101 protein-coding genes (1 of these 101 only partly in view) are annotated in these 115343 nt (G+C 41.3%); 63 read left to right on the top strand and 38 right to left on the bottom strand.

The window, feature by feature from the left end; all coding sequences use genetic code 11:
• The first annotated feature begins 465 nt into the window (after positions 1 to 465).
• From AB669_RS05395 to AB669_RS05375, 5 genes are all read left to right on the top strand, one after another.
• Positions 466 to 897 (top strand): hypothetical protein, encoded by a 432-nt coding sequence (locus AB669_RS05395; protein ID WP_047798272.1) that lies wholly within the window; start codon positions 466 to 468, stop codon positions 895 to 897.
• Entirely contained in the window at positions 866 to 1606 is a 741-nt protein-coding gene (locus tag AB669_RS05390) for a glycosyltransferase family 2 protein (protein ID WP_047798271.1), read from the top strand. Before AB669_RS05395 ends, AB669_RS05390 begins: the two co-directional genes overlap by 32 nt.
• Positions 1607 to 1991: 385 nt before the next feature.
• On the top strand, positions 1992 to 3068 hold the full coding sequence (locus AB669_RS05385) for an MraY family glycosyltransferase (RefSeq protein WP_231582626.1): 1077 nt from the start codon (positions 1992 to 1994) through the stop codon (positions 3066 to 3068).
• Positions 3069 to 3210: 142 nt separating this feature from the next.
• A complete protein-coding gene (gene gap / locus AB669_RS05380) occupies positions 3211 to 4215 on the top strand; it encodes a type I glyceraldehyde-3-phosphate dehydrogenase (RefSeq protein ID WP_047798270.1) in 1005 nt (334 codons plus the stop codon).
• Positions 4216 to 4380: 165 nt separating this feature from the next.
• The gene (locus tag AB669_RS05375; RefSeq protein WP_047798269.1) at positions 4381 to 4956 is read left to right on the top strand and encodes a hypothetical protein; all 576 of its coding nucleotides are present in this window, start codon (positions 4381 to 4383) and stop codon (positions 4954 to 4956) included.
• A 19-nt stretch (positions 4957 to 4975) separates the two neighbouring features.
• Here the strand turns inward: AB669_RS05375 and AB669_RS05370 are convergent, their stop codons facing one another.
• The 4 genes from AB669_RS05370 to AB669_RS05365 form a co-directional block, all read right to left on the bottom strand.
• Entirely contained in the window at positions 4976 to 6037 is a 1062-nt protein-coding gene (locus AB669_RS05370; protein WP_047798268.1) for a cyclic nucleotide-binding domain-containing protein, read from the bottom strand.
• Between the two features lie 68 nt (positions 6038 to 6105).
• On the bottom strand, positions 6106 to 6309 hold the full coding sequence (locus tag AB669_RS22085; RefSeq protein WP_156166683.1) for a hypothetical protein: 204 nt from the start codon (positions 6307 to 6309) through the stop codon (positions 6106 to 6108).
• A 9-nt stretch (positions 6310 to 6318) separates the two neighbouring features.
• On the bottom strand, positions 6319 to 6465 hold the full coding sequence (locus AB669_RS22080) for a hypothetical protein (RefSeq protein WP_156166682.1): 147 nt from the start codon (positions 6463 to 6465) through the stop codon (positions 6319 to 6321).
• Positions 6466 to 6660: 195 nt separating this feature from the next.
• Positions 6661 to 8520 carry a leucine-rich repeat domain-containing protein gene (locus AB669_RS05365; RefSeq protein WP_156166681.1) on the bottom strand — a complete coding sequence of 620 codons (1860 nt, stop codon included), beginning with the start codon at positions 8518 to 8520 and terminating at the stop codon, positions 6661 to 6663.
• Positions 8521 to 8608: 88 nt separating this feature from the next.
• Between AB669_RS05365 and AB669_RS05360 the strand changes: the two genes are divergently transcribed.
• The 18 genes from AB669_RS05360 (at position 8609) to AB669_RS05275 (ending at position 30433) form a co-directional block, all read left to right on the top strand.
• Complete coding sequence (locus AB669_RS05360; RefSeq protein ID WP_047798266.1) at positions 8609 to 10192, top strand: hypothetical protein; 1584 nt, start codon at positions 8609 to 8611, stop codon at positions 10190 to 10192.
• A gap of 213 nt (positions 10193 to 10405) precedes the next feature.
• Positions 10406 to 10846 carry a GNAT family N-acetyltransferase gene (locus tag AB669_RS05355; protein WP_047798452.1) on the top strand — a complete coding sequence of 147 codons (441 nt, stop codon included), beginning with the start codon at positions 10406 to 10408 and terminating at the stop codon, positions 10844 to 10846.
• A 3-nt stretch (positions 10847 to 10849) separates the two neighbouring features.
• The gene (gene pgk, locus AB669_RS05350) at positions 10850 to 12043 is read left to right on the top strand and encodes a phosphoglycerate kinase (protein WP_047798265.1); all 1194 of its coding nucleotides are present in this window, start codon (positions 10850 to 10852) and stop codon (positions 12041 to 12043) included.
• Positions 12044 to 12461: 418 nt separating this feature from the next.
• Positions 12462 to 12929 (top strand): division/cell wall cluster transcriptional repressor MraZ, encoded by a 468-nt coding sequence (mraZ, locus tag AB669_RS05345; protein WP_047798264.1) that lies wholly within the window; start codon positions 12462 to 12464, stop codon positions 12927 to 12929.
• The gene (rsmH, locus tag AB669_RS05340) at positions 12919 to 13824 is read left to right on the top strand and encodes a 16S rRNA (cytosine(1402)-N(4))-methyltransferase RsmH (RefSeq protein WP_047798263.1); all 906 of its coding nucleotides are present in this window, start codon (positions 12919 to 12921) and stop codon (positions 13822 to 13824) included. Before mraZ ends, rsmH begins: the two co-directional genes overlap by 11 nt.
• A complete protein-coding gene (locus tag AB669_RS05335) occupies positions 13821 to 14249 on the top strand; it encodes an FtsL-like putative cell division protein (RefSeq protein ID WP_047798262.1) in 429 nt (142 codons plus the stop codon). The genes rsmH and AB669_RS05335 overlap by 4 nt, the downstream gene beginning before the upstream one ends.
• The gene (locus tag AB669_RS05330; RefSeq protein ID WP_047798261.1) at positions 14239 to 16335 is read left to right on the top strand and encodes a penicillin-binding protein; all 2097 of its coding nucleotides are present in this window, start codon (positions 14239 to 14241) and stop codon (positions 16333 to 16335) included. The genes AB669_RS05335 and AB669_RS05330 overlap by 11 nt, the downstream gene beginning before the upstream one ends.
• A 2-nt stretch (positions 16336 to 16337) precedes the next feature.
• Positions 16338 to 17795, top strand: a complete 1458-nt coding sequence (locus AB669_RS05325) for a UDP-N-acetylmuramoyl-L-alanyl-D-glutamate--2,6-diaminopimelate ligase (RefSeq protein ID WP_047798260.1) — start codon at positions 16338 to 16340, stop codon at positions 17793 to 17795.
• On the top strand, positions 17795 to 19042 hold the full coding sequence (mraY, locus tag AB669_RS05320; protein ID WP_047798259.1) for a phospho-N-acetylmuramoyl-pentapeptide-transferase: 1248 nt from the start codon (positions 17795 to 17797) through the stop codon (positions 19040 to 19042). Before AB669_RS05325 ends, mraY begins: the two co-directional genes overlap by 1 nt.
• Before the next feature lie 17 nt (positions 19043 to 19059).
• Positions 19060 to 20451: a UDP-N-acetylmuramoyl-L-alanine--D-glutamate ligase gene (gene murD, locus AB669_RS05315; protein WP_047798258.1), complete on the top strand. Its 1392-nt coding sequence runs from the start codon at positions 19060 to 19062 to the stop codon at positions 20449 to 20451.
• Between the two features lie 18 nt (positions 20452 to 20469).
• Positions 20470 to 21663 carry an FtsW/RodA/SpoVE family cell cycle protein gene (locus AB669_RS05310; protein ID WP_047798257.1) on the top strand — a complete coding sequence of 398 codons (1194 nt, stop codon included), beginning with the start codon at positions 20470 to 20472 and terminating at the stop codon, positions 21661 to 21663.
• 21 nt (positions 21664 to 21684) lie between these two features.
• Positions 21685 to 22788, top strand: a complete 1104-nt coding sequence (gene murG, locus AB669_RS05305) for an undecaprenyldiphospho-muramoylpentapeptide beta-N-acetylglucosaminyltransferase (protein WP_047798256.1) — start codon at positions 21685 to 21687, stop codon at positions 22786 to 22788.
• Between the two features lie 91 nt (positions 22789 to 22879).
• Positions 22880 to 24235 carry a UDP-N-acetylmuramate--L-alanine ligase gene (gene murC, locus AB669_RS05300; RefSeq protein ID WP_047798255.1) on the top strand — a complete coding sequence of 452 codons (1356 nt, stop codon included), beginning with the start codon at positions 22880 to 22882 and terminating at the stop codon, positions 24233 to 24235.
• Positions 24228 to 25457, top strand: coding sequence for a cell division protein FtsQ/DivIB (locus AB669_RS05295; RefSeq protein ID WP_047798254.1), 1230 nt, complete (start codon positions 24228 to 24230; stop codon positions 25455 to 25457). The genes murC and AB669_RS05295 overlap by 8 nt, the downstream gene beginning before the upstream one ends.
• A 5-nt stretch (positions 25458 to 25462) precedes the next feature.
• Positions 25463 to 26821, top strand: coding sequence for a cell division protein FtsA (gene ftsA / locus AB669_RS05290; RefSeq protein WP_047798253.1), 1359 nt, complete (start codon positions 25463 to 25465; stop codon positions 26819 to 26821).
• A gap of 132 nt (positions 26822 to 26953) precedes the next feature.
• Positions 26954 to 28588, top strand: coding sequence for a cell division protein FtsZ (gene ftsZ, locus AB669_RS05285; RefSeq protein WP_047798451.1), 1635 nt, complete (start codon positions 26954 to 26956; stop codon positions 28586 to 28588).
• Between the two features lie 167 nt (positions 28589 to 28755).
• Complete coding sequence (locus tag AB669_RS05280) at positions 28756 to 29997, top strand: aminotransferase class I/II-fold pyridoxal phosphate-dependent enzyme (protein ID WP_047798252.1); 1242 nt, start codon at positions 28756 to 28758, stop codon at positions 29995 to 29997.
• A 259-nt stretch (positions 29998 to 30256) separates the two neighbouring features.
• Positions 30257 to 30433, top strand: coding sequence for a histone H1 (locus AB669_RS05275; protein ID WP_047798251.1), 177 nt, complete (start codon positions 30257 to 30259; stop codon positions 30431 to 30433).
• A 112-nt stretch (positions 30434 to 30545) separates the two neighbouring features.
• Here AB669_RS05275 and dapA read toward each other — a convergent pair whose 3' ends face one another.
• From dapA to AB669_RS05260, 3 genes are all read right to left on the bottom strand, one after another.
• Complete coding sequence (gene dapA / locus AB669_RS05270) at positions 30546 to 31433, bottom strand: 4-hydroxy-tetrahydrodipicolinate synthase (RefSeq protein ID WP_047798250.1); 888 nt, start codon at positions 31431 to 31433, stop codon at positions 30546 to 30548.
• Between the two features lie 76 nt (positions 31434 to 31509).
• The gene (ligA, locus tag AB669_RS05265; protein ID WP_047798249.1) at positions 31510 to 33522 is read right to left on the bottom strand and encodes an NAD-dependent DNA ligase LigA; all 2013 of its coding nucleotides are present in this window, start codon (positions 33520 to 33522) and stop codon (positions 31510 to 31512) included.
• An 89-nt stretch (positions 33523 to 33611) separates the two neighbouring features.
• Positions 33612 to 34292: a hypothetical protein gene (locus tag AB669_RS05260; RefSeq protein ID WP_047798248.1), complete on the bottom strand. Its 681-nt coding sequence runs from the start codon at positions 34290 to 34292 to the stop codon at positions 33612 to 33614.
• 158 nt (positions 34293 to 34450) lie between these two features.
• Between AB669_RS05260 and tyrS the strand changes: the two genes are divergently transcribed.
• The 8 genes from tyrS (at position 34451) to AB669_RS05225 (ending at position 39672) form a co-directional block, all read left to right on the top strand.
• Positions 34451 to 35737 carry a tyrosine--tRNA ligase gene (gene tyrS / locus AB669_RS05255; protein WP_047798247.1) on the top strand — a complete coding sequence of 429 codons (1287 nt, stop codon included), beginning with the start codon at positions 34451 to 34453 and terminating at the stop codon, positions 35735 to 35737.
• 193 nt (positions 35738 to 35930) lie between these two features.
• A complete protein-coding gene (locus AB669_RS05250) occupies positions 35931 to 36329 on the top strand; it encodes a MerC domain-containing protein (protein WP_047798246.1) in 399 nt (132 codons plus the stop codon).
• 9 nt (positions 36330 to 36338) lie between these two features.
• Positions 36339 to 36497: a hypothetical protein gene (locus tag AB669_RS22075; RefSeq protein ID WP_156166680.1), complete on the top strand. Its 159-nt coding sequence runs from the start codon at positions 36339 to 36341 to the stop codon at positions 36495 to 36497.
• Positions 36494 to 37120 (top strand): ABC transporter ATP-binding protein, encoded by a 627-nt coding sequence (locus tag AB669_RS05245; protein WP_047798245.1) that lies wholly within the window; start codon positions 36494 to 36496, stop codon positions 37118 to 37120. The genes AB669_RS22075 and AB669_RS05245 overlap by 4 nt, the downstream gene beginning before the upstream one ends.
• Positions 37117 to 38337, top strand: a complete 1221-nt coding sequence (locus AB669_RS05240; protein ID WP_369799732.1) for an ABC transporter permease — start codon at positions 37117 to 37119, stop codon at positions 38335 to 38337. The genes AB669_RS05245 and AB669_RS05240 overlap by 4 nt, the downstream gene beginning before the upstream one ends.
• Positions 38337 to 38774, top strand: a complete 438-nt coding sequence (locus tag AB669_RS05235) for a hypothetical protein (RefSeq protein WP_047798244.1) — start codon at positions 38337 to 38339, stop codon at positions 38772 to 38774. The genes AB669_RS05240 and AB669_RS05235 overlap by 1 nt, the downstream gene beginning before the upstream one ends.
• Positions 38771 to 39214 carry a hypothetical protein gene (locus AB669_RS05230; protein ID WP_047798243.1) on the top strand — a complete coding sequence of 148 codons (444 nt, stop codon included), beginning with the start codon at positions 38771 to 38773 and terminating at the stop codon, positions 39212 to 39214. Before AB669_RS05235 ends, AB669_RS05230 begins: the two co-directional genes overlap by 4 nt.
• Positions 39215 to 39234: 20 nt before the next feature.
• Positions 39235 to 39672: a Fur family transcriptional regulator gene (locus AB669_RS05225; protein WP_047798242.1), complete on the top strand. Its 438-nt coding sequence runs from the start codon at positions 39235 to 39237 to the stop codon at positions 39670 to 39672.
• A 6-nt stretch (positions 39673 to 39678) separates the two neighbouring features.
• On the opposite strand, the gene AB669_RS05220 is transcribed toward AB669_RS05225, so the two are convergent.
• The 3 genes from AB669_RS05220 to AB669_RS05210 are packed head-to-tail and all read right to left on the bottom strand — an operon-like array spanning position 39679 to position 43476.
• Positions 39679 to 40662, bottom strand: a complete 984-nt coding sequence (locus tag AB669_RS05220; protein WP_369799731.1) for an acyl transferase — start codon at positions 40660 to 40662, stop codon at positions 39679 to 39681.
• A 19-nt stretch (positions 40663 to 40681) separates the two neighbouring features.
• Positions 40682 to 41041, bottom strand: a complete 360-nt coding sequence (locus AB669_RS05215) for a hypothetical protein (RefSeq protein WP_047798241.1) — start codon at positions 41039 to 41041, stop codon at positions 40682 to 40684.
• Positions 41042 to 41046: 5 nt separating this feature from the next.
• Entirely contained in the window at positions 41047 to 43476 is a 2430-nt protein-coding gene (locus AB669_RS05210; protein ID WP_047798240.1) for a penicillin acylase family protein, read from the bottom strand.
• Between the two features lie 199 nt (positions 43477 to 43675).
• Here AB669_RS05210 and AB669_RS05205 point away from each other — a divergent pair, with 199 nt between their 5' ends.
• The 5 genes from AB669_RS05205 to glgB all read left to right on the top strand — a co-directional run bounded on the left by AB669_RS05205 (position 43676) and on the right by glgB (position 52673).
• The gene (locus tag AB669_RS05205; RefSeq protein WP_047798239.1) at positions 43676 to 46564 is read left to right on the top strand and encodes a TonB-dependent receptor; all 2889 of its coding nucleotides are present in this window, start codon (positions 43676 to 43678) and stop codon (positions 46562 to 46564) included.
• A gap of 206 nt (positions 46565 to 46770) precedes the next feature.
• Positions 46771 to 47403, top strand: a complete 633-nt coding sequence (locus AB669_RS05200; protein ID WP_047798238.1) for a hypothetical protein — start codon at positions 46771 to 46773, stop codon at positions 47401 to 47403.
• A gap of 5 nt (positions 47404 to 47408) precedes the next feature.
• Positions 47409 to 48017 (top strand): hypothetical protein, encoded by a 609-nt coding sequence (locus AB669_RS05195; protein WP_047798237.1) that lies wholly within the window; start codon positions 47409 to 47411, stop codon positions 48015 to 48017.
• Between the two features lie 171 nt (positions 48018 to 48188).
• Positions 48189 to 50651, top strand: a complete 2463-nt coding sequence (locus tag AB669_RS05190; protein ID WP_047798236.1) for a glycoside hydrolase family 31 protein — start codon at positions 48189 to 48191, stop codon at positions 50649 to 50651.
• A 60-nt stretch (positions 50652 to 50711) separates the two neighbouring features.
• Positions 50712 to 52673, top strand: coding sequence for a 1,4-alpha-glucan branching protein GlgB (gene glgB / locus AB669_RS05185; protein ID WP_053058274.1), 1962 nt, complete (start codon positions 50712 to 50714; stop codon positions 52671 to 52673).
• A gap of 134 nt (positions 52674 to 52807) precedes the next feature.
• Here glgB and AB669_RS05180 read toward each other — a convergent pair whose 3' ends face one another.
• Entirely contained in the window at positions 52808 to 54997 is a 2190-nt protein-coding gene (locus AB669_RS05180) for a TonB-dependent receptor domain-containing protein (protein ID WP_047798235.1), read from the bottom strand.
• Between the two features lie 58 nt (positions 54998 to 55055).
• A complete protein-coding gene (locus AB669_RS22545; protein WP_047798234.1) occupies positions 55056 to 55391 on the bottom strand; it encodes a DUF6660 family protein in 336 nt (111 codons plus the stop codon).
• A 196-nt stretch (positions 55392 to 55587) separates the two neighbouring features.
• Between AB669_RS22545 and AB669_RS05170 the strand changes: the two genes are divergently transcribed.
• The 9 genes from AB669_RS05170 to AB669_RS05130 all read left to right on the top strand — a co-directional run bounded on the left by AB669_RS05170 (position 55588) and on the right by AB669_RS05130 (position 66306).
• Positions 55588 to 57798, top strand: coding sequence for an Ig-like domain-containing protein (locus AB669_RS05170; RefSeq protein WP_156166679.1), 2211 nt, complete (start codon positions 55588 to 55590; stop codon positions 57796 to 57798).
• A 37-nt stretch (positions 57799 to 57835) separates the two neighbouring features.
• Positions 57836 to 58561: a hypothetical protein gene (locus AB669_RS05165; RefSeq protein ID WP_047798232.1), complete on the top strand. Its 726-nt coding sequence runs from the start codon at positions 57836 to 57838 to the stop codon at positions 58559 to 58561.
• 23 nt (positions 58562 to 58584) lie between these two features.
• Positions 58585 to 59520: a T9SS C-terminal target domain-containing protein gene (locus tag AB669_RS05160; RefSeq protein WP_047798231.1), complete on the top strand. Its 936-nt coding sequence runs from the start codon at positions 58585 to 58587 to the stop codon at positions 59518 to 59520.
• A gap of 12 nt (positions 59521 to 59532) precedes the next feature.
• Positions 59533 to 60504: a type IX secretion system membrane protein PorP/SprF gene (locus AB669_RS05155; protein ID WP_047798230.1), complete on the top strand. Its 972-nt coding sequence runs from the start codon at positions 59533 to 59535 to the stop codon at positions 60502 to 60504.
• A gap of 158 nt (positions 60505 to 60662) precedes the next feature.
• A complete protein-coding gene (locus AB669_RS05150) occupies positions 60663 to 62813 on the top strand; it encodes an Ig-like domain-containing protein (RefSeq protein ID WP_082120598.1) in 2151 nt (716 codons plus the stop codon).
• 25 nt (positions 62814 to 62838) lie between these two features.
• Positions 62839 to 63531, top strand: a complete 693-nt coding sequence (locus AB669_RS05145) for a hypothetical protein (RefSeq protein ID WP_156166678.1) — start codon at positions 62839 to 62841, stop codon at positions 63529 to 63531.
• A 33-nt stretch (positions 63532 to 63564) separates the two neighbouring features.
• Positions 63565 to 64509, top strand: coding sequence for a gliding motility-associated C-terminal domain-containing protein (locus AB669_RS05140; RefSeq protein WP_082120597.1), 945 nt, complete (start codon positions 63565 to 63567; stop codon positions 64507 to 64509).
• Between the two features lie 13 nt (positions 64510 to 64522).
• Positions 64523 to 65503 carry a type IX secretion system membrane protein PorP/SprF gene (locus AB669_RS05135; RefSeq protein ID WP_047798226.1) on the top strand — a complete coding sequence of 327 codons (981 nt, stop codon included), beginning with the start codon at positions 64523 to 64525 and terminating at the stop codon, positions 65501 to 65503.
• A 194-nt stretch (positions 65504 to 65697) separates the two neighbouring features.
• Positions 65698 to 66306 carry a Crp/Fnr family transcriptional regulator gene (locus AB669_RS05130; RefSeq protein ID WP_047798225.1) on the top strand — a complete coding sequence of 203 codons (609 nt, stop codon included), beginning with the start codon at positions 65698 to 65700 and terminating at the stop codon, positions 66304 to 66306.
• Between the two features lie 712 nt (positions 66307 to 67018).
• Here AB669_RS05130 and gap (AB669_RS05125) read toward each other — a convergent pair.
• From gap (AB669_RS05125) to pfkA, 3 genes are read right to left on the bottom strand one after another with little or no spacing between them, the layout of a single operon-like run.
• The gene (gene gap, locus AB669_RS05125) at positions 67019 to 68017 is read right to left on the bottom strand and encodes a type I glyceraldehyde-3-phosphate dehydrogenase (RefSeq protein ID WP_047798224.1); all 999 of its coding nucleotides are present in this window, start codon (positions 68015 to 68017) and stop codon (positions 67019 to 67021) included.
• Positions 68018 to 68026: 9 nt separating this feature from the next.
• Positions 68027 to 68869: a hypothetical protein gene (locus tag AB669_RS05120; RefSeq protein ID WP_047798223.1), complete on the bottom strand. Its 843-nt coding sequence runs from the start codon at positions 68867 to 68869 to the stop codon at positions 68027 to 68029.
• A complete protein-coding gene (pfkA, locus tag AB669_RS05115; RefSeq protein ID WP_047798222.1) occupies positions 68869 to 69855 on the bottom strand; it encodes a 6-phosphofructokinase in 987 nt (328 codons plus the stop codon). The genes AB669_RS05120 and pfkA overlap by 1 nt, the downstream gene beginning before the upstream one ends.
• A gap of 111 nt (positions 69856 to 69966) precedes the next feature.
• On the opposite strand from pfkA, the gene AB669_RS05110 reads away from it, so the two are divergent.
• Positions 69967 to 70656, top strand: coding sequence for an NUDIX domain-containing protein (locus AB669_RS05110; RefSeq protein ID WP_047798221.1), 690 nt, complete (start codon positions 69967 to 69969; stop codon positions 70654 to 70656).
• A 119-nt stretch (positions 70657 to 70775) separates the two neighbouring features.
• Here the strand turns inward: AB669_RS05110 and AB669_RS05105 are convergent, their stop codons facing one another.
• The gene (locus AB669_RS05105) at positions 70776 to 71633 is read right to left on the bottom strand and encodes an N-acetylglucosamine kinase (protein WP_047798220.1); all 858 of its coding nucleotides are present in this window, start codon (positions 71631 to 71633) and stop codon (positions 70776 to 70778) included.
• A gap of 217 nt (positions 71634 to 71850) precedes the next feature.
• Here AB669_RS05105 and AB669_RS05100 point away from each other — a divergent pair, with 217 nt between their 5' ends.
• The 6 genes from AB669_RS05100 (at position 71851) to AB669_RS05075 (ending at position 79284) form a co-directional block, all read left to right on the top strand.
• On the top strand, positions 71851 to 72873 hold the full coding sequence (locus AB669_RS05100) for a low specificity L-threonine aldolase (RefSeq protein ID WP_047798219.1): 1023 nt from the start codon (positions 71851 to 71853) through the stop codon (positions 72871 to 72873).
• 19 nt (positions 72874 to 72892) lie between these two features.
• Positions 72893 to 74407: an acetyl-CoA carboxylase biotin carboxylase subunit gene (gene accC, locus AB669_RS05095; RefSeq protein ID WP_231582625.1), complete on the top strand. Its 1515-nt coding sequence runs from the start codon at positions 72893 to 72895 to the stop codon at positions 74405 to 74407.
• 13 nt (positions 74408 to 74420) lie between these two features.
• Positions 74421 to 75005 (top strand): riboflavin synthase, encoded by a 585-nt coding sequence (locus tag AB669_RS05090; RefSeq protein ID WP_047798218.1) that lies wholly within the window; start codon positions 74421 to 74423, stop codon positions 75003 to 75005.
• A 113-nt stretch (positions 75006 to 75118) separates the two neighbouring features.
• A complete protein-coding gene (locus tag AB669_RS05085) occupies positions 75119 to 77761 on the top strand; it encodes a glycoside hydrolase family 78 protein (protein ID WP_047798446.1) in 2643 nt (880 codons plus the stop codon).
• 72 nt (positions 77762 to 77833) lie between these two features.
• Entirely contained in the window at positions 77834 to 78697 is an 864-nt protein-coding gene (locus AB669_RS05080; protein WP_197082358.1) for a sugar phosphate isomerase/epimerase, read from the top strand.
• A gap of 125 nt (positions 78698 to 78822) precedes the next feature.
• Complete coding sequence (locus AB669_RS05075) at positions 78823 to 79284, top strand: DUF4268 domain-containing protein (protein ID WP_047798216.1); 462 nt, start codon at positions 78823 to 78825, stop codon at positions 79282 to 79284.
• On the opposite strand, the gene AB669_RS05070 is transcribed toward AB669_RS05075, so the two are convergent.
• Positions 79281 to 80435, bottom strand: coding sequence for a lipopolysaccharide assembly protein LapB (locus AB669_RS05070; protein ID WP_047798215.1), 1155 nt, complete (start codon positions 80433 to 80435; stop codon positions 79281 to 79283). The two genes, AB669_RS05075 and AB669_RS05070, sit on opposite strands and share 4 nt — an antisense overlap.
• Positions 80436 to 80569: 134 nt before the next feature.
• Here AB669_RS05070 and AB669_RS05065 point away from each other — a divergent pair, with 134 nt between their 5' ends.
• Positions 80570 to 80866, top strand: coding sequence for a hypothetical protein (locus tag AB669_RS05065; RefSeq protein ID WP_047798214.1), 297 nt, complete (start codon positions 80570 to 80572; stop codon positions 80864 to 80866).
• A 23-nt stretch (positions 80867 to 80889) separates the two neighbouring features.
• Complete coding sequence (locus AB669_RS05060) at positions 80890 to 81480, top strand: porin family protein (RefSeq protein WP_047798213.1); 591 nt, start codon at positions 80890 to 80892, stop codon at positions 81478 to 81480.
• A gap of 63 nt (positions 81481 to 81543) precedes the next feature.
• Here AB669_RS05060 and AB669_RS05055 read toward each other — a convergent pair whose 3' ends face one another.
• Both AB669_RS05055 and AB669_RS05050 read right to left on the bottom strand, forming a co-directional pair.
• Positions 81544 to 82470: a YihY/virulence factor BrkB family protein gene (locus tag AB669_RS05055; protein WP_047798212.1), complete on the bottom strand. Its 927-nt coding sequence runs from the start codon at positions 82468 to 82470 to the stop codon at positions 81544 to 81546.
• A 77-nt stretch (positions 82471 to 82547) separates the two neighbouring features.
• Positions 82548 to 82946, bottom strand: a complete 399-nt coding sequence (locus tag AB669_RS05050) for an META domain-containing protein (protein WP_047798211.1) — start codon at positions 82944 to 82946, stop codon at positions 82548 to 82550.
• A 196-nt stretch (positions 82947 to 83142) separates the two neighbouring features.
• Between AB669_RS05050 and AB669_RS05045 the strand changes: the two genes are divergently transcribed.
• Positions 83143 to 83934, top strand: a complete 792-nt coding sequence (locus AB669_RS05045; RefSeq protein ID WP_047798210.1) for a hypothetical protein — start codon at positions 83143 to 83145, stop codon at positions 83932 to 83934.
• Between the two features lie 61 nt (positions 83935 to 83995).
• Here AB669_RS05045 and AB669_RS05040 read toward each other — a convergent pair whose 3' ends face one another.
• From AB669_RS05040 to AB669_RS05000, 9 genes are all read right to left on the bottom strand, one after another.
• A complete protein-coding gene (locus AB669_RS05040; protein WP_047798209.1) occupies positions 83996 to 84604 on the bottom strand; it encodes an alpha-ketoglutarate-dependent dioxygenase AlkB in 609 nt (202 codons plus the stop codon).
• 49 nt (positions 84605 to 84653) lie between these two features.
• Entirely contained in the window at positions 84654 to 85832 is a 1179-nt protein-coding gene (locus AB669_RS05035) for a hypothetical protein (RefSeq protein ID WP_156166677.1), read from the bottom strand.
• A gap of 77 nt (positions 85833 to 85909) precedes the next feature.
• Positions 85910 to 86461, bottom strand: a complete 552-nt coding sequence (locus tag AB669_RS05030) for a DUF4256 domain-containing protein (RefSeq protein ID WP_047798207.1) — start codon at positions 86459 to 86461, stop codon at positions 85910 to 85912.
• A 51-nt stretch (positions 86462 to 86512) separates the two neighbouring features.
• Positions 86513 to 87040 (bottom strand): VOC family protein, encoded by a 528-nt coding sequence (locus AB669_RS05025; protein ID WP_197082357.1) that lies wholly within the window; start codon positions 87038 to 87040, stop codon positions 86513 to 86515.
• An 87-nt stretch (positions 87041 to 87127) separates the two neighbouring features.
• A complete protein-coding gene (locus AB669_RS05020; RefSeq protein WP_047798206.1) occupies positions 87128 to 88714 on the bottom strand; it encodes an ABC-F family ATP-binding cassette domain-containing protein in 1587 nt (528 codons plus the stop codon).
• A 117-nt stretch (positions 88715 to 88831) separates the two neighbouring features.
• The gene (locus AB669_RS05015) at positions 88832 to 89992 is read right to left on the bottom strand and encodes an NAD(P)/FAD-dependent oxidoreductase (RefSeq protein WP_047798205.1); all 1161 of its coding nucleotides are present in this window, start codon (positions 89990 to 89992) and stop codon (positions 88832 to 88834) included.
• Between the two features lie 28 nt (positions 89993 to 90020).
• Positions 90021 to 90776, bottom strand: coding sequence for an AraC family transcriptional regulator (locus tag AB669_RS05010; protein ID WP_047798204.1), 756 nt, complete (start codon positions 90774 to 90776; stop codon positions 90021 to 90023).
• Positions 90777 to 90855: 79 nt separating this feature from the next.
• Positions 90856 to 91380, bottom strand: a complete 525-nt coding sequence (locus tag AB669_RS05005; protein WP_047798203.1) for a GNAT family N-acetyltransferase — start codon at positions 91378 to 91380, stop codon at positions 90856 to 90858.
• Positions 91381 to 91584: 204 nt separating this feature from the next.
• A complete protein-coding gene (locus AB669_RS05000; protein ID WP_047798202.1) occupies positions 91585 to 91956 on the bottom strand; it encodes a hypothetical protein in 372 nt (123 codons plus the stop codon).
• A gap of 312 nt (positions 91957 to 92268) precedes the next feature.
• Between AB669_RS05000 and AB669_RS04995 the strand changes: the two genes are divergently transcribed.
• Both AB669_RS04995 and AB669_RS04990 read left to right on the top strand, forming a co-directional pair.
• Positions 92269 to 92910 carry a DUF6266 family protein gene (locus AB669_RS04995; RefSeq protein WP_047798201.1) on the top strand — a complete coding sequence of 214 codons (642 nt, stop codon included), beginning with the start codon at positions 92269 to 92271 and terminating at the stop codon, positions 92908 to 92910.
• A 182-nt stretch (positions 92911 to 93092) separates the two neighbouring features.
• Complete coding sequence (locus AB669_RS04990) at positions 93093 to 93437, top strand: single-stranded DNA-binding protein (protein WP_047798200.1); 345 nt, start codon at positions 93093 to 93095, stop codon at positions 93435 to 93437.
• 151 nt (positions 93438 to 93588) lie between these two features.
• On the opposite strand, the gene AB669_RS04985 is transcribed toward AB669_RS04990, so the two are convergent.
• The 5 genes from AB669_RS04985 to AB669_RS04965 all read right to left on the bottom strand — a co-directional run bounded on the left by AB669_RS04985 (position 93589) and on the right by AB669_RS04965 (position 100384).
• Entirely contained in the window at positions 93589 to 95643 is a 2055-nt protein-coding gene (locus AB669_RS04985; RefSeq protein WP_047798199.1) for a TonB-dependent receptor, read from the bottom strand.
• Positions 95644 to 95716: 73 nt separating this feature from the next.
• On the bottom strand, positions 95717 to 97036 hold the full coding sequence (locus tag AB669_RS04980) for a sorbosone dehydrogenase family protein (RefSeq protein WP_047798198.1): 1320 nt from the start codon (positions 97034 to 97036) through the stop codon (positions 95717 to 95719).
• Positions 97037 to 97155: 119 nt separating this feature from the next.
• The gene (locus AB669_RS04975) at positions 97156 to 97725 is read right to left on the bottom strand and encodes a hypothetical protein (RefSeq protein ID WP_156166676.1); all 570 of its coding nucleotides are present in this window, start codon (positions 97723 to 97725) and stop codon (positions 97156 to 97158) included.
• Positions 97726 to 97835: 110 nt separating this feature from the next.
• A complete protein-coding gene (locus tag AB669_RS04970; RefSeq protein WP_231582624.1) occupies positions 97836 to 99173 on the bottom strand; it encodes an ankyrin repeat domain-containing protein in 1338 nt (445 codons plus the stop codon).
• Positions 99174 to 99181: 8 nt separating this feature from the next.
• Complete coding sequence (locus AB669_RS04965; protein ID WP_047798195.1) at positions 99182 to 100384, bottom strand: ankyrin repeat domain-containing protein; 1203 nt, start codon at positions 100382 to 100384, stop codon at positions 99182 to 99184.
• 312 nt (positions 100385 to 100696) lie between these two features.
• Between AB669_RS04965 and AB669_RS04960 the strand changes: the two genes are divergently transcribed.
• Positions 100697 to 102916, top strand: coding sequence for an NADP-dependent isocitrate dehydrogenase (locus AB669_RS04960; protein WP_047798194.1), 2220 nt, complete (start codon positions 100697 to 100699; stop codon positions 102914 to 102916).
• 137 nt (positions 102917 to 103053) lie between these two features.
• On the opposite strand, the gene AB669_RS04955 is transcribed toward AB669_RS04960, so the two are convergent.
• Together AB669_RS04955 and AB669_RS04950 are read right to left on the bottom strand one after the other, a co-directional pair.
• Complete coding sequence (locus tag AB669_RS04955) at positions 103054 to 104472, bottom strand: hypothetical protein (RefSeq protein ID WP_047798193.1); 1419 nt, start codon at positions 104470 to 104472, stop codon at positions 103054 to 103056.
• A 6-nt stretch (positions 104473 to 104478) separates the two neighbouring features.
• Positions 104479 to 106923: a TonB-dependent receptor plug domain-containing protein gene (locus AB669_RS04950; RefSeq protein WP_047798192.1), complete on the bottom strand. Its 2445-nt coding sequence runs from the start codon at positions 106921 to 106923 to the stop codon at positions 104479 to 104481.
• Positions 106924 to 107003: 80 nt separating this feature from the next.
• On the opposite strand from AB669_RS04950, the gene AB669_RS04945 reads away from it, so the two are divergent.
• Both AB669_RS04945 and AB669_RS04940 read left to right on the top strand, forming a co-directional pair.
• A complete protein-coding gene (locus AB669_RS04945) occupies positions 107004 to 107996 on the top strand; it encodes an AraC family transcriptional regulator (protein ID WP_047798191.1) in 993 nt (330 codons plus the stop codon).
• Positions 107997 to 108080: 84 nt separating this feature from the next.
• Positions 108081 to 108488, top strand: a complete 408-nt coding sequence (locus AB669_RS04940) for a hypothetical protein (protein ID WP_047798190.1) — start codon at positions 108081 to 108083, stop codon at positions 108486 to 108488.
• A gap of 133 nt (positions 108489 to 108621) precedes the next feature.
• Here AB669_RS04940 and AB669_RS04935 read toward each other — a convergent pair whose 3' ends face one another.
• Positions 108622 to 110430 carry a DNA polymerase III subunit gamma/tau gene (locus AB669_RS04935; RefSeq protein ID WP_047798189.1) on the bottom strand — a complete coding sequence of 603 codons (1809 nt, stop codon included), beginning with the start codon at positions 110428 to 110430 and terminating at the stop codon, positions 108622 to 108624.
• Between the two features lie 92 nt (positions 110431 to 110522).
• Entirely contained in the window at positions 110523 to 111395 is an 873-nt protein-coding gene (locus tag AB669_RS04930; protein ID WP_047798188.1) for an AraC family transcriptional regulator, read from the bottom strand.
• 171 nt (positions 111396 to 111566) lie between these two features.
• On the opposite strand from AB669_RS04930, the gene AB669_RS04925 reads away from it, so the two are divergent.
• On the top strand, positions 111567 to 112163 hold the full coding sequence (locus AB669_RS04925; protein ID WP_047798187.1) for a hypothetical protein: 597 nt from the start codon (positions 111567 to 111569) through the stop codon (positions 112161 to 112163).
• Positions 112164 to 112271: 108 nt separating this feature from the next.
• On the opposite strand, the gene AB669_RS04920 is transcribed toward AB669_RS04925, so the two are convergent.
• Positions 112272 to 112871 (bottom strand): sigma-70 family RNA polymerase sigma factor, encoded by a 600-nt coding sequence (locus AB669_RS04920; protein WP_197082355.1) that lies wholly within the window; start codon positions 112869 to 112871, stop codon positions 112272 to 112274.
• Positions 112872 to 113049: 178 nt separating this feature from the next.
• On the opposite strand from AB669_RS04920, the gene AB669_RS04915 reads away from it, so the two are divergent.
• Complete coding sequence (locus AB669_RS04915; RefSeq protein ID WP_047798185.1) at positions 113050 to 114204, top strand: FecR family protein; 1155 nt, start codon at positions 113050 to 113052, stop codon at positions 114202 to 114204.
• Between the two features lie 122 nt (positions 114205 to 114326).
• Positions 114327 to 115343, top strand: partial view of a TonB-dependent receptor gene (locus tag AB669_RS04910; RefSeq protein ID WP_047798184.1) — the 5' portion only. It continues 2487 nt past the right edge of the window; 1017 of the gene's 3504 nt are visible here — the first part of the coding sequence; its start codon is at positions 114327 to 114329; its stop codon lies beyond the right edge, outside the window.

Here is a 115343-nt window from a genome sequence, read left to right as displayed (position 1 = left end):
TTGTACCCTCGCACTTAACAGAAAGGAACCAGCTAGGAACAAGGTAGGAACCAGAAAGGAACATGCTAGGATTAAACTCCTAGAAAAGTCTCTTCATTACCCCTTTAAAGCCCTTTTTGACCACTTTTATCCTAGCCACTCGCTGCAAACGAGGTTTTGTTATCTTTGCTTATTCACAATGAAGCAATTCCGCCGACGCTAATCTTCAGGCTAAGGTTAATAGTAGGTTGGTAGTATCACGGCGGATAACTTCCCTGCGCTTTGCTTGCACTTTCCTTGCACATTCCTTGCACATTGTTTGGGTAAAACCAAAGAAAACGCAGTCAATACCCATTTAAACCCGCTTTTTCACACGAAAATCCCCTTAGACCTGGCAAGGAGGCGGTTTTCCGAAGATGCCTTCTAACACTCTTGCAATTTTGACCAAAAAAAAATATCTTCACTTCATGATTAATTCTTTAGCTTATGAAAAAGTTAAACTTAATCATCCCGCTCTTATTCATCCCACTATATGCCTTACCTGATACGCCCGTCTATGGCTGCAGATTAGGCTTACGCATCTGGACGACACCTGATTTTAAATATCATGCTGGTGTGCCTTACTTTCTGAACGACTTCGACCATGATGGAAATGCCGATGGCTATACCAATAACACAGGAAGGTGCAGTGCCGGTAGTTACGGAACCTGTACGATTATCAACGAACTTGACGGAACAGTTTATAGAACGCAATCCGCTGGAGATATAGGCGAATTATCCTATTTCAGTGTAGACAACTGTTCTCTGGACGATAATATCTCACTATTAGCTATATTTACCCTCGCTGCGGTTTTTGCTAAGAAACGAAAGTGGCATCAGTTTCAACATGAAAATATCCCTCATCACGGTAGTATATAACGGAGAAGCGTATCTTGAAGACTGTTTTCAATCGGTCTTTGCGCAAACGCATCCTGATGTCGAATATATCGTGATCGATGGCGGATCAACCGATGGAACACTAAAGATTATAGACCAGCATAAAAACCAGATCAGTTATTTTGTTTCTGAAAGCGACCGTGGATTGTACGATGCGATTAATAAAGGCATTGCAAAATCAACTGGCGATATCGTAGGAATACTTAATGCCGACGATACCCTGGCCGGTCCGGAGATTTTAGCGCAGGTAGCAGAGGCATTTAACGCTGAAGAAATCGATGCGCTCTACGGCGATCTTCATTATGTGCATCCTTCATCAGGAAAGATCATCCGCAAATGGAAATCGAAACAAGCCACCAGCAGCGATTTGGAGAAAGGCTGGATGCCCGCACACCCAACACTGTACCTGAAAAGAACATTGTTCGAAAAGCATGGAAACTACTCGCTGGACTTAGGTACAGCTGCCGATTACGAATTAATCTTAAGGTTTCTCTATAAGAACAACCTTAAAGCACATTACTTGCCACAGCTGATGGTGAACATGCGTATAGGCGGTGTAAGTAACGGATCCATCAAAAGCCTATTTAACGCTTTGCTAGATGATTACAAAGCCATGAAACGCAATGGCCTTCCGAACCCAGTATTCGCGCTGGTACTAAAAAAGCTAAGTAAACTGAAGCAGTTTGGATAATCTTTAAGATCGTATAGTTTTAAAATCGGATGGTTTAAGATCGTATAGTTTAAGATCGTATTGCTTACGCGCTCGCTATCTCCGCCCTGCTATCCGGCATAGCAAATTTTCGCAGGAAAAACCAAGAAGCGCTTTGCAATTCCATTCAAATTTCTACTGTCCAAGGCAGGGTTAAGTGATGAGATGGGGAGGTGAAGGGGGAGAGCCTGAAGCCTGCCGCCTTCAGCGATTCGCCGGTTTTTACAAGAAAGGATGCAAGCCTTGATTTTTTTGTTACTTTTTTGATCAGGCAAAAAAGTAAAGAAAGTCAGGCCTTGATTTTTTTGTTACTTTTTTGATCAGGCAAAAAAGTAATCAATATATTTGTTAAGTAACCGTTCCCGTTTTGTTTAAAGATATACTGTCATCACATCCAGAGTACTTTTACATTGCCATTTTCATACTGGCATTTTCCATTGTGATCTTAAGTGTACCCAGCATCATATACACCGCTTTAAAATATAGGTTATTCGATAAAAACGACCTTCACCGTAAAAACCATAAGCGAAACATCTCAAGGCTCGGCGGTTTAGCGATCGTAGGAAGCTTTACCCTTTCCATTCTGCTTTTCTCTGCTGTGATCAGCTTTAAGGATGCCAACTTCCTCATCGCTTCCTGTATCATTTTGGCCGCCCTGGGACTCAAAGACGATGTGCATGGTACCAATACCAGTACTAAATTCCTGTTGCAGATTTCTGTGGCATTTATCCTCGTGTTTTTCGGAGCTTTCCGGCTAACCAGTTTATATGGGGTGCTGGGTATTGGCGACATACCGGCATTAGCAGGTGCACTATTTTCCATTGTATTGATCATATTTCTGAACAATGCTTTCAACCTGATCGATGGCATAGATGGATTAGCGGGTACAATCGGCATTTTGGCTAACCTGGCTTTTGGATTGCTATTCACCATAATGGGTGAGGTTTGTTACGCGGCGATTGCTTTTGCCCTGGCAGGCGCCATTGCAGGGTTTTTAAAGTACAACTGGTTCCCTGCAAAGATTTTTATGGGAGATACAGGTGCGCTCATCATTGGTTTGGTGTCAGCGGCATTGGCCATCAGGTTCATCGAACTCAATAAGTTTACGCCCTACGTTCATCCTAAATTCTATTCTGCCCCGGCTATTGCAGTAGCCATTTTAGTGGTGCCTATTTTCGACTCTCTAAGGGTTTTTACCATCAGAATTCTGAGCCGTAAATCTCCGTTCAGGGGCGACCGGAACCATATTCATCACCGTCTCGAACAACTGGGATATAAGCCCAACCGGATTGTTATCCTTACCGCCGGGCTTAACACAGGAATTGTTGCTGCGGTAGTGCTCTTGCAAAATCTGGGGAACTTCACCCTGATTATTCTGATCATCGTGTTTTGCATGGTTTTCAATGGATTGATTACTTTAAGGCTGATACGGAAAAAGATCTGATAATTTTACGCGATTTATCATCCACTCATTCCACCTTTCCATCATCAATTTTCCATCTTCCACGCTCCATATACCATGCTCAATCTTGCAAGTACATTCTTTCTTAAATTAATGCTAATTTCGCACAATAATTACGAAGCAAATGAGAATAGCAGTAAATGGGTTTGGTAGGATAGGAAGAACTTTTCTTCGCCTTGCAGTAGCCGAGGGATTTGAAGTTGTGGCAATCAACGACTTGGCTGACGCTAAAACCATGGCTCATCTATTTAAGTATGATTCTGTTCATGGGGTATTCTCAGGCAATGTCTGTGCAAAACCCGATGCCCTGGTGTTAAATGGCACCACAATACCTGTGTTTTCAATTCAGAATGCCGAAGAATTACCCTGGTCGGCTTTAAGGGTCGATCTGGTGGTCGATTGTACAGGCAGAAACCTTACCCGTGAGGCAGCTGAAAAGCACATAGAAGCAGGTGCCAGACAAGTATTGATTTCAGCGCCAGCGGCAGATGATATCCCTATGGTGGTGCTTGGAGTAAACGATGATCAGATTGATTTGACTGCTACAGTGCTTTCCAATGCCAGCTGTACTACCAATAACATTGCGCCCATGATCAAGATCCTGAATGATAACTGGGGGGTTGAAGAAGGTTATATCACCACCATCCACTCGATGACGGGCGATCAGAACCTGCATGATGCCAATCACAAAGATTTGCGCAGGGCCAGGGCAGCCTCATCATCCATTATTCCCACTACCACAGGAGCAGCAAAAGCCATTACCCATATTTTTCCTGAATTAGATGGACGTTTAGGGGGAGCGGGCATTCGCGTACCGGTATTGAACGGATCACTCACCGATTTTACCTGCCTGCTGAAAAGCAAAACCACCATTGAAGAAATCAATGCTGCATTTCAGACCGCCGCAGAAGGCGATCTAAAAAATATTATTCAGTATACCGAAGATCCGATTGTATCCATCGATGTAATTGATAACCCACATTCATGCGTATTTGATTCACTATTAACCTCTATCGTTGGTGATATGGTTAAAGTGGTAGGCTGGTACGATAATGAGTTTGGATACAGCAGCAGGTTAGTCGATGTAGTGAAGAGGATAGGAGCGCTTGATGCTCATATAGCTTCATAATATCGTTTGGTTCTAATCCAGCTATCCGAATACACTTCTTTTCTTTATTCTCATTGGTTGTGAAATTTTGACTACAATCAATTTCCCGCTTGTTTAAAATCATGAGCGGTTCATGATACATTTTTAATATTTGTTTACCCTATTGAAAACAAATATTGACAACAAATGATAACCAACCCAGGAAAAACTACGCATCAGGCAGCCCCTGTCATGAACTTAAGAGATTTTCTGCAGCTATTTTCACCTGTTATTGATAACCACCAGCACTCGGAAGCCCTGCGATTTCTCTACAGTTGTACCCGCTTTGAACAATTAACAAAAGGCACTGTAATTGCGCTCTCTAAGTTAGCCCCTGATCAGTTCATCATTGTAAGTGAAGGACTGATCAACGGGTTTACAATGAATGAACTGTATCGCCAGGACATCTGGATTGGGGTGTCGGGAAGCATACTCATCAGCGACCGCTTCAGCGCGCAGAACATGCAGATCGAAACCCTGGAGTCGTCGCGATTGCTGATCCTCGATGCCAAAGCACTAGAAGCAGGTGCTGTGCAATATCCCATTATTAACCGCTTATTCAGCCATTTGCTCTATCCAAAAGCGGTGAGTGGATTAGAACACATCTCACATTTATTCAGGCTGGATAATGCAGTTGCCCGCAAAGGTTATCTCGAGCGCGCTTATCCGGGATTGACGAAGCGCTTATCGCCCGCAGTATATGCAGCCTATGTGGAGCATTGAGAACTTGATGAAAATCTTCCTAATTTTTAATGGTGGCCAATCCCTCGGCATGTCCGATAAGAATATCATTGCCTTCCTTTTTAATAAAGCCCTCTTTTGTGAGCTCACTCAGCACACGACTGAGGGTTTCAGCAGCTACACCGGCAAAACTGGCCAGGTCATTCCGCGATAGCGATAGTTTCCGGCTGCGTTCACTATTTTCCTCTGCAATGCTCAGGCTCAGTATCGCGTTGGCTACCCTTTTGCGCACAGAGTGATGGGCAATATCCACCACCCTTTCGCTCAGCTGGTTTACCGCAATTGACAGGTCCTTCACGAAGATCCGCAAGAGGTCAGGGTATTCCATGATCATCTCCTGCAGCTCCCTATTGGGGATAGTCACCACCTGAACCGCTTCCAGTGCTTCCGCGCTATCCAGCGTTTCATAACCCAGAGTTAACGACTCAATGCCGAAATAAGCACCCGCCCCATATATGGCGGTAATAATATGTTGTCCGGTTTCATTGCTGCGGAAGGTTTTAACCCGCCCGTGCTTCACAAAATGCAGACCCGTTTGTCGCTCGCCCTGATGATAAAGGGGCTGGTTCTTTTTATAGGTTTTAACCGGGAACTTCTCTAAACGCGAACCCAGCCAGCCCATAATGTCGCTGATATTGCTCATGCGTTTGAGTTGAAGCCGCTCACGCAGGAATTGCTCATGTTGAAACCGCCGCTTCCGCAAGCGTACCTCAACCAGGTTCAGCAACTCTACATCATCAAAAGGATGCATAATAAAACCATCTGCCCCAAGCTCCATCGCTTTCCGGGTGCGGTTAGCTTCCGCTTCCTCTAAAAGCATAATGAAACCGATGCCCGAAGTCTCCATAAATTTATTGGTTGTTCTGAGCACGGCAAAGCCATCGATGCCGTTAAGTGGAATGCCGCAGATGATCAGGTCGAAAGGATGGTTCCGGATTAGCTCCACCGCTTTTTTCCCGTCGGCAGTAACCTCAGCATAGTACTTGCCTACGGTTAAAATATCCGCAATCTTCGAGCTTAACTCAATGTTACTAACGATAATTAAGATCCTGGATCCTTCCATTTACTTACTTTTTGAATCCAGAGGACGGTAGTCCCCGAAAATGATAAAGATGATTGTTTGTTTCCCGCTCACCTTACAAAAAGCTCCCTGAGCGATGAGTTCAGAAGGTTGGAGTAAAATGCAACACCCAGCAGGGCCAGTCCCGCTAAAATCCAGGAAAGTTCTTCAGGGTTAAGCCGCTGGAAACGAAGGCGCAATTTACACCAAATAAATGAAACTAAACCCGATGCCAGCCCGCAATAGCGAAACAATACCGTGATTACATGACTCATTTTGCCTCCTTAGTTTGAGTGGTTACGGAGATAGGGAGCTGAATAAACCTGTGTAAACCTCCGGGAAGCCTGCCCATCGGGCACTTCAGGATGCAAACAGCCGGTGGTGGTGATAGACCTCCGGATTGGCTTTTCCGGAGCAAATGCAGTTTTCATGATATTCTTAGGTTAATTTAAACCGAAATTGATCAAAGTTCCGCTGATATCCCATGACTATAGTCAACGGTTTTATTGATAATAATCAACAAAATAAAATTCGGTGTGCATTTCAACGGCATTGAAGCCACCTTCAGCCTTGAAAAATTTAATAAGCGTACCTGAGTACATACTGTTCTCAAAAGAAATCAACTGTTAATAATAACCTGTCGTTACAGCAGTTCTCGGCAGAAGCTGTTTGAGTTTTATACCATCCGAAACTGGGAAGTTATTGCCAGCTACATTCAAAATCACCAGGGTATTGGCTAATTTGGCAAAATCGTCTGAGATAGCCGAAATTTTATTGGATGTAAAATAGGCGGTTCTTAGCTTTTTGAGGTTGAAAAAGTTAGGCGGAATGCTCTCAATCTGATTACCATCAAACCTCACTTCAGTCAGCTCAGGAAGATCTCCGATAGAGGAGGGCAAAGTTTTGATTTTAGTAGATTGAACATTAATGTAAGTGAGTTTTTTGAGATCGCCGATTCGATCAGGTAAACTCTCCAGGTCTAAACTTTGTATCCATACAGAAGTCACGTTGCTTAAGTTCCCCAAACCTGCTGGCAAAGTTTTAAACTTGCCGCCAAGGATTAACGATCGCAAATTCTTTAAATTTCCAAAGCTTTCGGGTACTGATGTAATGTTTGTCGCATTTAGCTCAAGCTGAGAGATATTTAAATTTCCAAAGCTGTTTGGTATCGAGCTGAATTTAGATTGCAGGGTCAAAGAGTCCAGACTTGTCAGGTTATCAAAATTAGCGGGAATGGCATCTGAAGATGTACTCGATACATAATAAAGCCGTCTGAGTTTACTCAGTTTAGTGATCGAGGAAGGCATAGCTGATGCTGAGCTGATCATCATCACCTCCAGGTCACTGAGCTCTCCGATATCCCAGGGTAGTTCGCTAAGGGGATTCAAATAGGCTTCCAGATATTTTAATTTTTTAAGCTTGCCGAAACTAAAAGGCAGATACCGCAGTCCGGATGCAGTGGCATAGAAGTATTCCAGACTTTCCAGGTTTCCAAAACTTTCGGGCAGGCTAACAATTTGAATACCGTACATCCCATGCCCAATGATGAGCTTTTTAAGCTTTTTGAGATTGCCGATGTTGTCTGCAAACTCAGGGCAGGGCGTACTCTCTATATTCAGGTATTCAAGTGAGCGGAATTTTTCTCCAATCAGCCTGGGAAAGATATAAGTTGCACTTCCGCTTAAATCGAGTTCTTTTAAATATTTCAAAGCCTGCAGGGCAGGATGTTGAAGCGTATCTGATAAAATCCATGCAATTCCACTGGCTGCAAGATTGAGTCTGGTGATGTGCCCGTTTTCATATTTCACACGATAGGAGCTTGGATCAAGCTGTAAGTCCGCTAGGGCCTCACTTTCCAGGTATTCACCACTTTTAAATTCTATGCTCGCTGACGCTGATTTGCTTCCATAATAAGATGTCCAAGTAAGCTTGTAGCTGGTATTAGCATAAGATTGAAATTCAATTGAAGGAGAATTAATCACATCGATTACCGTTCCGCCGTGGATCTGATTGAGCATTCTGGCGTATTGTCCCTCTACTGTCCATTTTCCGCCTCTGTACATTGTTCCAATCAAGTAAAGTTTGGTGCTGTTTTGAGGAGAAGCATTGGTAATTTCCACCTTCATGGGCTTAAAGCTGATCTGAACCCTGGATTCTGAAGGATTGACGCCACTAACGGTCCATCTCAAAGTATAAGTCTCGCCGGGCAAACCATTAAACTTCGAATCAGGTCTGCTACTGTTTGAAAAATAAACCAGATTATCTTCAATAAGTCCTTTTTCAATCGTCCACCTCCCGCTTTGATTTGATTTCAAGCTATCTGCATTCAGGCTCACCTGGAACTGTTCCACCTGGTTTTGATTAGTGCCCGCTGTGGCAAAGGGAGTAGCCGGAATCACGTTGGTTTGGACTTCCTTTTTGCATGAAAATAAAAAAACTGTAATGCAAATTAGGATGGTTAGAGATAGAAAAAACTTAGAGCGCATGATTAATGAAGTATTCGATAAAATTAAATGATGTTTTTCATATCAGCAAAATAATTTACCTTTACTTGTCATTAACGTTAGTCTCTGAATGCGTAAAGTTTATTTTCTGGCCATCTTGATTGGTCTTATCTCCTGCAAAAAAACACTTATCGAAGATGTTAAAGGAGATTCACTAAGAATTTCTATTCTTCCTTTGGAAGAATTAAGCCTTAATGCGTTTAAAGTAACAGGAAGTTTAGAAATAAGAAATCTATCGGGTGATATCGCTTACGGGCTTCTGGTGGGGAAAACGCTAAATCCTACTGAGGCGAATTCAAAATCATTTCCCATAGCCAGCACTTCATCATCTGTAGATTTTACGCAAAAGATCGAAGGCCTGGATACGGGGCAGGTTTACTATGTAAGGGCATATGCGAAAAGGAACAATCTGATAGAATATTCTGCCAACCAGACCCTTGCTAAAGTTTCGCCGCAAATTCTCCGGGCAGATACCAGCCTGAACTATGGACGAACTTTGTCTCTGTTTACCAATATCGTTAAAATTGATCCACAAGCACAGGTTCAGGTTTTACTAAACAATAAGCCCATCACACTAAAAAGCATTTCGCAAGGGTTTATGACCACTACATTTCTGGCAGAGTTTGACGAATCCTTTCTTCCAGGAACGATGGAGCTGAGCCTAAAGGTGGGAAGTGTGACCATCAAATACCCCAAGAGTGTAAAGGTGCTGTCAGGAAAATGGAAACAGCTTAACGATCTGCCATTTGCTGATACCGGATTTTCCCTTTGGACTGAGCGAATCAGAGTAGGAGACTGGATTTACGCCCTGGGACTTTCCCAGCAGTCCACCCCGGTATTTAGTAAATTCAACTTTTTAACTGGTCAGCAAGTTACCTTGAGTACAATTCCTGAAGGCTATGCCTATCAAAACGGGGCAGTAGTCGCTTTGGGTAATGAAATTCATTTTATCGCAGGTGAAAAGGTTGGTAATTATCAGAACTGGTTGCTGAGTAAAGCTCATTTCGTCTATAATATCAATAGCGGTACATGGCGACGGGAAAGTGATTTTCCAGGTGATGAACGCTCAGACCCGGTAGCTTTTGTATATGGGGAAAAGCTTTATATGGGGATGGGCGCTAACAGAGCAAGTTCGCCTGTTGTGCGAAATGATTATTTTTCTGATATGTGGACTTACCAGCCGCAAAGTAAAACCTGGTCGCGCTTAAGCTCATTCCCCGAGGAAAAGGGCAGATTAAGTAGCGGGACTTTTACCATCGGGTCAAAATTTTATCTCACAGGAGGGGTATCCAAAACGCAGTATTCCAACACGCCAAATAAAGAAACCTGGTGTTATGATATCGCTGCAGATCGCTGGAGCAAGAAAGCTTCCTTTCCCGGGAAGGCTCAAGTCTTTTTTGCTAGCTTCACTATAAATGGAAAAGGTTACGTTGGCCTTGGAGAATCAAGTAGCTATAATTCATATTATGGAAGGAACCTGGAAACTGATTTTTATCGCTACGATGCTGATAAAGACGATTGGACTCAGGTCAGTAGCGGCCCTCAGCCTGCCGGCAATCCTTTTTCAGCATCTTATGGGGAATATGGAATTTACGGGGCTGGCGCAGATGTCAATAGTACTGCAAAAACCTCCTTATTTGCATTTTATCCGTAATCTTCTCTTCTAATGATGCAATAACCCAATGTATTACCTTCATAAAAGCACTCACTGCCAAGTGAGGATACAGTGATGAAATTCTTCAAAATTGTGACCTCGCTTTTTTAGGTGATTTCAAATGCTTTATTAACTTTGCAAACGTTTGCGAAGCATCTGGAAGCGGTTGCGTAGATGATTGCTACCTGCGGCTTGATACTTGATACGAAAAATATGGTCAAATTCATCCTTCCCGAAGAAGTACTTCCCCTAAGGAGCCTCATGTTGAGAAACGGAAAGCCCCTCGCCGAATGCGTTTTCGAAGGTGATTCCAGTTACGATACCTTTCACCTGGGTTATTATGCAGATGACGAAATCAAAAGCGTCGCCACTTTTATGCGTAACGATTTTTTCCCTGATGAAGGAGAAGGCTATCAGCTGCGGGGCATGGCTACCCATCCCGATGAAGGAGGAAAGGGCTTTGGTGCTGCATTGATCAGCTTTGCCATCGAATACCTCAAAGAATACAATACCGCCTATTTATGGTGCAATGCACGTTCATCCGCTGCTGGTTTTTATAAGAAACTCGGCTTTGTGAATATGTCTCCTGAATTTGACATTCCCGGAATAGGCTTCCATTACGAAATGAAATTAAACTTAAACCATAATATATAAAACATGAACACGATAGACCAGTTCGATTTTAAAGATAAAAAAGCGCTCATCAGAGTTGATTTTAACGTTCCATTGGATGCTGAATTCAACATTACAGACGATAAAAGAATCCGTGCCGCATTGCCAACCATCAGCAAAATTCTGAAAGATGGTGGTGCAGTAATTTTGATGTCGCATTTGGGTCGCCCGAAAGATGGTCCGACGGATAAATATTCATTAAAACACATCGTAGCTGATCTGTCAACATTGATCGGTACCGAAGTGAAGTTTGCAGACGATTGCATCGGCGAAAGCGCGACAAGCCAGGCGGCAGATTTAAAACCAGGTGAAGTGTTATTGCTGGAGAACCTGCGTTTCTATAAAGAAGAAGAAAAAGGGGATGTAGCTTTTGCAGAGAAGTTATCTAAATTAGGTGATGTATATGTAAACGATGCTTTCGGAACGGCACACCGTGCACATGCTTCAACATCAATCATTGCACAGTTTTTCCCGGATGCAAAATACTTCGGTTATTTAATGGCGTCAGAAGTAGAAAATGCAGAGAAAATCTTAAACCATGCAGAGCGTCCGTTCACGGCGATTATGGGTGGTGCGAAAGTATCTGATAAAATCCTCCTGATTGAAAAATTATTGGATAAAGTAGATAACCTGATCATCGGTGGTGGTATGGCTTACACCTTTGCAAAAGCACAAGGCGGTGAGATCGGTACTTCACTTTTAGAGGCCGATAAACAAGAGCTTTCTTTAGAATTAATTGAAAAAGCGAAAGCAAAAGGCGTAAACCTGATCCTTCCGGTAGATACCGTGATTGCTGATAAGTTTGCAAACGACGCAGATAAAAAAGATGTAGATGCAGGTCAGATTCCGGCCGACTGGATGGGCCTTGATATCGGTCCGAAATCAGCTGCTTTATTTGCTGATGTAGTAAAAAACTCTAAAACATTATTGTGGAATGGTCCGATGGGCGTTTTCGAAATGGAAAGCTTCCAGGTAGGTACCAAAGCCATTGCTGATGCGGTGGTTGCGGCTACAAAAGAAAATGGTGCATTCTCGTTAATCGGTGGAGGTGATTCAGCTGCGGCAATCGCTAAATTCGGTCTGGAAGATGAAGTAAGTTATGTATCAACAGGCGGTGGTGCATTATTAGAATATATGGAAGGTAAAGAACTTCCGGGCGTGAAAGCCATCAATGGATAGTCTGAGATAATCTCAACTATATCGCGTTTTCGCGGTTGCTTAAACCCTTCAACATCACTTGATGTTGAAGGGTTTTTTATTCCCGCCGGTAAACAGCAACACAATCGGGTAAACCATTCCCTTTCCTTACATTTGTAGCTGAAAATCGTCAGTTATCGCTGAAATAGTTGAAATACTGGGCGGGTCTCCCACCGGATATCCGGATTTGGGATTTTCTCCCACTTTTGAAAATATTGTCTATAAGTGGTTATTTATCAGTGTTTAATGGGTTTTAAGTCCATAGTCCGAAATTCATTTTGGTCTGTTTTTGGCACTCTAGTGTAACAAAAACGATGTGGAAAACTTTTTTGTGGTAAATTGTGGTAAAAAGTGGTAGAACTCTTTACTTTTACACTACATAAAAAGTGTAGCTACCACTATGACCCAACTTTTAGGAGAATTCGATTGTAAACTTGACGCAAAGGGCCGCCTTTCGGTTCCTGCTGCGCTTAAGAAACAATTGCCTGCTGCTGAGAGTGAGGGGCTTATCATCAACCGGGGTTTTGAAAAAAATCTGGTGATCTATCCTAAAAATGTTTGGGACGCCGTAGTGGCCGACCTTGCCAGGCTGAATATTTACGATCAGGAAAACCGGGCTTTCGTCCGCGCTTTTACCCGTGGCGCCACTGAGCTGTCGCTCGATGCTGCCGGAAGGGTGCTTTTACCGAAGTCTTTAACAGAATATGCAGGCATCAGTGCCGATATCGTACTGGCTTGCCAGCTCGACCGCATTGAGGTATGGGATAAAAAATCTTACGAAGATATTTTTGATGATGTGCCGGCCAACTTCGCCAACCTGGCGCAGAAAGTAATGGGAGATAAGAAAGGAGGCGTTGATGGAGAATAATTACCATGTTCCCGTAATGCTTCAGCCTTGTATTGATGGTTTAAATATCAAACCCGATGGTGTATATGTGGATGTTACTTTTGGTGGTGGCGGTCACTCCAGGGAAATACTGAAACACCTGGGGCCAAAGGGTGTACTCATTGCTTTCGATCAGGATCCTGATGCACAGGCAAATGTTCCGGCCGACGACCGTTTCATCTTTATTGATCAGAATTTTGGTTTCTTAAAAAATAACCTGCGCTTGAAAGGGTTCAGACAGGTGGATGGTATTCTGGCCGATCTGGGAGTGTCCTCACATCAGTTTGATATTCCGCAACGTGGTTTTTCTATACGGTATAATGCCGACCTGGATATGCGCATGGATCAGCACCGCGATCTCACTGCGGCGCAGGTATTGAACACTTACGCAGAAGATAAACTGCATAAAATTTTCGGGATTTATGGTGAAGTGAAAAACGCAAAGTCATTGGCCCGTGCCATTGTAACTGCACGTTTGGAGAAACCGTTTACAGATATTGATAGCTTAAAATCGGCCATTGCCGAATATATACCGAGAGGAAAAGAAAATAAATACCTGGCACAGGTTTTTCAGGCGCTGCGGATTGAAGTGAACGCCGAAATACAGGTGCTGGAAGATTTTCTGCAGCAGGCATCAGAAGTATTGAAGCCGGGAGGGCATTTGGTGGTGATGTCTTATCACTCACTGGAAGATCGCCCGGTAAAGAATTTCATGGCCAAAGGCAAGTTTCAGGGAGAGGTGGAGAAAGACTTTTTCGGAAACCAGCAGAAACCATTTAATGTGATTACCCGCAAAGCGATAGTAGCCAGCGACGAGGAGATTGCACAAAACAACAGGGCCAGAAGTGCTAAACTTAGAATAGCAGAGAAGATATGAACAGGTTTAGAGAGGATATAGAGGAGGAAGAAATCGGGCCTGAACCTGAATTGAAAGCTGCGCCAGCGCCTAAAAAACCGCGGACAGCCGAAGAGAAAATGGATAGTAACTCATTCATCAGCAAATTATTTAACGATGGATTGGTTACGAAAGAGGCGGCAACTGATGCGCTGCCTTTTTTGTGTTTTCTGGCTTTTTTGGGCATGATATACATTGCCAACAGCCACTTTGCAGTGAACAACGTTCGCCGCATTGATAAATTAAATAAAGAAGTAAAAGAATTAAGATGGGAATATAAATCCTTAAAGGCCGACCTCATGTTCAGAAGCAAACTGACAGAAGTAGCCAAAAAGGTAGATACCCTTGGAATTAAAGAATTAATCGAACCACCCAAAAAAATAATTGTTAAAAGCGATGAATATTAGAGCAAACATCTTGCTTCGTGTATATCTGGCATTTGGCTTAATTGTGCTTTTTGCTTTGGCGGTATTCTTACGCCTTAGTCAGGTGCAGTTTGTACAGGGCAAAAAATGGAAGGCTATGGCAGATAGCTTGTCCACACGCTACGTAAATGTGGAGGCTACCCGCGGAAACATTTATTCCAATGATGGCAGTTTACTGGCCACTTCGGTGCCCGAATATGAGCTGCGTATGGATATGTTCGCCGGTGGGATTGCAGAAGATAAGGTTTTTAACGAAAAAGTAGATTCCCTGGGCATTAAGCTTGCTCAGCTCTTTCAGGATAAAACCGCAAAGGAGTATGCCCGCTACCTGCGCAGAGGTCGTCAGGACAGTGCACGGTATTTACTCATCCACCGCAAAGTGGGTTATGCTGATTTGAAAACCATCCGCACGTTTCCGCTATACAATATTGGCAAGTTTAGTGGTGGTTTAATTGCTGTGCAGCAGAACAAAAGGATTTTGCCTTTCCAGGCTTTGGCTGCCCGTACCATCGGATATAAAAATGAGAACGTAGCCAACGGTGTAGGTTTGGAGGGAGCATATAAAGAATACATCAACGGTGAAACCGGAAAAAGATTAATGCAGCGCATTGCAGGTGGTGTTTATATTCCTGTAAATGAAGAGGCTGAAGTAGCACCAAAAGATGGGGCGGATATCATCTCCACCATCGACGTGAACATGCAGGATTTGGCGCAAAGCGCACTGGAAAAACAGTTAATTAAATATGATGCAGATCACGGTGCGGTGATTGTGATGGAAGTAGCTACCGGTGAAATTAGGGCGGTTGCCAATTTTTCAAAGGTAGAGGAAGGCGTATATAAAGAGAAATTCAATTATGCCATCGCCGGAAATCAGGATCCCGGATCAACTTTCAAACTGGCATCCTATATGGCTCTACTGGAAGATCAGCTTATTGATACCAATTTGATGGTGGGTACCGGGAACTATAAAATTCCAGGTCACATGATTAAAGATTCGCACGGAAGTATTGGGGTGGTTACGGTTAAAAAGGCTTTCGAACAGTCATCTAATGCGGCTATCGCTTACCTGATCAATAGTAAGTACGGAGAGAATCCCCGGAAGTTTACGGATCATTTATATGATTGGCACCTGAACCAGAAACTGGAACTGCAGATCCCTGGTGAAGCTAAGCCGGTGATCAAAAACCCATCCAACAAAAGTTGGGGTAAAATGACCCTACCACAAATGGCTTATGGTTACGAAATGCAGCTTACACCATTAAAAATGTTGTCGTTTTACAATGCGGTGGCTAACAATGGTAAATACATAGCGCCCATTTTTGTGAAAGAGATCAGAAGGTTGGGTAATCCGATTGAGCAGTTCAAAGCCAGGGTGATAAACGATAAAATTTGCTCTGATGTAACCTTGAGTAAGATCAAAAACATGCTGGAAGGGGTGGTGATTGAGGGAAGTGGAAAACAGTATGTGCATAACCCATTATATAGAATCGCAGGTAAAACCGGTACAGCGCAGGTAGCCGATGCCAATAAAGGCTACAGGGCTAAAAAGCAATATCAGGCATCTTTTGTAGGTTATTTCCCTGCAGAGAAACCGAAGTATTCCATGATTGTGGTAATCAACGATCCAAAGGGTGGCTATTACGGTGCTTTGGTATCAGGACCGGTATTCAGGGAAGTGGCCGACCGCATTTATGCCAGCGACATGCAGATGGGTACTGATGCACCAACACGTTTGGTAGGCGCTCCCGGTAATCCGCCAACTAAAGCCGGACAAAGCAAAGCTACTCAGAAAGTGTACAGGGCATTTGGTTTTAAGCCACTTTTCGCGTCAAAATCAGAGTACTATAATATTGTGGATACCAGCGGAGGGGAAGTGTTTCAGGAAAATACCGAACGCCGAGGGGTAATGCCTAACGTATCGGGAATGGGATTAAAGGATGCACTTTACCTGATTGGAAATGCAGGCCTGAAGGCAAAAGTAATAGGCTCAGGCAAAGTAACCAGCCAGTCGATTGCCGCCGGAACCAGAGTGGGAAGAGGTTTAGGCGTACAAATAGAATTGAATTAAAAATGCAACTACAAGAGCTACTTTACGGCATAACGATTAAAGAATTGGTTGGGAAAACCGATAGGGAAATCAATGCCCTGAATTTTGATTCGCGTAAGGTAGCGGAGGGGGATGTATTCTTTGCAATTGTCGGTACGCTTTCTGATGGACACCAGTTCATTGATCAAACCGTTGCACAGGGTGCTGCTGTAATCATCTGTGAGAATTTGCCTGAAGTGCATGATTTCACGGTTACTTATATCAAAGTAGAAAATACTGCTGTGGCTTTAGGTATTATGGCGGGTAACTTCTTTGGTAATCCCTCAAAAGATTTGAAGCTGGTAGGCATCACCGGTACAAATGGTAAAACCACCATTGCAACCATTTTATTTAAGTTATTTAAAGATCTGGGTTATAAAACCGGCTTGCTATCCACTGTAGAGAATTACATCAACGATACGGTTGTGGTAGCTACTCATACTACTCCTAATCCAATTGCACTAAACCAATTGCTCAGGGATATGGTGGACGCAGGATGCGATTACTGCTTCATGGAAGTGAGTTCTCATGCGGTATCGCAACACCGTATAGAAGGGCTTACCTTTGCTGGGGGTGTTTTTTCAAACATCACACACGATCATCTCGACTTCCACAAAACCTTCGATGCCTATATCAAAGCGAAGAAAGCATTTTTTGATGGTTTGCCGAAATCAGCTTTTGCATTAACCAACACCGATGATAAAAACGGTATGGTGATGCTGCAGAATACCAAGGCTTACAAGAAAACCTATGCCCTAAAACAGCTTGCTGATTTCAAAGCAAAGATCATAGAAAATCAGTTCAGTGGCTTGCACCTGGATATTGATAATGAAGATGTATACTTCAAGCTGGTTGGTTCATTCAACGCCTATAATCTGTTAGCCGTATATGGAACTGCCTTACTTTTAGAGCAGGATAAATTAAAAGTGTTAACCCTGCTGAGCCGTTTAACCGGAGCCGAAGGCAGGTTTGATTATATCGTATCTCCGGATAAAGTGATTGGAATTGTGGATTATGCACATACTCCTGATGCTGTTCAGAATGTACTGAGCACCATTGCCAACATTAGAAAAGGCAATGAGCAGGTAATTACCGTAATTGGTTGTGGTGGCGATCGGGATAAAACCAAACGCCCGGTAATGGCGCAGGTAGCATGCGACTGGAGCGATAAAGTGATTTTAACATCTGATAACCCAAGGACTGAAGATCCTCAAACGATCATCAATGAAATGGAAGAAGGGGTATCGCCTACAAATAAGCGCAAAACTTTATCCATTTTAGATAGAAAGGAAGCAATTAAAACCGCCTGTCATTTGGCGAAAAGTGGTGATATCATTTTGGTAGCCGGAAAAGGGCACGAAAAATATCAGGAAATCAATGGGGTAAGGAACCATTTTGATGATAAGGAAATTTTACTGGAACAATTAAACCCGAACAGCTAATGTTATATTTATTATTCGAATACCTGCATAAGCACTATGACATTCCTGGATTAAGGTTGTTTCAATACATCACGTTCCGTGCATCGGTCTCTATTATCCTGTCCTTGATTATCACTACAGTATACGGAAGAAGGCTGATTGATTTCCTGCATAAAAAACAGGTTGGAGAAACCGTAAGGAACCTGGGCCTGGAAGGGCAGATGCAAAAACAGGGAACACCAACCATGGGGGGGATTATCATCCTGCTGGGGATTTTAATTCCGACTTTGCTTTTCGCCAATATCACCAATGTATATGTGATTTTAATGATTATCACCACCATCTGGATGGGTACAGTGGGCTTTTTGGATGATTACATCAAAGTATTTAAAAAGAATAAAGAAGGCTTGGCCGGTCGCTTTAAAGTGGTAGGCCAGGTAGGACTTGGATTAATAGTAGGTACTACGATGTACTTTCACCCGAATATCGTGGTGCGTGAAACGGTTCAGGACAATGTAAAGAATACCTCAAATGTGCCAATGGTATTGCGTCAGAAAGGGGAGACCTTTTATTATACCCAGGATGTGAAGTCTACCAAAACCAATATGCCTTTTTACAAGAACAATGAGTTCGACTATGCAAAGGTATTGAAGTTTTTGGGTGGCGATTATCAGAAATATGCTTTTATCATCTTTTTGATTTTTACCGTATTCATCATCACAGCAGTATCAAATGGCGCAAATATTACCGATGGTATAGATGGGCTGGCAACAGGAACATCAGCTGTAATCGGAATTACCTTAGGGATTCTGGCTTATGTTTCAGGAAATACGGTGATGGCAGATTACCTGAACATCATGTACATTCCAAACTCTGCGGAGCTTATGATTTTTGCCGGTGCCTTTGTGGGTTCATGCGTAGGATTTCTGTGGTACAACTCTTATCCCGCTCAGATTTTTATGGGCGATACCGGTAGTTTGGCTATTGGAGGGATCATTGCTTCTTTCGCTCTGATGATCCGCAAAGAACTCATCATTCCAATTCTATGCGGGATATTCCTGGTGGAGCTGGTATCGGTTATTATGCAGGTCTCCTACTTTAAATACACGAAGAAGAAGTTTGGCGAGGGGAGAAGGATATTTTTAATGTCGCCCCTGCATCACCATTACCAGAAGAAAGGATACCACGAAGCAAAAATCGTAACCCGATTCTGGATCATTGGAATTATGCTGGCCATCATCACCATTGTAACACTGAAATTAAGGTAAACCCAATACTATAATTAATGAGCACAAATTACAACATAGCACAAACAAATACTCAGCCAGCGATGGCAGGGCAGGGCCGTGTGGTTATTTTAGGTGCGGGTGAAAGCGGTGTAGGTGCAGCAAAACTGGCGCAGCTGAAAGGCTTCGATGTTTTTGTGTCCGACTTCGGCCAGATCAGTGATAAATACAAAGCAGCACTGGATCAACTTGGGGTTCCCTACGAATCTGGTTTGCACACCGAAGATCTGATCGTAAACGCTTCAGAAGTGATCAAGAGTCCGGGTATTCCCGCTACGGCACCCATCATTAAAAAACTCAAAGAAAAAGGAATCTCCGTGGTTTCCGAGATTGAGTTCGCCGGAAGATATACCGACGCAAAGATGATTTGCATCACCGGATCAAATGGCAAATCCACCACCAGCCTGTTAACGTATCACATCCTGAAAAACGCAGGACTGAATGTAGGACTGGCAGGTAACATCGGTCACAGCTTTGCAGCACAGGTAGCCACTGAAAATTTCGAATACTACGTGCTTGAGATATCAAGCTTCATGCTCGACGATATGTTTGAGTTTAAAGCCGATATCGCCGTTCTGTTAAACATTACACCCGATCATCTGGATCGTTACGATTATAAACTGGAGAATTACGCAGCATCTAAAATGCGTGTCATCCAAAACCAGACAGCTGATGATGTATTCATTTATTGCCTCGACGACGCGGAAAGTATCAAAGCATTAGCACACACAAAGCCTTTGGCAACAAGCTATCCCTTTTCAATTGTAGATACAGTGGAGAAAGGTGCCTGCCTGCAGGAGGAGAATATACACATCCTTATTGAACCAAATAACGAACTAACCATGTCAATTTCAGAATTAGCCCTTCAGGGCAAACACAACATTTATAACTCCATGGCTTCAGGAATAGTGGCAAAGGTATTAGAGTTGAGAAATGATTCCATCCGTGAGAGCATGGGAAATTTCAAGAACATTGAGCATAGGTTGGAGCATGTGGCTAAGATATCCGGCATCGATTTCATCAATGACAGTAAAGCAACCAATGTAAATTCTACCTGGTATGCCCTGGAAAGCATGACCTCAGACGTAGTGCTGATTATGGGAGGGGTAGATAAAGGCAATGATTACAACATGTTGAAAGACCTGGTAAAAAGCAAGGTGAAAGCCATTGTTTGTTTGGGTAAGGATAACAAACGCATACACGACGCTTTTGAGGATGATGTGGAGGTGATAGTGAACACTTTTTCAGCTGAAGAGGCTGCTCAGATTGCTTTTCACCTAGCTAAACGCGGAGATGCGGTGTTGCTTTCTCCGGCATGTGCCAGTTTCGATTTATTTAAAAGTTATGAAGACCGCGGTAATCAGTTTAAAGCGGCAGTTAGAGAATTATAGTATAGGAGGCTAGCAAAGATGTTTCAGGCACTACTTAATAAAACAAAGGGTGATAGATGGATCTGGTTGATCATCATCCTGCTTTCGCTTATATCGGTAATGGCGGTATATAGTGCTACAGGAACGCTTGCTTATAAAAAAGGGGAAGCCGTTGAAAAGCTGCTCCTCACCAAACACCTCATTTTTGTACTCCTGGGTATCGGGATGATTTACATCGCCCATTTACTCGATTATAGGTATTATGCGGGGATTTCAAAGATACTGATGATTGTAACCATACCCTTGCTGGTATATACGCTATTGTTCGGTACCAATCTGAATGATGCATCGAGGTGGGTAAAAATCCCGGTGATTGGTTTGACTTTTCAAACGTCCGATTTGGCGAAGCTGGCGCTGATCACATTTTTAGCCCGCATGCTAACCAAGAAGCAGGAGAACATCAAGAACGTGAAAGAGTCATTCATTCCCATTATGGGTTCTGTTTGCGTGGTGTTCGTGCTGATTGCATTAGCCAATTTATCTACCGCGCTGATGTTGTTTGGCGTAAGCATTTTGCTATTGATCATCGGCAGGATCAGTATCAAACAGATCGCTATTGTTTGCGCAGGTGGCTTTGTATTATTGCTGTTTGTTTTCTTCCTCGGACCGCGGAGAAAAACATACATGTCACGTATCAATACGTTCATGCATCCTGAGATGCAGCATTCAGATAAAACTTTCCAGGCCGACCAGGCAAAAATTGCCCTGGCCACTGGTGGTGTTTTTGGTAAAGGACCAGGTAACAGTACCCAACGCAATTTCCTGCCACACCCGTATTCCGATTTTATTTTCGCCATTATTATTGAAGAATGGGGAACGGTGGGAGGAATTGCCATTATGATACTTTACCTGGTGCTTTTATATCGGTGTATTAAAATCGTAACCCGGGCGCCCAAGGCCTTTGGGGCTTTGCTGGCTGCTGGACTAAGTTTTAGTTTAACCATACAGGCTTTTGCTAATATGGCCGTAGCTGTTGGATTGGGCCCGGTAACAGGGGTGCCCCTGCCCTTGGTGAGTATGGGTGGAACTTCCATGATTTTTACCAGTGTGGCTTTTGGAATTATATTAAGTGTTAGCCGCGACGTAGAAGAAAATGCTACAGCGGGTTTGAAAGAAGATAAAGAGAAAGTTAAAAATAAAGTGATTGTTGGTGAGATACCGGCTTTTGGATAAATATCAGTAGAAATTAAGTAAATGAATAATTCCCCAAAAATTATCATATCAGGTGGTGGCACCGGCGGGCATATTTTCCCCGCCGTAGCCATAGCCAACGCGCTTAAGCGTTTGGTGCCAGCCTGTGAAATTCTGTTTGTGGGTGCAAACGGCCGTATGGAAATGGAAAAAGTTCCTGCTGCCGGATATAAAATCATTGGCCTGAACATTAGTGGCATGCAGCGGGGTTCAATTGTAAAAAACCTGAGCCTGCCGTTTAAGATTATTGGCAGTGTGCGCAGGGCTATGCAGATCATCAATGATTTCAAGCCTGACGCGGTGGTGGGGGTAGGCGGTTACGCTTCAGGTCCCTTATTATACGCGGCCTCACTTAAAGGGATTCCTTACCTGATTCAGGAACAAAATTCCTATGCAGGGGTAACCAACAAGTGGTTGGGAAAAAAGGCTTCAAAGGTTTGTGTAGCCTTCGATGAGATGTCGCAGTTTTTTCCTGCCGACAAGATCATGAAGACAGGAAACCCGGTGCGCAAGGAAGTGGTCGACATAAAAGGAAAACACCATGCAGGTGCTGAACTTTTAAAGCTCGACCCCCTAAAGAAGACCATTATGGTAACCGGCGGAAGCCTTGGAGCAGGGACATTAAATAAAGCAATTGAAAAGCATTTGCCGGAAATCATCGCACGGGATGTGCAGGTGATCTGGCAAACCGGAAAATACTATTACAAGGGAATCGTTGAGCGTTTAGGGCTGGAGTATCATCCTAATGTGCGCATCCTGGAGTTTTTGAATAAGATGGACCTGGCTTATGCGGCAGCGGATGTAATCATCAGCAGGGCAGGAGCGGGAACGATTGCTGAACTTTGTCTGATCAAAAAGCCCGTGATCCTGGTGCCTTCGCCAAATGTTGCTGAAGATCATCAGACTAAAAATGCAATGGCGCTGGTTAAAAATGGTGCCGCGCAGTTGATTAACGACCGCGCTGCCGAAGATACACTGGTGAAGGCGGCACTGGAATTACTGAATAATGAAGATCAAAGCCAAAGGCTTTCGGAAAATATAGGAAAAATGGCATTACCGGCAGCCGATGAAATTATTGCCGGAGAAGTGTTGAAACTAATTAAATAGGGGTGAGGAACTAGATGTGAGATTTGAGATGTTGGTCGATGGGGCTGGTCTCAAATTTAATGTCTCAACTCTCACGTCTCGAGAAAAAAATATGGAACTAAGTAAAATAAACAGGGTCTTTTTTGTTGGTATCGGTGGTATCGGTATGAGCGCTATTGCCCGTTATTTTGCGAAACGTGGGCAGCTGGTTTCCGGTTACGATAAAACCAGAACTAAACTGACTGCAGCCCTGGAAGATGAAGGGATAACCATTACCTATGTGGATGAACTTTCAGCTTTGCCTGAAGCTTTTATCCTTAACGCTGAAGATACACTGGTTGTTTACACGCCGGCGATTCCTAAAGACGCTGAAATACTAAAACATTTCAGAAATAACGGATTTTCGCTTAAGAAACGCTCGGAAGTTTTGGGTATCATTTCTAAAGGAATGTTTTGTATTGGTGTGGCAGGTACGCATGGAAAAACCACTACCTCTTCGATTATTGCACATATCTTAAAAGATACCGGCTATGATTGTACTGCATTTCTGGGTGGAATTACCAGTAATTACAACAGCAATGTGCTATTCGGAGATAACAATGTAATGGTGGTGGAGGCCGATGAATATGATCGTTCCTTCTTAACACTTCATCCTGATATCGCTGTCATCACTTCCATGGATGCTGATCACCTCGATATCTATGGTGATAAAAGCCATTTGGAAGAATCGTTTAGACTGTATGCAGGACAGATTAAAACCGGTGGTTCCCTGTACGCACACGAGGGATTGCCTTTGGAAAACAGCATCAGCTATGCAGCCAGTTCAACAGCACAGGCCAGGGCGGAGAACCTGCGTGTAGAAGGGTCGAAATTTGTATTTGATTACCATGATGATAGCTATTCGATCCCGGATATCAGCTTAATGCTACCTGGTAAGCATAATGTAGAAAATACAACGGTGGCCATTGCTATTGCATTGCAGCTAGGCATTGATGCCGGAAAAGTAAAACAGGCGGTTGCAAACTTTAAAGGTGTAAAACGAAGATTTGAATACATCTTCGACAACGGCCGTCAGATTTATATCGATGACTATGCTCACCATCCTGAGGAGCTGAAGGCTTGTTTTGATGCGGTGAGACAACTCTATCCGGATAAAAAGCTGACAGTGATTTTCCAGCCACATCTTTTTACCCGTACAAGGGATTTTGCAGGTGAGTTTGCAAGTGTGTTAAGTACCGCCGATGAACTCCTGTTATTGGAAATTTATCCGGCGAGAGAATTACCTCTCGAGGGCATTAACGCAGCTTATTTATTAGATAAGATAAGCCTAAAGAATAAAAGGGTTTGTGAAAAAGACTTTGTGCTTCAATATGTGAAAGACACAAGGCCTGAATTGATTTTAACAGTCGGCGCCGGTGATATTGATACCATTATTGACCCCCTAAAAAATACATTACAAAATGCTTAAAAGAATAAACTGGAGTGCAATATTTACAGGTTTTGCCTGGCTGATTAGCCTGGCGGGATTGGTGGTGCTTTTCAGTTTCATCAATGTGAAAAAGCAGACGGTAAAATGCACAGATATTAAAATTTTGATTCCGGGAGCTGATAATTTTATCGAACGGGAAGAAATTGATGCCATATTAAAAGAGGATCAGGGTGTATTGCTTGGCAGAAACATTGAAGGTATCAATATTCATCAAATTGAGAAGAAATTGCAATCCAATCCTTACATCGCCTTTGCAAAAGTGTATGTGGAAATGGATGGCGTATTGCACATCGAAGTAAAGCAAAGGCAACCTGTTGTGCGGATACTAAACAATAGTGGTCAGGATTTTTACATCGATAACGATGGCTTGAAGATGCCCATATCTTCAAACTTTACTGCAAACGTACTGGTTGCGACAGGAAATATTACCGAGGTGTTTGGCAGCCGGGTAGATACATTGCATACCAAACTGGCCCATGATCTATACAAAACCGCCCTCTTCATTAAAAGAGATACGCTGTGGGATGCGCAGATTGAGCAGATTGTAGTTGACCAGAAAAACGACATCGAATTGGTACCCAGAGTGGGTAATCAGCGTATTATTCTGGGTAATGCCGACTCGTTGGAGAAGAAAATGACCAACTTGCTGTTGTTTTACAAAAAAGCTATGCCGCAGGTGGGTTGGGAAACGTATAGAACGATCAATATCAAGTACACCAATCAGGTGGTATGCGAAAAAAGAGATTCGACAGAAATTGCAAGAAAGACAAAAACAATTTCTTCGGCAGACAGTTTGAGAATACGACAAAAAGTTTCTGATTCGCTGATTAAAAACATGATCAGCGATGAGCCTGTAGTGACGGCAATCCCTGCAGCGCCTAAAAAGGTGGACGTGAAACCAATGCCAAAAAAGGAAGAAGCAAAAAAGGAACAACCTAAAAAAGCAGAACCAAAGAAAGCTGAAGTGAAAAAGGTTGATCCGCCGAAGACGGATTTGAAAAAAACTCAGGTCATTGCAGCTGTAAAACCGAAAGAAACGACGACACAACAGAAGAAAACAATAGATAACAAAAACAAGCCTAAAACTGGAACCAGTACTGCAAAAGCATCCTTAAGTGCAGCAGAACTCAAAAAACAGAAAGAAGCAAGAGAAAAAGAAATCAGAGCCCTAGAAAAACAATATAAAACTCAGCAAAATTAACAAATATGGACAAGGCAAAATTTACCAGTCAGTCGCCCATTGTAGTAGGATTGGATATCGGTACTACAAAAATATGTGTTATCGTTGGTCGCAGAACACAACACGGTAAGATCGAAATATTAGGAATAGGGAAGGCGGAATCGGCAGGTGTTACACGTGGAGTAGTTTCTAACATCCAGAAAACCGTACAGGGCATTGCTCAAGCAGTTGAAGTAGCAAGCGGACAATCCAATGTAGAAATACAGGTGGTAAATGTGGGTATTGCTGGTCAGCACATTAAAAGCTTACAGCATAGAGGAATTTTAACAAGAAGAGAATTGAACAATGAAATCGGTAAAAAGGATATCGATAAGTTGATTGATGATATGTTTAAACTGGTAATGCCACCGGGTGAGGAAATCATTCATGTATTACCACAGGAATTTACGATTGATAATGAACCAGGTATCAAAGATCCGATTGGTATGGCAGGGGTTCGCCTTGAAGCCAACTTCCATATCATTTCAGGTCAGGTTACGGCGGTTAAAAATATCATTAAATGTGTTAACAATGCAGGATTACAAACTCAGGACTTAATTCTTGAGCCATTGGCGTCTTCAGAATCGGTGTTGAGCGAGGAAGAAAAAGAAGCTGGTATTGCATTAGTAGATATTGGTGGTGGTACCACAGATATTGCCATTTTTCATGAGGGAATTATCCGTCATACAGCGGTAATCCCTTTTGGGGGCAACAGTGTTACAGAAGACATCAGAGAGGGCTGCTCTGTAATGCGTAACCAGGCTGAATTATTAAAAACACGTTTCGGATCTGCTCTGGCTGAAGAGAATAAAGAGAACGAAATTATATGCGTACCAGGTCTTCGTGGCCGCGAACCAAAAGAGATATCTGTTAAAAACCTGGCTTATGTGATTCAGGCCCGTATGGAAGAGATCATAGAGCATGTGTATTACGAGATCAAATCTTCGGGTTATGAGAAAAAGCTGATTGGCGGTATTGTGATTACAGGTGGAGGCGCATTGCTTAAACACTTATCACAAGCGGTTGAATATGTTACCGGTTTAGATTGCCGCATTGGTTATCCAAATGAGCATTTATCGAAATATGAAGAAATGCCAAAAACCATTTACGATGATTTGAAAAGTCCAATGTATGCGACCAGTGTTGGCCTTTTGATTAAAGGTATTCAGAAAGCAGAAGAGCTGATGGAAGAAATGAAACAGCCTGGCGTTTTTGTAGAAAAACCAAAAACCATTAAAGAAAAAGAGAAGCGTGGACCAGGTTTATTCGATAAATTGCTTGCCAAAACCAGAACATTTATTCAGGATGATATGAATGTAAGCGATGAAGATTACCTGAAAAGCTAGCGATAATTTTCAACATAAAGGGAGTTTTCCACATATCTAACAATTGTGGAAAACCTCTGTTGAAAAAGTGTTAATATTACGTTGAGTAATGAACAGAATTTAAAACTTTTTAAACAACTGATTCATAAAGATATGCAGTTCGAAATGTTAAAAGATAAGTCTTCAATCATCAAGGTAATTGGTGTTGGAGGCGGTGGCGGCAACGCAGTAAACCATATGTACCTGTCTGGTATTACGGGTGTGGACTTTATAATTTGTAATACCGATGCTCAGGCTTTGGAATCCAGCCCAATTCCCAACAAGGTACAGCTAGGTGCTAGTTTGACCGAAGGAATGGGTGCGGGCTCTATCCCTGAAGTGGGTAAAAACTCAGCTATTGAGAATATCGATGATATCAAAGCTATGCTGGGAAATACTACTAAGATGTTGTTTATTACAGCAGGAATGGGTGGTGGAACCGGAACTGGTGCATCACCGATTATTGCCAAAGCTGCGAAAGAGCTTGATATCTTAACAGTAGCCATCATTACCACTCCTTTTTCTTTCGAAGGTAAACGACGCAGACTTCAGGCCGATGAAGGTATGGAAGAGCTTAAGAAATATGTGGATTCTTACCTGGTGATCTCAAACGATCGCTTACGTGAGATCTTCGGAAACCTTACCTTAGGTTCAGCATTCGGTCAGGCTGATGATATCTTAACCACTGCGGCGAAAGGCATTGCGGAAATCATTACCGTTCCGGGATACATCAACGTGGATTTTAAAGATGTGCGTACCGTAATGAAAGAGAGCGGTGTAGCCATCATGGGATCGCATGCAGCTGAAGGTGACGACCGTGCTTTACAGGCAGTGGAAGGTGCTTTGGCATCTCCATTGTTAAAAGACAGTGAAATTGAAGGCGCCCGTTATATTTTGCTGAACATCAGTTCTGGTGTTCGTGAAGTAACAATGGATGAGGTTTCAATCATTACCGATTATATTCAGGAAAAAGCAGGTTTATCAGCAGATTTAATCTGGGGTAACTGTACTGATGAATCCCTGGGGGATAAACTTTCTGTAACGATTATTGCTACAGGATTCCAGACTTCAGAAGAGCGTGTTCACGAGGAAAAAAACAAAAAGAAAATTTCTTTATTAACGCCTGAAGAAGCGCCACTTGTTCGCCCGGTGGAGCCGATGAACTCTTTCATCCAGCCAAAAACAGTTACACCGTCTTACGAGCCGGTTCTGAAAACTAAGGAAGAAGCACCTCAGGCAGATTTATTCGGTGGTGTGTTCAATAAATCAGAAAAGCAAAGTGCGCAGGAATCTGAGCCTGCAATCGTTCGCCACACTTTAATGGAAGAAGAGCCACAGGCTGAAGAGCCAGGTGAAACTGGTTTTGAATTTGAAGTGAAACTGGCTGAAACCAATTTCGTTTTCGAAACCCCGGTTGCAGAAACATTTGCAATTCCTGAACCAGAGCCGGATGTTGAAATGCCTGTAGTTGGTCTTGACGACGATAAAAGCGATGAATCAATGGAAGAGCAATTGAGAAAATCGAAAGAACGTATTCTGCGTTTAAAAGATTTGAGCATGAAATTGCGCACCACTAATGGTTTACAGGAATTAGAGAACGAACCTGCTTACAAGCGCAAACAAATGCAGTTGCAACAGGTTCAGCATTCATCAGAATCGCAGGTAAGCCGTTTCACACTGAGTAATGATCAGGATGGCGGTACTGAAATCAGACCTAATAATTCTTTCTTACACGATAATGTTGACTAGATCAAACCAAGTATAATTTTTAAAGCCCCGGGTTAACCGGGGCTTTTTTGGCATAAAATTAGAGTGTTAAAAAGTCTTAATTGACAAGTCAGCGATTAATCTGGTTGATTTTAAGCCGAATAAAACGTAAATTCGCAAAATTTTTATTATACAAAATACATAATACATTGGATATATTTGATAAGATAGCAAAACACATGGGCCCGCTTGGTCAACACCAGAAATGGTCTCATGGGTATTTCTCTTTTCCGAAACTGGAGGGAGAAATTGCACCACACATGCAGTTCAAGGGGAAAGAGCATTTAGTTTGGAGCTTAAACAATTATTTAGGTTTAGCCAATCATCCGGAAGTTAGAAAGGCAGATGAAGAAGCTGCTGCTCAGTTCGGTATGGCTTACCCAATGGGTGCACGCATGATGAGCGGTAACTCCAAATATCATGAGCAACTGGAGCAGGAACTTGCTGCTTTTGTAGGTAAACCTGATGCATTTTTGTTGAACTACGGTTATCAGGGCATGGTATCCATCATCGATACTTTGGTGGATAGAAATGATGTAATCGTTTATGATGCAGAATCTCACGCCTGTATCATCGATGGCCTTCGCCTTCATATGGGTAAACGTTTTGTTTATAAACACAATGATATCGACAGTGCACGTAAACAACTGGAACGTGCTACCAAACTGACTAAAGAGTCTGGTGGTGGTATTCTGTTAATCACTGAAGGCGTTTTCGGAATGAGCGGCGCACAGGGTAAATTAAAGGAAATTGTAGACCTTAAAAAAGATTTCGAATTCCGTATTTTGGTTGACGATGCTCACGGTTTCGGTACCATGGGTAAAACAGGCGCCGGTACGCATGAGGCACAGGATTGCATTGACGGCATAGATGTGTACTTCGGTACATTCGCTAAATCAATGGCAGGTATTGGAGCCTTTGTTGCTTCAACTGAAGAAATCACTAACTTCTTAAGATACAACATGCGCTCGCAAACTTTTGCCAAGGCATTACCAATGCCGATGGTTATTGGATTGTTGAAGCGCTTAGAACTGTTAAAAAGCCAGCCACAGTTAAAAGATAAACTTTGGGAGATTGCTACAACTTTACAAAAAGGTTTACGCGAGCGTGGCTTTGATTTAGGCGTAACGGATTCTGTGGTAACGCCTGTATTCTTAAAAGGAGAACTGACAGATGCCACAGCGATTACGTTCGATCTTCGCCAGAACTACAGCATCTTCTGTTCAATCGTGGTATATCCGGTAATTCCAAAAGGAATGATTGAGCTGCGTTTAATTCCAACTGCAGTACATACGCTTGAAGATGTTCAACGCACGTTAGACGCATTCAGCGAAGTAGCTGAAAAGCTTGAAAATGGTTACTATAAAGAAAACCAGTTCCAGATCGCATAAGATCAAAATAATATTACAGCAGGCCCTTTGAACTTTGTTTAAAGGGCTTTTTTTTGTTAAATGGTGTATCCTACTGATATTTAATTGGTTATTGGGTGTATAAAATACTTCAAAGTGTTTAAAAATTGCCGGCGTGTGGAAAAAATCGTTTTAGGCACTACTTTTTATTCAGACAAAAATTTTTTTATTACAACAAAGCCATTAAATTAGAGTTAGATAATTAAAACTCAAACCTTTAAAATTATAGGAGTACTAAGAAATGAAAAAATTTGAAGAAGTAAAAAGTTTAATCGCAGCTTTGGAAGCTGATGCAGACAAGTTTTATACTAAAGGAAACAGCGCTGCCGGAACACGTGTTCGTAAAGGCATGCAGGATTTGAAAAACCTGGCTCAGGCTATTCGTTTGGAAGTTCAGGAAACTAAAAACAAAGATTAAGGGACTAATAGATATTTGAAAAACGCCCACCCGGATATTTTATCTGAGTGGGCGTTTTGTTTTACCTGGAAGTTCAGGTAATTATGCTGTAAGTGATCGGTCGAAAATATATTTAAGCCAACTGACTTAATTTCTCTATTTCTTTAATGATCAATTCATTCAAGCCGGTAGATGCCTTTATTAATGGCAATCTAACAGTATCGCCACATACATCCAAATGCTTTAAGGCGGCTTTGATCCCTGCCGGATTACCCTCTGCAAATGCCAAACGCGTAAACTCCACCAAAGCTAAATGCGCTGGAGTAGCGGCCTTAAAATCTCCGGACAAACACGCTCTTACCATATCAGAAAACTGACGAGGCAATGCATTACCAACAACGGAAATAATACCAGCTGCACCCAGAGCCATCATCGGTAGGGTGATGGGATCATCCCCGGAGATCAACAGAAAATCTTCAGGTTTATCTCTCAGGATTTGATTGAACTGATCAAAACTGCCGGAAGCTTCTTTTGTGGCAATGATGTTTTTAAAATCGTATGCCAGTCTGCAGGTCGTTTCCGGGCTCATATTACTCATCGTGCGACCAGGAACGTTATATAATATTAAATCTAAAGGAGAAACTTCTGCCAGGTATTTGTAATGCTGATAAATGCCTTCCTGAGTAGGTTTATTGTAATATGGGCTAACTGATAATATGGCACTGTAGCCTGTAGTATCAAAAGCTTTAATGTCTTCGGCAACAGCCAAAGTGTTATTTCCGCCAATGCCAGCTACTAAAGGTAATCTGTTATCATTAATTTCAGCAGTATATGCCCACACCTTCTTCTTCTCGTCCTTAGTCATCGTAGCAGTTTCGCCGGTTGTACCTAAAGAAACGAGGTAATCTATCCCTCCGTCGATCAAATGATTAATCAGGTTTTTTAACCCATTATAATCAACAGATCCATCTGTGTTGAAAGGTGTAACCAATGCTACACCAGTACCCTGAAATTTGTTCATTACTTATTTATAATTATTGATATTTGAATTTATAAAGTACGCTTAGTTTTACACACCCTTTTTCAATTCAAGCATTTTATTTTAACATTTCTAAAAGTTCCTGATCGGTAATGATAGGTACATGAAGTTTGGTAGCCTTTTCCAGCTTCGATGGTCCCATATTATCTCCTGCTACCAGGTAATTTAGTTTTCCTGAAATTCCACTCAGAATCTTTCCTCCATTGGCCTCGATTATGTCCTTCAACTCATCGCGGCTGTAGTTTTCAAAAACGCCCGAAATTACGAATGTTTTTCCAATAAGTTTATCACTGGCAAGCTCAATTAGCTTTTCTTCAATTTCAAAGCGTAATCCGGCGGATTTTAATAATTCTACCTGCTCTAAATGCTCTTTTTTTGCAAAGTATTCAACAATGCTCTCAGCAATTCGCTGACCGATTTCATCAATGGCAATCAGTTCATCTACACTTGCTTTAGACAAGTTATCGATATTCTTTACTCCGGCAGCAAGTTTCTTTGCTACAGTCTCCCCAACATAACGAATTCCCAGTCCGAACAACACCTTTTCAAAAGGCATCTCTTTGGACTTTTCAATACCCGCTAACATATTCTCAATGGAACGTTCCCCAAACCGGTCGAGGGTTTTTAGCTGATCGGATTTTTGATATAAGGTGTATAAATCGCTGATGTGATTAATGAGGCCATGACGATAGAAAGTTTCTATGGTTTCGTCTCCCAAGCCATCAATGTTCATGGCTTTGCGGGAGATAAAATGCTGAACTTTACCTACTATCTGCGGTGGACATCCTTCATCGTTGGGGCAATAATGTACCGCTTCACCTTCTTTTCTGATCAGTTCGGTTCCGCATTCCGGGCAATTATGCAGGTAGTGTACTTTTTCTGACCCTGCAATTCGCTTGTCCAGATTTACTTTGATGATCTTAGGGATAATTTCACCGCCTTTTTCCACAAAAACAGTGTCTCCCTCATGCAAATCCAGCCGCTCAATCTCATTGGCATTGTGCAAAGTCGCCCGTTTAACTGTTGTTCCGGCAAGCAATACGGGTTGTAAGTTAGCCACAGGAGTCACCGCGCCGGTTCTGCCTACCTGATAGGTCACTTTGTTGAGTACCGTTTCAACTTCGGCAGCTTTGTATTTATAAGAAATTGCCCAACGCGGCGATTTGGCCGTAAAGCCTAACTCCTGCTGTTGCGCATAACTGTTTACTTTGATCACAATTCCGTCGATATCATAACTGAGTTTGAAACGTTCATTTTCCCAATGATGAATGAAAGCGAGCACGTCGTCAATGTTTTTTACCAGCCGGTTATGTTCGCACACATGAAATCCCCAATCATTAACAGACTGTAGGCTCTCCCAATGAGTCTTAAACTCATTTTTATCTGTATATAAAAAATAAATAAAGCCATCCAGCGGACGTTTTGCAACCTCTTTGCTATCCTGCATTTTAATCGTTCCTGAGGCAAAGTTTCTGGGATTGGCATATGGAATTTCTCCGAGCTCTTCCCGTGCAGCATTAAGCCTTAAAAAAGCAGCTTTATGCATAAATATTTCACCTCTGATCTCAAAATGTTCGGGCGCCTTACCCGTTTTAATTTGATGGGGGATGGTGTGGACTGTTTTTACGTTACTGGTCACATCATCACCCTTTGAACCATCACCTCTGGTAACTGCCCTGATCAGCTTTCCATTCTCATAAGTTAGACTCATCGATAAGCCGTCAAACTTCAACTCGCAAACATATTCGAAATTGTCGCCAATGGCTTTGCGGATACGCTCGTCAAAATCCCTTAAATCTTGTTCATTGTAAGTATTACCCAATGATAGCATTGGATATTTATGCTGAACAGTGATAAAATTTTTGGTCACATCGCCACCAACCCTCTGGGTAGGGGAGTTGGGATCAGCATAGTCAGGATGAGCTGCTTCGAGCGTAGCAAGGTGTTTTAATTTCTTATCAAACTCATAATCACCGATGGTGGGCATAGCCAGCACATAGTAATTATAATTGTGCTGGTTCAATTCCTCAACCAGGGCCTCCATTTCTTCTTTTATTGCATTCAGCGACATATCGCAAATATAAAAAAAGGATGAGAGGGTTGTGATGAGGCAGTGAAATAATTTTTAAAGGTTTGTGCAGCAATTAACCTGAATCAGCGTTAAGCGGTTTGAAGTTTAATCTCTATCTCCCTGAAAATGTCCATAAAGTCTTTTTCCAAAACAATCTTGAATGCTTCAAGCTGATGGGTGAGCTGCTGCAGTTGAATCTCGGTCAACGTTTCTGGCCATACCCGCATGCAGATTCTATTCAGCGCATAACTGATATTACCAAGCTTTTGATAACTCAACAGATATTTACTGCTGATAAATTCTGCCAAAAATTTAAAAAAGACATCCTGATTTTTCAATCCGCAATGTTCCAGAAAATCGCTCAAAGATTCTCGATCAACATGCTGAAGGTTGTCATAAAAGCCATTTACCTGGATGTGGTTGTGTTCAATCAGAAGGTGATCCAGCAGTAATTCCAAACCAATATGCGCCAGGAAAGAAGGACGAACATGGGTATGCTCTACGATTGGTTTGATCAGCTGTTTGAGTGCTGCTGTTTTTTCAAAGAAAAAGCCCGAAGAGTGAAAGTATAAATCGACTGCCAGATGTCTTTTCCATCCGGCAAGCAATGCTTCCTCTTGAGGATTGCCTTTGAAAAGAAATTCATTTTTTTGAGGATATAGATTGGCCTCTTTCGACGCATTTTTAATTAAATCGGGAAGTACTGTGCCCATTACCACATTGGCATCGTCGATTAACCGGTCAAAATAGTAGTGGGACAGAAAGTTCATCGGGATAAATATATGATTTATCACTTTACTTTAATGTCATTTCAGTATTAAAGAAATCGCTGCTGCAGCTGTTTTGAAAATGTAGTCATAGCCATATTTAAATTTTAATAGTTTCTAAGCTAAAATTTTATCTTTGCACGCAAATTAATTGTAATACAATGAAGAATTTTGTTGAAGAGTTAAGATGGCGCGGCATGTTGCATGATATCATGCCGAATACTGAGGAAAAGTTGAATGAAGGTATGACCTCTGGTTATATTGGTTTTGACCCTACCGCAGATTCGTTGCACGTTGGTCACCTGACTCAGATTATGACTTTAATTCATTTCCAGAATGCAGGACATAAGCCATTTGCTTTGGTTGGTGGTGCTACAGGAATGGTTGGAGATCCTTCAGGAAAATCTGATGAGCGTAACTTACAAACGCCTGAGATGATTGAGCACAATCTCAAAGGGATGAAAAAGCAACTATCAAAGTTTTTAAAATTTGAAGATGGTGGTAATGGCGCGGTTATGGTAAACAATGCGGATTGGTTCAAGGACATGAATCTTTTTACCTTTATCCGTGATGTGGGAAAACACATTACCGTGAATTATATGATGGCTAAGGACAGCGTAAAAAGGCGACTGGAAGGTGATTCTGGTTTGTCTTTTACCGAATTCTGCTACCAGCTTATCCAGGGATATGACTTTTACCATTTATGGAAAAATGAAAACTGCCTGGTGCAAATGGGCGGGTCAGATCAGTGGGGTAATATTGTTACCGGTACTGAACTTATCAGAAGGAAAGATTCGGGAACTGCCTATGCGATTACCACTCAATTAATCAAGAAAGCCGATGGTACCAAGTTTGGTAAAACCGAAAGCGGCGCAGTTTGGCTGGATCCGGAGAAAACCTCTCCATATAAATTTTACCAGTTCTGGCTGAATGCATCAGATGACGATGTGAAAAAATGGATCAGAATCTTTACCCTTAAAACCAAAGAAGAGATCGAATCGCTGGAAACGGAGCATGATACTGCCCCACACTTACGTATTCTTCAAAAAGCCCTGGCTGAAGACATCACTGTGAAAACGCACTCTTTAGAGGCATTGGAAACGGCAATCAAAACTTCAGAGTTTTTGTTCGGAAACGGATCGCTTGAATTTTTAAATGGTTTAGCTGACAAAGCCGTTATTGATATTTTTGATGGAGTTCCACAGTTTACCATCTCTAAATCAGAATTAGCTGCCGGAATCGATGCGGCAACACTTCTGGCAGAGAAATCCACTGTTGCTCCTTCCAAAGGCGAAGCAAAGAAGCTGGTGCAAGGGGGAGGGGTTGCTGTTAACAAAGAAAAGATTAAAGAATTTTCGCAGATTTTTAATGGTGAAAACCTGATCAACGATAAATTCATTGTGGTTCAGAAAGGTAAGAAAAACTACTTCCTGCTGATTGCAGAATAAAATTTAGAAAGTCCCGGTTGAAAAACCGGGACTTTTCTTTTACAGGCGCTTCGAATTTTCCCTTGCCTGTAAACAAATAAAGCCTCTCCTGTATATCTCTTTATCATGTTATTGCAATTATGTTGCAAATATGTGCCCATATTTTTTAAACGCAACAGTATTGCTTTTATATTTGCAGTCTGAACTTTAAGATATGAAGACACTGATAAAGAATATGAACTTAGATAAACTCGGTATAACGGCTTCGACTTTATGTGCCGTTCACTGCGCGGCCCTTCCATTTGTAATGACTGTTTTACCGTTATGGGGACTGGATTTCTTGGCAAACGATGCTGTAGAGATTACCATGATTGCACTTTCACTGGTACTTGGCATATGGAGTTTAGCAAGGGGCTATCGCTCACAGCATCATAGCATTCGGCCGCTATTTATTTTGATTTGTGGATTCATACTGATTGCATCTGGTCATTTTTTGCCGGTGGCTCATTTCGAAGCCATCTTGATTCCCCTTGGAGGTATCACCATTGCAGCAGCTCACTTCACCAACCTGAGAATGCTGAAAAATTGTCCAATTGATCACCAGCACGATTAATTTTTTCAAATGAATACGATACGCAAAACTGTAATGCTATCGGCATTGGGCTTTATTTCTATGCTTAATCCAGCCTGCAGGCATGGAAGTGCCGATGCACAAGCTGCCTACAAGCGCTATGCCATAAAAAATGTAATCAAAACGAACTCAAAACATCCACAACGATGATCAGCATAAAATCTTTATCACACCACTACCCGGGGGGACGGGTCATAAATTTTCCGGATTTAAACATAGCGGCCATGGAACACTGGCTTCTGCTTGGCGCATCAGGTAGTGGTAAAAGCACCTTGATGAATATTCTTTCAGGACTTTTGAAACCCACTTCAGGAGAGGTGCTCATTGATGGGGTGCCATTATACGGATTAACCCTACGGGAAATGGATAAATTCAGAGGTGCCCGGATTGGCATTGTATTCCAGCGCCCGCACCTTATCCGTTCACTTAGCGTCATCGAAAACCTGGATATAGCGGCCTCCATGGCTGGCCTCACAACCGATCAGGAGCACCAGTTAATGCTTTTGGAAAGTTTGAATATCATCGATGAGAAAGATAAATTTCCTGATCAGTTAAGTCAGGGACAGCTTCAAAGGGTTAGCGTAGCGAGGGCGCTTGTAAATAAGCCCGACCTTTTGATCGCCGATGAACCGACGTCAAGTCTCGATGATGTGAATGCCGTACAGGTCATTACCATGCTCAGGGAACAGGCACAAGCCAACGGAGCAGCATTACTGGTGGCCACTCACGATCAGCGCATTCAGCCTTTTATTTCTAATGCATACCTGTTATGATCAGTATTTTTACCATAGGAAGAAAGAACCTGCTTAGGAATAAACTCACGGCGTTTTTAAATATCACTTTGGTGGCTTTCGGCATTGGAATTCTGTCCATATTGATGCTGGCCACTCAGCAAATCAGCAGTAAACTGGAAGAGAATGCTAAGGATATTGATGTAGTGGTAGGCGCCAAAGGAAGTCCTTTGCAATTGATCTTAAGCAGCATTTATCATATTGATTTTCCGACGGGAAATATTCCTGTTTCAGATGCCCGGAAACTGGCAGAGAACCCAATGGTAAGGCTTGCCGTACCACTTGCACTGGGCGATAACTATATGGGAAACCGCATAGTGGGAACTGACCAGTCCTTTATCGCGCTTTACGGACTCGATCTTGGCTGGGGGAAATTCTGGGAAAAAGACCTTGAAACCACTATTGGAAGTGAAGTGGCCAGGACTACGGGCTTAAAGGTTGGAGATACCTTTTTTGGTGCACACGGCCTGTCCGGTAGTGATGATGTGCACAAGCAACATGCTTACAGGGTAATGGGGATTTTAAAGCCTCAAGGCAATGTTACCGATCAGCTTATACTGACCAATATCGGGAGCGTTTATAAAATGCATGAAGGTAATGAACATCAAGATGAACACCAGGATAGCCAGCAGGATAGCAAAGCGGAAATTAACAACAGGGAAATTACGGCCTTACTGATTCAATACCGTTCGCCAATGTCTGTGGTGGTTTTTCCCCGTATGGTGAATAAAAGCACAAATATGCAGGCTGCCTCTCCGGCAATGGAAAGTGCCCGTTTGTTTTCCCTTATCGGTATAGGGATTGATACCCTGAAATGGTTTGCTGCTTTTATCATGCTGATCTCTGGTCTGAGCATTTTTATCAGTTTATACAATTCAATGAAGGAGAGGAAATATGATTTGGCGATTATGCGCTGTTTAGGTGCTTCGAAGTTTAAACTATTCTTTTTAGTGTTGATGGAGAGCTTACAGTTAACCGTCGCCGGAGCGATCGTAGGAATACTGATTGGTCATGGGTCACTTTATGTCATCGGATTTTTCCAGGAAGCGGCACAGGCTAAACTAAATGGGTTTTATTTTATGACTGATGAACTCTATTTACTTCTGGCCGGCATAGTGATTGGTGTATTAGCGGCTTTATTGCCGGCTTTCCAGGTTTTTAAAGTGGATATTGCTAAAACTTTAACCAGCGAACGATAATGAGAAGTGCAGTACTTACAATAGTTTTAGCCTTTACATGCGGCTATTGCTTTGCCCAGCCCCCGGGGCATGTAAATTTGAGGACGGCCAACTGGAATCTATTAGGCTTGAAGTACGAAAAACAGGTAAAGCCTTTGGTATGGCAAACTGTGTTCCCTCCGGAACTTCGGGCGATCAATAACAAAGTAATTGAACTGCCTGGATATATTATTCCAACAAAAGTTGGAACTGACTTTTCGGAATTTATGTTCTCAATCGTTCCCCTGGAATCCTGCCCTTACTGTGGTTCGGGGGATATCCCTTCCATGATTGAAGTAAAAATGAAACACCCTATAGAATGGACGGACAAACCAGTTAAGATCAGGGGTAAATTGCTGATTAATGATTCAGGAGACGACCGGTCGGAATTTTTTCTACTTAACGCTGTTCAAATATGAAAAAGTTAATGTTGTTGATATTAATTTTAAGTAATGTTTTTCTAAAGGCCCAGACCCATAACCCGAATGATCAACTTCGTTCAATGAACTGGGATATTATCGGTTCGGTTAAGTTTGAACTTACAGAGAAGAACGCGCTCTTCCCGATTTTTACAGAAACAATCCGGCGTTTCGAAAATAAAAACTTTGATTTACGGGGATATCTCATACCCATTAAAAGCGGGCAAAAGCAGCAAAAATTCCTCCTGGCTACACTCCCGGTTAACCAGTGTTTTTTCTGCGGGCAAAACGGCGTTCCGGTGATGATCATGATCGAAATGGAAAATGCTATTCCCTTTACCGAAAAGCCTATTCACGTAAGCGGCCTACTGATACTGGAGCATAAGGATGCCAGTTATGCTCCTCCGATCAGTATCAGGCATGCAAAAATCATTGTTTAATTGCTTATTTTTGTAAGAATATGGATAATAATATCACCCGCTTTGAAGAACTTCTGGTAAAAAACGGCCTAAAACGTACTGGTGCAAGGTTGCAGGTGCTGGAAATTTTGAGTGGAAGGGATTCTGCAACATCTCAGCCTTACCTGGAACAGGTAATGGGAAAAGTGGTGGACCGGGTAACACTTTACCGCGTGCTGCAAGCCTTTGAAGAAAAAGGAATTATTCACAAAGTTCTTGATAGCCATGGCACCGCTAATTATGCCATTTGCTCGGATGGTTGTGATGCACACCAGCACCATGATGAACATGTGCATTTTGATTGCGACAACTGCCACAAAATATATTGCCTGGAAAGCGTGAAAATACCGGTCCCTAAGGTGCCATCTGGTTTTAAGGTGCAGCATTTAAACCTGATCGCGACAGGTATTTGCTCTGCTTGTACAGATAAAGTAAATTAAGTTTATTTACTGTACCAGCAAATTACAGCCCCTGATATCAGCATTATCGAAGCGACCTAACACTTCAAAACTTCCATCCGGATTAATTCTCCCCAGATCCTGAGTAGCAATGAAAGCGCAGGAATTGATATTGGCCAGGTCAATCACATTAATTCCTCCGGTTTTTCCATCCGGAATAAGGGATAGAGGATCATTGGTGTCGCGGATCAAAACCTTCATCCAGTTCGGGCAATTGAATACGCCCTCGCCCAAAGAGTAGGCCTGTGAAAGTAATTCTGTCATGCCGTATTCACTGTGGATCGCAGGCACACCAAACCCTTTGGTCAGTTGCTCATGTAATTCCTCGCGAACCATTTCTTTTCTTTTGCCCTTCATTCCACCGGTTTCCATTACAATGAGTTCCGGGAAATGCATTTGGTACTGTTCGATAAAATCAAGTAAAGCGTAAGTGACCCCGATAAGAACTGTTTTTTGTTTTTTCGCCTTCAGGGTGCTTAATAAAGTAAAAAGATCATCATGGTTGTAGAGGAAGTATCCGCTTTGCGGGTGATTGCTTTTCTCTATCAGGTCGTTTACCATATAAATCAGTGAGGAGCCTGATCTTTGCTGATAGGAAGGCAGAAGTGCTAAGAAGCAATATTCATCAACAGGGCCATAAAATTTAGTGAATGCCTGAAGGTAACTTTGTTCGTATAAACTGGCATCTGTTACGTGATGACTGCTGGTGACCATTCCCGTAGTACCTGAGCTACTGAAAGTAACTTCTACAGGGGAAGAACTGCTTATGATCTGATGCGATTTGAAAAAAGAAATTGGCAGAAAAGGAATCTGATTTACGCTTTTTACCTCCTCGGCTATCACCCGTAGATTCTGAATATAGGCCTGATAAACCAAGCAGTGTTGCGCCTGGAACCTGAAAATATCCAGGGCAAATGTGGCAAATGCTTCAGGAGAATTGATTGTAAATATTTCTTTTGGGCTCTGGATCACGCAACAAAAGTACAAAGCATTATGCTATTTTATCGTCAGTTTTTTTGGCGAGCATCGCCATGCGGAAATGATAGCCACAGTAACCACCGATACCGGCAACAAGTCCGCTCAAAAGTCCGGTAACCAATAACAGCGCCCACCAGAGTTTTATCCCGGTCATTACCGCGACGCGCCCAGCTAACAGGTTATCATTTGGCAGGCTTTTAAACAGGGAGTAACCTATCCAGAGTAAGAAGATGGCCAGGAACGATTGCCAGAATGCTATTCTTCCGGTTTTACCGATGATGCCACATGTAGCAAAGGAAATCACAATAATGATCCACCATGGGGCAACCATTTGCAGTAGAAAACAGACTATTAATATGACGATGAAAACCATGGTGACTATTTAGAAATTTTTAACCTTGAAATTATTTTTCCTGAGTTATCGTTGGGTGTTTGCATATAAAACAGATCATAAAGCTGACCGCTTGCCCAGGTATCGATCATGTTATCGTAGAATTTACTTCCGGGGTTACCGGACTGACCACCAGGATAAACACCATGCCCTTTTGGTTTTTTACCCAGTTCAATGACCATTCTCCATGAAGGACCATTGGTTTCTCCCAATGCATTAATGGTACTTTTCGCACCACCGATTTGTAATACTTTAGATCCGAAGCCTGGTATTTTTGCCAGGTGGGGCACATTCGTCTGTTTCACGTTGCTCCAGTTCCAGTCTTTATTGATTGGGCCAAACCTGCGCTCCAGGCTATCACAACTGTATTTGAAAGCCTCATTAACCAGATCGGTCAGGCTTTCTTTCTGAGCAGTGCTGATATTGTCGTACCAGGTTGCATCTGGCTCTTTTAAAATCATTTCAACCGTACGGTCGCGGGATGGATAACGCATAGGAATTCCTTTCACTTCGAACTCGTCTGCCCAGATATTTTTGGAGAGGCGCTTGGTCCAGATTTCAAAAACGCTGGCTGCAATCTGATCGGCATCGTAACGCTTGTTCCACTTATTGATATAACTTAAAGCTTCTTTTTGTGTGGCGTTAAGTTGCTCCGTATTTAATAATGGGGTGATGGCAGGGAGCAGGTTTTGTGCAAGAATGCTGTAACTATCGGTTTGCATCAAACGGATGCTGTCTGCCGTTGCTTTATTCATAGCTGCCAGTTTATCGTTAATTCGTTTCCCACGCTCGTAGGGAGCAAACTCCCAGTTAATGTAATAAGGGTAGGACGGATCGGTTGACGACTGGTTAGCAGAGCTTACGAATCCCCTTGGTGGATTTTTAACCGTAGGGTTTTGCGCAGCTGGAATCCAACCTTGCCAGTCGTATGCCGGATCAGTACCATCTAAGATAAACTTACCCTGATCTTTCCACTTCAGTGGGAATTTCCCGTTCGGTGTAATGGCAATATCATTGTCTACACTTGCAAAAACGAAGTTTTGAGCCGGGGCGGTATAATAGGTAAGCGCTTTACGGTAATCATTATAGTTTTCACCGCGGTTAAGTTTGTAAAAAGTCATCAGCTCATTGGAACTATCATGTGCAATCCAGCGCAGTGCATCTCCAACCGGCACATTGTCCGCTCTGCCGTACTTGGGTTTCTGGAAATAAACTACAGGACCATGATGCGTATAAAATACCGTGTCAACCTCATCTTTACCTCCACGGATTTTAATGGTTTCCATTCTTTTAGTGGTGGCATTCCACTTATTGTTATACCAGTATTCATTATGGCTGGAATCTTTAAACTTAATCTGATAAAAATCGAGCACATCTGCTGCGACATTGGTTACACCCCAGGCAATTTTTTGATTAAAACCAATGATCACACCCGGAGCACCAGGCAATGAAACGCCATAGGTATTAATTCCAGGTGCGTGGAGCTGAATCTGATACCAGATGGAAGGCAGGGTGAGGTCAAGGTGCGGATCGTTGGCTAAAATGGGGAAACCTGATGCAGTTTTAGATCCGGACATTGCCCAGTTATTGCTCCCTATACCTTCTACCTTTTCTTTGGTTTTTACTTCACCGGTGAGTGCCTGTGTAAAGCTTTCCGGAGTTTTAGGAGTGGGAAGGGGAGAAAAGTCCCATTTGGTGCCTACCGGAATAATCGGGTCTTCACGGAAAGGGTAGTCTGGAAAAAGATTTTTTGTAATTTCAGGTCCGAATTTCTTCAGAATATTGGTCATGTAGAACTCATCAGAGCCCATGGCCAGCACGGCCGACATCTGTTTCAGCAGCAACGCGCATTTTACTGGTGTCCACTCCTCTGGTTTAAAATCGAGTATTTTATATTCTAATGGATAATTGGCCTTTGATAAGGTTTTGATGTAAGCATTTATTCCCGCTGTATAAGCCAGGATCATTTCTTTAGATTTTGGGTCTGCCATCATTCCCTTGAGTGAGTTTTCAGCGCCATATACCATGCCCATTCTTCTTTGATAGCGGTCTACCTCAATGGCCTTCTCGCCCACCACCTCACTAATTCTTCCGGCGGCAAACCTGGTCTGGAAATCCATTTGCCATAAGCGGTGCATAGCGGTCACATATCCCTGAGCAAGGTAAAGATCATGATCATTCTTTGCAAAAATATGAGGGATCATCCGGTCATCGAATACGATTTCGATCTGATCAATGGCACCTTTAATTTTCGCCTTATGGTTGAACATAAAATGATTGTTCTCGGCATTTTGCCAGAAACCCATAAAAGGATTCAGAAATTTTAAAAGTGGGGGAGTGCTGCCCAGTTTGGTATTAAATAAAAAAGCAAGGGCAATAGGTATGATGATGCAAAACAGCGCTTTAACTTTGTTCATAGTGGTTAACTGAAAATCTCAGGATACTAAGTTAGCGTAAAATGATGATTTATGTTCATTGCAAAATGCAATAATTCGTTTGTCATTCAAAATTACGAAACAAGATGCGAAATATTATGCAAACATAATTTGCTTAAGTGGAAAAAAGGGTTTAAGTTTAGATAACTAATTAGACAAACAACCAAATCTACGATCATTTATGAGCAGAATTTTTACACAAATCTTTTTTGTGTCGATTTTGATGTGCACCCTTAACTTCGCTGCACAGGCACAGAATATTACCGTTAGCGGAACGGTAAGAGATAAGCAATCCAAAGAAGGTCTTGCCGGAGTAAGTTTAACCATAAAAGGGCAAACCGGGGGTGGTGCTACATCGGCAACCGGAAGTTTTTCATTTACTACAACGGCAAAGGTTCCGTTCACGTTAGTCGCCTCATATGTGGGTTTTGGAACAGTAGAGCAACAGATAACCGGATCTACAGCTGGTATTACTTTCGAAATGGAAACGGCTGTTGTACTTGGCGGGGATGTAGTGGTTTCTGCATCCAGAACCCCCGAACGTATCCTGGAGTCGCCGGTTTCTATTGAAAGAATGAGCGCAGCATCAATAAGGGAAATTGCAGCACCCTCATTTTATGATGCGATTACCAATATGAAGGGAGTAGAAGGCAGTACCCAGAGTTTGACTTTTAAATCAATCAATACGAGGGGTTTCAATTCCAATGGAAACACGCGTTTCAATCAGTTTATTGATGGAATGGATAATCAAGCCCCAGGGCTTAATTTCTCTGTGGGAAACATTGTAGGCATTACAGAGCTTGATGTGGATAATGTAGAACTACTTCCCGGCGCATCTTCTGCATTGTACGGTGCCGGGGGGATTAATGGTACATTGCTGATGACTTCGAAAGATCCTTTTAAATACCAGGGCGCCAGTTTTCAGTATAAAACGGGGGTTAACCATGTAAATGACGACAACAGTAGTGTTCAACCGTTCAATCAGCTTGATGTTCGTGTGGCTAAGTCATGGAATAATAAGTTCGGGATAAAGGGTGCTTTTTCATTCCTTCAGGCTAAAGACTGGTTTGGCAATAACTACGCTAACTACGACAGGGTTTCAAACAGTGTAAAGCCGGGGGACAGGATTTCAGATCCGGGCTATGATGGTGTGAATGTTTACGGAGATGAAGTGAATTCAAATCTTTTAGGGGCCGCAAGATCAGTGCAGGCTGCTTTTCAGGCTGCTTCTCCAGCCGGCTTTGCCGGCTTTAATGGTTTAATAAGCAGTGGCGCGACGTATGCCCAGATCGTTAATATGGTGAATACAATTCCGGCTTATGCTGCTTTGCGGCCGGCACTGCCCTATTTAGGTGTGATGTATAGTTTAAACAAAAATACCACGCCTAGCCAAACCGTATCGCGTACTGGTTACAACGAGGAAGATCTGGTAGACTATAAAACAGAATCAATGAAAGTTTCAGGGGCGGCCTATTATAATTTTACCCCCACCATTCAGCTGATAGCGCAGGCCAACTGGGGAACAGGAACATCTGTGTATACGGGTTCGGATCGTTACTCGCTGAGAAACTTTAACATCGGGCAGTATAAACTGGAGTTAAAAGGGCAGGATTTCTTTTTAAGGGGCTATACCACGCAGGAGCGTTCGGGTGATTCGTACATTGCTTCTATTTTAGGAAGTTATATTAATGAGAAATCAAGTCCTACTGCTTCAACCTGGTTTCCTACTTATACCATTGCCTACTCAGCAGCCCGGTCTCAGGGAGCCAGTGATGTTGCTGCCCAGGCAGCAGCCAGGGCAAATGCTGATGCGACACGATATGCTCCCGGCTCGCCAAATTTCGCAACTGCAAAAGAGCAGATTATGAATACGACCATTAGTACAAGCGATGCAAGCAAAGGGATATACGGTGCTAAATTTGATGACAAAACAAACCTGTACCATTACGAAGGAATGTACAATTTCAGTAATGCGCTGAAGAATGTAGTGGAATTACAGGTTGGTGCTTCATCGAGAATTTACCAGTTGAGATCAGGCGGTACAATCTTCGATGATTTGAACCGCAAAATTAACATTGATGAATATGGTGGCTTTGCACAACTAGGTAAAAAGTTTGGTGAAATTTTCAAGCTTACTGTATCTGGAAGATATGATAAGAGTACTAATTTTGAAGGACGTTTTACTCCAAGGATTACGGGTGTTTTTACAGTGGCTAAAAACAATAATATCCGTGTTTCTTTTCAAACAGGTTATCGCAATCCGACAACCCAAAACCAATACATAGATTTATCAGTAGGGGGCGGATCACAAAGATTAATTGGTGGTTTACCTGAGTTTTTAGATAAGTACGGTTTGAGCGCCGAAGCTACTAAAGGCTATACTGAAAGCAGCTACAGGGCATATCTGGCCGCTGCGATTGCAGGCAGCCCTACTGCAGGAACCCTATTGCAGAAATATACATTTGATGCAAGAGGGGTTCGGCCTGAAAGTGTGAAGTCTTATGAAATTGGTTATAAAGGCTTACTCGGAACACATTTGTTGATCGATGCATATGGTTATTACAACCAATATAAAAATTTCATCACCGCTGTAAATGTATATCAAAACCGTAGCGGAAGTTTCGTGAAATACGGCGTACCTGTAAATGCAGAAGGTGAAGTGACTTCTTATGGCGCCGCTTTAGGTTTGGATTACGTAATTGAAAAATGGAATGTGAGTGGTAACGTTTCCTATAATCAGATTGGTGACCTTCCGGCGAATTACATCAATGATTTCAATACCCCTAAAGTTCGCTATAACTTAGGCTTGGGTAATCGGGAAATTGTTAAAAACTTTGGATTCAATGTGAATTACCGCTGGCAAGACCAGTTTTACTGGAATTCTTCATTCGCTGCCGGACAAGTGCCTGCCTTTAGTACAATGGATGCACAGGTTAGCTTAAGAATACCTTCAGTATTGTCTACTGTTAAGCTAGGTGGTTCAAACATTCTGAACAAATATTATATTACTTCGTACGGAAATCCTCAGGCAGGCGCGATCTATTATCTTGCTTTTACATTCAATCCTTAGATTGCCTGAAATTGAATATTCTTATTGAATTAGCTTCCGGATTCGGGAAGCTATTTTTTTTATGGGGTAATGTGTTTAGGTTAGTTTATGATCATTTTGTTAAAACAATTTGACCCGGTTAACAGGCATTGTTTTTGTTAAGTTGAAAATGTTGAGTTTTGAATGGATCAATACACAACATCAAATCAAACCTATAACATAAATTAATGAAAAAATTAATTACCGTTCTCACGCTGGGCGTGATTTTAGCCTCATGCGCTAATAACAAAAAAAGCGAAAATGAAGCTGATCAAAAAGACTCATCCACAGTGGTATTGAAAGAAAATGATCCTGTTAAAGCCGCCGCCCAGGATTCTATCGATTGGGCTAATGTTCCGGAACTAAAAGAAATCGGAAGTTTTCCTTTTATTAAAGCAAAAGAAGGTTTCAGGATTGTGGATGAAAATAACGGAGCCTCTGAGCTTTTCAGTTATGAAAAAATGGAAAATTATCTTGGAGGCAGCATTTACACCACCGAAGGTAAACTGGCTGCGCTTGTTTTTGATGGCAAAGACCATGATTTCAATCAGCGCGAGTTTGATGCAGATATTTATGCTTATCTGGATAAAACAGGAGCTAAACAACTTTACAAAGGAAATTATCCTGCAAATGAAACGGTTAACGAACCGGTAAGGTTGAAACTTAAAGAAAATTTATGGACAGGAAAAAAGAGAACTGTTGGCTTATCAGATGATGGACCTTTTGCATTGTACGCATTTAAAAACGATGGAAAACGCTATGTGATGTATGTGCAGTCAAATTCTGCACAAGGCAATGTATTTTTAATGGAACTAAAATAGCACTCATGAAAAAAATCTCGGTTATCCTGCTGTTAATGTCCATGGGATTTGCGGTTTTCGCTCAGGAAAACGACTGTGATGATCCCAACAAGATCAGCTGCTGCCAGGCAGCAAATAAGGCAATTATTGCTGTACCACCTTTAGCTGAGCTAAAGTGCAAGGATCAGAAAGCTGATTTATATAAGATTTTTCCAAAGATTCCGATTTACAAGGGCTTTTTATTCAATGAAATCAGGCAGTGCAGTGAGAATAGCAAGTCAGGTGCAATGTTAGAATTTCAATACTGTATTGCTAAAACGAGACTGCATATGACGATTACTATTTGTGATTTTAATGATCCTTTTTACAAAACAGATGTAGGGCAATCGCAGTTAAATTTGTATCAAACTATGTTTCTGGCAGGCGTTAGCCCAATATTGCGAACCTATCCCAGCAAGAACAAAGTATTTGATAAATCCTATATTGCGATGCCTGAAAAGGGAAAGTATGTGAATTTTGAAGGATTATACAAAAACAGATACTATGTGCATCTGGTTATAGATGGTGATCGCTTTAAACTTGCTACAGAAGTGGATGCCTTTCTGGAAGATTATATCAAAGCCTTCGATTTCTAATGATATTTGCGCCCGGGTTAAAAAATTCGACTATTTAAATCCATTCACGTGATTATATTCGCCATTTATAAATTTACTACAGCCCTTTTATAAAATATTTGTATTATAGTACTTTCTTAAGCGTTCTCAGTTTTAGAAGAAGTATTTTTAAATTTTTGACATAAATTAAGGATGGAAGCGCAAAACGATAAACCGAACGAAGTAAGTGATCTGATCGAAAAGGAGCAGGAAATACAACACTTAAATAACCCAGTTGATATATCGGTTAAGCCAATTGTTAAACAATACCTTGGCGAGGTAAAAAAAGTTAAAAAAGAGGGCAATCGTTTTTATTTTTCTGATGGTGACGCCAGGGTGGAGGTTCGTATTGTCAGCGATGAAATTATCCGCGTTCGTTTAGCTCCGCATGGGGTTTTTCTGGAAGACTTTTCTTATGCCGTACCCGAAGTAGATCAGAAGGTTTCTGTTTTTAAAATGCAGGAACATGATGAATACTACACCATCTCAACCAGTGCAGTTACCTGTAAAATAGAGAAAGCAAACTTCCACATCTCTTTTTCAGATAACATTACCAATCTGGTGATGGTTGAAGAAGCCAACTCCATGCACTGGGAAGAAAATGTTGATTTTGGAGGATATTATATTTATGCCACTAAGAAATGCCATCCTGAAGAAAACTTCTTTGGACTGGGTGACAAATCGGGGAACTTTAACCTTCGTGGACGCCGGTTCGAGAACTGGAACACCGATGCTTATTCCTTCGGTTGGAATCAGGATCCTTTATACCGGACCATTCCATTCTACATAGGCTTGCATAATCAGGCTGCATATGGTATTTTCTTTGATAATACCTTCAAATCTTATTTTGATTTTGGTAGTGAAGACGTAAGTAAAACGAGCTTTTGGGCCGATGGAGGGGAGTTGCAATACTATTACATCCACGGACCTCATATTATGGACGTGGTAAAACGTTATGCAACCCTTACAGGGACACACCCGATGCCACCTAAATGGACATTAGGTTACCAACAATGTAGGTGGAGCTACTATCCGGAAACGAAGGTTAAAGAAATAGCCAAACAGTTCAGGGACAGAAAAATTCCTTGCGATGCCATTTATCTTGACATAGATTACATGGATGGCTATCGCTGCTTTACCTGGAACAAAAAATACTTTCCCGACCCGCGTAGAATGATCAAAGAACTATCTGACGATGGTTTTAAAACGGTAGTGATGATTGACCCGGGAATAAAGGTTGATGATGATTACTGGGTATTTAAAGAAGGCAAAGAAAAACGGTTTTTCTGCCGCAGAAGTGATGATTATTATATGGAAGGGCATGTTTGGCCCGGACGTTGTCAGTTCCCTGACTTTACCAACCCGAAGGTAAGAACCTGGTGGGGGAATTTATACAAGGAGTTGGTTGATATGGGGGTAGCAGGATTCTGGAATGACATGAATGAGCCTGCTGTTTTTGGTTCAGGAACTTTCCCGAATGATGTACGCCATAACTATGATGGCTATAGAGGTTCGCACCGGAAAGCCCATAATGTTTATGGTATGCAAATGGTACGCTCTACTTATGAGGGACTAAAAAAACTCATGCGCAATAAGCGTCCGTTTACCATCACAAGGGCCGGATACTCTGGTATGCAACGTTATGCCAGTGTTTGGACAGGTGATAATATTGCCACATGGGAACATTTGAAAATCGGAAACATTCAATGCCAGCGTTTATCTGTATCAGGGGTTCCATTCTGTGGTACTGATATTGGTGGTTTTAGTGGAGAGCCTGACGGGGAATTATTTACCCGATGGATTCAGCTGGGTACATTTTCTCCTTTTATGCGCGCGCACTCAGCAGGGGATACAGCTGAACGTGAACCATGGAGTTTCGGCGAGTTTTTTGAAAATATTAACCGTAAGTTTATTGAATTGCGGTATCGCCTGATGCCATATCTTTATTCAGTATTCTGGGAACATCACCGTTACGGTTTTCCTATCCTTCGGCCATTGGTGATGCTGGAGCAGGAAAATATCAGCAACAGCTTCCGTCAGGATGAATTCTGCTATGGGGATAAACTTTTGATTTGCCCGGTATTGGAGCAAGGTGCCATTTCAAGAAAAGTATATTTGCCAAAGGGAACATGGTATAACTATTGGACGAATGAAGTACTGGAAGGTGGAAATGAGTATACTGTTGATGCGAAAATCGATAGCATGCCCATGTTTGTCAGAGCAGGTTCGGTAATTCCGGAATATCCGGTAATGCAATACGTCGATGAAAAAGCCATCACTGAAGTGGCTTTGAATATTTATCATAGTGATTATGAGGTTAACTCATATATGTATGAAGACCACGGTGATACTTTTGCTTTTGAGCAGGATATTTATCTGGAGAAAAAATTTACCGTGAAAAGTGATGCGCAGTGGCTAAAGGTTAACCAGCGTGTTGAAGGCTTATATACGCCAAACTATGAATTTTATGCCTGCCACATTATCGGAGTTAAATTTCAGGTTACCAAAGTAATTGTGGATAATCAGGAGGTGAAGGAGTTTCATCTGGATGACCACAACGTACTGCACTTCAAATGCAATAAAAACTTCAACGAAATACAAATCTCAAGTTTGTAAATCTTTTAAGCCCTGATGCTGTTTAGCATTGGGGCTTCATCTATCTAGCCAAACAAACCTATGTCAAAAGCAAAAAATGCGCCTGTAAAAACTTTAAAAACCAAGATTGATCGATCGGACCCTGTTTGGGTATATAGCTTATTTTCAGAATACGATGTCGATCTGTTTTTGGTAGGCAAGCATTTCAGGCTTTACAACAAAATGGGATCCCACCTCATCACAGTTGAAGAAGAAAAGGGTGTTTATTTCGCAGTTTGGGCACCTAATGCAAAAGCTGTAAATGTTACGGGGGATTTTAATGACTGGCATAACCAGTCTCACCCTTTAAATAAACGTTGGGATAAATCAGGGATATGGGAAGGTTTCATTCCAAATCTTGGAAAAGGCACGGTATATAAATATTTCATTAAGGGCTTTGATGATTCAGAGCATTTAAAGGGAGATCCTTATGCCAGAAGATGGGAGCATCCACCACAAACGGCTTCTATTGTTTGGGATACCGATTATAGCTGGAAGGATAAATCCTGGTTGAACAAACGTGCGAAGTTAAATGCGCTGGATCAACCCATTTCAGTGTATGAGATTCATCTGGGCTCATGGGAGCGGGATCCGGAGAACCCGGACAGGGTATTAAATGCCAGGGAGGTAGCTTCCAGACTTATTCCCTATGTAAAGGAAATGGGCTTTACCCATGTAGAATTAATGCCGGTAATGGAATTTCCATTTTTCCCAAGCTGGGGTTATCAGATTACCGGGTATTTTGGTGCAAGCTCCAGATATGGTTCTCCACAAGACTTAATGTTTTTAATTGATGAACTCCATAAAGCCAATATTGCGGTTATTTTAGATTGGGTCCCTTCGCATTTTCCAGGCGACAGGCACGGGCTTTATGAATTTGATGGTACGCATCTTTACGAACATGCCGACATGCGTAAGGGCTTTCATCCCGATTGGAAGTCGTATATCTTCAATTATGACAGAAATGAGGTGCGCTCGTTCTTAATCAGTAATGCATTGTTTTGGCTCGACCAATACCACGCTGACGGATTGAGGGTGGATGCGGTAGCCTCTATGTTATATTTTAACTTTTCACGGGAGGGTGATGATGCTGCAACAAATGAATATGGTGGCAGCGAAAATCTCGGAGCCATACAGTTTTTGCAGGACTTAAACGTTGCCGTTTATGGCAATTTTGAAGGTGTCCAAACCATTGCAGAGGAAAGCAGTACTTATCCTGGCGTTACCCACCCGGTGTTTGCAGGTGGGCTGGGTTTTGGTATGAAGTGGATGATGGGCTGGATGAATGACACTTTGAAATATTTCAAGGTGGATACGCTTGGACGTAAGCATTATCACCATCAATTAAGTTTTAGTATGACCTATGCTTTTACTGAAAACTTTATGCTTCCATTTTCACATGACGAAGTGGTGCATGGCAAATCGCCCATGTTATATAAAATGCCGGGCGATGATTGGCAGAAATATGCAAATTTAAGGGCATTGTACGGATACATGTTTACTCATCCCGGAGCCAAACTCCTTTTTATGGGTAATGAGTTTGGTGATACCAGTGAGTGGAATTTCACACAGTCATTAAACTGGCACCTGTTGAAGTTTGCCCCTCACAAAGGTTTGCAAGAAACAGTGAAAGCCCTGAATTTTCTTTTAAGAAAGGAACCTGCGCTCTATCATTTTAATTTTAGTTATGAGGGTTTTGAGTGGCTCGATGCTGATAATTCCAATGAATCGGTATTTACTTTTATGCGTAAAGGTCCCAAAGCAAAAGACACTTTGGTGATTGCCATTAATTTAACGCCGGTGGTGAGGGAAAACTTTCGTATTGGTGTTCCGTTTGCAACGAAATGGAAAGAGCTGTTCAATACCGACGACATTATTTATTATGGAAGTGGTATTAATAACAAAGGAGATATTGTTCCCGGTAAAGATGGGTTCAATGGGCAGAAATATTCAATAGACATTCATCTTCCGCCGCTTGCAGTGGTGATTTTTAAAAGCAAATAGTGTAAAAAAGAAAAGCCTTTCATTGCTGAAAGGCTTTCTCCACTTTGAAGTGGAAGCATTCAAAGTGGGTGCAAAGATACGATAAGTAACTTCATCCGCAAGTTTTATTTGAATTTATTTTTCTGCCTGGTATTTTACAGTTTTAATTTGATGCCTGCATTGAAAGTTCTGCCTTCGGTGTGGGTCCAGATATCATCGAAGCCAGGGTTTAAGTGTGATCCGTTTACAACGCTTTTGTATCTGCTTTGCCTGGTGTCGGTGAAGTTTTCGGCATTTACAAAAATAGAAATCTTACCTAATACCTTTTCGGCCATAAAGCCAAACTCCCAGAACGGACTGGTTTGAGTGTTATTGTACAAATACTGGCTGTCTGTAAAATATCCTTCCAAACCCATTTTAAAGTTTCTTTCCTTTTCATACAGCAAAGCAAGATTAACTTTGTTTTTTGGAAGCAACCGTATATCCTTGATCATGGGTAGATATTCCGCTTTGGCTGCGGTGAAGGTATAGCCTGCGAAAAGCTTGAAATACTCGTGGAAAATTATTTTTGCATTGGTTTCAAATCCTGAACTGTTAACAGGAAGTGCCGTGTTTTCAAAATGAAAGTTTCCATTAGCGTTTTGGAGCAAAATGGTAGAATTGTTGATTCGGGTGTAAAAGAACATCTGGTTGATGCTAACCAGCCAATCTTCACCAATACTGGTCTTATAGTTGACATCTGCTGTTCCACCTACACTTCGTTCTGCCTTTACGTTGTTTAAAGGCAAAAGATTCTGATATTGAAAAGTTTCAGTTTGTTCGGTGAAAAGCGTAGGGGTTTTATACCCTAAGCCACCACCAATCCTGGAGCTCCATTTATCGTTGAATTTATACAAGCCTGATATCCTTGGTAATAAAAATGCCTGTTTCTTTTCGTAGTAGGTATTGAAATATTGAGCCACATCCAGTCTCAATCCACTCTCCAATTTAAACCTATCCGACACATCCCAGGTGTCCTGTGCATAAACCCCGGCGGTTTTGGTCGTAAAATCCCGGGCTACTGAACCTATTACTTTATGTTCGTTAAATTCATCATAAACCACATTGGCACCAAAAATTAAGCTATTATTCTTAATGTTTTTCAGGTAGCTGATATCGGTATAAGAATTATAATTTTTCCCCTTAAAGCTGTAGTCAGGAATATCGATTCCCCTATTAAAATAATTGAAGCTGGTTTTAACCCTGAGTAGATCTTTTTCAGGGGTCTGATAGCTGAAATCTACTGTTGTAGTATTTCTAATGCTGCTGTTTTTTTCAAAATAGCGGTGGTTCAGATCAACACCGTCGGTAATTACAAAAATATCTCCACCGGTTCTGTTGCTCCTGGTAAAGGAATTGCCAATAATGAAGGTCGTTTTCTCATTGGGATAGAAAAATAGCTTGGGATGGATAGTAAAATCCCTGGATTTTGGCAGTTCGGTAAAGTCGTCTTTGTCCACATCATAAGCACTTTGGAAGTTCCCAAGCGCGAGCAGGCTATACCCGAACCTTCGATTTCGCTGCATGGCAAATCCTCCAATATTGCTTTGACCAACATTGGATTGATTGAGGATGAAATTATATTCCGCTTTTTCTTTTGGTGTCCGGGAGATGAAATTGACTACCCCGGCTATTGCTCCTGCACCAAAGAGCGTTGAGGATGGACCTTTAATGATTTCGACCTGCGCTAAGTCCAAAGGTGGGATTTCCAGTACACTTAGTCCGTTGGCAAAATTACCGAAGCTGGCGTAACCATCTTTTAAGAGTTGGGTGTATCTTCCGTCGAGCCCCTGAATACGGATACTGGCATTGCCACTGGTGGCTGAAGTTTGTTGAACCGAAATCCCTGTACTTTCATGAAGGATCATGGAAACATTTGCAGGGCGCATATTGCTTTTTTCATCGATTTCTTCCAGCTCAATTGTTTCAACCCGGGTTGGTGTGTTTTGGATTGTTCTGCTTGTTCGGGTAGACGAAACGATTACTTCTTCAAGTTCATCCTCTGCAATTGACAGCAGAATTTCTAAAGGTCCATCCTGTTTTACAGGAAAGGAGATGCTCGCAGTTTGCTCAGTGTAACCTACATTTCTGATGATGATGGTTTGTTTACCGCTGGGAATTTGCTGGAATACGGCAATTCCGTCTTCAGCAGTTTTTGCAATTAATGTGGTTCCTTTAATTAATAGGGTAGCTCCGCTGATCGCTTTTTTAGTTTCGTTGTCCCTGACCAAAACACGGAAGCTGTTTTGTGCATAAACATTCACTATGCATAGTATTATGCATAGCGTAAATATAATTTTTCGCATGTGAATTTATTAGGTATTGAATACTGGGTGATTTTAATGATCACCTTCATTTTTCAGTTTAACTGTAAAACGGATTCAATTTTGGCGGCTGCCATATACGCTGATGATAATTCGAAATGAACTCATCACTGTGAAGTGTTTTCTTTTTGCTTACAGGATCAGGTTGGAAAAAATCAAATTGTTGCACAATAAATAGATCAAGCAGCGACTGGCCACAGCAGTTGCAGGAGCATAAAGGAGAGCAATTATCTTGTTGTGCCTGATGTCCATGATTCTTAAGTACTGAATATACCGGTCTATCTTTTTTATACTCAGCAAAATTCTCACTGTCTTTGCAACTTAAGCAAGATAGCAGAATAAAGCAAGCACTAAACAGGTAAGCAAAAAATTTCATTGTACCGGTAAAAGTACAAATCATATGTCAGATGAATAAGGTTATTTGATATTTATCAATAAAACCCGCTTTTCCAATGAGTTATGCGTGTTTAATGAATAAAGTGAATGACTAATATGGCATTACAGGGCTGTACTTTTGTCTACGTTACCGAACAAACAAACAACCATTTTTCCGTCCATATACTAAGCCGAAATTGAAAAGTCGCTCTATTTTCTCTTTCCTGATGTTTGCCCTGTGTTTTTTACCTGCCTTGATTTATGCGCAGTGTGAAAATACAAAGCGGACTTATGCTGATTTTCAGGGGAGTTTAAGAGCAGGTTTAGGGGTATTAGGTAACCCGGTATTGATCTATGGAACAATAGCTGATGCCCCATTTGCCGTTAATGGTCAGGTTAAAGATGCATCTACATTGGGAGTTGGTGCCGGCTTGCTAGGCCTGGCTTCAAGCACTCAATTTCTACAGTTTACAACAAATGGCCTTACGCCCAGATCTATCCCAGCAAACACGCCTGTTGTAGTGAAAATTTCCCTTCCAACGGAAGTGCTTAGCGTGTTGAGCGGAGTCGAAATCGGATCCTTTACAAATCTTCATGATGTTGCGGCAAGCTGGCCTGCCATTTTAGGTGCCGGGCATTTCGCCGGACAAGATGCTACCATGACACCGATTTACACTTCTGCAAACATCGCAGGCGCAGTAAGTGGGGCGGGAGAGGTAGAGATTACCCTCACGCCTGCGCAGATTTACAATGGGATTTATGTTAAGGTTTCGGGCAATGCGCTATCGGTAGCGCTTACAGCAAAGCTATTTCATGCTTACATCATGGAATTAACCACGAGCCAGATCGACTGTGACGAGGTGATTGATGTGTTGTCGGGTGTTCAGCCAACTGTTATTGGTGGCGTGCTTAATGCAACAGGAAAAGTTACTGATCCATTTAATGCTATTGATAGCGATCAGGATAGTTATGCGCTTATGGATGTTGGAGCATCTGTGCTCAATAAAATATTTCTTACGGCAATTTTTAACAAACCTTCGCAACCTGCAGATTCAGTTAGTATTATTTTAGGAAAGCCAGGCGGTGGCTTGTTAACTGTTAATTTGTTAACCGGTTTTATTATTCAGCCTTATTTAAGTGGCGCAAAGGCCGGTCCGGCATTCGACAATACCGGTACATTTTTAAATCTCAGGCTCTTTCCGGGTTCTACCGACAAATATATCCTGACTTTTCCTATCACTGCAGTCTACGATCGCCTGGAAATTACGACCGGTGGTTTAGCAGGCGTATTGGGTTCGTTAAGGATTTATGATATTAAAAGAAAACTAGCTAAGCCCCGAACGTTGGTTGATCCATCAACAGCTGATGAGCGAGTGGTGTGCCAGGGCGAAACAGCAACGTTTTCAGTGCAGAATCCGCAGAGTTGTACAGAATACAAATGGTATGATGCAGAAACAGGAGGCAATTTATTAGCCACCAGCCTGAGTTATACCCCACCTTCAAATCTCGTGGCAGGCGATTATAATTACTATGTACAGGCTAGCCGTACCTATTGTGTCGCCGCCGTGTCTGAGCGTTTAAGGGTAAGACTTAAAGTTAATCCCTTACCTCCGTTAGCGCTGAATGGGGCAATAATTTGTGCAGGTTCTACTGCAGTGCTATCAGTTGATAGTCCAGATGCCGCATATAGATACAATTGGTATACTTTGGCCTCGGGTGGTACTCCAATTACTACTGGTTCAACATATACCACACCAACTTTGACAGCTACAACAAATTACTATGTTGAAGCCATCAATATATTAACAGGTTGTAAAAATGCCGGCGGACTTAAAACGGTTGCCGCAACAGTAAAGCAGTTTGCACCGGTTCCTGCAATTACTGGTCAGAATACAATGTGCGGTGGTACAGTTCAAACACTTGGTAATACCTATGCAGGTGGAGTTTGGACTAGTTCAGATTTAACTATTGCTACAGTTGATGCCACAGGAAAGGTTACCGCATTAACGACTGGTGCTGTTGTTATTACTTACAGTGTAGCAGAAGACGCCACTTATTGTGCTAAAGCAGTTGGTTTCAATATCAATGTTACGCCTCAGCCCAATCTGACACTTGGCCCGGATCCTGGAATTTGTGAAGGTTTAACTTCAACCGAGGTCACTTACTCAGATCCGGTTAATACCCCAACAACATATGGTATCACCTGGAATAGCGGGCCAATATCTAATGTGGTGGATCAGCCATTACTACCAGGTAGAATTGTTATAAACGTACCATCGAATGCCCCGGTTGCTGTGTACACCGGAACTTTAACTATTAAAAATGCATTTGGGTGCGAGCGCCAGATCCCGATTAGTTTCAGGGTAAAGCTTGTACCGCATAAACCAACAGTATCTATAAACGAATAAAAAATAAAGAAAATAATTAACCCTAAATCCCATGATTATGAAAACTAATGCTACTAAATTGAAATGGAGAATCTTTGGATTCCTGATGTTTCTGTTGCCTATCGGGGCATTGGCGCAAACGCCAAACGCGTACCTTTGTGGAACTGGTACGGTAAAATTAACACCTACATTTACAGGATATGCCCCTGTTGCCGGAGATAAGATTATTTGGTCAATAAATGGTACTGCACAAACACCAGTTAATTATAACGTACCTGCTGATGCCGTATATAATATCGATCCAGGTTTAGCTCCTGGTAATTACAAATACTCTGTTCAGGTAGTGCCGGCCGATGCCAATCTATGTCCAAGTACTGCATCCGATGATATGGTTATTGAAAAACTACCCGCTCCGGCAATCGCCGTAAATGCGCCGGGAAGTACCTATTGTACTGATCAGACGGCATCGACAGTATTAACAGCATCAAGGACAAATACTACCTATACTTTGCCAACAGGCGTTTCGATGACTTACGCATGGACGGCTACGAAGGATGGCGCCGCGGTTACAACCATTACTGATTTAGGAACAGCGTCAACTAGTGGTGACACATTCACTTTGAAAGCAGGAGTGGCACCGGCAGCGTATGTATTTACTGCAACCGGAAGCTATGCAACGGGAGGAGTACAGATTGTTCCTGCCACCACATGTACGGCTACAGCTGATAAAACCATCACTGTTACTGTTAAGCCAGGTAAGGCTACCGTTACGATTACGCCTTAATAACTATTGGCAGGAAAGTTTTCATGTTCAGCAAACTAGGGATAACTGCGCTCAGCGTGCTACTGTTTTGTACAGTAGCATGCTTCGCGCAATCTAATGTTTTGCTGCCCATAAGCCTTAAGCAAGGTTCAACAGTTAAACTCCGGGCTAATGCCACAGGAGCCGATTCTTATCAGTGGTTTCGGAATGGTGAAGCCATTGCAGGCGCCACTCTACGGGATTATGTAGTCTCCGGAGCGGGTAATTATTCCGTAATCACTTTAAGTTTGGGCGGTTGTAGTGGAGATCCTTCAGATGAAGTGATCGTAACGATGCAAACTGCAGTATCTGCCGACATTTCAATTGTAAAACGATCAGAAATCAGGCAGGTGATGAATAATGAAGCTTTCAAATACACATTATTAGTCCGCAATAACGGGCAGGGCGATGCCACCAATATTACAGTAAGTGATGCTCTTCCGGAAAATTTAGTGTTGGTAAGTGTTGATGCCCCAGGTAGCGGGACTACAAAATATGATCAATCAACCAGGACCATCTCCTGGAATATTCCTGCGTTGGCCAATGGTCAGTTTATTGATCTCGTGATCAATGTGAAAGCCACGAAAGCTGGGAAAGTAGTAAACAGTGCTACAGTGACCATCAGTGAGGTAGATCCCAACCCATCAAACAATACCTCTACTGATACAAAAGAAATTATTGGAATTAAAATTCCAAATGTGTTCACTCCTAACGGGGACGGGAAAAACGAAACTTTCTTTGTTGAGCGCTTGGAAAGTTACAGTGAAAACCAGCTCACCATCATCAACAGATGGGGGAGTACTGTATATGAAAAAAGCGGCTATCTCAATGACTGGACTGCCGATGGATTAGTGGATGGAACATACTTCTATGTACTTAAAGTGAAAAATGCAGCATCCGAATGGGAAGAGTTTAAAGGCTATGTAACAGTAATCAGATAAAAAGATGAGCGTATGAAAAGGATTTTGATCACACTGTTTTTATGTTTGTGCTGCATGTTAACCATCGCGCAGCAAAATGCGCAGTTTGGCCAGTATATGTTTAACGGGCTGTTTATTAATCCGGCCTATGCAGGATATAAAGAGGAATTGTATATGCAGGCCTTTGTCCGTTCCCAATGGACAGGAATTAAAGGGGCGCCCCAAACGCTTTCAATTTCCGTTGATGAGGCGGTAAAGGATGAGAGACTGGGTTTGGGACTTTTAGTATCCAAAGATAAGATTGGTGCACAGAGTTCATTAAATCTATCAGGGAATTTCGCGTATCGAATTAAGTTAGACCGGACTGAAACAAATGTTCTGGCCTTTGGCGTGGGAGTAGGCGTGATGCAGATGGGTTTAAACGGTAGTTTGCTTGATCCTACAGAATCCGGGGATAACAGGATTCCAACAGGATTTGAAAGTCGGTTGGTTCCAGACATCAGAGCCGGGGTTCATTATTCTAATGAGAAATTTTTTGTTGGATTTTCCGCGAATAACCTGTTGTCGCAATATTTATCGGTTTTTCAGGATAACAGTTTATTAAGCATTACCAGTAAGCCACATTTTTATTTAACCGCCGGAATGGTTTTTCCGATGAACAATGACTTTTTATTCAAGCCATCTTTTTTAATCAAAGATGACCTTAATGGACCAACCTCCCTGGATCTTAATGCTTCTATGATGATCCGGGAACGATTATGGCTTGGTGGAGTGTACCGGACTTCAGTTAAATTATATCCTAAACCTTTGCTTCAGTCTGACGTGAGAAACAGGAGTGCAATAGGCTTAATTGCAGAATTTTTTGTGCAGTCTAACTTAAGGATTGGTTATGGCTATGATTATAGCTTAAATAAACTCGGTAATTACGATTACGGCTCGCATGAAATATCGATTGGCTACTACTTAAATACTGCGAAAAGCCGACGTCCAAAATGTTATTTCTAATTTTTTATAAAAATTAAATGGTTTAAAATTGAAGGGTTGGGTATAGATATGTTCTTTTTGGAAAAAATAATGAACGAAAAGAATAATTAGAAAAACCGCGTTATTCAGTTTTACGTAAAGAGAGGGGTAAACGTTTAAGTTGTGCTCTCCCAAACAAATTGAAACGGTATTTCTGTCTATCCCTTGTACTTGGGCTTATTTTAGTCCTCCCTTATCATTTGTATGCCCAGGCATGTGCGAATCAGTCGCGCGTATACGCTAATTCACAATTTTTTGAACGCAATATAAATTTCCTGTCAACCGGTACTGTAAATGATCCTTCAAATGCGGTTGATGAAGATCCTTTTACAAGTAGTAATTTATATTTACAAGCAGTTTTAGGGGCAGATATTACGCAGTTTCTGGAATTTAGGGATGCAAACAAAACTAACCGGAAAGTAATAAGCGGACCCAATACAATATATGTCAAGCTTTCACTTCCCTCAACTTTTCTGAATGCAGGTGGCGCAATTGAAATCGGTACATTCAGGTACACCACATCGGGAACTGCAAAAATACAAACCCTAAAATATAACGGAACAACAGTAGTTGGGCTGGTTGGTGGTCCTGGTACAGTTGAGATTCCTGTACAGCTCACTTCAGGAGAACAAGCAAATGGTATTTATGTGAAGCTTACCGGGGGTATTCTTTCTATCCCTATTTCCACAGATATATATGGTGCTTATATACTGGAAAATACCACGCAGATTCCCGATTGCGACAAAGGAATTGATGTCATCAGTGGATTATCAGACAATTCAGTTTTGCCTATTGGTAGTGCCTTTGGCTCCGTGTCAGGCGAGGCAAGTGCCATCGATGCAAGTCCCTACACTACCTATGCTTCGCTAAGTGCAGGTTTAAATGTGTTAAACTCTGCTTACCTGACGGCTGTGTTTGCCAGGGCTTCAGTTCCTGGTGATTCGGCGAAGGTGATCATTGAAAACCTTGGAGGTGGATTAAATTTATTTGGAGGATTAGGTATTCAAACTTACCTTGGTGCGAACGGTTTGACTTCAGCCACTACTGCCAGCGGTATCGTAAGTAAATCAGTCCCAGGATATCCAAATTTAACAGAAATAAGCTTTGCCGTAAACTCTTCATTCGACCGAGTCCGCATTTCTTATGGAGGTGCTTTGGGGATTAGTGGGAGCGTAAGAGTTTATAATGTCACTAAAGTTATCCCTAAACCAGTAACGCTAATTGATGGTGCCCTGGCTGTGACAAAGGATGTATGTTTTGCCGTCCCGTCGACAGTTTTATCAGTTAACAATATCCAATCGTGTACCACATACAACTGGTATGCGGATCAAACCACAACTACAAGTTTACATATCGGCCCAACTTACACCCTCACTGGCTTGTCAGTTGGTACCCATACTTATTATGTGCAATCGAAACGGGATAACTGTACCGCTTCGATCTCCGAAAGAGTCAAAGTTACCATCAATGTAAATCCCTTACCAATTGTTTCTGCTGCAAATACAACGACATGTTCAGGTTCAACTGCTACATTATATGTTGACAATCCTGTTACAGGCATTGCCTACCGTTGGTATGATTTAGCAACAAATGGTACATTATTAACCACGGCCACCACATACAGCACACCTGTACTCACTGCTAATCGGACGTATTATGTTGAGGCTTATAATACGACAACTGGTTGTATAAGTAGTAGCCGGTCGCCAGTATTAGTTACGGTAAAACCACTTGCTGCGGTAAGTGCTACAGCAGGTACGTCAAGCATTTGCATTGGATCGGCTGGAACCTTAAGCAACTCTACCCCGGGCGGAACCTGGTCGAGTGTAAATCCAGCCGTCGCTATAGTTAGTGCATCGGGAGTTGTGACGGGTGTTTCTGCGGGCAGTACCACAATTCGATACACTATTGCCGATAGTCCTTCAGCCTGTGCTTACAGCTCAAACTTTCCCATTACCGTGAATAATCTACCTGAGCTTACCTTGGGAGCTGATCCGGAGATCTGTGCAGGCTTTATTAGTTCGTCTTTAAGTTATACAAATTCACAATACAATCCGGTTAGCTATAGCATCACCTGGAGTTCAACAGATTTTACAACTGTAACTGATCAGCCTTTGCCTGCTAATAAGATTCCATTTGATGTGCCGGCACATATTGCCCCAGGAACTTATCCAGGAGTTTTAACCCTTAAGAATGATCGTGGCTGCAGCACATCAATCAATTTCAATTTAAAAGTAAATCAAAGACCACCAGCCCCACATGTGCTGGTTCCTATTTCATCACAATATTAAATCAAAAAAACAAAAAAAAGTCCCCATGAAACGTACAATTACAAAAGCAATTTTATTCTTTGCAGTGATCTTAGCCTGCACTTCATTAACATCTTCCGCACAGGTGTTGCCAACTACCACAGGCGTAAGCCTTTTCTGTGCTGGTTCCGGTTTAACCTTGCCGCCAGCTGCATCAAATACTGACTGGATCGTAAGGTATAGCGCTACGGCTACCACTACACCATCTACGGTTATTACTTTAACAACTGGAAATACGATACCTGCAGGTACGTTGCAAACAGGATATTATTACCTAAGCTCAAAATCGACTACTGCGGGATCCTGCGAATCTGAAATGCAGGAGATTCCGGTTTATGTGCTAAAACCGTTAACGGTTGACTTTACTTCAGCTAGCTACTGTATCGAATCGCCATTAACCCAGGTAGGAAGTGTAAGCAGCACTGATCCCAATACAACAACTTTCGCTTACCAATGGTATACTGTTTCTGGTTCAACTGAAACACCTATTTCCGGAGCAACTCAAAAAGATTATACACCAACAGTGGCTGCATCAAGCGTTGGAACTACAAAATATTTGTTAAGAGCAGGTTACTTAATCGGTACCAACAAATATTGCCCTGAAACTGCGACGCATGATGTTGTGGTTGCACCTAAACCAACGAAACCAACCATTACACCTGGTTCAGCTATCGGCGGCGCAACTCCAGTTACTTTTTAATTAAGGTAATTTCTATTTCTGTTTATCAATTAAATGAGGCTTAGGTTTTATACCTTCCTGTTTATGGCTTGTCTGTTGTTTTTAGGTACAGCAGTAACTGGCCAGACCGTACCCGGTGGGCGGCAATTAATCACGATCAAAAAAGGATCGGCGATAGCTTTGCGCGCAAACTCGGGAGGGGCCACCACGTACATTTGGTATAAGGATGGTATACTTGTAAACGGGCAGAATAAAGAAAGTATCGTTACTGCAACTGCAGGAATATATCGTGTAGCCTCCATCAACAGTTTTGGCTGTACATCAGATTTATCAGACGAAATTGAACTTGTTGTAGAGGATATTGCATCTGCCGATGTAGCCATTACTAAACGTTCAGAACGCCGAAATGTGCTGAGTAATCAGGTCTTTGAATATTATCTTGATGTGAGAAACAATGGAAATAGTGATGCTACATCTTTAAACATAAAAGATGCGCTGCCGGATAATCTCATTTTCGAAAGCCTATCTGAGCCAACCGTGGGCGTAGCGAACTATAATACCGCGACCAGAACCATTGGCTGGGATATTGATTTTCTCGCAAACGGAAATTTTGCCGAACTGATTGTAAAAGTTCGCGCGCGACAGCCTGGAATGGTAACCAATACGGCAACAGTTAACGCAAAAGAGTTCGATCCGGTACTCACTAATAACACATCAACAGATCAGAAAGAAATCTCAGGTTTAAGAATACCAAATGTATTTACTCCCAACGGGGATGGGAAAAATGATACATTTTATCTGGAGAACCTGAGTGCTTTCGAATTTAACGATGTCACGGTGATTAACCGTTGGGGAAGTACGGTTTTTCAATCAAAAGGTTACCTGAACGACTGGACTGCTCCCGGCTTGAGCGATGGTACGTATTTCTATGTGGTAAAGGTAAAAAATGGTAACGGTGACTGGATCGAATACAAAGGATATATCACCCTCATCAGATAAATTGAATAAAACAATGAAAACGGTAAAGCATTTGATCTTGTTTTTTGCGACTATGATTTGTTCACTGCAAATCGATGCTCAGCAAAATGCGCAGTTCAGCCAGTATGTTTTCAATGGCATATACATTAATCCCGCCTATACCGGATATAAAGAAGAACTCTACCTGCAAGCTTTTGCACGGGCACAGTGGACGGGGATTAAGGGGGCGCCGCAAACGCTTTCCCTTTCCGCCGATGAGGCTATAAATGATGAGAGCCTGGGGATAGGAGGGATCATCACAAAAGATAAAATCGGTGCGCAAAGTACACTTAGTGCCTCTGCAAATTTTGCATACCGCATTAAATTAGATCGTACTGAAACCAATATTCTTGCTTTTGGGCTGGGGGTAGGAGTTATTCAAACAGGATTAGATGGGAGCCAGCTTGATGCAATTGAGTTGGGTGATAACCGTATTCCAACAGGTAGCGTAAGTCAGATTATGCCGGATATCCGTGCAGGTATGCATTATTCAAACGAGAAGTTTTTTATCGGTTTTTCAGCAGACAACCTTTTGAGTAAGACGCTGTCTGTGGGAGCAGATTACAGCAGTCTGAATATCAAAATAGAACCTCATTTCTATTTAACATCCGGACTGGCGCTACCGCTGAATGACCAATTCGTATTTAAACCCACCTTTTTAATTAAGGACGACCTAAAGGGGCCAACTTCTCTGGATTTGAATGCTTTTATGTTGGTGAAAGAACGCTTCTGGTTAGGAGCAGTTTACAGAACCTCAATTAAAATCTATCCTAAAACCAACCTGCAGAATGATTTGAGAGACCGGGCGGCAATAGGATTCATTGGTGAGCTGTTCGTAAACACTAACCTTCGTGTAGGCTATGGTTATGATTATAGCCTGAATAAATTGAGTAATTATGATTATGGTTCTCATGAAATTTCTGTGGGTTACTATTTCGTGACTAAGAAAAGCCGGAGGCCAAAGTGTTATTTTTAGTTCAGGTTTAATATTTTCTGCTAATCAAATGAGCTGAATAGTTTCGGATCTTCCAGATTATTAGTAATTTATGTGGTAGAAAGTGTTTTTTTTAATGGTTCATCCGTTATGAAGGTTTAATCGTCGACTTTATTTTATTTTCTGCTAATGTTTTGCTATAATTATGGGTCTATTCGTTTATCCCTATTAATTATATGCTCGAATCTCGTAAGATTTTCCTGGTCGATGCTATGCTTGATTATTTCCGCAACCTAAGTCCAATATCCAATGGCTTTGTAAAAGAGGTAAAAAATAATTCGCATGCTATGCTGGTTAGGAAAAATAAGTACATCCTTTCGCCTTTGGATCACAACGTATCCGTTTATTTTGTTGTAAATGGTTTGGTGAGGGGATTTATAAAAGAGGATCATAAAGATATTACCACCTGGATTAGCTTGGGGAATGAGTTCATCGGAGCAATTCAAGCTCCAAGTGAATCAATAAGCCCTTCAATAGAGTACCTGCAGGCTTTGGAAGATACCGAACTGGTGGCTATTCCGAATGCAGCCATTCAAATGTTATATGACTTGTATGCTGAAACTAATATTATTGGACGGAAAATCCTGGCACTTCAATATCATGCTGCCTGCGAAAGATCCATCCTGGCGAGGATTCCATCAGCGGAACGGCGATATGAAAAATTTCTGGAGCTCAATTCGTTCGATACCTCAAACGTGCCATTAAGATGTTTAGCCAGCTTTTTAGGAATGCGATTGGAAACACTTAGTCGTATTAGAAGTAAGTTGATAAAAGAATTAGACTAAATTTCCTTCAATTTATGCCAGCAGCAAGCTGAACTATTCTGCGTGTGATCTTTTTTCCCCTTAACGCTCAACTCTATACCCCGGTCATTTCTGAATTGTTTGATAAAAAGGTTGCCCAAAATTCCTTATAAAAGAAAAGAGACACTCTATCCAGATGTGTCTCTTTTTTCTAACCAAATATAAACCTGTTATGAGCCAGGCTTTGTCTTTAATTTTCTTTCAGGCTATTCGCATTACTCGAAAATGATTTATCTTTTTTAAGGTAACAAACCCTGTTCGTTTATTACTCTACAAATATAGTAAAAAAATTGATAGTGTAAAAAATACACTAAGAAATTTTTAAGTATTTTTTTTGTCATTTTTATTTACGATTATCTTTTCTGAAGGATTAAGGATTAAAAATGACTACCGAACAAATATACATCGAAAATATGTTAACTAATTGTTAAATATTATCAAAAAGTGTTATTATATCTCCAAGTAGAATCAATTTTATGTTAAAAATCAAAACTAAGTGCTTAAAATCGCACTATTGTCTCTAATTTTTAAAATAATAAGTGTTTTAGATCCCTAAAACTTTATCCAAGATATAATTTATCACTTAAAAATTAACGTTATTTATTAATAAATATTGCATTTAAAAATAAAGAGGTGATGTTTTTTAGAACATCACCTCTTAAATGATTGAAAATTAGCTTGAAAGCTTATTTTCTTATAAAGTACCGTAGTATTCTACGAATTTAGCCAATGCAGATGAATATCCCCATTCGTTATCGTACCATGAAACAACTTTCACAAAGTTATCGTTTAATGAAATACCAGCTTTTGCGTCGAAAATAGAAGCGTGATCATCACCGATGAAGTCAGATGATACTACTTCGTCTTCAGTATAAGCCAATACGCCTTTTAATTCACCTTCAGAAGCAGCTTTCATAGCAGCTTTGATTTGCTCATAAGTAGCTGGTTTTTCTAAACGTGCAGTTAAATCAACTACTGATACGTCAGCAACCGGAACGCGGAATGACATACCAGTTAATTTACCTTTTAATTCAGGAAGTACCATACCTACTGCTTTAGCAGCACCAGTTGATGAAGGGATGATGTTAGAGAAACCACCACGTCCACCTCTCCAGTCTTTTGCCGACGGACCGTCCACAGTTTTCTGAGTTGCAGTTACCGCGTGGATTGTGCTCATTAAGCCTTCAACGATACCGAAGTTATCGTTTAATACTTTAGCGATTGGGGCTAAACAGTTAGTAGTACAAGACGCATTCGAAACGATAGTTTGATCTGCAGTTAATTTATCATGGTTAACACCCATTACATAAGTTGGGATGTCGCTATCTTTGGCAGGAGCAGAGAAAACTACTTTTTTAGCACCTGCAGCGATGTGTTTCTCAGCATCAGCACGGGTTAAGAATAAACCTGTAGATTCGATAACGATATCAACACCCACAGCATCCCATTTCAAGTCAGCAGGGTTACGCTCTGCAGTTACACGAATAGTTTTACCATTAACGACTAAGTTACCATCTACAACTTCAATTGTACCATCGAATCTGCCGTGAGTTGTATCATATTTTAACATATAAGCCATGTAATCAGGCTCGATCAAATCGTTGATTGCTACAATATCTAATCCTCTTTTTAATGCAGCTCTGAAAACCAGTCTGCCGATACGGCCAAAGCCGTTTATTCCAATTTTGCTCATTGTTTTTTGTTAATTAGTGTAATGTTTTAATAAATTTACTATAGGTTCTTTAATAATGCTTTTTATTTCAAGATTATATTTTTTTGCGGTAAGCTGTAAACGTTCTTCCAATTCAGCAGCTACTTTACCTACAAAATGAAGCTCTTTATCTCCATACTTTTCTACCATAGGCAGGATATAAGTATCGAAGTGTTTCTCAAATCCTGTATCAATCATTCTAATGATATAGTCATTGTTAATGTTTTGGGTAAAGAAGTCGAAGAAAGAGGTTAGAAAGACATTGACTTGAGGCTTATTGTAAATTCTTTCCAGAATTTGCGGCCTGTCTAAATTGTAGTTTTTGACGAATTTTTTTTCCAGATCAGCAGGTAAATCTCTGCTTAAAAAATTTTTAAGTAGCATTTTGCCAAAATAATTTGATGATCCCTCATCGCCAAGGATATATCCTAGTCCAAAATTGTTGTTAAGAGGTTTTTTACCGTCGAAGTAGGCACAATTTGCGCCGCTACCAAGCATGGCTACTATGCCCGGTTTATCGTAACAAGCTGCTTTCGCTGCTCCAAATAAATCGTTTTGAACAAATATTTTACTATACCTGAAAAAAGATGATAAGGTTTTAGCCAGTTCCTCCTGCCTGTCTGGTGAGGAAGCACCTGCAGCAAAGAAATAAATTTTTTTAATGTTCTCTGCGTTGTTAACCAGGGCAACTTTTTTATTCAGGATCTGTAATGTTGTTTTGGCGTCTACAAAGCACGGGTTTATACCTGAAGTATTGCAGTGAGCAATCACTTTCCCATTTTGAGTTAACTTCCAAAATGCCGTTCTCGATCCGCTGTAAACAACTGCTATCATTATATAGAGAGTACCTCCGTCATTTCCATTAAATCTGGTTCAAGCTTAAAGCTATGCGAGGTAAGTGCCTCTGTTATGCTCGTCATTTTTATCTCGTTGCCTTTTAAGCCAACCATTTGTTCTGTTTCGCCTGCAATTAAGGCATTTACGGCCGCAAAACCAAGTCTGCTGCCTAAAATTCTGTCGAAACTACTAGGACTTCCACCGCGTTGAAGATGACCAAGGATGGTAACTTTTGTGTCATAATGATCAAAAGTTTCCTTCACTTTTTTTGCTATATCGTATGCTCCGCCTTGTTTATGTCCCTCTGCTACAATTACGATACTCGAAGATTTTTTCGTGGCTGCACCTAACGCAAGTTTTTCGATCAGTTCTGTTACGCTCGTTTCACGTTCAGGTAATAATACCGCTTCCGCGCCGGTTGCAATTGAACTTCTAAGTGCTATACACCCTGAATCACGCCCCATTACCTCTATAAAGAATAACCTGTCGTGTGCATCTGCAGTATCTCTGATTTTGTCAATCGCTTCAATTACCGTATTAATTGCCGTATCATAACCTAATGTAAAATCCGAACCAACCAAGTCATTATCAATAGTTCCTGGTATCCCGATTACTTTAACACCAAAAGTCTCTGAGAAACGTTTAGCTCCGGTAAATGTCCCGTCTCCACCGATAACCACTAATGCATCAATGTCGTTTTTCTTTAGGTTATTATAAGCAATCTGTTGTCCCTCTTCAGTTTTGAACTCGAGGCAACGTGCAGTTTTTAATATCGTTCCGCCCAGGTGTAAAATGTTGCTTACAGAACGGGCGTCCATTGGTTTTATGTTGTCGGTAATTAAACCCTGGTATCCTTGCATTACCCCAAACATATTAATGCCATGGTAAATGCCGGTACGTACAACAGCTCTTATCGCAGCATTCATCCCGGGAGCATCACCTCCAGAAGTCAGTACAGCTATATTTTTAATATTTGGCTTCATCTTTATAGTACGAATATAGTGTGTAATTTTTACACTAAGTAATTTTTTTTATTTTTTTTACTTATTCCTGAAAGTCATACCTTTATCTGCTAATAATAATTAATTTTTACCTTGGAACAAATTTTACCTCATTTAGATTCAGTATTCTCAATAGATTGCGTTTTGTTTGGATTCGATGGTAAGGAACTCAAAATCCTACTCATTGAAAGAAATGAAGAACCATTTAAAGATTGGTGGGCATTGCCTGGTAATATTGTTGGTCCTGATGAAAGTCTCGATCAGTCTGCCTCCCGGATTCTATATGAACTCACGGGTTTACGCGGCATATATATGGAACAGTATTATGCTTTTGGCGATCCGAACCGACATCCACAAGGCAGGGTAATTACCTTAGCCTATTATGCCCTTATCCGTTTAGGAGGTGATAAAGAACTTCGTCCGATCAGTAACTATGCCAAGCGGGCAAACTGGTTACCGATTACAGATCTTCCTAAATTAGCCTTTGATCACCAGAAAATTTATGATAAAGGTCTGGAGAAAATAAAGCGTAGAATTAAGCACCAGCCTATTGCTTTTGAACTTTTGCCAGAGAAATTTACCTTAACTCAGCTGCAGCATGTGTATGAGTTGATTTTAGGTAAAAAGCTCGACAAACGTAACTTCAGAAAGAAAATAGTGAGCTTTGGTGTGCTTAAGGAGCTCGATGAAAAGCAAAAGGGTGTTTCATATCGTGCTGCCACGTTATACCGGTTTGATAAACGGCGATATGCCAAACTATTTGGCAAAGAAATATCATTTTAACCTAGTCTTCATATCTGATATTTCGGATTTAACATATAAATAAACGCCCCGGTTTGAAATCCAAGCCGGGGCGTTTCCATTATAGTGATCGGCGCATCAGCGATCTGACCAGATATATTTTATTTTTTTGCAATTTCCAGGTGGTAATGTACCAGGTCATCTATTGGTGAGCGGATAATCTTACCAACACCCATTTCATAACGATCGGCAACAATACTTAAAATATCTCGGAAGCTATACCCTACAGAACCTACACAGTTCAATTTATGATCTTTGTAGTTTGGATAGTGGATAACCAAAGCTTCGAAAAAAGCAGTGAAAGCATAGTCAATCGTGCTGAAGGCATAATCCTCGTAAGAATCCTTGAAGTCGTAAAGAAATTTACTAAAGCTTGCACAGAAGCGGTTTGGAAGTGGCTTATTGTAGATATTATCGAAGATATCTTCATTTGTTAATGCGTAGTTGTCATAAAAAGCTTCCCGTAATCCTTTAGGCATGTAACCTTTCATGTAGTCACTCAGGATACGTTTGCCAATATATGAACCACTTCCTTCATCACCCAGGAAGTACCCTAGTGAATCGATATTCATCGTAATTTCTGATCCGTCGTATAAACATGAATTTGTTCCTGTACCCAAAATAGCTGCAAATCCTGGCTCGTCCCCAAGAAGTGCTCTGCAAGAGGCAAGTAAATCATGGCCAACGAACACATCGGCATTGGTGAAAACCTGTTTCATGGCATCTGCCACAATTTTCACATTTCCTGGCGTAGAACATCCAGCACCATAGTAATATACTCCGGTCAGTTTTTCTCTTTCCAAGTGGTCTGGCAGAGTTTCATTCAGTGATTTTACAATGTACTCTCCTTTGGAGAAATAAGGGTTGTAACCCTCGGTATTAAAGTAAATTTTTCTGCCGGCCTCGTTAATCAGACACCAATTTGTTTTGGTTGATCCACCGTCTGCAATTACTATCATTTTATTTATTTTTGGTTTTAGCACGATAAAAGTATAAAAACTCTTATATTTTGTATCCTTTTTTTTAATAATTTTTTAACAATTTATTGTTGTGAAAATTTAAGTGTGTAAAAAATACACTATATAGAGGGCTTAATCGCCCAAAAACCTTAAAATTATACCCGAAAAGGCATTGGTCTTTTTTTTAACCGTAAGAAATATTTTACAATTCATAAGCATGAATAAGGAATTTTTAGACTTCAGAAGTGATACCGTTACCAAGCCCACACCCGGCATGCTTGATGCGATGATGAGTGCAAAAGTGGGTGATGATGTTTTCGGTGAAGACGAAACTGTTCACAATCTTGAAACCAAAATGGCTGCAACATTCCATATGGAAGAGGGGCTGTTTTGTCCATCAGGAACCATGACCAATCAGATCGGCATCAAATGTTTTACTAATCCTATGGATGAGGTGATTTGTGATCAGACTGCCCATGTTTACCGATATGAAATCGGCGGTATTGCTTTTCATTCAGCAGCATCTGTGAGACTATTATATGGTAAACGCGGGATTCTTACACCCGAGCTGATAGAACCTGAAATCAATGAGGATAACATTCATTACCCAAACTCAAGTCTTGTTGTATTAGAAAATACAGTGAATAAAGGTGGAGGCGCTTGCTATACCCTTGGCCAGATTGCACCCATTCATCATTTATGTAACGTTAAAGGTTTAAAGCTTCATTTGGACGGGGCGAGGATATTTAATGCTTTAGTGGCTACAGGAGATAAAGCAGCGGAGTATGGTAAATACTTTGATGGAATTTCCGTTTGCCTCTCTAAAGGGCTCGGCGCACCCGTAGGCTCGGTTCTGCTTGGTAGCAGGCAAACCATTGCAAAGGCCAGGAAAATCAGAAAAGCTTTTGGAGGTGGAATGCGCCAGGCCGGATTTTTAGCCGCTGCAGGAATTTATGCTTTGGATCATCACGTTGAACGTTTACAACAGGATCACGATCATGCTAAAGAACTTTCCGTTGCGCTGGCCAGAACCAGTTACGTGAAATCCATAATGCCCGTTGAAACCAATATCGTGATTTTTGAAGTTGCTGCAGGTACCGCACAAAAAATTGTTGATCAATTTAAAGAGAAAGGCTTACATTGTAACACAACAAGTGCAAGTACCATCAGATTGGTTACCCATTTAGACCTTACACCTGAAATGATTGACCGGGCTATCGATATAATATTACACTTATAGAATTTAATTTAACTGATTTATGCAGATGGATTCCAGGCCTTCAATACCAATTTCCAAATTGCTGATTGCCAACCGGGGCGAAATTGCTTTGCGTATCATGCGCTCTGCTAAAGAGATGGGAATTGAAACGGTAGCGGTTTTTTCCGAAGCTGATCGGAACGCACTTCATGTACGCTATGCTGATGAAGCCGTCTGTATCGGTCCGGCCCCCTCTAATCAAAGCTATCTTGTCGGTGAAAAAATTATAGCTGCCTGTAAAACCACAGGGGCGCAAGCCATTCACCCCGGTTACGGTTTTCTTTCAGAAAACGCTTTTTTCGCACAAATGGTTGCGGATGCAGGATTGATTTTAGTCGGCCCATCTCCAAAGGCAATGGAAATTATGGGTAATAAACTCTCTGCAAAAGCTGCTGCCCTCAAGTACAATATTCCAATGGTTCCCGGCACCGAGGAAGCCGTGGGAGATGTAGAAGAAGCCAGACGACGGGCTGTTGAAGTTGGTTTTCCCATTTTAATCAAAGCTGCTGCCGGGGGAGGAGGAAAGGGAATGCGCATAGTGGAAAAGGTAGAAGATTTCGAAGAGCAGATGCAACTTGCCGTAAGTGAAGCCATTTCAGCGTTTGGCGAAGGCTCAGTATTCATCGAAAGATATGTCAGTTCTCCACGGCACATCGAAATTCAGGTAATGGGGGATAACTATGGCAATGTGATTCACTTTTTTGAGCGTGAATGTTCCGTGCAACGCCGCCATCAGAAAGTGGTAGAAGAAGCCCCCTCTTCAGTGCTCACCCCTGAAATCAGGGAAGCGATGGGTAAGTGTGCGGTGGATGTAGCCCGGTCGGTAAATTATTCAGGTGCAGGTACCGTTGAATTCATACTGGATGAAAATCTTGACTTTTTCTTTTTGGAAATGAACACCCGCTTGCAGGTTGAGCATCCCGTTACTGAACTCATCACGGGTGTAGACCTGGTTAAAGAACAGATCAGAATCGCTTCCGGAGAAAAATTGAGTTTTACTCAGGACGACCTCAAGATTAGCGGCCACGCAATAGAACTGAGGGTATATGCAGAAGATCCCGCAAATAACTTCCTGCCGGATATTGGTACATTATTAACCTATAAAACCCCAAAAGGAAATGGAGTAAGAGTGGACGACGGATTTGAGCAGGGGATGGAAATTCCAATTTACTATGATCCGATGATTGCCAAACTGATCACTTTTGGTAAAGACAGAGCGGAAGCTATTGAACGCATGATTAGAGCAATTGCAGAATATGAGATTACCGGGATAGAAACTACGCTGGCTTTTGGTAAGTTTGTCATGCAGCATGAAGCATTCAGATCAGGCAATTTTGATACGCATTTCGTTGGTAAATATTTTAAACCTGAAAACTTATCATCTCAAAACGAAGAGGAGGCTTTTATTGCGGCAATAATTGCAACAAAATTATTCCAGAAGGAAAAAAATGGAGATACATCTTCATTAACAAGCGAGCCTTCATCCACCTGGAGAAAAAACAGATTGAAGTATTAAACTTATTTTTACAATGTTTACCGGAATTATAGAAACCCTGGGCGAAATTAAGTCCATCCAGCACGATCATACCAATATTCACTTCACTATTTCATCACCAATCAGCCATGAGCTTAAGATTGATCAGAGTGTGGCACACAATGGCGTTTGCCTGACTGTTGTGGCACTTGATGATCATAGTCATACGGTTACCGCAATCGATGAAACTCTTAATAAAACCAGTCTCGGAAAGTTAAAGGTGGGAAGTAAAGTCAATCTAGAGCGCTGTATGCAAATGAACGCACGGTTAGACGGTCATATTGTGCAGGGACATGTTGACCAGACTGCGATTTGCATCAAAAGAGAAGAACTGGATGGTAGCTGGGAATATCGTTTTAAGTATGATGCAGCCGGAGGAAATGTGACGGTGGAAAAAGGTTCAGCATGTGTAAATGGAATCAGTTTAACAGTTGTAAATTCTGAGGCCGATGAGTTTTCTGTATTTATTATTCCTTATACCTTCGAACATACCAATCTTCAGGAAGTTGAAGTTGGAGATCAGGTTAACCTGGAGTTTGATATTATAGGTAAATATGTAGCCCGATTGATGAATAAATAAACTCTCTTTATCGTTTATTCAACTTTTATTTTTCATAACAGTGCAGGATAGTCAGCTGAAATATTATGCTCATTATCGTAAGGTTGAAATACGAATTAACCCTAACCACTTATATGAATCAATATCGTTTTGTTCCTACTGCCCTTTGTACGGCTATTTGTCTCTTTGTAATTTCCGGGAATGTTTATTCACAAAAAATTGCTGTAAGAGATTTAACTGTTGAACATTTGGTAAATCCTTTTAGTATAGATAACCCGCATCCAAGATTCAGCTGGAAACTGATCAGCGATATCAAAAATACTACCCAGAGCCAATACGAAATCCGCTTAACAAATGCGGCGAAAAAAGTATTGTGGAACCCACAAAATCAAAGTAGTCAGTCGGTGCTTGTCAATTATGATGGACCTGCACTTTCCTCCAAAACAAAATATTTCTGGCAGCTCAGGGTAAAAGATAACCATGGAAATACTTCCCCATGGTCAGCTGTCCAATTCTTTCAAACCGGTTTAAAGACAGCAGACTGGTCAGCAAAATGGATTACGGTATCAGGTGCTGATAGCGCTTATGCCAGCCCGGTTCTGAGAAAAACCTTTCAATCTGTTAAAAAAATTGCCAGTGCAACGGCATATATCACAGCCAAAGGTTTATATGAAGCTTCATTGAACGGTGAGCGAATCAGTGATCATTACTTTGCACCTGGTTGGACGAGTTATAAGGATCATATTCAGTATCAGGTTTACGATGTAACCGCATCAATAAAAGAAGGAACAAATGCTATTGGTGTTGCTCTGGGCGATGGCTGGTATAAAGGGAGAATTGGATTTGCAAATCAGAAACAATTTTATGGTGATACCAGAGCCTTGCTTTTTCAACTGGAACTGGCGTATACCGATGGAAGTAAAGAGGTGATCGGCAGTGACGAAAGCTGGAAATTTAATTATGGTCCCACCCGGTCTTCAAATATTTATGACGGGGATACTTATGATGCCAGAAAAGAGCTTCCGGGATGGAATAAAGGTGAATATAAAGAATCAACAGACTGGAAAGCAGTTGCAGTAATTCCTTCAGGAACAGAAAAGCTGGTTGGGATGAGCGGCCCTCCGGTGCGAACGCATGAGGAATTTAAGGCTTTAAAGATTTTCAAAACTCCTGCAGGCGAAACGGTAGTAGATTTTGGACAGAATATGGTGGGATGGGTTGTCCTCAAAGCAAAAGGGCCAGCCGGAACTGCCATCCATGTACAACATGCAGAGGTACTGGATAAGGCCGGTAATTTCTACATCACCAACCTTCGCTCGGCCAAGCAAACAAACACCTACATTTTAAAAGGGAATGCGGAACAGTCTTTTCAGCCAACATTTAGCTTTCAGGGATTCAGGTATGTAAAAATTACAGGTTATCCCGGAGAGCTTAAACTGGATGACCTTAAAGCTGTAGCAGTGTATTCAGATATGGCGACAACAGGAAAATTTGCAACTTCAAACCCGCTGCTTAATCAGCTTCAGCACAACATTCAGTGGGGACAAAAAGGTAATTTCGTTGATGTACCTACTGATTGCCCACAGCGCGATGAACGCTTAGGCTGGACAGGGGATGCACAAGCCTTTGCCAATACAGCCGCGTACAATATGAATGTTGCCGCATTTTTTACCAAATGGATGAAAGATGTAAGTGCTGATCAATTGCCCAACGGGAGCGTGCCCTATGTGATACCCAATGTACTCAATCAGGGCGATTCAGGTTCCTCGGGATGGGCCGATGTGTCTACCATCATCCCCTGGGATATGTACGTAGCATATGCTGACAAAGGCTTGCTGGAAACCCAATATCCCGGGATGAAAAAATGGGTAGATTATATCGCCTCCGTTTCCAAAAACGATCTCTGGAATAGTGGCAATCACTTTGGCGACTGGCTGTTTTACCGCCCCAATGATGATAATGACGGTAGGGCAGCAGTAACGGATAAATACATGATTGCACAAACTTTTTATGCGCACTCTACCCAGTTATTGCTCAATGCGGCAAAAGTACTTGGTAAAAAGGAGGATGAAGAGAAGTATACTGCACTTATTAAAAAGATCAAAGCTGCCTATGTACAGGAATATATGACGCCGAATGGCAAACTCGTTTCCAATACCCAAACCGCTTATGTGCTGGCCCTGCAGTTTGACATGCTGCCTGAAGATCTTCGCCAGCAAGCTGCCCAGAGGTTAGTGGATAATGTGAAAAGCTATGGCAATCACCTTACAACAGGTTTCCTGGGTACACCATACCTTTGCCATGTATTAAGCAGGTTTGGTTACGATAATGTGGCCTATGATCTGCTTTTGCAGGAAAGTTATCCATCCTGGTTATATCCGGTTAAAATGGGTGCAACGACAATATGGGAACGCTGGGATGGAATCAAGCAGGATGGCAGTTTCCAGACTGCAGATATGAATTCATTTAATCACTATGCCTATGGAGCTATTGGCGATTGGATGTATAAAAATATCGCCGGCATTAATCCCGTGGCAGCTAAACCGGGTTATCAGGAAATTCTGATCGCTCCCAAACCGGGAGGTAAGTTAACCAGCGCCTCGGCTGAGCTCGAAACCGTTTATGGTACAGTAAAGTCGTCCTGGACTATCACTGATGGCACTTTCAAACTCGATGTATCTGTTCCCGCAAATGCCTCGGCAACGGTAATTCTTCCAAAAGGTGATCAGAAAGAAAAAATCGGTTCGGGAACCTATCATTATGAATATAAACTTTAATAATTGCTATTTGTCAGCCGGAGAATAAAATTGTTGGGTGCTTATCAGTATATTACAGTATAAATGAATATTATGAAAATCAGATCATTGGCTTTGTTCTCCTGCATTTTTATGTTTGTTAGTTTTGCTGCCAGTCAAACTGTGGTTCCCCGGCTGGGTATAGTGGCCAATATTTCTCAGGATAGTTTAGTACGTGCATCGGGTTTTACCATGATTGGTGCATCCGTTACAGGATTACTTTCACCTAAAATAACCGATGAAGCTTTTGAAGAAAAGCTTCTTGAAGTTAAATCAGCCAGGTGCAAGGTGATTACCGCTAACCTTTTTTTTCCCGCCGAATTGAAAGTCGCTGGTGGAGAGGTAGATGAAGAAAATGTATTGAGTTACGCCAGGGTGGTGCTATCAAGAGCCAGAAAAGTTGGCATTAAATTCATTGTTTTTGGAAGTGGTAGTGCCAGAAATATACCTGAAGGCTATGACCGGGAAAAAGCTAAAGCAGATTTCATTAAACGCTGTTACAAAATTGCAAAAATCGCATCGAAATATCAGGTGACCATTGTACTGGAAAACTTAGAGAAAACGGAAACCAACTTTATCACATCGTTAAAAGAAGCTGCGGTAATTGTAAGGGCAATCAATCACCGCAACTTCCGTTTAAACGCCGACATCTTTCACATGATGAGGCAATCTGAACCACCGGCTGATCTGTTAATGAACGGGGATATTATCGCCCTGTGTGAACTTGCTGAAAAAGAAAAAAGGACACTTCCGGGCGTAATGAAAGATAATTTTAAACCATATTTCAGCGCGCTGAAGACGATCGGTTATCAGGGATATATTTTTATTGAGGGCAGCACGAAAGAGCCTGTAGTGGAATATCCCCAGGCCTATCTATACCTTACCGCCCAGCTAAATGAGGTCTACTTAAACAAATAAGTGCTGTATTCTCAGTAAAGTCGCCAGTATTTCCAATAACGTTGTTAAAATGCTCTTTTTCCCTAAATTTGCGTTTTCAATGGATTTGCCTGCAAGGCACATTATTATTTTACCATCAAGTTAACATGTACAGTAAAGAAGAAGCGGCGAGGTTAAAGCAACAGTTTTGGATCAGTTTAGGTCAGTATATGAAGCCTGTACCCTCAGCAAGTGGATCAACCGTACATTGGGTAAACTATCGTACCGGTGTAAAAAACATCTTTTTTAAAATGGATGTCACCAATAAAAAGGCCATGATATCCATTCAGCTTACCCATCCAGATGCGGATATCAGACAGCTGATATTTGACCAATTCGAGGAATTTAAAGGCATGCTCACCGCTACTTTAGGTGAAGAATGGGATTGGCAAAAGGATGCCAGTGATGAATACGGCAAATCTCTTAGCCGAATATGGACTGCGCTGGAAGGTGTTAGCGTGTTTAACCAACAGCACTGGCCTGATCTGATTTCCTTTTTCAAGCCCAGAATAATTGCTTTAGATGAATTCTGGGACAATGTAAAGCCGGTATTCGAGGATTTAGTTTAATCAGTGCTGGCCAAAGCAAGCCGAGCAATTCTGGCTTTTGTGTACTCGATTTCCTCTTTTTCATCTGTTACATCAGGTTTGTTCCTCAGGTATTGATTGTAGTAATGGAGTGCAGTTTTGCTTTTCCCGAGTTTTGTATCGTAAAGAATTCCCATTCTGTAGAATAGCGTTGGATTGGCCTTAAATTGAAGGCCTTTTTTGTATGCAGCCAATGCCAGATCGAGTTTATTATTTTCCTGATAAACCATCCCCAGCAAGCCATAATAGCTGGAGGTATTCGGCGATATGGCTTCCGCTATTGTCTTTATGGTATAAGCAGTAGCCTGCGGGTAGTTTTTCAATGCCCGGTAACTTAGTGACGTGAAGTAAAGCGTGGCTTCATTTTGCATATTTAACGCTTCAAGTTTTTTAAACAGGTTGATTGCTTTTTGATAATCCTGGGTATAATAATAGGCTTTGGCGACATCTTTGACTACTCCTGCATCGATAAGGTCCCTCAAAAGGCGTTCTCCCGATAGGATTACCTCCTTGTATTTTTTCAGCTGATTGGCTATTGGAAGCTTTGCCCTTTGGAGTACCAGATTTTCACTGTCAGCTTTAAGTGCAATATCAATCACCTGATATGCCTTTTCATAATTCTGATAAACAGCATGAATCTCAGCCAAATCTCCCGCCACATCTCCGTCGCCAGGATTAAGCTTGTTGGCCTTAAGTAAATAGACCAATCGCATGGAATCTTTATGCGAATACAGGTTTGCCAGTAATTTATACACGCTAAAATTATTGCTGTCTAACTTTACAATTTCTCCATAATAATTTCTCGCTTTTTCATGATTACCTCTCCTGGTATTGATGCTTCCGAGACTGAAAAGAACCGGTAAGTTTTGTGGCTGTATGCTGTAGGCTTTCACATAGAATTTCTCTGCCTCCGGATAATTTCCACCCATTAAAAAACAGTAGCCAACCTGAGTAAGTATCTTCACGTCGCTATTTTCTGATCCATAAATCCCTTTCAGGTATTCTCCTGCCTCTGCATATCGCTGGGCCTGATACAAATCAAATAGTTTTTCCTTATCAACCACCACAGGAGTTTGCGCCCTGCTCTCGCTCATCATCACCAGAAGAAAAAATAATAAAAGAAGCTTTTTCATGGAATTTAATTTTAAACTAATTTATTAGTTGTTTTTTACAATTCCAAGTGATTGATCAACATTCAGATAAAATAAAACAAAAACGGGAGGTAAGGGTTTATTAGGGAAACATTTAACATTAAAAATAAGAACCTATGAATACTTTAAAGAAGTTTGAATTAATGGAAAAGATTGTGCGTGAGTTAGAAGATTTACAAAATTCACAACAGGCACTTATTCAGAAAATTGGTAAAATTGAAGTTGATAATATTGAGCTTGGCGACGGTAGGTTAGAAAAAGATTTACCTGATGTTCATCAAAATTTGGCAGATAACTTAGAAACAATCTCAGGAATTTTAGATTACTTTGCAGGCAAAACGCAAAACTTTGGTGATAAAAACAATGTTGATGCCCTTAAAGAACAAGAGGCCATCAATAATGCCACAAGCTAGCGAAATCTAAATCATCTTAAATTATGAAACTTTTATCTTTAACCGCTGCATTCCTGCTTTTTGGATTCGCCGCCAGCGCACAGGTTTTACCATCATTTCAGTTTGGATTGAAAGCAGGTGCAAATTTTTCGAAATTCGATAGTGAAAACACCTTTAGCAGTGAGAACCGTGCAGGTTTTTATGGCGGTGTTTGGGCAAGGATAGGTGCTGCGGGTGTGCATTTTCAACCAGAACTTTATGTATCCGGCAAAAAAGCAAACCTGGTAAGCGACGCCACAGGGCAGGTTAACAGGGTTAATTTCACCAGTCTGGATGTTCCATTGTTAATAGGAACCAAAATCGGAGCGCTTGGGCTAGGAGTAAGATTAAATACAGGGCCTATGTTTTCATTGATTCTGGATGAAAACCAAAGCCTGAAAGATGCAGCTGGCAGTGTTTTTAGAGCAGACTTTAAGAACCAGGCCCTTGCGTGGCAGTTTGGTGCAGCGCTTGATATTAAAAAACTAAGCATTGATGCGCGTTATGAACTGGGTTTATCCAAAATTAATAAATCAGGATATCCTGGCACAAAGCTTAATTTATTTACCGTAGGATTGGGATATAGAATTTTCTAACCCATCATATAAGGTTACACAAAAGGCAGGTTTTATTAAACCTGCCTTTTGTTTTTTATAGAATTAATTGGGCTGGTTTGGTTCCACTTCGGTAAGCTCGTAAGCAAAGGAACCGTTTTTAGGTATAATGGGCGTCGCGCTTTGCACGCTGAGTGCCTTAATAAATGACGCTCCAAAATAAAATATCAGCGAAGAGTAAAACACGAAAAGCATGATCACAATGATCGACCCTGCTGAACCGTAAATATTGCTGATGTTACTTAAAGGCAGTAGAATCCGGAGGATGTATTTTCCTGCGGTAAATAAACATCCCGTTAACAATCCCCCTGAAATTGCTGCCCGCCATGTCGGCCGGCCGTTCGTCAAAAACCTGAATAACATCGTAAACCAGGTGGTCACGATAAAAATAAATACCAGTTGGTTAATAACAGAGGTCAACACAAGTTCGAAAGATGGAGAGTTAGACTTCAGGTAAGAACCGATGAAAGCCTGGACGCTATCGGCTAAAAGCCCAAAGAAAAATAAAATTCCTGCAAGCAGAATGATGGTTACTGAAATGGCCCTTGATTTTAGCGTGTTAATGATTCCTTTTTTATCTTTATGACCTATATTCCAGATTTGTTCAAGCGAATTTTTAATCACGTTAAACAAGGTAGTGGCAACAAAAAGGAAAAATATAAAACTGAGTAGCGTCACATACCATGCCTGATCAATCCCCCTGATATTTCTAAGTGTTGATCGGATTTGCTGAATACTGTCCTGATCCAGAATATTGGCCAGCCGCTCAAAAATATGGGTAACCAATAATCTCCTGTCTGTAAACATACCAAACAATCTGATCAGGATAATCAGAATAGGGGGAAGCGCAAAGTTTGTGAAAAATGCTGTGGCGCCAGCCAGGCGTAATGGGTCATTCTTTTGGAATAAACCAAATGCATTTTTTACAGTGGTAAAAAAGAACTTTAAATCTGCTGTAATAGACACTGGCATCGTTTGGGGCGTAACTTAAAAGGTCGAAATTATTAATTTTTAATCAAAAAATGCAGATTGGCAAATGTTAAAGATCGTTAATTCGCTTTTGTAAATTCCATTAATGTCTTTTTCCCACTCAGCAGGTAAAGCTTGTTGTCACTTAGTTTTGCCCCATCTACCTGATTAATAGTGTGCAGATAAAATCGTTCTGCTGCATCTGTTTCCTGACAGAACATTTTAGTACCGAAGAAATTTTGCAAGGCAATTTTATCCCCGGTAATCTCGGCTTTACCTCCGTAACTGTTACAAAACGATTTCCCGCTTACTTTTAAACTGTCTGCAAAATTTAAGGTGGCTTTGGTGGTAGGCGGTAAAGTTATTCCCGGTAATGAGGTAAGTTCCCATTTGGTGTTTTCCAGCTTGGAAGCATCTATTTTTTCAATACATGCGCTCAATAAACAGATGATGAGGCTACAGAAGATGAGGTTTTTCATGGCTTAGTTTTAATGATTATGTTCATACGAACAAAAACTAATCCATTATTACCGCATCGCTGTATTTTAACCTTTTAAGCGTAAAGCAGGCGGTGATCGGGATCGGATTTGTGCAACAATTTTATGTATTTCTGCTGATTTTTTAATGTGTAAACAGAAAGGTTATAACTTCGTGAAAAAATAAAAACAGTTACATATGAAAATCAAATTATTAGCCCTCATCTCTTGTGTTGCACTTTTTGCCTGCAAAGGGAATCTGGAGAAAACCTACAGTCCGGAACCAATAGCTGCAAATCAAACCTTTGATGAAATCCCGAAATCAGAAAAAGCCATATTCACATTAGTAAAAATTGATTCGAATCGTGCCGACGGACAAGAACACTTCAAAATCCAATACCGTGATACTACCTTATCCGTTCAGAATGGGAAAAATAAGCTGGCTGTTGAATTTAGAAATGCGAGGTTTGTGAACAGCCAGAATACGGCAGTAGTGGCACAAGTTGTAGATTCTACCCAAAACGTAGCGCCATTTTATGTATTTGCGTTAAAGGATGGTTCAGTTGAAGTGATGAGTCTGGATAAGGCTTCCAAAGGAAAAAATGATGGTTTATATACCCAGGGCCTGGTTGAGCTGACCAGAACCAATTTCGTTATTAACAACGATTATATTGTAAATTCAGTGAGTGGGAAAATCAATACCATTAAGAGACAAAATCCCGATGAGCGGATTCAAGGTAAGTTTTTAATGTATTCGAGAGACAAAACTACGCTCGTGTTTTTAACAGAAAAGGAACTTTATCAGGTTAACTATCGCAATGGCGAAACACAAAGCCTGACGGTTCCGGCTAGTTTACTGGCCAATGCAGCGGGTATTCAGAATGAAATTGCATCAAATTATTCGTGGACAACCAATAACCACGGTACACCATTCTTAAAATACAACGGAAATTCAGATCGTATTGTTGACATCAGTGAATTCAAGAAATAGATAACCCCTAAAAAACAAAAATGGCCTGTTTAAATACAGGCCATTTTTGTTTAACAGAATTTCAAACCACCATCGTTCTGAACGTGAGGTTTACACGTTGGCGCAGCACCTTTTTTGTTGGTGGTAATCGGTGAAGCCAGTTCTCTTGTGTTTCATCTTTCATCACCAGCAGGCTGCCATGTTCCAGAAAAACGGATATCATCTCCTTGCTTTCCTTGTGCTTGAACAGAAACTTACGCGTAGCGCCAAAGCTTAATGAAGCAATTGCAGCATGCTCAGCCAATGCACGCTCATCATCACTGTGATAAGCCATGCCTTCATCGCCATTATGATATAAGTTTAGCAGGCATGAATTGTATGTGGTACCCGTTTTCTGCTCGGCTATATGCTTAAGTTCGAGTAGTTCATTCGTCCATGGTAAGGCCGTTTTTGTTGCCTTTGAATACGTATAGGAGAAAGCCTCATCACCGTACCAGGCTACTTTTCTCTTGGTAATAATATGTTTGCCCATAATAAAGGCTTCGTCATTTTTCCAGTCGATGGTGTTCATCAACAAGTCAAAATATTCATCCGCAACAGGGTTTGCAAATAGCTGGCCGTAGTAGTTTACGGTTCCACCATAAGGAAGCAGATTAGGTGAAACGTTTATATCCTGATTGAAAAGATCCATATATGATGCTTCAAAATGACGTGTTAATACAGCCGAATTACAGGCTAATTTATTTAGAAAGCTCGAACCACGGTATGTCTAATTTTCCTTTCATAAAGTAAATGTTAACAGTATCATTCTCATTTACCTCAAAATAAAAATCTTTCGAAACATCAACATCTTCTGCTGTCTTTCTCTCGCCCCAGGGCTCAAGTTCAAGGTAGTAACTGGTTGTTTTTCCAGAACTCATTCTCTTGTTCAAAATTTTCGAGCTGAACATTTTTGGAGCTGATCGATCGTAATAACAATTCAGAAAAATGATCGATCCAAAACCATACGCGAGGCTGAATAATATAAACGCTATGACAGTGCCGATTGCTTTCTTTCCTGATTTAAGCTCTGCATTTTTAATAAAAAAAACTGTAGTCATAAGCAGGGCGATAACAAACATCGGAATCCAGATTTTTGTGTGATCAAAAATGTTGTAGTCGAGCAGGCCTCTTAAAAATACGGCAGCAGAAGGCAATAAAAAAGCGATAAAAATACTTGGGTAAGGAGAATCTTTCCGTTTATCAATCCTGATCAAGCCTTTATAGTATTTGATTACGGGTATACAAAGTAATGGGATTGCCAGACAACACCACAGCGCTATTTCATAAGGATTTGGGAAAAATATCGTCCATGCGCCAATGAGCCCACCTATAATATTCACTGTCTTGGCCACCGAACTTGCCTGGTTAAATTTTTCCGATCTTTCTTCAGGAGAAAAACCAAAATCATCATTTGCGAATATTGCTTCCTTTTCCTCCTCAGCTTTGAGCCGGTCCAGATCAGGATATCGTTCACCAAGCCATCTTTCAATTTCAGCAGCGCTGGAAATATATTTAGTCAATTTTACTTTCTTCCTGTGTGGTACATTCGGCTCGATATAGATATACTTATCATCAGTTCTGTAGCCTTTGATTTCAGTAAAAAGCAGCTCCCGGTTGCCCATTGTGCTCACATTGTATAACCTATCGAAGTCGATAACAAATTTACCTTTAATCGCATCGAGAAAAGTCACAACGCCAAAAAACATCATGCCTAGCGATAGGGGAGCTGAAAACCACAAGATAGACGGACTGAGGTTGTCATTCAGACCTGGGATAAATGGCATAACGAGCAGCATGCCAAACAATGCGATCAATAGGGGAGAGAATATGATGGCAAATATTGCCCATCCACGACCAAGTTTGTACTCTTTCAACATTTTATTTTTTTAACAATTTAGATTGACACTAAATTCATTAAAATAATCGAATTACCACAAACTGAAAAAAATTAAATTTACACATGTAGTTTTCCACGAAAGCCCCGGGCAGCATAGTAAGATTCTGCACCATTATGGTAAACAAAAATAGTGTCGTAGCGCCGGTCGCAAAATATTGCTCCACCAAGTTTTCTAATTTCTGCAGGTGTTGCCACCCAGCTCGAAGTTTTCAGGTCGAACTTGCCCAGCTGCTGCAAAGCCCGGTATTCAGATTCATTTAACACCGTTATACCCATCTCAGTGGCCATATTTATTACGCTATTGCCCGGCTTATGCTCTTTTCTTGATTCCAGTGCTTCATGGTCGTAACAAATACTCCGCCGGCCTTTCGGACTTTCAGCAACGCAGTCTACAAAAATAAAAGCTCCGGTATTTTCGTCTTTTCCAATCACATCCGGTTCTCCACCGGTAACTTCCATTTCATTCAGCGACCATAGTTTTGTTTCATCTGCTTCGAGCCTCGATTGAACATCTTTCCAGTCGATGCCCGCATGGCGATTACTGTTTTTATCAAATCTGCTTTTTAAAATGCTTAATAGTTCTCCGTTTTGTTCTGCTGTTAGTTTCATTTGTTAAGGAGGAAATTTAAGAATGATCAGTCATTGTTTCTGGTAAGGGCATCACATGGTCGTACTGCTCCCCATCTGTTTGCCTAATTTTTCATAAGCAGCGTCATTCGGTTCCCAGAGCTCTATTTTGTTGCCTTCATTATCCATAATATGCACAAACTTGCCATAATCTACATTTTGAACCGTATCAGTTATGGTTACGCCGTTTTTCTTCAGATGCACCATCAGTTTATCCAAATCTGCAACTCTGTAATTGATCATGAAATCTTTTGCAGAGGGCTCGAAATATTTTGTCCGCTCAGAAAATGGACTCCATTGAGAAAAGCCTTTTTTCTGCTGATCAGCGCCCTGATACCATTCAAAAACGGCACCGTAGGCATTTGTTTTTAGGCCAAGGTTGGTACTATACCATTCGCGCATCTTTTTCGGATCCTTACTTTTAAAGAAAATCCCACCAATGCCGGTCACTTTTTTAAAATCATCGGGCGAAGCTGATGCCCTTACCATGAACGACTTTACACCGAAGCCCAAACTAAAGGCAATCAGTATTGCGATGCTTACAAACAGGTTTTTTTTCATCCTCGTATTGAAGGGGTTAGCTTTTGTTAGAATCTAAGTTAGCAATTTTTGATTAGAGAATAACTTTCTGTTGTAAGCCCTTTTACCTTATAACTGAATAAACCGTTCAATGTCAATCTCCTTTAAAAAAGAAATATCATGCGAAACCGCAATGAGTGTACCCCGATATCCGTTTATCGCAGTTGTTAAAATTTCGATATTCGCAATATCCAGATTATTAGTTGGTTCATCGAGAATAATGATGTCAGGTGCCTGATTGGTAATGTTTAAAACGCATAATGCCAGGCGCATTTTTTCGCCACCACTCAGGGCGCTGCACGGTTTATCCCAATCATCCCTGGCAAACAGAAAGCGGCTCAGCCTGATTTTAATTTCATGTTCGGGAATTGCAAAAACGTTAAATTTTTGTGCCTGCTCATACACATTTAACTTACCTTCAATTAATGAGTAATCCTGATCGACATAAATAACTTTGTTATCAGCCAGGCTTACTGTTCCCGTTACCGGAATGATCAGGTTCATGATCATGCGAATGAGCGTTGTTTTACCAGATCCGTTAGCGCCTTGTAAGGCTATACGGTCTCCACTGTAAATCTTTAGACTTAAGTTTTCTTTCCAGAGAAACTGATCAGCATAGCGATAATTAACTTGTTCAGCATTAAAGAGTACTTTCCCTTTGTGGAGGATAGATTGGTTAAATCCGAACTTTATTTTATCCAGATCAGGTAACGATGCGCGTAACGTTTGCAGGTCGGTAGCTATCCCATCTATTTTCCCGGTATGAACATCCCTTATTTTTGAACTGCTTTTCTCCGCGTTATTTTGCAAAGTGTTCATCATAATCCTGGCAACACCGGCTTTTTGCTGTTTGCGCTTTCCCCGGTTATCTAGCTTTTGTTGCCGTTCTAAGGTTTCCCGCTCTTTTTCCCGGGCTTTTCGGAGAGCCTTTTCTTTGTTCAGCACATCCTGATGTAGTGCATTAATGTCATTTTGCTTTTGCTCCAAATAGAAACTATAATTTCCTCCGTAGCTACTAATGCCATTTTTGCTTAACTCGCAAACCATATCCACCAGATTTAACAGGCTACGATCGTGACTAACCACTAATAGTGTAGCCGTTGAATTGGCGATAAAATCATATAGCAGCTGTCTGCCACCAGTATCCAGGTGATTACTTGGCTCGTCCAGCAAAATGAAGTCGGGGTTGTGAAGGGTGATTCCGGCAAGGAAAACCCTGGTTTTCTGACCGCCACTTAATGTTTCCAGCTTTTGCATCAAATCAACATCTTGTAGCTCCCAGGTACCAAGTGCCCGTTTACAGCGATCTTCAATAGTCCAGTCGTCGTTCAGGATGCTATAGAGTTCTTCGGCTACATTACCCATGAAAATTTGATTCAGCGCATCAAGCTTCCGATCAACCTTCAGTGCCTCTGCCACCGTTAGATGATTGTATTGTCCGAAAATTTGAGGTACGTAATAGGGCGTGGAGTGGATATCCACCCGCCCTTCAGAAACTTCCAGACTGCCTGCTATGATTTTGAGCAGCGTAGATTTACCTGAACCATTATTGCCGATAAGGGCTGTTTTATCGTGTTGATTAACTGCTAAGCTAATGTTTTTAAATAGCAGGTTTTTGTCCTGATGTAAATAGGAGATATTTTGTATACTAAGCATGAATTCTTTCGTTAAAGATTAGAAAATAGCAAGCGTCTTTGTGAGCTTGATCTTTAAGGCTGGAAAGAAGAAAATCCTACATGCTTAGCAATAATTGTTTAGGTGCAAATATATGGATTATTTTAAGTCTTTCACCTGATCAAAGAAACCAATCATTTGTGTCAGGGCAGAGGGTGAGAACATTCTTTCGGCATTATCAAGTGTCTCCCTGGTTGCCGCAGCACCACGTTTAATCATGTCTTTTTCAAAGTTTGAAATGGCTGTTTTAAGATCCGGATACCTATTGCCTGTTAATGATTCCGCCAGCTCAAAAGCATCCTGTAAGGCCACATTTGCCCCTTCACCGGCATATGGCGGCATCCAGTGAGCAGCATCACCAATAATAATGAGATTCTCTTTTGTTTCCCAGTTTTGATCCAGCGGAAAATAATATTGCGGACGGGGAATGAAATAGACTTCCTCGTTAGTAAAAAATTCGTGCCACCCTTCACTCCAGTTGGCGAATTCAGTTTTGAACCAGTTTAATACCGCCTGGGGATCTTTAAAATCAATATTGCTATTGTTGAGCCAGTTTTCCGGAGTTTTAAAGTTAACTACAAACATAATTGACCCATCGCCTTTTGTTCCGTAGCCAACAAACTTCTCTTCATCGAAGGCCATTACTTTACCTCCGTTAGCCAGCGAGAAAAGTTTGGATGAGTATTTTTCTGCCTGGTGGATATTGCCTTCGATAAGTGTAATGCCTGAATACACAGGTCTGATATCAGTTAAATAGGGGCGGACTTTTGAATTTGCGCCATCAGCAGCGATGACAATATCTGCGTAAGCATTCCTCCCGTTCTTAAAAAAAATACGCCAGCCTGTATTTTCTTTTTCCATGGAAACAAACTGACTGTCCCAGATCACTGTATCGGGAGCCAGCGCATTCAGTAGCATTTCCCTTAAAGGTGCCCGGTCGATTTCCGGACGCGTTTCAGCGGTTACTGTTGTAAAATTGTGGTCATTAAATTTTACATCCAAAGATTTATCAACCAACAACATTTTACTCGCTGTGGGCCGGTGATATTTGTAAAATTCATTCAGCAGGCCCGCCCTCTTAATGGCTTCGAGTCCAGTTCCTTCATGAAGATCGAGCGTTGCTCCCTGCACCCTAACCCCTTTATGAAGGTCTCTTTCATATACCTTTACAGCTACTCCTTTGAGCTGTAAAAGTCGCGCCAGGGTTAGTCCGGCAGGACCACCACCAATAATTGCGATTTGTTTATCTTGTATTAACATTGTTTTGCATGATTATGATGATGCAAAATTATTTGTCTTTGATGGCCGATAATAGTATAAATCGGTCGTTCTTGTTTTTAGAAAGTTCTTTAGGTACCACACCTGAAAATTTTTTAACGTCTTTAATAAAGTGGTTCTGGTCGAAATAGCTTCCTTCAGGTGATAGCTTTCCATTTGCGATATGGTTGAGCGAAGCCCGGAAACGAAGAATGGTACAGTAGGCTTTAAGTGAAATTCCAAACTGCTGATTGAAATAGCGGTTAATTTGCCTGGAATTCCAGAATACTTTTTCCGAGAGTTCTTTAATGGCAATATTACCATTTGTTTGATACACCAAATTAAACAGCTTACGCTTGCGCTCATCGATTTCTGCCGGGAGCAACGATTTGATTTTATTACTGGCCTTGTCAACAAAGGCCTCGAAATCCAAAAAATCACTTTCTGCAAATCCCCAGAAATCATCGGGCAGGAATCTGCCACTATTGAGTATATCCGCAATCGGTTGGTGTATCACGTATTCCACCGCAAGGAGTTTAAAACTGATACAAAACATGATACACCCGGCTGGTATTTTAGCATTTTCATGTTCAGTCAAGCCACCTAACTCTATGATATGAAAAGGCTGAGTAACTGATTTGTTGAGTATGATGTCCACAAGGCCGTCAGGGAGCCCGGTTGTTTCGACATCCCGGTCGGAATGGTTTTTCAGAAACCAGAATTGCTCCACAAAATCAGCAAGCGATTCATCGGGTTTGATTATTTTATATTCCAGGTCTTGATCCATTTGATACTCACTTATCCCAGTTTAATATGTTATTAGTTAACGACATTATCTTGATCTACTACCTGGTTCTTAAATCATTTCAAATTTGTATTTTTATTTCATACCAGTTATGTTCAACTCCATTGAGACCGAACGATTCAATGAATTTTAGCCCTGCCTTTTTCAGGATTTTATCTGATCCTTCGTTTTTACAATCGGCAATGGCATAAATTTCATTAATGTTGAGTTTATTAAAGGCATAATCTATGGTCGCAATTGCTGTTTCAGTGGCAAATCCTTGATCCCAGTATTTTTTGATTAATCTATAGCCAAGATCATAATAGTTGACGTGGCGATTGGTTTGCTCGGTGATGAACTTTAAACCCGACCACCCCAAAAAATTACCAGTATTTTTTTCGATAATTGCCCAGCGCCCTATTCCGTTATCGAGATATTGCTGCCTTATTAACTTAATATTTGCAAGCGCTTGCTCTCTTGTGCTGATAGGCTGATTCCCCAAATAGCGGTGGACTTCACAATCGGAATCAAGTTCGAACATGCCCTCGATGTCTGTAGGGAGTATTTCCCTTAAAATGAGCCGTTCGGTCTCCGTAAATATTTTCATAGCGTGGAAATAATTTGTGAATCAAATAATCGATATGCATTCTCCAGGCTATTTTTGTCAATATTTTTCATAACGGATCAAGCGGCCAGTTAATCCAAACAAAGATAAATCAAATCGCCTGCTTTGCAATAAATGAAATTCCACGATTAATGTTCACACTGTAGGTATGCAATTTGATCTTTTCCCGTTCTTTTATCTTGCCAATCATTTATCCTGTTTCCATTTATATTCTTCCCTTTTGATGAGCAGTAGCTCATCATTTGCCAGATCAAGATAGCCAAATTCATAACAAAAAAAATAAGTTTTGCCATTTTGAGTATGCAGATAGTGAGTGTGATAATCGAAATCAAAGCCTGCTTTCATTAATCGGCTTTTGGCAATTTTCGATTTTCCATTGGGTACCATACTAATCAGAATTGCCCGGTTGCGGCGAAGGATCTGGTTGATCTTTTTTACCAGCAGGTCATGTTCCGCATGAATGCGGTTATTGTAGTTGTTGCGACAAGCATCGTCACAAAATTTTTTGTCGGATCGGCCCCTAACCAGGCCTCCGCAATCTAAACAGGAGCGTTCCATAATAATTCGGTTTTTTATTATGGGATGATGACCTAATTTAAAGAGAATGATTGAAAATTAAAAAAAAAATAAAAAAAAATGATTCATCAACTCAATCCGAAAATGTTAGAAGATAAAAAAGATTGTGTGAAGTGATATCTACCTACACAGGATCTCTTCGGATCCTCTTCAGATCCCAGACACTATTGTGACAGTCGTGAGTGTTAAAATTCTGATCATCAGTAGTATGTGTCTTGTTTTGTTTTTAAATCTTTATTATATTTGAATATCAATCATCCCTGTTTATTTTTTAACATTTAAACAAGATTGACTATGGGAATTATGGTAGACGGCCCTAACGGAGGAGTTAGCGGCAAATTTGGTAGCGTTGTAGGATACAAACGCTACGGTAAATGGGTTGTGCGGGGCTTATCTAAAGCACCTAAGAAAAATCGCAAGCCTTCATCAAAGCAAAAAACCTGCCGCGATCGCTTCGCAACGGTTCAGCACTTCCTGAAGATGCTTACATCATTTGTCAGGATTACTTATCGACTCGAAGGAATCAAAAACCAAATGTCGGCGCACAATGTAGCAAAATCAAATATTTTGCGCAATGCTTTGAACAGTGAAGGACAAATCATGTACGAGAAGGTTGAAATTTCTTACGGCAGCTTGCCGGGGATAGTAGATGGCGTTGTGAGGCATGATGACAAAGGAATTCATATTCATTGGACAGATAACAGCCGCAACGGAAGTGCCTCTTCAAAAGATCAGCTATTGTTCCTGGTTTATGATTTTGAGAACGACGATGCCCAACCGTGTTTGAGTGCAGCCAGGAGGGATGTTGGCTATCAGCAACTTATTTTGGATAAAAATTACACTGCAGGCAGAAATTATCATCTCTGGGTTTCTTTTATTAGTGATGATAGAATGAACATTGCCACTTCAACATATATGGGCATGATCAATACTTAAATAACTTTTTGCAGACCCCACTTTAATTGACTGTAAACCGATATTATTTGTTTGTAAACGTTTATAAACGACTATAAATACTTAATACCCGAGTAAGTTTTCCATATACCTGCAACTTTGTTTTGTCGGTAGTCACGGTGGCTACTGTTCGTTAAACATTTAGAAACTTAATTTGAATTATTATGGAAAGTGGAATTAACAAAGTAACGCTGAGTGGATTTGCAGGTGCAGACATTGAAGTTAAACAGTTATCGGAAAATCAGAAACTAGCGAGAGTAAACCTGGCCGTACATGAGTACTATAGAAATGGCTCAGGAGAGGATGTAAGTAAAACAAATTGGATTACACTGACCTTTTGGAATTTAAAAGCTGACGAAGCAGAGGCACAAATTAAAAAAGGTTCTTTTTTAACTGTAGAAGGCAGGATCCAGACTGGGAGTTACGAAGCCAAAGATGGTACCCGCCGTTTTACCACGGAAATTATCGTAAACGAACTTTCTGTGAGGGCAGCAGAACTAAGTAAGTAATGGACGTTTTAAATTGCCCCCATATAGTACAGCATGGGGGCATTTAAAACTACATGTACAATGTTCTTGAAAAGTTTTAATCTTTGTTCATGTCAATAGCGTTGAGAGGCGGCGTGTTAAAATGTCTCATGTCCAATCGGGCATGAGCATTTTACAGTTTTACAGCAATACCACCATAAAAGTTAGTTTCCGCAGCCTGGTTAAAATAGCGTCCATTAGCCGCATTTAAATCGTTGCCAAGGCTATACTTCTCATTCAGTAGATTGTTTACCCCAAAGAAAACGTCAAAAGGAATCTTAAAAACATTTAGTTTCCTGATTCCCGCTTTGGCTTCTACTAAATCATATTTTTTTGCAACTACCGTATTGGCATCATTCAAAGGAAGGGCCGATGTATGATTGTGCTGTATAAACAAATAAACGTGTTCTTTGAGATCAAACTCCAGACTATTGATCAGGATATGATCCGGCACTCCCGTGAGTTTATTGCCGCTGTACGACGTGCTACCGCTAACAAAATCATTAAATTTAAAGTTGCTAAAGGTATAGCTGCTTCTCCATTGTAACCCGGTTAAAAATCCCTGTGTTTTTTTAATTAACCAAAGTGTGGTTTCCAGTTCTATTCCCTGTTGTCTTGTTCCACCTGCATTAATGAAGTACTCCGCATCATTTTGATTCAAACGCCTTACAATGGCATCATCAAGGTTAAACCTAAACATGTTGGCATTAACATAAAACCGGTTATCGGATGAAGAATATCGAAGTCCAGCCTCATAATTCCAGCCCAGTTCAGCTTGTAGATTGTTATTAATGTTGTTATCTGAGGAACGTACTTCAGCTACAGTAGGAGGGGAGTAGCCTTTACTTACAGAAGCTCTGACCGTTAATTGGGGCATTAACAAATACGAAGCAGCGATCTTTGGCATCCATTCAGCATCGAAACTGCGTTGTTGTTCGCCTATTGGTGTTGGAAAAAAACTTTCATATTTATAGCTGAAAAAGTTTACACTTGAGGCCAGCTCAATTAAAAGCTTTTGACTGACATCAAAATTAAACCTCAGGTAAGCGAAGTTTTGCTTTGCTTTTAAATGATCAGCTGCCTGCATGGTAGTTGCCATGCCGCCAGCATTGTTAAAATTTTGAATGTCGCTGCCGGTAGACGAACTTTCAAATCCGATTTGTGAACTTGATTGTACTGCCCCGTAATTTTGCTTGTATTCTAGGAAAGTTCTCAACCCAAGCGTACTTTCGTATCTTTTTTCGTAATTGGTAATAAATGGATTTTTAAAGTCGGTGTAGCTTCCGAATACCGCAATCACATGTTTCAAATGCTCATTAAACAGAAATGTATTAGATAACCCTGCAAAGGTCGTTTTATTATAAATTCCTGCCTGTTGCATAACTGCACCAGGAATGGTTGGTGTAGCCGGGCGGGCCATTCTGGGGTTTTGCTCCAGCTGAACAGCTGTTAAACCTCCCGGAGTTTTATAAGTGAGGTCGCTGTATAAGGCGAATAATTTCAATGTCCCTTTGCTACTATAATTCCAGTTATGATTTGTTTGCAGGTACGCTCTTTTCATGGCACTGTTTTCCCGGTAGCCATCACTTTGTTGGTAACCTTGTGTTAAGCTGAAACTATAATTTTTGAATTTGTGCTGTACATTAAAGGTTTGATGCAATAACCCGTATGAACCACCAGTGATAGATGCACCAACTTCATCATGATCCAGGTTTACCGGACTGATGAGGACTGCGCCACCTGTATTGGCACCGTATATGCTCGATTCGGGCCCTTTGTAAATCTCAAGAGAGGCGACGGATGCAAAATCCAGCGCATTTAAATAGGTGTTTCCCCCCGCATCAGTTAACGGGAAATCATCCATATAGATCTTAATATTTCGGATGCCGAAAGGCGACCGCAGCAAACTTCCCCGAAGGGACAGTCGATAACTCCCCGGCGACCTTTCTTCCATTCTCACTCCGGGAACGGTATTGAATGTGCTGACAAGTGAACTGCTGTTCTGTAACCTGATCAAACTGCTGTCTATCAAATTCACTGCAGAGACTGATCTTAATAAGGGTTGGGTATTATAATAGCCTTTAACCACCACTTCATCCAGTTTCTTAGCTGATGAGTCGGTTTTGACTATTTGGGAAATTCCGGAATATGAAATGAATAACAGGAGAGAAGTAAAGAGTATTTTCAAGATGGTATTTTTAGCTATGATTTACAGGTTGCCGAAATTAGGTTTAATTTCAGCAACCTGTAGATAAGGTGACTTATTTTGCTGCTACTTTCCAGATCACGCCGCTTACATCATCAGCAACAAGCAATGCGCCCTCGGGTGTCAAGGTGATACCTACCGGACGACCGTAAACTTCTGCTTTATCCGTATCTGCAATAAATCCGGTCAGGAAATCTTCCAGTTTTCCGCTTGGTTTACCATCTTTGAAGGGTACGAATGCAACTTTATAGCCCGATATTGCCGATCTGTTCCACGAACCATGTTGACCGATAAAAGCTCCTCCCTGGTATTTAGCCGGGAATTTTGTGGCTTTGTAAAATGCCAAACCTAAAGATGCGGTATGTGCGCCAACCGGAACGTCGGGTGCAATGGCTTTTTTAACTAATTCAGGGTTTTTCCCTTTAAGTCTTGGATCTTCATTCTGACCATAGTAAGAATATGGCCAGCCATAAAATGCGCCTTGTTTTACACTGGTGATGTAATCCGGCACCAAATCATCGCCTAATTCGTCTCTTTCATTTACTGCTGTCCATAGCATATTAGTTGTAGGTGCCCAATCTACCCCTACCGGATTACGAAGTCCGCTGGCGTAAATTTTCTCACCTGTTCCATCCGGATTGACCTCCAGAATATTAGCCCTTCTCTTTTCGTTCTCCATGCCATTTTCGCCAACATTACTTCCTGATCCTACAGTGATATAAATTTTGCTTTTATCTGAATTGGCAATCAGGTTTCTGGTCCAATGGTTGTTGTAACCCCCAGCTGGCAGGCTCAGGATTTTTTTACCGGTACTGGTAATTTTAGTGTCCCCGGTTTTATAAGGATATACCCATAGTCCGTCGGTATTAGCCACATAAAACTTATCGCCAATAATGAGTAAGCCAAAAGGCTGGTTCAACCCGTTTAAAAACGTGGTTACTGTTTCTGCTTTGCCATCTTTATCAGCATCGCGATAAAGAAGAATGGTATTGGCACTTTTACCCGGAACTTCTGATTTTGATTTTCCGGTTACTGCATTTTTAATCGATTCGGTAGTACTGCGTTCAGAGTTCGATAAAGCCACCAGTACATCACCATTTGGCGCAATATATGTATTCCTTGGGCTTTTGATATTGGACGCAAATCTCGTGACAACAAAACCTTCAGGAGCGACAGGTGTTTTGCCATCCGGCCAGCCAATTACTTTGCTGAATTTATTTTTTGATGCGGTGGTATCCGGAGCGGGGAGTTCTAAGGTAGTGTTTTCTGTTGCAACGGTAGTGGAATCACCTTGATTGTCCGTTTTGTTTGATGATTGACAGGCAAATAAGGTACAGCTTACTACACTTAAGCTAAAATAAAAGATTTTTCTCATGTTGTGATGTTTTTGATCATGGGTTGATTATTTGAATCATAACATCTGAATGGCTGAGAAGTTTGCTGCGAAAGAAACAAAAGAAACGAGCAATCCCGGATAGGTTGTTCGTTTATATGCTATTCCGGCGTCTTTACAAGGTGGTGTAAAATCTTCGCATTCACATCCTTTGCACTCAATAGCAGCGCCGAAAATTGAGGATCAGATTTAACCAGTAGATACTTCCCGTCGGGCAATACAATTGCGGATGAGCCACAGGTGGTGATTTCTCTAAACAACATCCTGCGTAATAGACCAGCATCGGTTTCAATTTCCAATCCAGATGACTTTACATCACTGAAGTTTTTGCCTTGTTCTTTATATTGATAAATGGATACCATTAATCGTTTAGCTGACTTATCGATAATGTTTTTCTGAAAAGCCCAGCGTACATTATTGATAAACTCAGGGTTTTGTCCGTTCAGGTCGTTCCAGCATGCATCATTGTTGAAATCATATTTGATGATGAGGGTATCTTTAAGTTTAACCCGATCGTTTTGTTTGAGGTAGTGGTGAAGAGAATCCAGCTGTGCCTGGCTTAGCGATCCGGCATCGTAGCGTTTTTCCTCGTCTATATACAGTTTTGAAGAAGAGCAGCTGTAAAAAAGCACAGCAATGGTTAGAAAGGTGAGATATAAGGTTTTATTCATGGCGAAATTTCTAATAGGGGCCTTCTCAGGACAGCACATTTAAAGCAGACAAAAAATATAACCTGCTTTAAATGGACCGATTCCCTAAAATAAGTATTCTCGCTTAAAATTTAAAGATTCAGAATTTTTGTTTTTTCTGAGTTAAATTCTTCCTGGGAAAGGATGCCTGCATCTAACAATTCTTTTAAATCAATCAACGCCTTTTTTTTGGACGAAAGATCTGCGCCTGTTGGCTGAGCCTGAGCAATTTCAGCTGTAGTATTTTTGGAAGGCTGATTGGCCGGGCTGAATCTCAACAACAATTCAGTAATTTCATTAAAGCCTTTGATATTGGCGTAATCTATTGCCTTTTGTTCTTTGACATTAACTATACCTGGATCTGCAGACTTTTCCAGTAAAAATTTTACGGCATCTTTTTTTCCGTTCGCTGCAGCATAGTGCAAAGGGGTATTTCCGCTCTCATCCTGGATATTTACATTCGCACCTTTTTCAATTAACAATTTGAGCATACTCAGATGACCACTTTTAGCTGCCACGTGCAACATGCTTTCCCCGCCATAGTTGTAGTTGCTATTGAGGGAAAATGCTGCATCTGCTGAAATATTATTGGAAGTTTCTACCCATTGGAGGTATGAATACATTGAATCGTCGTTACCAGAAAGTGGTTTTGCATAATCTACGTCAACACCGGCTGAAATAAAAAGCTCAACAATTTCTTTCTGGTTATGCGAACAGGCATACCAAACCGGAGATAGGCCTTCTTTCGAGGAATGCAATACATCCGCGCCATTTTCAATGAGGCTTTTAATCAACATTCGGTTGGCATCATAGCACGCTAATAGCAAAGCTGAAACACTATTGTGGTTGACATGATTGATGTTTGCACCTCGTGAGATGAGCAGCTCAACCATTGGGATAAAATTCGATTTTACCGCAAAGAGGAGGGGCGAGTCGCCATTTTTATTGCTGCTGTTAACGTTTGCACCTGCATCCAGTAATCTCATCGCAATTTCCTTGTTGCGCAAAGCTGAGGCAAGGAGCAGGGGCGTTTCCGCTTCATTATTTTCTGTATCGGGAGACAACCCATCCTCGAGAAGAACTGAGAGGACTTCAATTTGACCGCTTTGAGCGGTGAGGTGGAGCAAGCTATTACCTTTTATGTCTTTAATAGCTGGCTTTGCACCTTTCTCCAGCAAATAAAGTGCAGTTTGTTTTTGTTTCTGCAAGCAGGCAAAATAGAGCGGCGTTTCTCCGGAATGATCTTCATAATCCAGATCAGCACCTCCTTCAATCAATAACTTCACCAAATCCAGGTAACCCCTGTGGGCCGCATAATGCAGCGCTGTCCGCCCTTTCTCATCGATATAGCCTATCTCTACTTCTCCATTGGCCAATAACAATTCAGCAATTTTTCTTTTCCCACTTTCGCAGGCAATGATAAATGACATCGACATAATCAAGATTGTTTCATTAGCAATTCAACAGTTTTTATTTTTAAATTGTCATCAGAAGCCAGCATCAGTGCCGTTTGATCCTGATCATTGGTAACACCTGCATCTGCCCCATACTCCAGTAATACTTTTACTTTCCTGTAAGTCTCCTTCGCTCTATCTGGTTCGTAATTCACATTGAATGCAGAAACTTTGTGCAATAGGGTGTTCCCCTGATTATCCTGCCGGTTGACGTCGATCTGCCCGGTTTCCAAAACAGCTTCCAGTAACCCTGCACTTTTTTCCGCAATCAAATCAAGCGGGGTTTTATCAGCATTGTACCACTTACTGGCCTGATAAAGGTCCGCACCGTCACTGAGTAATTTTTTTAGCAAGTTTATGCCAGCTTCGCCCCCCTGCATCATTCGCAAATACTCGAACAGAAGTAATTCCCCGTTTTTATTAGCCTGATTAAAATCGGGTGTTGCATGCGCCCGGAGCGCCTCATATAGCTTTTCACTTTGCAGATGGGCGACCGCGTAAAAGAATGCAGAATTCCCTTGTTTATCGGTATGATTAGGGTCAGCACCAGATTCAAGCAGGTGATCGATCAGGTCTTTTTTATTGGATTTAATGGCAGAGATCAAAGGTGTCTCGCCAACAATATTACCCTCGTTTATGTCAAGTCCCTGGCTAATGAGGAAGTTGACATACGATGCTCTGAGGGAGGTAAGCTCCGTTTCGTTGAGGTCGAACCGCCGCTCATTGCTTTTTACCACCTGATGGATAAAGTTTTCGTCGGCATTATTTTTAAAATTCGTGTCACAGCCTGCATCTGCGAGAATTTTGATCCAGGCTAAAGGTGCAAGCTTTTCAAAAAAATAGCCCAGAAGGGTTTGTGCGGCCACCTCATCATTCATATTATCGAAACGGGAAATAAAATCGTTAAAAAACGCAGTTCCGTCTTCGTCAGACATCAGATGTCTGATCACACTTTGAAAAACACTTCGGTCAAAGTTTTCCAGTTCATATATATCAGTTTCTATGGTTTTGTCTTGGAGCAGATGAAAAATAATATCGTATTGTGCTGCCCTGAACAATTGATCAATGATTTGTGACTTTTGGTGTTCCTGTAGCGTTGCAGGCAGTTTTTTTCCTGACTTAAGCAATTCAATTACTTCAATAAATTTACTTTCGTTAATCAGTTGCGTTAAATTTTGTTCACTCATTGTTTTTAGCTTTTATGATAGGACACGGAATGAAATTTCTTTTTACCTAAACGGAAATACAGCACTGATGTTTATAAAATTTAAAACTTATTTCTTTGTGGCTTGTTAATCGCCAGGAATTATAAAACCTGTTACATCCTAAAAACGCAGACATCAAGGTGGATGCAATCGATTAAAATGTGACATTTAAACTCCATAAATAAGAGGTTAAAGTTCCTTAATTCATACGATTCTTTTATCTTTAGGCGATTTTAAAAAAAGGGTTGATACAATCCTATTCATTAAACTATAATCAGTAAAAATCAATTAAACATGTCAAATACATCAAAAATTATCTACACCAAAACAGATGAGGCACCCATGTTGGCGACCTACTCCCTTTTACCTATTGTACAAGCCTTTACAGCTTCAGCTGGTATTGATGTAGAAACTAGAGATATTTCTTTAGCAGGAAGAATTTTGGCAAACTTTCCTGAGTATTTAAAAGACGATCAGAAAATAGGTGATGCTTTGGCAGAGCTTGGTGCCCTAGCCACTACTCCAGAGGCAAACATTATCAAATTACCAAATATATCGGCATCTATTCCGCAGTTGGTTGGTGCAATCACAGAATTACAGGCTCAGGGATATGCACTCCCAAATTATCCTGATAATGCACAAACTGAAGAGGAAAAAGCCATTAAAGCTAAATATGCAAAAGTTTTAGGTTCTGCTGTAAACCCGGTTTTACGTGAGGGTAACTCTGACCGCAGGGCACCAAAGGCGGTTAAGAACTATGCAAAACAGAATCCACACTCAATGGGTAAATGGTCTGCAGATTCGAAAACCAAAGTAGCCAGCATGACTGAGGGTGATTTTTATGGTTCTGAGAAATCAACAACGATAGAATCGGCTACCCAGTTTAAAATTGAATTTGTCGGGGAAGATGGAACGGTAACTGAATTGAAAGGCCTTGCTCCACTTAAAGCGGGTGAAGTGATTGATTCTTCAGCATTAAGCCTGTCTGCATTGAAAACTTTTGTTGCCAAAGAAATTGAGGAAGCTAAAGCTGCCGGCGTATTGTTATCAGCACACTTAAAGGCTACCATGATGAAGGTTTCTGACCCCATCATTTTCGGCGCCATTGTTGAAGTTTACTTTGCAGATGTATTTGCGAAATACGCAGAGCTGTTTAAAACCCTAAATATCGATACCAGAAATGGTTTAGGTGATGTATATTCCAAGATCGCCGGAAATGCTCAGCAGGCTGAAGTTGAGGCTGCGTTAGCCGAAGCCATAGCAAACGGACCTGCTTTAGCCATGGTAAATTCTGATAAAGGAATTACCAACCTGCATGTTCCAAGTGATGTGATTGTGGATGCTTCTATGCCTGCCATGATCCGTACGTCAGGACAAATGTGGAATAAAGAGGGTAAACCTGAGGATACGATTGCTTTAATTCCAGACCGTTCTTATGCTGGAGTATATACTGCAACCGTTGAAGATTGCAAAGCGAATGGTGCTTTCGATGTGACAACAATCGGAACGGTTCCGAACGTTGGTTTAATGGCTCAGAAAGCTGAGGAGTATGGATCACATGACAAAACTTTTCAGGCTGCTGCTAACGGGGTAATCCGTGTAACTGATGCTGAAGGTAAAGTGTTCTTCGATCAGAAAGTAGCTACAGGAGATATTTTCCGGATGTGCCAGACTAAAGACGCTCCAATTCAGGATTGGGTTAAACTGGCCGTTAACAGGGCACGTTTATCTGAAACACCTGCTGTTTTCTGGTTAGACGAAAACAGGGCGCACGACAGAGAAATCATTGCTAAGGTAAATCACTATCTGAAAGACCACGATACCACAGGTTTAGATCTTCGTATCCTTGCACCTATTGATGCGACTAAATTCACTTTGGAGCGTATCCGTAAAGGTGAAGACACTATTTCTGTTACAGGTAACGTATTACGTGATTATTTAACAGATTTGTTCCCGATTTTAGAGTTGGGTACTTCTGCAAAAATGCTTTCTATCGTTCCTTTAATGAATGGTGGCGGTTTATTTGAAACCGGTGCAGGTGGTTCGGCTCCGAAACATATTGAGCAATTTATTGAAGAAGGTTATTTGCGTTGGGATTCATTAGGTGAACTTCTTGCACTTCAGGCTTCATTAGAGCATTTATCGCAAACACAAAACAACACTAAAGCACAGGTGTTAGCAGATGCTTTGGATGAGGCTAATGCGAAATTCTTAGCTACAGATAAATCTCCGGGCAGAAAATTGGGTACCATTGATAACCGCGGTTCTCATTTCTATCTGGCTTTATATTGGGCTGAAGCATTAGCTGCACAGACTAAAGATGCTGAATTGCAAGCGAGATTTGCTCCTTTAGCAAAAGTATTGACTGAAAACGAAGCTAAAATTACTGATGAGTTGATTGCCTCTCAAGGTAAAGCGCAACAAATTGGTGGTTATTACCATCCAATTGATGAGTTAGCTGGAAAAGCGATGCGTCCAAGTGAAACCTTAAATGCAGCATTAGCATCTTTATAAACTAAGCTGTAAAAATATAGTTCAAAGCCCAACCGAATTTACTCCGGTTGGGCTTTCTTTGTATTTGGCTGTCAAGCAACAAAAAAGGACAAGCAAAATGATTGTCCTTTTTATTCATTCAAGATAAACAATAACGCTTAATAAGCACCCAAATAAAAACTACCGGATTGATTTTTTAATTTCGCTCCTTTGGTAACCACTTTGGTTTTATAGTTGATGACATAAAGGTTTCCGTCTGCGCCATTTGGGCTCAACGGAACATAGATGTTATCGCCTGCAAGACCGATGTTCTGAAACTGACCAAATGTGCCGGTTAAAGCGGTTCCACCGTTTTGAGCAGCAGTTAATCCCGAAAAACCTCCGTCTGTTTGATTCTCTGTAGTTAATCGTGTTGCCGTCCTGGTATTTAAATCAATCAGAGCCAGGTAGCCGCCCCTTACGTTTGTTTCGGTAAAAAGTACAATACCGATACCATCTTTAACATATCTCCATGCACTAATGGCCACGTTGTTACTTGTGCCAAGAGCCGTTTTCAAATCGAAGTTATAACTGTTATCATACTCACTTGTTGATGCATTAATTCGCAGAATCTGAGATCCTGAAGTTGCTGTTGCCTGATAAACATTTCCATCGGTACCCACATATTGGGTCATGGTACGATATGAATGATTATTTACTTTACTGATAGCGGGATCTACAAAAATTAACTTGGGGTTAGCTAAAGAAGGATAATCCACCACCAATGTTGCAGTACCGATTTCTCTTGTACCATTAGACCAGGTTTGTGCTGTTCCTGCAGTGTTCACACCAGATTTTTTTGTCACATCTGTTCTGCTCACATTGCAACCAATGAAGATCTTTGTTTTAGCTGCATTTAATACGGGAACATCAATACGGCCGATCTGGTAACCAGCTTTGGTTTGGTCAGCGCTGAAAGGAATGGTAAATTCCACCTGACGGGTGATTTGCGGATCATTCAGGTTCAATACCGCTATTTTCGCTGTACTTTTCACATCAACAAAATCGGCACCAGCACCTGTAGCCGGCGCGCCGGTAATTACTGAGGATGCAAAAACACCGATACCAACTCCCTCAGCAGCCACAACCCATCTTGGCGCAGTACCTAATATGGGTTCAGTATTTACTTCTTCACGGGTATCAACAAAATTTTTCTCACCTTCAACTTTATATTTGTTAAATATACCACCGTCAGTACCAGTGTACTGAATGTTGTATAAGAAATTTCCGTTAACCGAACCCTGTACACGTGCTGTGCGCTGCGACCTTAAGCTATAGCCATTGGTAAAAACATTTACCTCGAAATTTGGATTAATAGCCTGAGCAGGGGTAATGGCATAGGCCATGGTACCACCATTTCCGGCAGTACCTTCTGCGTCGGGAAAAGCTGCGGTTAAAGTGATGTATTTTCTCGCCCAGGTGTCTGCGCCTGAAACTGAAGTTTCAGTATCATCGCTACCATCCTTTTTACAGCCAGCTATGGCACTTATCGCCAGTACAGATCCGAACAATGCGGTCTTAAATAAATTTGTTTTCATATCGTATTATTTAAAGTTATTTATGGTGTAGTTTAATTTGAAATAGATTGCTCTCCCTCGTTTTTGAACCCCAAAGTTGTCATAAACCTCTGCGTTGAGCATGTTTTTGCAGTCCAGACTGGCTACCAGTTTTCCATTGGGGAAGCGGTAACTCGCACCCAGGTCATGCGTGAGCTGGTTAGGCGTGGTAAACCATTCTGATTCCATCCAGATGGTACTAAATGAGGCAACATAGCCTGCATTATAGTAGAAATTGGTGACTGACTTCTTTTGAAAGATGTTGTTAAACCGGTACTGTATATTGCCGTTTACGGTAAAATACGGCTCATTTGGAATTTGTTTGTTGTACAGGCTATGCGGATTTCCCCTTTCATCCAGTTCTACCTTGTAAAGTGAATTGAATTTGGAAAAATTCAGCATAGCGTTCAGTTTGTTATTATAGATGTAGTTTATTTCGGCCTCAAACCCGATGGATTGGGTTTTGGAGAGATTAACGAATTGCGTCACCTGGATATCTTCGACTTGATTTTCACGCCCTTCTATTACCGGGTCTATACGTGTTTGCTGAATGATTTTATCGTACCCGTTCCGCCAGAAAGCATTTCCGTATAATGAAAATTTATGCTTGCCAGAAGAGATGAAGTTATATCTTCCTCCGAGGTTGTAATTTATGGCAAGCTCAGGCTGGATTTCAGGATTGGCCAGCAGGTTGTTTTCCGGCTCACCATAGATGTGCCTGTCTGTAGGCATGATAAAGGATTTCTCTGCGGAAAAGATAATGAAACCATTTTTGATCGCTTCGTAGGAAGCGGTACCCCCAAAACCTTTGTTATCGCGGGTAGAACTATTGCGCTGATAAATCAATACACCATTCAGTTCATTGGTGGGGATGCGCTGGTCGGTCTGATAAATGGCATACTTGCCGAAGATGTTGGTTTTTAACTTTCCTTTGAACAGTTCTGCCTCATAGTTCATGGCGAAGATATTTGTGGTCAGGCCATTCTGTGTAATCCACCTGCTACGGTCGGGAATGAGTAAATCCTGATCATTACGGTCTGATTTTTCAAATTTGTGGTTTAAGGATACCCGGTGTCCGCTTACAATCGTGTACGCCAGGTTAGACCTGATATTTGAAATTTGCCTTTCAATATTACTCATTACCGCAACGCCCTGTTGTCCCTGGCCAGGGCTGTAACCATAAGTCTCCGGCGGACCTTCAGAATTTTTTACCAGCAAGGTTCCATCCCAGTTATATCTTAAACTTACCGTATCCTCCAGGTAGGTACTCCTTCTGCTGTGCACTGCATTTAGGGTTAATGCCAGTCCATTGACCAAGAAGTTGTTCTTATTATAGTTAAGGCTAAATACGTGCGCCTGATATTTATTAAATCTTCCAAAGTAAGGTTTGGTCATCGTTACCCCATGTGGAATCTCTTTATAGGAGTCTGAAATATTATAACCAATAAAGAACTGGTCGGCCCATTTGACATTGGTAAAACCAGCTTCAAAACGTCCGCCTACGGTTTCAAACTCATCGTTAGGCCGTTTGATGCGGTAGTTTCTCACAATTCTGCCGCCAGGTAGGGTATACTTGGAAAACTTCCCCCACATTTCATAGTTGTTGTCAGAATGGCTGTAAAAACCAGATGCCCTGGCGGTAAAACCATTTTTCTCATTGCGGTATAATGCGCTCAGGTCTCCCCGGTAGGTGTTAAACGATCCATAAGATGCCGAAGCAGTGATGTTATTTGCAGAAGCATCTTTTCTCATAATCACGTTGATTGCTCCGCCGATATAATTACCACTCAGGTGAGCAGGGAGGACGCCTTTATATACTTCAATGCGCTCGATCATTGATGGCGGGATGTTATTCAGGTTAAAAGAAGAACCATAGGTCGAAATCTCGATGCCATCCAGGAAAAGACCTATGGTGCTACCGGACATGCCGTTAAGGTTGTATTCTATCGGCGAACCCTCGCCACCATTCTGGCGGACCCTTACACCTACTGCACGATCTAAAAGTTCATTGGTGGTCAGATTTCTTAGCGAAGCTTCTTTGGTTTCGATAACCGATACCGCAAAGCCACTGGTTTCCATTTTTCGTTTTTCGGTTTTGCCGGCTACGCTGACTTCCTGCAGGTTCTGATCACTGATTTCTTTTACCTTAACATCAAATGTGAATACTGGCGAATTAATGCTTATCGACTGTGTTTTCCGGTGTGAAATTACCGAACTCACTATGATTGTATAACTGCCATATTTCAAGCCCTTCAATTCATATTTTCCTTCCCGAGTAGTCATGGTACTTCTGTTAAGCTCCTTAATGCTCACCGTAGCTCCATCCATAGGTTGGCCATCATTACCGGTAATTTTACCTGACAGCGTACCCATTTGAGCAAACACAGAAATAGAACACCATACCAATAGCGTGGATAATAAGGCTTGTTTCATGATTAGTTTGTAACTTTTTAAACTTATTCTTTAGAATCGGTCTTAATAAGAATAGCTTTGCGCAAAGATAAAATCTGAATATGACGCCATCGGAAGAAATAGTGACGCGAAAAGGAGAATCTCAAACTCTTGCGGAAAGCGTATTTTTATACAACCAGAATATCCAGGCGAGCTACAGAACGTATTCCGAAGACCGCAGAAAAGTGGAAATTCGCCTGACGCATAGCGACGCCAAAGAGTATGAAACTTTTCAGATGATTTTTGTGCTCAAAGGAAATGTGAAAATCAGGAGAAAAGGGGAAGCTGGCACCTTTGCTGAAATTGAAAGTCGCCAGCACAATTTTTGCCGTTTGCCTTTTAAAGATACGCTAGCTGTGGCCGGGCAGGCAGACGAAGTGATTTGCATCAATATCAGCAGCACTTTTTTGACCCGGTTCCTCCCAGCTGATCACTTAGCATTTAAGCAGTTGTTTATGGGAGATCAGGGGAATCCCCTAGCGCTGGCGTTAAATAATATGCGGATTACGCCTGAGATTGATGCCATTTTAAAAAGACTTTGCAATTCACTACAAGCCGGCTTTTCTGATCAGCTTTTACTGGAGTCAAAAGTGATTGAACTTTTTGCTTTACAGATTACGCAGTTTGAACAGATACAAAGCATCGATGCCAGCCCATCGCTGAAAAAATCAGAAGTTGAACGCATGCAGCAGGCAAGAGCAATTTTGATCAATCAGAGTGGTGATCAGCTATCCTTGCGTGCACTTGCACATCTGGTGGGTACAAATGAATTTAATTTGAAACGCGATTTCAAACTCCTTTACGGTAAATCTGTCTATTCTTATCTGAATCAATACAAACTGGAACAAGCCAAAGAAATGCTTATTGGCACCGACATTACCATAGCAGAAATTTCCAAGAAGACTGGTTACAAGCATGCCACCCACTTTACAAATGCCTTCAAAAAATACTTTGGATGTTTGCCCAATCAAATCAAAGGAGGGAAGCTTTCTTTATTGCTTTTTCTGGAAGATATTATAGCATTTTTACAGGATTCTAATTTTCTTGCCGCCTAATCTCACCGAATTTTCAAGCTGCCCTATAAAACCATATTGGCCGTCTTTTGTTATACCTCTATAAATATATAGGAGACCAATACAATGGCAATTAACGAAGATAAAGGATCGAAAGATAAAATACATAGTACTACAGAAAACCCTGAAATCAATAAAGAGAATCTGGCTTATGATGAAAATAAGCAAAGTTATGAGCTTGATGTAAAAGGTACAGATGAAGATTACGATCACCCGATGGGTTATGAAACGGTAGCTGCAGGCGCCAAAGATGACGACTCTACTTATGACGAGGCTAACCCTTATGTAGGTGATGAGTACGCCAGAAATGAAGAAGTAGCCGAAGACAACCTTGAAGAACTGGGTATGCACGTGGACAATGGCGAGAGTGTAAAATTAACTCCTGAAGATGAAATCTTAGCCCGTACTCCGGAAGATGATCGTGATGATTTAGATGAGGAAGGCTATCCGATTAACGATGAACCCCAAAAATAGTTGGCTGATCAATACCGAAAGGTGTTAAGCTGGCGAAACAATCATAAATTGAAAGCAGGATGATGCAACGAAGCATTTCCTGCTTTTTTTATTTCAAAAAATTGTGTTGATTTCCTGAGTAGCGTATTTGCTGCTATGGGTTGATATCTAAATTAAAACGCCTGCGCAGATCTTCCAGCTTAGGGTTTTTAGTAACCAGGTATTCATACTTCTCCCTGTTGCCATATAGTCTGTTTTCAATCTTGCGCTCCACCTGCTTGAAAGTAATATCGACTGCAAAATTCTGCAGCGTATTACGGAGGTAGTTCATCAGCTCGACAGATTCCTGCACCACAAACTGTTCCTGCGTTTTGCTCTCTACAGATATCTCGATTAAAATTGGAGAAACCAATGTAGGTGGAAAATTATTCAGGATGGTAAAAAGGTTAATCTTATCAGCAGCTTTGAGTTGCTGAACATAAATACTCCATACTTCCTGTAATCGCTCATTTGTAAAAGGGGTTCTTGCCTCACCAGTAACGGTTTTAGGTGTGCCATCATCTTCGCCGCTTGCTAAACGCTCCAAATCATTCAATGAAGGAATTAATGTGCCAACATTTTTCCTGGGAATATTGATACTAATGGATGTAGACGAGCCTGCCGGTGCCGAGGCCGGCTGTTGCGATCTGTCCGGTAAAGGCGGGGCTGAGGAAACCGGGGGGGGTGGAATGCTAACCGCAGGGTTTTCATTTTGAGCTTTTGCTTGTGGGGTTTGGGCTGTTCCGGTTACGACATCAGTTTTTTTTTTATCCTGATCTTGATCAGTTGCTGTGTTGTTAGGGCTTAAAGGCTGTTGTGCGAGTTGTACGACTGATCGTATATGGCACATCTTAATTAAAGCGAGTTCAACCTGTAAGCGCTGATTCTTGGAATTCTTATAGTTCAGGTCGCAGTTATTTGCCAGATTCAGTGCGGTTAACAAAAACGAAAGTTCAGTTTGCCTGCATTGATCGAGGTATTTTTGCCTGATATTGTCACTAACTTCCAACAGTTTGATGGTTGCAGCATCCTTACCCACCAGAAGATTACGAAAGTGCGTAGCTAAACCATTGATAAAATTATTACCGTCGAAACCATTATTCAGAATTTCATCGAATAACAGCAAAGTCTGGCTCACTTCAGCTGCAGTTAAATGCCCGGTAACCTTAAAGAAATAATCATAATCTAAAATATTCAGGTTATCAATTACCGCTTTGTACGTAATGTTTTTATTGGCATAGCTGGCAATCTGATCGAACATTGAAAGTGCATCACGTAAACCACCGTCTGCTTTTTGGGCAATTATGTGTAGTCCGTCTGCTTCAAAAGCAATGTTTTCGCGTTCCGCTATTTTAGAAAGGTGTCCGGCAATATCGTCTACCTGAATGCGGTTGAAATCAAAAATCTGGCAACGCGATAAGATGGTTGGCAGGATTTTATGCTTTTCTGTTGTAGCTAAAATAAATATGGCATAAGATGGCGGTTCTTCCAGGGTTTTCAAAAAGGCATTAAATGCACTTTGTGAAAGCATGTGTACCTCATCTATGATGTAGATTTTGTATTTACCGGCTTGTGGCGGAATCCTAACCTGTTCAATTAAGCTCCGGATATCATCAACAGAATTGTTCGATGCCGCATCTAATTCATGTACATTAAAGGAATGTCCGTTTTGAAAAGACTGACAATTGTCGCACTGTCCGCAGGCCTCCATATCAGCTGTAGGATTAGTACAGTTTATGGTTTTAGCCAGGATCCGTGCGCAGGTGGTTTTACCAACCCCGCGTGGACCGCAGAATAAAAACGCCTGTGCCAGCTGGTTGTTTTTAATGGCGTTTTTTAACGTACCTGTAATATGTTGTTGCCCCACTACGGTTTCAAATGTAGCCGGACGATATTTACGGGCAGAAACAATAAAATTTTCCATCGCCACGAAAATAGGAAAAATTTAGATGTCGCGGGATTGAAAAACTGGAATGTTGAAAAGTTGGGATTCTTACTACTTGCTAACTTATATCGCTACTTAATAATGGACTTCAGCTCATTCCGGTATTCTGATGCGCTTTTCCCGGTAAACTCGTGAAAGATTTTATTAAAATGGCTGAAATTGTTGAATCCGCTTTCGAACGAAATGGCTGTGATGCTGATGTGTTTTTCGGCCAGTAGCTTGGATGCGTGTACCACACGGTATTCGTTTACAAAACGGGTAAAGGTTTTTTTAGTAATCTTTTTAAAATACCTGCAGAATGCGGGCACCGTCATGCTCGACATTTCTGCGATCTCATCTAGGCGCATTTGCTCCTGGAAATGATCTTTCACGTAATTGAAAATCATATTGATCCGGTCGTTATCCTGAACCTGCATTTCGAGAGAATAATTCAGTGCATTTAAAATTTTATAGTCTGAGGCCTGCTCTAACTCCCTCAATACGCCCAACAATGCCAGAAGCCTTTCAAGAGGCCATGCGTTATGCATTTTTTCGAGCGTTGGCCCAACAAGCTTCATGGTATCCCTGCCGAAGGCGATACCATCTTTCGCTTTTTCAAACAAGCTGGCAATACCACGGGTCTCTTTGAGTTTTAAAAATTCTGTTCCCAGAAAATCAGGTTTCATCTGGATCACCACTTCAGTTTTGTTGCCGGTATTGGTATCCGTAAATCCACAATGTGGGATATTGCTGCCAATGAGAATTAAATCACCATCAGTATAATAAGATACGTGGCTCCCGATTTGCCGCTTTCCGGATCCTCCATTTACGAATACCATTTCGATCTCGGGGTGATAATGCCAGAGGTGTGCCTTATTATTCTCGTTCTGTACATATTTAGAATAGGTAAAAGAACTACCAAATGAGGGTTCTACCACTTCGAAACCAGGTCTTAACGTTTTCATAATTTTAAACAAATTCTATTGTAAATATGCTGAATTGACATGGTTATGACAAATGATTGGTTATTGGGTTAAAATAGCATATATATTGATCAATATTGAATCTTTTTGGCTTCAAAAACTGTCATAATTTAGCATCATAAAATAATTGTACACGCTTTAATCTATTTTATCATGAAAAACGTATTCAAATTCGCAATAATCGCAGCAATTTCTTTAACATCTTCAATTGCTCAGGCAAATGATGGAGATTTTTCGTTAAAATCTAAAAGTGAGAAAGAAAAAACCATCAGTTTTCAAATTAATGAAGCTAATGATTTCAACTTATCAATTACCGGTGCAAATAATGAAGTGTTATTTGAGCAAAAATTATTTGCTAAAGCGAGCTCTACCAAAACTTATGACCTGAACGCTTTGCCAGATGGGAATTATACCATGAAAGTGGAGTCGGGATCAAGACTGGCACAATACGATATCACCATCACAAACAACCAGGCTTTGTTTTCTGCACCGAAAATCACTGAGCTTTACAAACCGGTAATTACTAAAGGTGAAGATGATGTGATCACTTTAAACTTCGAGCAGCCTAAAGCTGGCGAGGTTGAAGTACAAGTACTCAACGAAAGTAATGACGAGCTTTATACTCAGGTATTCAAAAACAAAGCTAAACTGACTAAAAAGTTCAACATCAGCCGTGCTGATGGTAATGCTTTAACATTTGTTGTGAAGTATGACAATCAGACTTATGTGAAAACAATCGAAACTCGCTAATTTTATCAATAAACTAAACAAAGGGAGATGCCGTTAAGGCATCTCCTTTTTTGTTTTATGGCCTTTTATGGATTAGGGAGCTTAACTGTGAATGACTATGCTTGCCAATTAGAAAGATCTTCCGAATAAAATAATCAGTATGCCTGAAAGTTTCATGGCCGTTCTCAAATGTTTTAATGCAGCTGTTAATTGATTTTCTACTGTTCTTTTTGAAATTTCAAGCTTAAGTGCAATTTCAGCAATGCTTAAATTTTCATGTCTGCTCATGAGGTAAATTTCCCTGCAGCGATTTGGAAGTGACTCCAGTAATGATGCGATTGCAGAGTTAAACTCTTCTTCGGCAATCTTTTGTTCCCCCAGGTTTACGCTGCTATAGGGTTGCAATTTTAACACGTTCTGTTCGGATTCTATATAATCTTCCACATAGGTGATGGGCATTGCTTTTAAGGCTTTGCTTTTTCTGATGCCATGGTAACTTGCTGAAGTGACTACATAATTCTGGAAAGCATCAATATTGAGCTGACTCCTTTTATTCCAGATATTCACGAAAATGTCGTGGGCAATTTCCAGTGCCAGTTCCTCATCTTTTATATACCTGATGGCCACACCATACACCTTCGCCCAATGACGGTTAAACAGCTCGTTAAAAGCGCTCATGTCATCAAGAACAATTTTGTCGAATAGTTCCAGGTCTGTAAGTTTGGTCATTGTCATGGAATGATACAATAAAACTAGTGTTTAAAATTCACAATAGGAAATCTCTTTTTGAGCTATTCGGAGTACCTTTTCTAATTAATTTCATTTTTTTTATTTTTTCTATGTGTGTGCTCTGTAGTTTCGGTATCTATATAAGTAATAGCCAAATTTAAACTTTCATTGAGTCGTCATGTCCGAAGAACAGTACCTTTCACTTTGTGAGCAATACTTTGCAGGCAAATGCAGTCCCGAGGAAATTTCCTTGCTTTTGTCGTACCAGTCAGAAAATGGTTTAAATCATGATTTTGACGGCCCTGGTAAAGAGCAGTTGCGGCTATTGTTGCTGGCTCGTATTCACCATGATATAGCGCCACAAGTACCCAGACGAATCTGGTTTCGTTCTATTCCCTTTAGAATTGCCGCTTCCATCGCGGCTGCAATCCTCGTTTTTATATTTATCCATACTTTCTACAAGCCAGCGGAAGTACAGCATCAGCAGGTGAATGTTAAAAAGACCGAACCTATTCCTGCAGACATCGCCCCGGGATCGGCAAACGCAGTGCTCACTTTAGCTGATGGAAAAAGTATACAGCTGGATGAGCATAAAAATGGTTTGTTGAACGACCAGCAAAGTGGTGTCATATCAAAATCCGGAGATGGTATTGTGCTTACCGCAAAAGATAAAAAAGCAGGCGAAAACCTGGCTGCTTTAAATAAGATTTCCATTCCAAGGGCTGGAAAGTATTATATTACCCTTTCCGACGGAACGAAAGTGTGGTTAAATTCCAGCTCATCACTCAGTTTCCCAACGGTTTTTTCAGGAAATACCCGCAAGGTTTTGCTAAGTGGAGAAGGGTATTTTGAAGTAGCAAAAGATAAAAAGAAGCCCTTTATTATTGATGTGAACGGCAGGCAACAAGTTGAAGTTCTGGGTACGCATTTTAATATCAGTGCTTTCGAAGACGATCAGAATATTACAACTACTCTTCTGGAGGGCTCCGTTAAAGTAAATACTAAAAATAAAAGTGCATTGATAAAGCCCGGTGAAATGGTAGTCAACAATCTGGATGACCGGTTAATGGTGAAACAGGCAGATATTGATGAGGTGATGGCCTGGAAAAATGAGCAGTTTGTTTTTAGCAATGAGAACATCACATCAGTAATGAAAAAGATTTCCAGGTGGTATGATGTTGAGGTGGATTATAAAGGCAACATGGATCATATCAATATTGAGGGGAATTATTCCCGTTCAAAAGGGCTTAAAAGTTTGCTTAAAAATATCGAAATGCTGGATAAAGTTGATTTTTCGGTTAAAGAAAGGAGGGTAACCGTTATCGCAAAATAAATACGCAACTATAATTAAATCCAAAAACCGGAAGTGTTACGACCACCTCCGGCATTAATAGCAAAATGCTAAAGGAATAAAGCAATCATTTTTTCCAAATAATAACTAAAAATCCTAACCAAATGTATAAAAATTTTACTGCACTTAAGTGTGGGGATCAGCCTTCCTATAGGCAAAAAATCCTATTAATTATGAGACTTACGATTATGCTGACGATGGTGTTCTTTTTTCAGGTACGCGCATCGAGCTTTGGCCAGAAGGTAACGCTGGATGTTAGAAATGCGCCTGTAAGGGAAGTACTTAATCAGCTAACCAAACAAACCGGCTACAACTTCATCTGTGATGCTGCTGTGATGAATACTGCCAGTCCGGTTACTTTAAAAGTCAGGGATGTACAATTACAAAAGGTGCTCGATGCCTGTTTCGCTGGACAACCGGTAGAACTCCTGTTCGGGGATGATGCAACAATTGTAATTAAGAAAAAAAATAAGATAGAAGTGCAGGCACCTCAGCAGGTCAGCATTAGTGGAACTGTTAGCGATGCTAAAGGTGGCACAATGCCAGGAGTGAGTGTTGTGTATAAAGGTACCAAGGTAGGCACAACAACAGATGCTAATGGAGCCTATGTGATTAAAGCCCCTGCGGGAACCGGCACACTGGTGTTTTCTTCCATTGGCTATGTTACCCAAGAGGTTTCGATATCCGGAAAAACGGTGATAAATGTTTCCTTATCTGAAACGCCACAATCGCTTGGTGATGTGGTTGTAGTGGGTTATGGCTCACAGTCGCGCTCAACAGTAACTTCTTCCATCACAAAAGTGGAAGGAAAAAACATTGGCAATCAGCCGGTGAGTACTCCGGGCGAGGCCTTAGCGGGCCTGGCAGCAGGCGTACAGGTTCAGTCTGATCAGGGAGCCAAGCCAGGAGCCGCACCAACCATCAGGGTAAGGGGGGTGAGTTCATTGAGTTCATCAAACGACCCTTTGTATGTTGTCGATGGCTATCCTTTGGAAACTGCTTCAAACTTTAACCTGATTAATCCCAGTGATATAGAATCTTTAGAAGTACTGAAAGATGCGGCATCGGCTGCTATCTATGGATCAAGAGCCGCTAATGGGGTAGTTTTGGTTACCACTAAG

Origin of the sequence: Pedobacter sp. BMA, assembly GCF_001027745.1 — a bacterium.
Taxonomy (GTDB): domain Bacteria; phylum Bacteroidota; class Bacteroidia; order Sphingobacteriales; family Sphingobacteriaceae; genus Pedobacter.
This window is presented reverse-complemented; position numbering and strand designations above follow the sequence as displayed.

What these genes read in the sequence shown, in the direction of transcription:
- murD (WP_047798258.1), top strand. Translation starts at nt 19,060, where the DNA reads ATGAGCACAAATTACAACATAGCACAAACAAATACTCAGCCAGCGATG.
- AB669_RS04995 (WP_047798201.1), top strand. Translation starts at nt 92,269, where the DNA reads ATGGGAATTATGGTAGACGGCCCTAACGGAGGAGTTAGCGGCAAATTT.
- AB669_RS05200 (WP_047798238.1), top strand. Translation starts at nt 46,771, where the DNA reads ATGAAAAAATTAATTACCGTTCTCACGCTGGGCGTGATTTTAGCCTCA.
- AB669_RS05225 (WP_047798242.1), top strand. Translation starts at nt 39,235, where the DNA reads ATGGATAATAATATCACCCGCTTTGAAGAACTTCTGGTAAAAAACGGC.
- AB669_RS05165 (WP_047798232.1), top strand. Translation starts at nt 57,836, where the DNA reads ATGAAAACTAATGCTACTAAATTGAAATGGAGAATCTTTGGATTCCTG.
- AB669_RS05310 (WP_047798257.1), top strand. Translation starts at nt 20,470, where the DNA reads ATGTTTCAGGCACTACTTAATAAAACAAAGGGTGATAGATGGATCTGG.
- AB669_RS22085 (WP_156166683.1), bottom strand. Translation starts at nt 6,309, where the DNA reads ATGAGTCATGTAATCACGGTATTGTTTCGCTATTGCGGGCTGGCATCG.
- AB669_RS05055 (WP_047798212.1), bottom strand. Translation starts at nt 82,470, where the DNA reads ATGCCAGTGTCTATTACAGCAGATTTAAAGTTCTTTTTTACCACTGTA.
- AB669_RS05390 (WP_047798271.1), top strand. Translation starts at nt 866, where the DNA reads ATGAAAATATCCCTCATCACGGTAGTATATAACGGAGAAGCGTATCTT.
- AB669_RS04940 (WP_047798190.1), top strand. Translation starts at nt 108,081, where the DNA reads ATGGCAATTAACGAAGATAAAGGATCGAAAGATAAAATACATAGTACT.
- mraY (WP_047798259.1), top strand. Translation starts at nt 17,795, where the DNA reads ATGTTATATTTATTATTCGAATACCTGCATAAGCACTATGACATTCCT.
- dapA (WP_047798250.1), bottom strand. Translation starts at nt 31,433, where the DNA reads ATGAACAAATTTCAGGGTACTGGTGTAGCATTGGTTACACCTTTCAAC.
- AB669_RS05260 (WP_047798248.1), bottom strand. Translation starts at nt 34,292, where the DNA reads ATGAACTTTCTGTCCCACTACTATTTTGACCGGTTAATCGACGATGCC.
- AB669_RS05375 (WP_047798269.1), top strand. Translation starts at nt 4,381, where the DNA reads ATGATAACCAACCCAGGAAAAACTACGCATCAGGCAGCCCCTGTCATG.
- rsmH (WP_047798263.1), top strand. Translation starts at nt 12,919, where the DNA reads ATGGAGAATAATTACCATGTTCCCGTAATGCTTCAGCCTTGTATTGAT.
- AB669_RS05215 (WP_047798241.1), bottom strand. Translation starts at nt 41,041, where the DNA reads ATGGTTTTCATCGTCATATTAATAGTCTGTTTTCTACTGCAAATGGTT.
- gap (WP_047798270.1), top strand. Translation starts at nt 3,211, where the DNA reads ATGAGAATAGCAGTAAATGGGTTTGGTAGGATAGGAAGAACTTTTCTT.
- AB669_RS04970 (WP_231582624.1), bottom strand. Translation starts at nt 99,173, where the DNA reads ATGTCATTTATCATTGCCTGCGAAAGTGGGAAAAGAAAAATTGCTGAA.
- AB669_RS05140 (WP_082120597.1), top strand. Translation starts at nt 63,565, where the DNA reads ATGAGGCTTAGGTTTTATACCTTCCTGTTTATGGCTTGTCTGTTGTTT.
- AB669_RS05190 (WP_047798236.1), top strand. Translation starts at nt 48,189, where the DNA reads ATGGAAGCGCAAAACGATAAACCGAACGAAGTAAGTGATCTGATCGAA.
- AB669_RS05005 (WP_047798203.1), bottom strand. Translation starts at nt 91,380, where the DNA reads ATGAAAATATTTACGGAGACCGAACGGCTCATTTTAAGGGAAATACTC.
- AB669_RS05080 (WP_197082358.1), top strand. Translation starts at nt 77,834, where the DNA reads ATGAAAATCAGATCATTGGCTTTGTTCTCCTGCATTTTTATGTTTGTT.
- AB669_RS05365 (WP_156166681.1), bottom strand. Translation starts at nt 8,520, where the DNA reads ATGCGCTCTAAGTTTTTTCTATCTCTAACCATCCTAATTTGCATTACA.
- AB669_RS04980 (WP_047798198.1), bottom strand. Translation starts at nt 97,036, where the DNA reads ATGAGAAAAATCTTTTATTTTAGCTTAAGTGTAGTAAGCTGTACCTTA.
- pfkA (WP_047798222.1), bottom strand. Translation starts at nt 69,855, where the DNA reads ATGAAGCCAAATATTAAAAATATAGCTGTACTGACTTCTGGAGGTGAT.
- AB669_RS05205 (WP_047798239.1), top strand. Translation starts at nt 43,676, where the DNA reads ATGAGCAGAATTTTTACACAAATCTTTTTTGTGTCGATTTTGATGTGC.
- AB669_RS05060 (WP_047798213.1), top strand. Translation starts at nt 80,890, where the DNA reads ATGAAACTTTTATCTTTAACCGCTGCATTCCTGCTTTTTGGATTCGCC.
- AB669_RS05330 (WP_047798261.1), top strand. Translation starts at nt 14,239, where the DNA reads ATGAATATTAGAGCAAACATCTTGCTTCGTGTATATCTGGCATTTGGC.
- AB669_RS05275 (WP_047798251.1), top strand. Translation starts at nt 30,257, where the DNA reads ATGAAAAAATTTGAAGAAGTAAAAAGTTTAATCGCAGCTTTGGAAGCT.
- AB669_RS05155 (WP_047798230.1), top strand. Translation starts at nt 59,533, where the DNA reads ATGAAAAGGATTTTGATCACACTGTTTTTATGTTTGTGCTGCATGTTA.
- AB669_RS05325 (WP_047798260.1), top strand. Translation starts at nt 16,338, where the DNA reads ATGCAACTACAAGAGCTACTTTACGGCATAACGATTAAAGAATTGGTT.
- AB669_RS05085 (WP_047798446.1), top strand. Translation starts at nt 75,119, where the DNA reads ATGAATCAATATCGTTTTGTTCCTACTGCCCTTTGTACGGCTATTTGT.
- AB669_RS05100 (WP_047798219.1), top strand. Translation starts at nt 71,851, where the DNA reads ATGAATAAGGAATTTTTAGACTTCAGAAGTGATACCGTTACCAAGCCC.
- AB669_RS05105 (WP_047798220.1), bottom strand. Translation starts at nt 71,633, where the DNA reads ATGATAGTAATTGCAGACGGTGGATCAACCAAAACAAATTGGTGTCTG.
- AB669_RS22545 (WP_047798234.1), bottom strand. Translation starts at nt 55,391, where the DNA reads ATGAAATTTTTTGCTTACCTGTTTAGTGCTTGCTTTATTCTGCTATCT.
- AB669_RS04935 (WP_047798189.1), bottom strand. Translation starts at nt 110,430, where the DNA reads ATGGAAAATTTTATTGTTTCTGCCCGTAAATATCGTCCGGCTACATTT.
- AB669_RS05000 (WP_047798202.1), bottom strand. Translation starts at nt 91,956, where the DNA reads ATGGAACGCTCCTGTTTAGATTGCGGAGGCCTGGTTAGGGGCCGATCC.
- AB669_RS05355 (WP_047798452.1), top strand. Translation starts at nt 10,406, where the DNA reads ATGGTCAAATTCATCCTTCCCGAAGAAGTACTTCCCCTAAGGAGCCTC.
- AB669_RS05050 (WP_047798211.1), bottom strand. Translation starts at nt 82,946, where the DNA reads ATGAAAAACCTCATCTTCTGTAGCCTCATCATCTGTTTATTGAGCGCA.
- AB669_RS04950 (WP_047798192.1), bottom strand. Translation starts at nt 106,923, where the DNA reads ATGAAACAAGCCTTATTATCCACGCTATTGGTATGGTGTTCTATTTCT.
- AB669_RS04960 (WP_047798194.1), top strand. Translation starts at nt 100,697, where the DNA reads ATGTCAAATACATCAAAAATTATCTACACCAAAACAGATGAGGCACCC.
- AB669_RS05240 (WP_369799732.1), top strand. Translation starts at nt 37,117, where the DNA reads ATGATCAGTATTTTTACCATAGGAAGAAAGAACCTGCTTAGGAATAAA.
- AB669_RS05135 (WP_047798226.1), top strand. Translation starts at nt 64,523, where the DNA reads ATGAAAACGGTAAAGCATTTGATCTTGTTTTTTGCGACTATGATTTGT.
- tyrS (WP_047798247.1), top strand. Translation starts at nt 34,451, where the DNA reads ATGAAGAATTTTGTTGAAGAGTTAAGATGGCGCGGCATGTTGCATGAT.
- ftsZ (WP_047798451.1), top strand. Translation starts at nt 26,954, where the DNA reads ATGCAGTTCGAAATGTTAAAAGATAAGTCTTCAATCATCAAGGTAATT.
- AB669_RS05070 (WP_047798215.1), bottom strand. Translation starts at nt 80,435, where the DNA reads ATGAAAAAGCTTCTTTTATTATTTTTTCTTCTGGTGATGATGAGCGAG.
- AB669_RS22080 (WP_156166682.1), bottom strand. Translation starts at nt 6,465, where the DNA reads ATGAAAACTGCATTTGCTCCGGAAAAGCCAATCCGGAGGTCTATCACC.
- AB669_RS04930 (WP_047798188.1), bottom strand. Translation starts at nt 111,395, where the DNA reads ATGAAAACGTTAAGACCTGGTTTCGAAGTGGTAGAACCCTCATTTGGT.
- AB669_RS04965 (WP_047798195.1), bottom strand. Translation starts at nt 100,384, where the DNA reads ATGAGTGAACAAAATTTAACGCAACTGATTAACGAAAGTAAATTTATT.
- AB669_RS05010 (WP_047798204.1), bottom strand. Translation starts at nt 90,776, where the DNA reads ATGGATCAAGACCTGGAATATAAAATAATCAAACCCGATGAATCGCTT.
- AB669_RS05335 (WP_047798262.1), top strand. Translation starts at nt 13,821, where the DNA reads ATGAACAGGTTTAGAGAGGATATAGAGGAGGAAGAAATCGGGCCTGAA.
- AB669_RS04955 (WP_047798193.1), bottom strand. Translation starts at nt 104,472, where the DNA reads ATGAAAACAAATTTATTTAAGACCGCATTGTTCGGATCTGTACTGGCG.
- AB669_RS05145 (WP_156166678.1), top strand. Translation starts at nt 62,839, where the DNA reads ATGAAACGTACAATTACAAAAGCAATTTTATTCTTTGCAGTGATCTTA.
- AB669_RS05180 (WP_047798235.1), bottom strand. Translation starts at nt 54,997, where the DNA reads ATGCGAAAAATTATATTTACGCTATGCATAATACTATGCATAGTGAAT.
- AB669_RS05075 (WP_047798216.1), top strand. Translation starts at nt 78,823, where the DNA reads ATGTACAGTAAAGAAGAAGCGGCGAGGTTAAAGCAACAGTTTTGGATC.
- AB669_RS22075 (WP_156166680.1), top strand. Translation starts at nt 36,339, where the DNA reads ATGAATACGATACGCAAAACTGTAATGCTATCGGCATTGGGCTTTATT.
- AB669_RS05120 (WP_047798223.1), bottom strand. Translation starts at nt 68,869, where the DNA reads ATGATAGCAGTTGTTTACAGCGGATCGAGAACGGCATTTTGGAAGTTA.
- AB669_RS04915 (WP_047798185.1), top strand. Translation starts at nt 113,050, where the DNA reads ATGTCCGAAGAACAGTACCTTTCACTTTGTGAGCAATACTTTGCAGGC.
- AB669_RS05395 (WP_047798272.1), top strand. Translation starts at nt 466, where the DNA reads ATGAAAAAGTTAAACTTAATCATCCCGCTCTTATTCATCCCACTATAT.
- murG (WP_047798256.1), top strand. Translation starts at nt 21,685, where the DNA reads ATGAATAATTCCCCAAAAATTATCATATCAGGTGGTGGCACCGGCGGG.
- AB669_RS05045 (WP_047798210.1), top strand. Translation starts at nt 83,143, where the DNA reads ATGAAAATCAAATTATTAGCCCTCATCTCTTGTGTTGCACTTTTTGCC.
- ftsA (WP_047798253.1), top strand. Translation starts at nt 25,463, where the DNA reads ATGGACAAGGCAAAATTTACCAGTCAGTCGCCCATTGTAGTAGGATTG.
- ligA (WP_047798249.1), bottom strand. Translation starts at nt 33,522, where the DNA reads ATGTCGCTGAATGCAATAAAAGAAGAAATGGAGGCCCTGGTTGAGGAA.
- AB669_RS04990 (WP_047798200.1), top strand. Translation starts at nt 93,093, where the DNA reads ATGGAAAGTGGAATTAACAAAGTAACGCTGAGTGGATTTGCAGGTGCA.
- AB669_RS05195 (WP_047798237.1), top strand. Translation starts at nt 47,409, where the DNA reads ATGAAAAAAATCTCGGTTATCCTGCTGTTAATGTCCATGGGATTTGCG.
- AB669_RS05030 (WP_047798207.1), bottom strand. Translation starts at nt 86,461, where the DNA reads ATGAAACTAACAGCAGAACAAAACGGAGAACTATTAAGCATTTTAAAA.
- AB669_RS04925 (WP_047798187.1), top strand. Translation starts at nt 111,567, where the DNA reads ATGAAAAACGTATTCAAATTCGCAATAATCGCAGCAATTTCTTTAACA.
- AB669_RS05210 (WP_047798240.1), bottom strand. Translation starts at nt 43,476, where the DNA reads ATGAACAAAGTTAAAGCGCTGTTTTGCATCATCATACCTATTGCCCTT.
- murC (WP_047798255.1), top strand. Translation starts at nt 22,880, where the DNA reads ATGGAACTAAGTAAAATAAACAGGGTCTTTTTTGTTGGTATCGGTGGT.
- pgk (WP_047798265.1), top strand. Translation starts at nt 10,850, where the DNA reads ATGAACACGATAGACCAGTTCGATTTTAAAGATAAAAAAGCGCTCATC.
- AB669_RS05035 (WP_156166677.1), bottom strand. Translation starts at nt 85,832, where the DNA reads ATGTTGAAAGAGTACAAACTTGGTCGTGGATGGGCAATATTTGCCATC.
- AB669_RS05250 (WP_047798246.1), top strand. Translation starts at nt 35,931, where the DNA reads ATGAAGACACTGATAAAGAATATGAACTTAGATAAACTCGGTATAACG.
- AB669_RS05025 (WP_197082357.1), bottom strand. Translation starts at nt 87,040, where the DNA reads ATGAAAAAAAACCTGTTTGTAAGCATCGCAATACTGATTGCCTTTAGT.
- mraZ (WP_047798264.1), top strand. Translation starts at nt 12,462, where the DNA reads ATGACCCAACTTTTAGGAGAATTCGATTGTAAACTTGACGCAAAGGGC.
- glgB (WP_053058274.1), top strand. Translation starts at nt 50,712, where the DNA reads ATGTCAAAAGCAAAAAATGCGCCTGTAAAAACTTTAAAAACCAAGATT.
- gap (WP_047798224.1), bottom strand. Translation starts at nt 68,017, where the DNA reads ATGAGCAAAATTGGAATAAACGGCTTTGGCCGTATCGGCAGACTGGTT.
- AB669_RS04945 (WP_047798191.1), top strand. Translation starts at nt 107,004, where the DNA reads ATGACGCCATCGGAAGAAATAGTGACGCGAAAAGGAGAATCTCAAACT.
- AB669_RS05160 (WP_047798231.1), top strand. Translation starts at nt 58,585, where the DNA reads ATGTTCAGCAAACTAGGGATAACTGCGCTCAGCGTGCTACTGTTTTGT.
- AB669_RS05065 (WP_047798214.1), top strand. Translation starts at nt 80,570, where the DNA reads ATGAATACTTTAAAGAAGTTTGAATTAATGGAAAAGATTGTGCGTGAG.
- AB669_RS05245 (WP_047798245.1), top strand. Translation starts at nt 36,494, where the DNA reads ATGATCAGCATAAAATCTTTATCACACCACTACCCGGGGGGACGGGTC.
- AB669_RS05090 (WP_047798218.1), top strand. Translation starts at nt 74,421, where the DNA reads ATGTTTACCGGAATTATAGAAACCCTGGGCGAAATTAAGTCCATCCAG.
- AB669_RS05020 (WP_047798206.1), bottom strand. Translation starts at nt 88,714, where the DNA reads ATGCTTAGTATACAAAATATCTCCTATTTACATCAGGACAAAAACCTG.
- accC (WP_231582625.1), top strand. Translation starts at nt 72,893, where the DNA reads ATGCAGATGGATTCCAGGCCTTCAATACCAATTTCCAAATTGCTGATT.
- AB669_RS05370 (WP_047798268.1), bottom strand. Translation starts at nt 6,037, where the DNA reads ATGGAAGGATCCAGGATCTTAATTATCGTTAGTAACATTGAGTTAAGC.
- AB669_RS05015 (WP_047798205.1), bottom strand. Translation starts at nt 89,992, where the DNA reads ATGTTAATACAAGATAAACAAATCGCAATTATTGGTGGTGGTCCTGCC.
- AB669_RS04920 (WP_197082355.1), bottom strand. Translation starts at nt 112,871, where the DNA reads ATGACCAAACTTACAGACCTGGAACTATTCGACAAAATTGTTCTTGAT.
- AB669_RS05295 (WP_047798254.1), top strand. Translation starts at nt 24,228, where the DNA reads ATGCTTAAAAGAATAAACTGGAGTGCAATATTTACAGGTTTTGCCTGG.
- AB669_RS04975 (WP_156166676.1), bottom strand. Translation starts at nt 97,725, where the DNA reads ATGAATAAAACCTTATATCTCACCTTTCTAACCATTGCTGTGCTTTTT.
- AB669_RS05230 (WP_047798243.1), top strand. Translation starts at nt 38,771, where the DNA reads ATGAAAAAGTTAATGTTGTTGATATTAATTTTAAGTAATGTTTTTCTA.
- AB669_RS05360 (WP_047798266.1), top strand. Translation starts at nt 8,609, where the DNA reads ATGCGTAAAGTTTATTTTCTGGCCATCTTGATTGGTCTTATCTCCTGC.
- AB669_RS05130 (WP_047798225.1), top strand. Translation starts at nt 65,698, where the DNA reads ATGCTCGAATCTCGTAAGATTTTCCTGGTCGATGCTATGCTTGATTAT.
- AB669_RS05040 (WP_047798209.1), bottom strand. Translation starts at nt 84,604, where the DNA reads ATGGATCTTTTCAATCAGGATATAAACGTTTCACCTAATCTGCTTCCT.
- AB669_RS05235 (WP_047798244.1), top strand. Translation starts at nt 38,337, where the DNA reads ATGAGAAGTGCAGTACTTACAATAGTTTTAGCCTTTACATGCGGCTAT.